80 protein-coding genes (1 of these 80 running past the window's edge) are annotated in these 96577 nt (G+C 66.7%); 43 read left to right on the forward strand and 37 right to left on the reverse strand.

Going from position 1 to position 96577, the window contains the following annotated elements:
* A protein-coding gene (locus DOM67_RS13540) for a TolC family protein (RefSeq protein WP_110676783.1) crosses the window boundary here: on the forward strand, nt 1–234 show its 3' end. The gene continues 1251 nt to the left of window position 1, outside the view; 234 of the gene's 1485 nt are visible here — the last part of the coding sequence; its start codon lies beyond the left edge, outside the window; its stop codon occupies nt 232–234.
* 161 nt (nt 235–395) lie between these two features.
* Nucleotides 396–1493: an aldo/keto reductase gene (locus DOM67_RS13545; RefSeq protein WP_232825259.1), complete on the forward strand. Its 1098-nt coding sequence runs from the start codon at nt 396–398 to the stop codon at nt 1491–1493.
* Nucleotides 1494–1618: 125 nt separating this feature from the next.
* On the opposite strand, the gene dcd is transcribed toward DOM67_RS13545, so the two are convergent.
* The 7 genes from dcd to DOM67_RS13580 form a co-directional block, all read right to left on the reverse strand.
* Nucleotides 1619–2185 carry a dCTP deaminase gene (dcd, locus tag DOM67_RS13550; protein ID WP_106420371.1) on the reverse strand — a complete coding sequence of 189 codons (567 nt, stop codon included), beginning with the start codon at nt 2183–2185 and terminating at the stop codon, nt 1619–1621.
* Nucleotides 2186–2367: 182 nt separating this feature from the next.
* A complete protein-coding gene (apbC, locus tag DOM67_RS13555) occupies nt 2368–3171 on the reverse strand; it encodes an iron-sulfur cluster carrier protein ApbC (protein WP_110676785.1) in 804 nt (267 codons plus the stop codon).
* A 148-nt stretch (nt 3172–3319) separates the two neighbouring features.
* Nucleotides 3320–3772: a TerB family tellurite resistance protein gene (locus DOM67_RS13560; RefSeq protein ID WP_110676787.1), complete on the reverse strand. Its 453-nt coding sequence runs from the start codon at nt 3770–3772 to the stop codon at nt 3320–3322.
* 255 nt (nt 3773–4027) lie between these two features.
* The gene (luxS, locus tag DOM67_RS13565; protein ID WP_110676789.1) at nt 4028–4543 is read right to left on the reverse strand and encodes an S-ribosylhomocysteine lyase; all 516 of its coding nucleotides are present in this window, start codon (nt 4541–4543) and stop codon (nt 4028–4030) included.
* Between the two features lie 110 nt (nt 4544–4653).
* Nucleotides 4654–5382: a glutathione S-transferase gene (locus tag DOM67_RS13570; protein WP_110676952.1), complete on the reverse strand. Its 729-nt coding sequence runs from the start codon at nt 5380–5382 to the stop codon at nt 4654–4656.
* Nucleotides 5383–5580: 198 nt separating this feature from the next.
* Nucleotides 5581–5850, reverse strand: coding sequence for a hypothetical protein (locus DOM67_RS13575; RefSeq protein ID WP_110676791.1), 270 nt, complete (start codon nt 5848–5850; stop codon nt 5581–5583).
* A 149-nt stretch (nt 5851–5999) separates the two neighbouring features.
* Nucleotides 6000–8411, reverse strand: coding sequence for a DNA polymerase II (locus tag DOM67_RS13580; RefSeq protein WP_110676792.1), 2412 nt, complete (start codon nt 8409–8411; stop codon nt 6000–6002).
* 206 nt (nt 8412–8617) lie between these two features.
* On the opposite strand from DOM67_RS13580, the gene phnC reads away from it, so the two are divergent.
* The 4 genes from phnC (at nt 8618) to phnE (DOM67_RS13600) (ending at nt 12714) form a co-directional block, all read left to right on the forward strand.
* Complete coding sequence (phnC, locus tag DOM67_RS13585) at nt 8618–9484, forward strand: phosphonate ABC transporter ATP-binding protein (protein ID WP_198651812.1); 867 nt, start codon at nt 8618–8620, stop codon at nt 9482–9484.
* Nucleotides 9485–9824: 340 nt separating this feature from the next.
* Nucleotides 9825–10754, forward strand: coding sequence for a phosphonate ABC transporter substrate-binding protein (phnD, locus tag DOM67_RS13590; RefSeq protein ID WP_110676796.1), 930 nt, complete (start codon nt 9825–9827; stop codon nt 10752–10754).
* 134 nt (nt 10755–10888) lie between these two features.
* The gene (gene phnE / locus DOM67_RS13595; protein WP_110676798.1) at nt 10889–11767 is read left to right on the forward strand and encodes a phosphonate ABC transporter, permease protein PhnE; all 879 of its coding nucleotides are present in this window, start codon (nt 10889–10891) and stop codon (nt 11765–11767) included.
* Complete coding sequence (gene phnE / locus DOM67_RS13600; protein WP_198651813.1) at nt 11764–12714, forward strand: phosphonate ABC transporter, permease protein PhnE; 951 nt, start codon at nt 11764–11766, stop codon at nt 12712–12714. The genes phnE (DOM67_RS13595) and phnE (DOM67_RS13600) overlap by 4 nt, the downstream gene beginning before the upstream one ends.
* Here phnE (DOM67_RS13600) and DOM67_RS13605 read toward each other — a convergent pair.
* From DOM67_RS13605 to DOM67_RS13615, 3 genes are all read right to left on the reverse strand, one after another.
* Nucleotides 12675–13604, reverse strand: coding sequence for an AEC family transporter (locus tag DOM67_RS13605; RefSeq protein WP_110676800.1), 930 nt, complete (start codon nt 13602–13604; stop codon nt 12675–12677). The two genes, phnE (DOM67_RS13600) and DOM67_RS13605, sit on opposite strands and share 40 nt — an antisense overlap.
* Nucleotides 13605–13686: 82 nt before the next feature.
* On the reverse strand, nt 13687–14745 hold the full coding sequence (locus DOM67_RS13610) for a glycosyltransferase family 2 protein (protein ID WP_157958863.1): 1059 nt from the start codon (nt 14743–14745) through the stop codon (nt 13687–13689).
* A gap of 157 nt (nt 14746–14902) precedes the next feature.
* The gene (locus DOM67_RS13615) at nt 14903–15331 is read right to left on the reverse strand and encodes a DoxX family protein (protein ID WP_223162047.1); all 429 of its coding nucleotides are present in this window, start codon (nt 15329–15331) and stop codon (nt 14903–14905) included.
* A gap of 258 nt (nt 15332–15589) precedes the next feature.
* Here DOM67_RS13615 and metG point away from each other — a divergent pair, with 258 nt between their 5' ends.
* The 3 genes from metG (at nt 15590) to nth (ending at nt 19540) form a co-directional block, all read left to right on the forward strand.
* Nucleotides 15590–17665: a methionine--tRNA ligase gene (gene metG / locus DOM67_RS13620; RefSeq protein WP_110676804.1), complete on the forward strand. Its 2076-nt coding sequence runs from the start codon at nt 15590–15592 to the stop codon at nt 17663–17665.
* Between the two features lie 155 nt (nt 17666–17820).
* Entirely contained in the window at nt 17821–18789 is a 969-nt protein-coding gene (locus tag DOM67_RS13625) for an RnfABCDGE type electron transport complex subunit B (protein ID WP_110676806.1), read from the forward strand.
* A gap of 112 nt (nt 18790–18901) precedes the next feature.
* Nucleotides 18902–19540: an endonuclease III gene (gene nth, locus DOM67_RS13630; RefSeq protein ID WP_110676808.1), complete on the forward strand. Its 639-nt coding sequence runs from the start codon at nt 18902–18904 to the stop codon at nt 19538–19540.
* 185 nt (nt 19541–19725) lie between these two features.
* On the opposite strand, the gene DOM67_RS13635 is transcribed toward nth, so the two are convergent.
* The 5 genes from DOM67_RS13635 to DOM67_RS13655 form a co-directional block, all read right to left on the reverse strand.
* Complete coding sequence (locus DOM67_RS13635; protein WP_110676811.1) at nt 19726–20367, reverse strand: DUF1161 domain-containing protein; 642 nt, start codon at nt 20365–20367, stop codon at nt 19726–19728.
* A 127-nt stretch (nt 20368–20494) separates the two neighbouring features.
* Complete coding sequence (locus DOM67_RS13640; protein ID WP_110676813.1) at nt 20495–21157, reverse strand: glutathione S-transferase; 663 nt, start codon at nt 21155–21157, stop codon at nt 20495–20497.
* Nucleotides 21158–21243: 86 nt separating this feature from the next.
* Nucleotides 21244–22305, reverse strand: a complete 1062-nt coding sequence (locus tag DOM67_RS13645; protein WP_110676814.1) for a DUF3524 domain-containing protein — start codon at nt 22303–22305, stop codon at nt 21244–21246.
* Between the two features lie 189 nt (nt 22306–22494).
* Nucleotides 22495–22803, reverse strand: coding sequence for an HlyU family transcriptional regulator (locus tag DOM67_RS13650; RefSeq protein ID WP_110676816.1), 309 nt, complete (start codon nt 22801–22803; stop codon nt 22495–22497).
* Between the two features lie 51 nt (nt 22804–22854).
* A complete protein-coding gene (locus tag DOM67_RS13655) occupies nt 22855–24075 on the reverse strand; it encodes an argininosuccinate synthase (RefSeq protein WP_110676818.1) in 1221 nt (406 codons plus the stop codon).
* Nucleotides 24076–24392: 317 nt separating this feature from the next.
* Here DOM67_RS13655 and rnt point away from each other — a divergent pair, with 317 nt between their 5' ends.
* Complete coding sequence (rnt, locus tag DOM67_RS13660) at nt 24393–25058, forward strand: ribonuclease T (RefSeq protein ID WP_110676820.1); 666 nt, start codon at nt 24393–24395, stop codon at nt 25056–25058.
* A gap of 173 nt (nt 25059–25231) precedes the next feature.
* Here the strand turns inward: rnt and grxD are convergent, their stop codons facing one another.
* Nucleotides 25232–25576, reverse strand: coding sequence for a Grx4 family monothiol glutaredoxin (grxD, locus tag DOM67_RS13665; RefSeq protein WP_110676822.1), 345 nt, complete (start codon nt 25574–25576; stop codon nt 25232–25234).
* A gap of 582 nt (nt 25577–26158) precedes the next feature.
* Here grxD and argF point away from each other — a divergent pair.
* Complete coding sequence (gene argF / locus DOM67_RS13670) at nt 26159–27076, forward strand: ornithine carbamoyltransferase (RefSeq protein WP_110676824.1); 918 nt, start codon at nt 26159–26161, stop codon at nt 27074–27076.
* Between the two features lie 129 nt (nt 27077–27205).
* Here argF and DOM67_RS13675 read toward each other — a convergent pair whose 3' ends face one another.
* The 3 genes from DOM67_RS13675 to DOM67_RS13685 form a co-directional block, all read right to left on the reverse strand.
* Nucleotides 27206–27856, reverse strand: a complete 651-nt coding sequence (locus DOM67_RS13675) for a VTT domain-containing protein (RefSeq protein ID WP_157958864.1) — start codon at nt 27854–27856, stop codon at nt 27206–27208.
* Nucleotides 27857–27997: 141 nt separating this feature from the next.
* Nucleotides 27998–29494, reverse strand: coding sequence for an anthranilate synthase component I (gene trpE / locus DOM67_RS13680; protein WP_110676958.1), 1497 nt, complete (start codon nt 29492–29494; stop codon nt 27998–28000).
* Between the two features lie 220 nt (nt 29495–29714).
* A complete protein-coding gene (locus DOM67_RS13685; RefSeq protein WP_110676960.1) occupies nt 29715–30380 on the reverse strand; it encodes a phosphoglycolate phosphatase in 666 nt (221 codons plus the stop codon).
* A gap of 286 nt (nt 30381–30666) precedes the next feature.
* Between DOM67_RS13685 and DOM67_RS13690 the strand changes: the two genes are divergently transcribed.
* Entirely contained in the window at nt 30667–31965 is a 1299-nt protein-coding gene (locus DOM67_RS13690) for an NAD(P)/FAD-dependent oxidoreductase (RefSeq protein WP_110676828.1), read from the forward strand.
* Nucleotides 31966–31986: 21 nt separating this feature from the next.
* On the opposite strand, the gene DOM67_RS13695 is transcribed toward DOM67_RS13690, so the two are convergent.
* Complete coding sequence (locus DOM67_RS13695) at nt 31987–34338, reverse strand: ATP-dependent DNA helicase (RefSeq protein ID WP_110676830.1); 2352 nt, start codon at nt 34336–34338, stop codon at nt 31987–31989.
* Nucleotides 34335–36071, reverse strand: coding sequence for a VRR-NUC domain-containing protein (locus tag DOM67_RS13700; RefSeq protein ID WP_110676831.1), 1737 nt, complete (start codon nt 36069–36071; stop codon nt 34335–34337). The genes DOM67_RS13695 and DOM67_RS13700 overlap by 4 nt, the downstream gene beginning before the upstream one ends.
* Before the next feature lie 243 nt (nt 36072–36314).
* On the opposite strand from DOM67_RS13700, the gene DOM67_RS13705 reads away from it, so the two are divergent.
* A complete protein-coding gene (locus DOM67_RS13705; RefSeq protein WP_110676834.1) occupies nt 36315–37958 on the forward strand; it encodes a dihydroxyacetone kinase subunit DhaK in 1644 nt (547 codons plus the stop codon).
* A gap of 89 nt (nt 37959–38047) precedes the next feature.
* On the opposite strand, the gene DOM67_RS13710 is transcribed toward DOM67_RS13705, so the two are convergent.
* Genes DOM67_RS13710 through rpe form a run of 3 tightly spaced genes read right to left on the reverse strand, consistent with a single transcriptional unit; the run spans nt 38048 to nt 39863 of the window.
* Nucleotides 38048–38794, reverse strand: a complete 747-nt coding sequence (locus tag DOM67_RS13710) for a ParA family protein (protein WP_110676836.1) — start codon at nt 38792–38794, stop codon at nt 38048–38050.
* Between the two features lie 36 nt (nt 38795–38830).
* Nucleotides 38831–39169 (reverse strand): GIY-YIG nuclease family protein, encoded by a 339-nt coding sequence (locus DOM67_RS13715; RefSeq protein WP_348627305.1) that lies wholly within the window; start codon nt 39167–39169, stop codon nt 38831–38833.
* A 4-nt stretch (nt 39170–39173) separates the two neighbouring features.
* Nucleotides 39174–39863: a ribulose-phosphate 3-epimerase gene (rpe, locus tag DOM67_RS13720; RefSeq protein ID WP_110676840.1), complete on the reverse strand. Its 690-nt coding sequence runs from the start codon at nt 39861–39863 to the stop codon at nt 39174–39176.
* Between the two features lie 256 nt (nt 39864–40119).
* On the opposite strand from rpe, the gene ggt reads away from it, so the two are divergent.
* The 7 genes from ggt to DOM67_RS13755 all read left to right on the forward strand — a co-directional run bounded on the left by ggt (nt 40120) and on the right by DOM67_RS13755 (nt 47668).
* Nucleotides 40120–41862 (forward strand): gamma-glutamyltransferase, encoded by a 1743-nt coding sequence (ggt, locus tag DOM67_RS13725; protein ID WP_110676842.1) that lies wholly within the window; start codon nt 40120–40122, stop codon nt 41860–41862.
* A 35-nt stretch (nt 41863–41897) separates the two neighbouring features.
* Nucleotides 41898–43052 (forward strand): MFS transporter, encoded by a 1155-nt coding sequence (locus tag DOM67_RS13730; protein ID WP_110676844.1) that lies wholly within the window; start codon nt 41898–41900, stop codon nt 43050–43052.
* Between the two features lie 170 nt (nt 43053–43222).
* Entirely contained in the window at nt 43223–44248 is a 1026-nt protein-coding gene (gene cysP / locus DOM67_RS13735; RefSeq protein WP_110676846.1) for a thiosulfate ABC transporter substrate-binding protein CysP, read from the forward strand.
* On the forward strand, nt 44245–45099 hold the full coding sequence (gene cysT, locus DOM67_RS13740; RefSeq protein ID WP_110676848.1) for a sulfate/thiosulfate ABC transporter permease CysT: 855 nt from the start codon (nt 44245–44247) through the stop codon (nt 45097–45099). The genes cysP and cysT overlap by 4 nt, the downstream gene beginning before the upstream one ends.
* Nucleotides 45099–45926, forward strand: a complete 828-nt coding sequence (cysW, locus tag DOM67_RS13745) for a sulfate ABC transporter permease subunit CysW (protein WP_110676850.1) — start codon at nt 45099–45101, stop codon at nt 45924–45926. The genes cysT and cysW overlap by 1 nt, the downstream gene beginning before the upstream one ends.
* Nucleotides 45923–47005 (forward strand): TOBE-like domain-containing protein, encoded by a 1083-nt coding sequence (locus DOM67_RS13750; RefSeq protein ID WP_110676852.1) that lies wholly within the window; start codon nt 45923–45925, stop codon nt 47003–47005. Before cysW ends, DOM67_RS13750 begins: the two co-directional genes overlap by 4 nt.
* A gap of 69 nt (nt 47006–47074) precedes the next feature.
* On the forward strand, nt 47075–47668 hold the full coding sequence (locus tag DOM67_RS13755; protein ID WP_110676854.1) for a YajG family lipoprotein: 594 nt from the start codon (nt 47075–47077) through the stop codon (nt 47666–47668).
* Between the two features lie 126 nt (nt 47669–47794).
* On the opposite strand, the gene DOM67_RS13760 is transcribed toward DOM67_RS13755, so the two are convergent.
* The 3 genes from DOM67_RS13760 to DOM67_RS13770 form a co-directional block, all read right to left on the reverse strand.
* Complete coding sequence (locus DOM67_RS13760) at nt 47795–48430, reverse strand: thiopurine S-methyltransferase (RefSeq protein WP_110676856.1); 636 nt, start codon at nt 48428–48430, stop codon at nt 47795–47797.
* 85 nt (nt 48431–48515) lie between these two features.
* Nucleotides 48516–49136 (reverse strand): TIGR04211 family SH3 domain-containing protein, encoded by a 621-nt coding sequence (locus DOM67_RS13765; RefSeq protein WP_110676858.1) that lies wholly within the window; start codon nt 49134–49136, stop codon nt 48516–48518.
* Between the two features lie 291 nt (nt 49137–49427).
* On the reverse strand, nt 49428–49757 hold the full coding sequence (locus tag DOM67_RS13770) for a DUF1820 family protein (protein ID WP_110676860.1): 330 nt from the start codon (nt 49755–49757) through the stop codon (nt 49428–49430).
* Between the two features lie 255 nt (nt 49758–50012).
* On the opposite strand from DOM67_RS13770, the gene miaB reads away from it, so the two are divergent.
* The 7 genes from miaB (at nt 50013) to DOM67_RS13805 (ending at nt 59102) form a co-directional block, all read left to right on the forward strand.
* Nucleotides 50013–51362, forward strand: a complete 1350-nt coding sequence (gene miaB / locus DOM67_RS13775; RefSeq protein ID WP_110676862.1) for a tRNA (N6-isopentenyl adenosine(37)-C2)-methylthiotransferase MiaB — start codon at nt 50013–50015, stop codon at nt 51360–51362.
* Nucleotides 51363–51601: 239 nt separating this feature from the next.
* Nucleotides 51602–52606, forward strand: coding sequence for a PhoH family protein (locus DOM67_RS13780; RefSeq protein ID WP_110676961.1), 1005 nt, complete (start codon nt 51602–51604; stop codon nt 52604–52606).
* On the forward strand, nt 52603–53073 hold the full coding sequence (ybeY, locus tag DOM67_RS13785) for an rRNA maturation RNase YbeY (protein ID WP_110676864.1): 471 nt from the start codon (nt 52603–52605) through the stop codon (nt 53071–53073). The genes DOM67_RS13780 and ybeY overlap by 4 nt, the downstream gene beginning before the upstream one ends.
* 380 nt (nt 53074–53453) lie before the next feature.
* Nucleotides 53454–54347, forward strand: coding sequence for a transporter associated domain-containing protein (locus DOM67_RS13790; RefSeq protein ID WP_110676866.1), 894 nt, complete (start codon nt 53454–53456; stop codon nt 54345–54347).
* A 73-nt stretch (nt 54348–54420) separates the two neighbouring features.
* Nucleotides 54421–55905 (forward strand): apolipoprotein N-acyltransferase, encoded by a 1485-nt coding sequence (gene lnt, locus DOM67_RS13795; protein WP_110676868.1) that lies wholly within the window; start codon nt 54421–54423, stop codon nt 55903–55905.
* Between the two features lie 333 nt (nt 55906–56238).
* Nucleotides 56239–57606 (forward strand): VOC family protein, encoded by a 1368-nt coding sequence (locus DOM67_RS13800; RefSeq protein ID WP_110676870.1) that lies wholly within the window; start codon nt 56239–56241, stop codon nt 57604–57606.
* 137 nt (nt 57607–57743) lie between these two features.
* Nucleotides 57744–59102, forward strand: a complete 1359-nt coding sequence (locus DOM67_RS13805) for an MFS transporter (protein WP_198651814.1) — start codon at nt 57744–57746, stop codon at nt 59100–59102.
* A 171-nt stretch (nt 59103–59273) separates the two neighbouring features.
* Here the strand turns inward: DOM67_RS13805 and DOM67_RS13810 are convergent, their stop codons facing one another.
* Entirely contained in the window at nt 59274–59822 is a 549-nt protein-coding gene (locus tag DOM67_RS13810; protein ID WP_110676872.1) for a zinc ribbon-containing protein, read from the reverse strand.
* A gap of 290 nt (nt 59823–60112) precedes the next feature.
* Here DOM67_RS13810 and leuS point away from each other — a divergent pair, with 290 nt between their 5' ends.
* The 3 genes from leuS to holA all read left to right on the forward strand — a co-directional run bounded on the left by leuS (nt 60113) and on the right by holA (nt 64353).
* Nucleotides 60113–62698: a leucine--tRNA ligase gene (leuS, locus tag DOM67_RS13815; protein ID WP_110676966.1), complete on the forward strand. Its 2586-nt coding sequence runs from the start codon at nt 60113–60115 to the stop codon at nt 62696–62698.
* 94 nt (nt 62699–62792) lie between these two features.
* Nucleotides 62793–63281, forward strand: coding sequence for an LPS assembly lipoprotein LptE (gene lptE / locus DOM67_RS13820; protein WP_157958865.1), 489 nt, complete (start codon nt 62793–62795; stop codon nt 63279–63281).
* Between the two features lie 13 nt (nt 63282–63294).
* Nucleotides 63295–64353, forward strand: a complete 1059-nt coding sequence (holA, locus tag DOM67_RS13825) for a DNA polymerase III subunit delta (RefSeq protein ID WP_110676876.1) — start codon at nt 63295–63297, stop codon at nt 64351–64353.
* A 101-nt stretch (nt 64354–64454) separates the two neighbouring features.
* On the opposite strand, the gene DOM67_RS13830 is transcribed toward holA, so the two are convergent.
* A complete protein-coding gene (locus tag DOM67_RS13830) occupies nt 64455–71855 on the reverse strand; it encodes a carbohydrate-binding protein (RefSeq protein WP_232825261.1) in 7401 nt (2466 codons plus the stop codon).
* An 820-nt stretch (nt 71856–72675) separates the two neighbouring features.
* On the opposite strand from DOM67_RS13830, the gene DOM67_RS13835 reads away from it, so the two are divergent.
* The 6 genes from DOM67_RS13835 (at nt 72676) to DOM67_RS13860 (ending at nt 80846) form a co-directional block, all read left to right on the forward strand.
* Nucleotides 72676–74415 carry a type I secretion system permease/ATPase gene (locus DOM67_RS13835; protein WP_110676880.1) on the forward strand — a complete coding sequence of 580 codons (1740 nt, stop codon included), beginning with the start codon at nt 72676–72678 and terminating at the stop codon, nt 74413–74415.
* Nucleotides 74412–75749: an HlyD family type I secretion periplasmic adaptor subunit gene (locus DOM67_RS13840; RefSeq protein ID WP_110676882.1), complete on the forward strand. Its 1338-nt coding sequence runs from the start codon at nt 74412–74414 to the stop codon at nt 75747–75749. Before DOM67_RS13835 ends, DOM67_RS13840 begins: the two co-directional genes overlap by 4 nt.
* Nucleotides 75749–77182: a TolC family protein gene (locus DOM67_RS13845; protein WP_110676884.1), complete on the forward strand. Its 1434-nt coding sequence runs from the start codon at nt 75749–75751 to the stop codon at nt 77180–77182. The genes DOM67_RS13840 and DOM67_RS13845 overlap by 1 nt, the downstream gene beginning before the upstream one ends.
* Before the next feature lie 94 nt (nt 77183–77276).
* Complete coding sequence (locus DOM67_RS13850; RefSeq protein ID WP_110676886.1) at nt 77277–77669, forward strand: MAPEG family protein; 393 nt, start codon at nt 77277–77279, stop codon at nt 77667–77669.
* A 103-nt stretch (nt 77670–77772) separates the two neighbouring features.
* The gene (locus DOM67_RS13855; protein WP_110676888.1) at nt 77773–79917 is read left to right on the forward strand and encodes an EAL domain-containing protein; all 2145 of its coding nucleotides are present in this window, start codon (nt 77773–77775) and stop codon (nt 79915–79917) included.
* A 44-nt stretch (nt 79918–79961) separates the two neighbouring features.
* The gene (locus tag DOM67_RS13860) at nt 79962–80846 is read left to right on the forward strand and encodes an LD-carboxypeptidase (protein ID WP_110676890.1); all 885 of its coding nucleotides are present in this window, start codon (nt 79962–79964) and stop codon (nt 80844–80846) included.
* Between the two features lie 77 nt (nt 80847–80923).
* Here DOM67_RS13860 and DOM67_RS13865 read toward each other — a convergent pair whose 3' ends face one another.
* From DOM67_RS13865 to fadB, 3 genes are all read right to left on the reverse strand, one after another.
* The gene (locus DOM67_RS13865) at nt 80924–81400 is read right to left on the reverse strand and encodes a YbhB/YbcL family Raf kinase inhibitor-like protein (RefSeq protein ID WP_110676892.1); all 477 of its coding nucleotides are present in this window, start codon (nt 81398–81400) and stop codon (nt 80924–80926) included.
* Nucleotides 81401–81685: 285 nt separating this feature from the next.
* Nucleotides 81686–82861, reverse strand: coding sequence for an acetyl-CoA C-acyltransferase FadA (gene fadA, locus DOM67_RS13870; protein ID WP_110676894.1), 1176 nt, complete (start codon nt 82859–82861; stop codon nt 81686–81688).
* A gap of 26 nt (nt 82862–82887) precedes the next feature.
* Entirely contained in the window at nt 82888–85056 is a 2169-nt protein-coding gene (fadB, locus tag DOM67_RS13875) for a fatty acid oxidation complex subunit alpha FadB (protein WP_110676896.1), read from the reverse strand.
* A gap of 460 nt (nt 85057–85516) precedes the next feature.
* On the opposite strand from fadB, the gene DOM67_RS13880 reads away from it, so the two are divergent.
* Both DOM67_RS13880 and slyA read left to right on the forward strand, forming a co-directional pair.
* Complete coding sequence (locus DOM67_RS13880) at nt 85517–86644, forward strand: DUF5924 family protein (protein ID WP_232825262.1); 1128 nt, start codon at nt 85517–85519, stop codon at nt 86642–86644.
* Nucleotides 86645–86721: 77 nt separating this feature from the next.
* Complete coding sequence (slyA, locus tag DOM67_RS13885) at nt 86722–87174, forward strand: transcriptional regulator SlyA (RefSeq protein WP_110676898.1); 453 nt, start codon at nt 86722–86724, stop codon at nt 87172–87174.
* Between the two features lie 9 nt (nt 87175–87183).
* Here slyA and DOM67_RS13890 read toward each other — a convergent pair whose 3' ends face one another.
* Nucleotides 87184–87705 (reverse strand): preprotein translocase subunit YajC, encoded by a 522-nt coding sequence (locus DOM67_RS13890; protein ID WP_110676900.1) that lies wholly within the window; start codon nt 87703–87705, stop codon nt 87184–87186.
* A gap of 200 nt (nt 87706–87905) precedes the next feature.
* On the opposite strand from DOM67_RS13890, the gene DOM67_RS13895 reads away from it, so the two are divergent.
* Nucleotides 87906–88361 (forward strand): universal stress protein, encoded by a 456-nt coding sequence (locus tag DOM67_RS13895; protein ID WP_110676902.1) that lies wholly within the window; start codon nt 87906–87908, stop codon nt 88359–88361.
* Between the two features lie 63 nt (nt 88362–88424).
* Here DOM67_RS13895 and DOM67_RS13900 read toward each other — a convergent pair whose 3' ends face one another.
* Nucleotides 88425–90377 (reverse strand): ATP-binding cassette domain-containing protein, encoded by a 1953-nt coding sequence (locus tag DOM67_RS13900; RefSeq protein WP_110676970.1) that lies wholly within the window; start codon nt 90375–90377, stop codon nt 88425–88427.
* Between the two features lie 141 nt (nt 90378–90518).
* On the opposite strand from DOM67_RS13900, the gene DOM67_RS13905 reads away from it, so the two are divergent.
* Together DOM67_RS13905 and DOM67_RS13910 are read left to right on the forward strand one after the other, a co-directional pair.
* Nucleotides 90519–91394, forward strand: a complete 876-nt coding sequence (locus DOM67_RS13905) for a TatD family hydrolase (protein WP_110676904.1) — start codon at nt 90519–90521, stop codon at nt 91392–91394.
* The gene (locus DOM67_RS13910; RefSeq protein ID WP_110676906.1) at nt 91391–91867 is read left to right on the forward strand and encodes a hypothetical protein; all 477 of its coding nucleotides are present in this window, start codon (nt 91391–91393) and stop codon (nt 91865–91867) included. Before DOM67_RS13905 ends, DOM67_RS13910 begins: the two co-directional genes overlap by 4 nt.
* 21 nt (nt 91868–91888) lie before the next feature.
* On the opposite strand, the gene DOM67_RS13915 is transcribed toward DOM67_RS13910, so the two are convergent.
* Nucleotides 91889–92449, reverse strand: coding sequence for an elongation factor P hydroxylase (locus DOM67_RS13915; RefSeq protein ID WP_110676908.1), 561 nt, complete (start codon nt 92447–92449; stop codon nt 91889–91891).
* A gap of 111 nt (nt 92450–92560) precedes the next feature.
* On the opposite strand from DOM67_RS13915, the gene DOM67_RS13920 reads away from it, so the two are divergent.
* Nucleotides 92561–94009: an MATE family efflux transporter gene (locus tag DOM67_RS13920; protein WP_232825263.1), complete on the forward strand. Its 1449-nt coding sequence runs from the start codon at nt 92561–92563 to the stop codon at nt 94007–94009.
* 330 nt (nt 94010–94339) lie between these two features.
* The gene (locus DOM67_RS13925) at nt 94340–95035 is read left to right on the forward strand and encodes a hypothetical protein (protein WP_110676910.1); all 696 of its coding nucleotides are present in this window, start codon (nt 94340–94342) and stop codon (nt 95033–95035) included.
* A 15-nt stretch (nt 95036–95050) separates the two neighbouring features.
* Here DOM67_RS13925 and tusA read toward each other — a convergent pair whose 3' ends face one another.
* Nucleotides 95051–95296, reverse strand: coding sequence for a sulfurtransferase TusA (tusA, locus tag DOM67_RS13930; RefSeq protein ID WP_110676974.1), 246 nt, complete (start codon nt 95294–95296; stop codon nt 95051–95053).
* A 20-nt stretch (nt 95297–95316) separates the two neighbouring features.
* Entirely contained in the window at nt 95317–96387 is a 1071-nt protein-coding gene (rlmM, locus tag DOM67_RS13935) for a 23S rRNA (cytidine(2498)-2'-O)-methyltransferase RlmM (RefSeq protein WP_110676912.1), read from the reverse strand.
* Nucleotides 96388–96577: the final 190 nt, after the last annotated feature.

The following is a 96577-nucleotide window of genomic DNA, read 5'->3' on the forward strand; positions in this document are numbered from 1 at the left end:
CGCTATCAGGTACAGAGCATCGGCGAACTGGAGCTGATCCAAGGCGAGCTGAATACGCTGCAGGCCGATCTGCGCCGCGACCTGGCCTACGCCGACCTGCGCAGCAGCTATGGTCAGCTCGCCGCCAGCGTCGGCTTCGATCCGCTGCCCGAGAGCCTTGCCTCCAATAGCATCGACGGCATTGCCGAAGCGCTCGCCAGTCGTGAAGCGCAGTGGCAGTCGGGCCAGCTGTAGCCCCCACCGCAGCGTGCGTTGGCCACCAGCGCCGCCCTGGGCGGCGCTTATTCAGGCACTTCTCCATGCCCCCCGACTTGCTCCCGGGCCGATCTTTGCCAGACTGAAAGAGCCCCGCTCGCCTCGCGGCGGGGCCTGATTCAGCCAGGCAAGGAGGCCATATGAGCATGCAATATCGTCCGCTGGGCAACTCGGGGCTGATGGTCTCGAGCCTGACCCTGGGCACGGTGCCGTTCGGCGGTAGCCACGGTTTCGAGAAGGCGGCTAGCGTCGACGTCAAGGGCGCCCGACGCCTGCTGGATATCGCCTTCGATGCGGGTGTCAATCTGGTCGACACCGCCGACCTCTACTCCCATGGCCAAGCCGAAGAGATCACCGCCAAAGCGCTCGGCGACAAGCGTCAGGACATCATCCTCGCCACCAAGGGACGCAGTCCCCTGGGCGACGACCCCAACGCCAGCGGTGCTTCGCGTTACCATCTGATCCGCGCGGTGGAGGCCAGCCTCAAGCGCCTGGGCACCGACCACATCGACCTCTACCAGATCCACAACTGGGACGGCGTCACCCCGGTCGAGGAGACGCTGGAGGCGCTGCACCATCTGGTCACCAGTGGCAAGGTGCGCTACTGGGGCACCTCCAACTACACCGGCTGGCAGATGATGAAGACCCTGGGCAAGGCCGAACTCCACGGCCTGACCAAACCGATCAGCCAGCAGATCTACTACACCCCGGAGTCACGTGAAGCGGAGTACGAGCTGATGCCGCTGGCGCTGGATCAGAACCTCGGCTCGCTGATCTGGGGGCCGCTGGGTGAGGGCTTCTTGACCGGCAAGGTACGCCGCGGCCAGCCGACGCCGCCGGACACCCGCCAGGGTAACGGCTGGCCCGAGCCCTATGTCCACGACATGGAGCGCGCCTACGACATCATCGAGACACTGATCGCCATCGGCGAAGCCCACGACTGCTCGCCGGCGCGGGTGTGCCTGGCATGGCTCAAGGATCGCCCGGGCGTCACCTCACTGATCGTCGGCGCGCGCAGCGAAGCGCATCTACACGACAACCTCGCCGCCGCCGAGCTGACGCTGAGCGAGCCCGAGCGGCGCCAGCTGGAGCAGTTGACGCGCCCGGCCCCGCTCTACCCCTACTGGCACCGGGTGGTGGCCGGCATGGATCGCCTCGACCCGGCCGAGAAGCCGTTTCTGGATGGCTACGCCGAGACCATCAAGCACCGCAGCGACGATCGTGCGGCGGACGTCTGACTGGCCTGATTAGGCACGGCAAGGCGCAGAAGCGGGTCGCACCGCAGGCAAAGACGGGGCGCCTCCCTGGCGGAGGCGCCCCGTCTGTCGTCACGTGGCCGGCCCTGGGGCCGTCGCGGGCGTGATCAGGTGCGCGGCAGGGTCACCCCACGCTGCCCCATGTACTTGCCGCCGCGATCCTTGTACGACGTCGCGCAGACCTCGTCGGATTCGAGGAACAGCATCTGCGCCACCCCCTCGTTGGCGTAGATCCGCGCCGGCAGGTTGGTGGTGTTGGAGAACTCCAGCGTCACGTGGCCTTCCCACTCGGGCTCCAGCGGTGTGACGTTGACGATAATGCCGCAGCGCGCATAGGTCGACTTGCCCAGGCAGATCGTCAGCACGCTGCGCGGAATCCGGAAGTACTCCACGGTGCGCGCCAGGGCGAAGGAGTTGGGCGGGATCACGCAGGCGTCGCCCTTGACGTCGACGAAGCTCTTCTCGTCGAACGCCTTGGGATCGACCACCGCCGAGTGGATATTGGTGAACACCTTGAATTCGTCGGCACAGCGCACGTCATAACCGTAGCTGGAGGTGCCGTAGGAGATCACGCGCTGGTCGTTGGCGTAGCGAACCTGGTCCGCCTCGAAGGGCTCGATCATGCCCTCCTGCTCCGCCATCCGGCGAATCCACTTGTCGGATTTGATGCTCATGCAGGTGTCCTTGGAGCGGCGTCACGGGGAGCCGCGGCTCCCCCGCGCCGGGTCGAGAAATGGGTACGGCTGAATCGGCCCGCCATCATAGCGGCCCGCCCGCGCGAAGGGAACGCCGGGCGCCGGCACAGCGCCGCGCAGCCGTCACCCAATCGACGGACCCGGTACTTGTCAGGCCGTGGCTAATCGCTGAACGAGATGCTCGGCCCGGTGCCCCCGCTCTCGGCGACACCGCTGGCCACCGCGCGGGCGATACGCCGGAAGGTCTGCGCCACCTCGCCATCGGGTTCGGCGATCACACTGGGCTGGCCGCCGTCGGCCTGCTCGCGGATCGACAGCGTCAGCGGCAGCTGGCCCAGCAGTTGGGTCGCGTACTGCTCGGCGATGCGCTCACCGCCGCCGCTGCCGAAGATCGGCTCGCTGTGACCGCACTGGGAGCAGACGTGAAGACTCATGTTCTCGACCACACCCAGCACCGGCACATTCACCTTGCGGAACATCTCGATCCCCTTGCGAGCATCGAGCAGTGCGATGTCCTGGGGCGTGGTGACGATCACCGCGCCGTCCACCGAGACCTTCTGCGCCAGCGTCAGCTGGATGTCGCCAGTGCCCGGCGGCATGTCGATGAACAGAAAATCGAGGTCATCCCACAGCGTCTGGTTGAGCAGCTGCTGGAAAGCGCCGGAGACCATCGGCCCGCGCCAGACCATGGGCTGATTGATATCCACCATGAACGCCATCGACATCGCCTGGATACCGTGTGCGACGACCGGCTTCATGTTTTTCTCGTCGACCACCTCGGGGCGGGTATTCTCCGGCAAGCCCAGCATGCGCGCCTGGCTCGGCCCGTAGATGTCCGCATCCAGCAGCCCTACCCGATAGCCTTCGGCGGCCATGGCCAGGGCCAGATTGGCGGTCACGGTGGATTTGCCGACGCCGCCCTTGCCCGACGCCACGGCCACGATGTGCTTGATGCCCTCGGTCACGCTCCCTCCTTGACTCACTGTCGACGGCCACGGTCACTCGGACCGCGCTTTGGCGGCAGTATAACGGCCACCCATGGGGATACCCTAGGGCTGAGGTCGGAAATTCCGGCCCACTGGCAAGTGCCGGCATCCGTGACGACGGCGGCGCTCAGCCGCGCGCTTCGAGCACGGCGAGCTTGGTGCGGATGAAGTCGCTGTGACTCACGTAGAGCAGATCGGCCAGGCGCCGGATGCGATGCTCCTCGAGGGCGGCGAGTTCATTGTCGGCGTAGGCCAGCCGCCACATGGCAGCGACCAGCTCGACCCGCTGGGCATAGCTGAAACGCTCGTTGAGCAGCGAGACATACTGGAAATGGTCGACCGCATGCTCGACCTGCTCCTCGGCCTCCGCGATCAGCGCATCGGCCTGTTCACCGCTCAGCGAGAACTGGCGTATCAACATCTCGCGCAGGGTCGCGAGCTCCTGCGGATCGACCTCGTAGTCGGCGCGCAGTACCTCGCTGAGCAGCGCCGCCACCGCCAGCTGCGGGGTGACCGCATCGTGATGATCGTGCGCGGGCGCGAGCACTCGCTGAAAGAACTGCTGAACCGTATCGAGCATGAGCGTGTCCTGATGCAAAGACGATGAATGACGGGCCAGGTCGAGCGCCGATGACAAAGGGATAATGACGCCCGACGCCACTACCGTTTTGACAACGCAGGCGCCGAAGGTTCGCCGCCGCGCTCCGCCCGAGTCTCTAGCAGCCAGGCCCAGAAAAGGCAGCCCCAGACGCGACAGTATCTCGCACGACGGACCCAGAAACGACGAGGCCCGCGGCAACAGTGCCGCGGGCCCCATAATCACGCGTCGAACGCCTCAGGCGCCGTGCGCGGCCAGGAACTCCTCGGTCAGCTTCAGCTCGCTGTTGGAGTTGACGCCGATACCCCGGGTGGTGACATTGCGCGCGATCTGCTGCGCCTCGCCCAGCGAGTGCATCTCGGCGGTGCCGCACTGGTAGATATTGAGCTCGGGGATCGATGCCTGATCCTCGAGTGCCAGCACGTCACGCATCGAGGCTTCCCAGGCCTCACCCACGGCCGCTTCGTCGACCTGCCCGATCAGGCTCATGTAGAAGCCGGTCCGGCAGCCCATCGGCGAGATATCGATGATCTCGACGCCGTCACCGTTGAGGTGCTGGCGCATGAAGCCGGCGAACAGATGCTCCAGCGTATGGATACCACGCTCGGAGAGGATCTCCTCGTTGGGGATGCAGAAACGCAGGTCGTAGACCGTGATGTCATCGCCGTGGGGCGTGCGCATCTGCTTGGCCACGCGCACCGCCGGAGCGTTCATCTTGGTATGGTCGACCATGAAACTATCGAGTAATGGCATCTTTGCCTCCTTGTCCGCTAATCGGAAGTGTCTCTACTGTAGCACGCCAGCCGTACGAGTCAGAAAGCCGCGGCCCCATCACCGCAGCCGCCTTCGGCGAGGAGCGGCACTCAGCCATCCAGCTCGGAATAGTGGCGGAAGATCCCCGACGGGTTGAACGCCTGACGCCGCTCGGACATCAGGTAGCTGGCCAGCCGCGTGCGCGATCCCACCCGGTCGACCAGGGCCACCAGTGCCGGCAGCTCCGGCTCCAGCCGCCCCATGGCCCGCGGGAACGCGTAGCGCAATCCGGTCATCACCTGGAACAGCGACAGGTCGACGTAGCTATGCGTACCGCCAACCAGATAGGCCTCGCTACCGGCGTTCACCGCCAACACCCGCTCGAAGTAGTCGAGGAACTTGGGCAGGCGCTCCTGGACGAACAGCTTACCGCGGCGCTGCGCCTCGTCGCGCTGATCCTCGTAGTAGAGCGACGTCCCGATCGGATGGTGGGTGTCGTGAATCTCGGCCACGAAATCGCTGAGCGTGAGCTGCAGGCCATGGGCGCGCCGCTGCAGCACCGCATCGTCGGCGATCAGCCCCAGACGCGGCCCGAGAAACAGCAGAATGTTGGCGACCTGCGAGATCATCTCCTCGCCTATCTTGAGTACCGGCGGTGCGAAGTGCGGCTGGCCTGACGCGCCGGCATGCAGACACTCGCTGACCGCACCGGCGCCGCCACCCTGTGCCGCCGGCAGCAGTCCGATATCGACATACTCGACCCCGGCATCCTCGAAGGCCAGACGCACGAATTCACCGCGCCCCTGGATACCCGGCCAGTAATAGAGTTCGTAACGCATGGGGTTCGCACCTGAGATCGAGAGAAGAGATCGGAAACGGGCCTCGAGAATGAAGCCCATGGAGTTTCAGCGTAGCAGCTCACGCCCGCAGACGCGGCCGCCACGCCACGCCGCCCACGCCATCAGAACCCAGCGGCATTCCGCTGGCCCCCTCCCCGGCGTCGTCGAAGACACCCTCAAGCACACAGGCCCGACTGCTCAACGGCAGGCCACCGCCTGACGCAGGGTGCTCTTGACCCACAGACGCTGGCCATCCGGCGTCTTGCCCTGATCGTTCCACTGCTGGGTGGTCTGAACGCAGAACGAGCCCAGATTCTCGATCGCGGGCGCCGCCGCCTCTGGGCGCTCGCCGCCGATCCGCAGCACATCGGTATTGTTGGACTGATAGTTGGGCGCAAAGGTATTGGACGCGCACCCGCCAACGGCCAGGGCCGTGACAGCGGCGAACAGGATGTGGCGCAATGCCATGGTGATGATTCCTCGGAAAGCGCGCGGCGCGGGCCACGACGCATCACCGGCACGGTTGCCGGCAGCGCGTACTTAGCACCGCCCCTTGGCCCTGTCAACGGTCACCCAACGCCCCCAGGGTTTGGCGAGGCCCGCCCCGGGACTGCGTCTCAGAACAGCCCCAGCTGCTGATCGATCAGACAAGTGAAGTCATCATCGACAAAGGGCAGGATGGCGTCGGCCACCGGCTGGAGCTGACGGCTCACATAGTGCTGATAGTCGATCGGCGAGCGCCGCGCTTCCAGCGGCTCGGGCCCGTTGACGGTGATCACATAGCGGATCCAGCCGCCGTTCTGGTACTGCAACGGGCGCTGCAGCTGGCGGTTGAACTCGTCGGCCAGCCGTGCGGCGCGCACATGCGGCGGTACGTTGCGCTGATAGTCACCGAGCCGACGCCGCAGCCGCTTGCGATAGACCAGATCGTCGTCGTGCTCACCAGCCAGGGTCTCGCGCACCAGCCGCCGGACATAGTCGCGATAGCCCTCGCCGACGAAGATCCGCCGGTAGAGTTCGCGCTGGAACTGCTGTGCCAGCGGCGACCAGTCGGCGCGCACCGACTCCAGCCCCTTGAACACCAGACGCTCGCCGCCGTCGGCATGCGCCACCAGGCCGGCATAGCGCTTCTTGCTGCCCTCTTCGGCGCCGCGAATGGTGGGCATCAGAAAGCGCCGGTAGTGGGTCTCGTACTGCAGCTCCAGAGCGCTGTCGAGGGCGAAGCGCTCACGCAGGTGATCGCGCCACCAGGCGTTGACCCGGGCGACCAGCCGCTGGCCGATCGTCGCTGCGGCCTCCTCCGCGTGCGCCTCGCCCAGCCAGACGAAGGTGGAGTCGGTATCGCCGTAGATGACCGTGTAGCCCTCGGCCTCGATCAGCTCCCGGGTACGGTGCATGATCGCGTGACCGCGCATGGTGATCGAAGAGGCCAGTCGCGGATCGAAGAAGCGGCAGCCGCGTGAGCCGAGCACGCCGTAGAAGGCATTCATGATGATCTTGAGCGCCTGGGCGAGCGGCGCGTTGCCTTCGCGCTTGGCCGCCTCGCGCCCCTCCCACACCTGCGCCACGATCGCCGGCAGCGCATGCCGGGTGCGCGAGAAGTGCGCGCCCAGAAAACCGGGCACGGCCTGCGCAGGATCGGGATCGGCAAGCCCCTCGATCAGCCCCACCGGATCGATCAGGAAGGAGCGGATGATCGACGGATAGAGACTCTTGAAGTCGAGCACCAGCACCGAGTCGTAGAGCCCCGGGCGCGAATCCATGACATAGCCACCGGGGCTGTCCTCGCCCGCGCGGCTGCCCAGATTGGGCGCCACGAACCCCAGCCGATGCATGCGCGGCAGGTAGAGGTGCGAAAATGCCGCCACCGAACCGCCGCTGCGATCCGCCGCCAGCCCGGTCACGCTGGCCCGCTCGAGCAGGAAGTCGACGATCCGGGTGTGCGCGAAGATCCGCGTGACCAGCTCGCAATCCTTGAGGTTGTAACGTGCCAGCGCCGGCTTGTCCTCGGCGAACATGCGATTGATGTCGGCCATGCGCTGATAGGGATTGTCGATCGCCTTGCCCTCACCCAGCAGGGTCTGGGCGACGTTCTCCAGGCTGAACGAGGGAAAGCTCCAGGTCGCCTGGCGCAGCGCCTCGATGCCATCGATGGCGAGACGTCCGGGAATGGTCACGAAGTAGTGGTTGGGCTGGTGGCCATGGGCGCGCCACTCGAGCGGCGCCCCGCCGCGGCCCAGGGTCAGAGGCACGTCGAGCCGCTCGGCGTGGCGCTGCAACTGACGCAGGTCGAACTGGATCACGTTCCAGCCGATGATCGCGTCGGGGTCGAAACGCGCGACCCAGGCGTTGAGCGCATGCAGCAGATCGGCCCGCGAGTCGCAGTAGATCAACTCGAAGTCGCGCTCGCGGTCGGCTGCACCGCCCGCCCCCGCCGGCGGCCCGAGCATATAGACGATGCGCTGGCCGCAGCCGTGCAGGCCGATCGAGTAGAGCTCGCCGCGCTCACTGGTCTCGATGTCCAGCGAACAGAGCGAAAGCGCTGGACGATAGTCCGGCGCCGGGCGCAGCTGTGCCTGCTGCAGCGAACCGTCCGGGTTGGGCACGCCGCTGACCATCACTGGCGCCGTGATGAAGCGCTCCATCAAGTAGCGCTCCGGCGGGCGCACGTCGGCCTCGAACAGCTCGATGCCCGCCTCTCCCAGACGCCGTTCGAGCTGCATCAGTTGTCGATGCGAGTGGCAGTAGAGCCCCAGCAGCGGCCGCCCCGCGAAGTCGCGCAGATCGAGCTCGCGCAGCGTCACCTCCGGCTCGCCGCGCAGCAGCCGCTCGACCTCGGCCCGCACCTCGCGCGCCACGAAGGCCACCGACACCTGCGGCGGCAGCTCGACCCGGCATGGGCCGGCGTCCGTCGCCAGCCATAGCCAGACCCGCGTGCCCGCCGGCGCGTCCTGCCAGTGGCGGGTCAATACGAAACCCTTGTGTGTCACACCCGTCGCAACCCCCACCGCACCATCGACCGCTAGCATACCGGTAATCCCACTCAGCGCGAAAAAGCGCCGCCGCACCCCGTAGCGTGACCGTCCCCAAAGCGGATACCTGCCAGATCGAGCCGTTTCGCGAAAGTGTAACCACACGGTTACATTGCCGCGTTTTAATCCAGCTCACCCAGGCATTCGCCGCTGGCAGCGCCCGCAAGCCAGCGTGATCGACCGTCGACAAGGCCACCGTGACCATGGACTCAATGCATTTCGAAGTCTCCGCCCGTCAATCCGGCATCGCCTCGGCGCCGCTATCACCACAGGTGTCCTGTACCGGCGAGCGCCTCTTGAGTGTGACCGGCCTGGAGGCCGCCTACGGTGATCGTCGCGTCCTGAAAGGCCTCGACTTCTCCCTCCACGCCGGCGAGATGGTCGCCATCATCGGCCGCTCAGGCGCCGGCAAGTCGACACTTTTACATGTGATGAACGGCTCCGTACCCGCCAGCGGAGGGGAAATCCGCTATCACGCCGAGGGCGGCGGCGAACGCGACATTCTGGGTGCCAACGCCCGCCAGTGGCGTGACTGGCGCAGCGAGTGCGGCATGATCTTCCAGGACTTCTGCCTCGTGCCACGCCTGGACGTGATGACCAATGTCCTGCTCGGGCGCCTGCATCACACCTCATCGCTCAAATCCTTCTTCAAGATCTTCAGCACCAGCGATCGTGCCCGTGCCGTCGCACTGCTGGAGTGGCTGGGCATGCTGCCGAAAGCGCTGCAGCGCGCCGAGAATTTGTCTGGCGGGCAGATGCAACGCGTCGCCATCTGCCGCGCGCTGATGCAACAGCCGCGTCTGCTGCTGGCCGACGAGCCGGTGGCCTCACTCGACCCCAGGAACACGCAACGGATCATGGAGGCCCTGCGCCAGATCAGTCACGAGGGCATCGGTGTCATGGTCAATCTGCACTCGATCGAGCTGGTCAAGCAGTACTGCACCCGAGCCATTGGGCTGTCTCAGGGTGAAATTCTGTTCGACGGAAAACCTGATCACATCGACGAGCCGCTGCTACAGCAGCTCTACGGTGACGAACGCGACGGCGACGACAGAGACAAGCTGCATTAGTTGCCGTTCGACGCTCTCGTGGCGATGACGTAGCCCTCGTCATCTCACAGGCGGCACCACACGAGAGCAATGTCAGCCGGCGCTGCTTCGGCGGACCCTCCCGTCAGCCCAAGGCAGTTTTCTTCAACCTACTTGCTTGTCAGCGGCAGGCTTTGCCAGTGCATGTATGTGTCGATGAATCAGTTTGCCAATGAAACCGTTTTTCGATGCATCAAAGCATCAACAACGAACCCGTTGATGGCGCCTCTTGTTCACGCTCTCTGATGCAGAGAGCGCGACTCAGCGCCCTGTGTCATCCGCCGTTTTTCCATCCATCATGTGTTATTCAGGTGATCGAACCATGAAAAAGACGTTGAAAGCCGCCACGCTGTTGCTGGGTACACTGCTCGCTTTCCAAGCTAGTGCAGAGAGCGCACCGAAAGTGCTTAACCTGGGTATTCTCGGCGGCCAATCCGCCACCCAGCAGATCGGTAACAACCAGTGCGTCAAGACCTTCCTCGACGACAAGCTGGGCGTCGATACGAAGTTGCGCAACGCCTCCGACTATGAAGGCGTCATCCAGGGCCTGCTCAGCGACAAGATCGATCTGGTGATCAACATGTCGCCCTCTTCCTACGCCTCGGTCTATATCGAGAACCCCAAGGCCGTCGATCTGGTGGGCATCACTGCCAACGACAGCGACGATGCCAAGGGTTACTACTCGGTGGTCCTGGTGAAATCCGATAGCCCCTACCAGACACTCGAGGATCTCAAGGGCAAGACCTTCGGCTTCGCCGATCCCAACTCGACCTCCGGCTTTCTGATTCCCAACCACACCTTCCAGAAGAAGTTCGGCGGTTCGATGGACAACGATTACGATGGCTTCTTTTCCAACGTGACCTTCTCCGGCGGTCATGAACAGGACATCCTGGGCGTGCTCAACGACCAGTTTGCCGGCGCCGTCACCTGGAGTTCGATGGTCGGTGATCGGGAAGAGGGCTATTCGGCAGGCGCCTTTCGCCGACTCGTTCAGCTCGACCATCCTGATCTGATGGACAAGGTGCGCATCATCTGGCAATCGAAGCTGATCCCCAACGGCCCGATACTGGTACGCCACGATCTGCCGGATGACTTCAAGAAGCGTCTGGTCGCCGCCCTCCACGAGCTCGACAAGAACGATCACGACTGCTTCGTCAAGGCCGCCGGTGGCAAGCTTCACATCGTCCCGGCCTCGGTGTCCGACTATCAGGACATCATCGACATGAAGCGTGAGCTGCTCGATCACCGCTGAAGGCGCCCCCCTGGCCCCTCGCTGACGGCCCTCGGGCATCGCCGCTAGAGGCGCCGACAGACGGACACGCTATAGCCGTGTCCGTCTTCTCTCCATGCGATGCGTCGCCCTCAGCCCACCGAACTGGCATCACCATGAAAACGCTCTCGTCCCACCCGGAATTCGAACGCTACTACCGTCGCATGCGGCGCATCCAGCAGCGCGAGTCGACGATCTGGTCACTGGCCATCCTGGGGCTCTACCTGGGTTCCACGCACTTCTCGGAATTTCATCTCACGACGCTGTGGCATGCGCTTCCTCATCTGTTCGACTATCTCTTCAAGACCCTGCCAGTACTCCATCTCGCCGATCTCTTTGCCGACGTACATACCAAGGGCTCGCTCGCCTACTGGGGCTATCGACTCCATATCCAGCTACCGCTGATCTGGGAAACGCTCAATCTGGCCTTCGCCGCGACCATCATCTCGGCCATGCTGGCGATCTTGCTGGCCTTTCTCGCGGCCAACAACGGCCCCGCCCCCAAGCCGCTGCGGCAAGCCATTCGCACGGTCAGCGCCTTTCTGCGCACCATGCCCGAACTCGCCTGGGCGGTGATGTTCGTGATGGCCTTCGGCGTCGGCGCCATTCCGGGCTTTCTGGCCCTGGCGCTGCACACCATCGGCAGCTTGACCAAACTCTTCTACGAAGCGATCGAAAGCGCGTCGCCCAGACCAGTGAGCGGGCTGCTTGCCTGCGGTGCCGGACCAGTGCAGGCGGTTCGCTTTGGGCTATGGCCACAGGTCAAACCCACCCTGCTCTCCTACAGCTTCATGCGCCTGGAGATCAACTTCCGCCAGTCCACCATTCTCGGTCTCGTCGGTGCCGGCGGCATCGGGCAGGAGCTGATGACCAATATCCAGCTCAGCCGTTACGACCAGGTCAGCATCACGCTGATACTGATCATTCTGGTGGTGTCGCTGCTCGACAGCCTCTCGAGCCGAATTCGCCGCCGCGTTCTGGAGCCGACATCGTGACGAGTCTCATCAAGGCGCCGACCCCGGCAGAGGTGGCCCGGATCGAACGCCAAAATCCCGAACTCTTTCGCGCCCAAGGGCGTTACCTGCGACGACTGGGCCTGTCGGGCCTCGCCGTGGTGGTGTTCTATGGTCTCTTTTTACTGCAGTACGGTATTTCGCCACAGCAGGCGCTGATCGGCCTTGGCAAGATGGGCCACTACTTCCTGCACATGTTTATCTGGCGGGACTTCTGGCACTGGCCCTTCGACTACTATCTCACGCAGATCTTCATCACCGTGGCGATCGTCTTCACCGGCACCCTGACCGCCACGCTGATCGCACTTCCCTGCTCGTTCCTCGCCGCGCGCAACGTCATGTCGTCCGTGTGGCTGCGTCCGATCGGCTTCCTGATGCGCCGCCTCTTCGATATCTTGCGTGGAGTGGATATGGCGATCTGGGGCCTGATCTTCGTCAGTGCCGTTGGCCTGGGTCCACTGGCAGGCGCCCTGGCGATCCTGGTGCAGGACACGGGGCTGCTCGGCAAGCTCTACGCCGAGGGGCACGAAGCGGTCGCCAAAGAGCCGACCCGTGGCTTGAACGCCGTCGGTGCCAACAGCCTGCAGAAGTATCGCCTCGGGGTCTTCACCCAATCCTTCCCGACCTTTCTCTCCCTGAGCCTCTACCAGCTGGAGTCCAACACGCGCTCGGCAGCCGTACTCGGTTTCGTCGGCGCCGGTGGAGTTGGCCTGATCTACGCCGAGAACATGCGGCTATGGCACTGGGATGTGGTGATGTTCATCACGCTCTGCCTGGTGGTGATCGTGATGCTGATCGATGCGCTCTCGGCGCAGCTACGCAAGCGCTACATCCTGGGCAAGGAGATTCCGGATTTCGAACCCGCCACCCCCCGCCACCCGGAGCCGCCCTACAGCGCCAGCACCCAGGGTAGTACCAGCCCCAGATAGAGCGGAATCAGCAGCGGCGCGGCGAGCGTGGTCAGCAGCACGGCGATGGCCCCCTTTTCGGGGCGGATGTTCAGCTCCATGGCGATCACCACCACGTTGGCCGCCATCGGCACCGCCCCCACCAGCAGGAATGCCAGCACCAGCGAGTCGGAGGCGTCGCCCAGCAGGCGCAGCGCTACCGCCAGCGCCAGGGTCGCCAGCGGCCAGACCATGAAGCGGGTCACCACGCAGCCGACGACGAAGGCGACATCCACCGCGCGCCAACTGATGCGGCCCAGCGTCATGCCGATGATCATCATGCCGAGCACGGTGAAGCAGTACTTGAAGTAGCCCAGCCCTTCACTGACCGGCTGCGGCACCTGCCAGCCCAGGGCGCTGATCAGCATGCCACCGGCAAAGGCGTAGATCAGCGGCAGCCGGGCCAGCCGAGACAGGCTCTCGCGCACCGAGAACTGGCCCCGCGCGCTGATGTAGAAACCGACCGTGAACTCGTAGAGCGAAATGCCCAGCATGCAGAACAGATACTGCGTCACGCCCTCCGGCGGCAGCAGCACCAGCGCGATGGGGAAGCCGAAATAGCCGGTGTTGCCGGTGCCCGCGGAGAAGGCCAGCAGCGCCCGCTCCTGTTCGGCGTAGAAGCGTCCCGCCACGGCGTTCACCGCAAGACACAACAGCGACGAGAGCAGCAACACGCCGAAGGTGAGCGCCAGCTTGTCGATGCTGGGTTGCCCCTGAGTCAGGGCGTTGAAGAAGGTCAGCGGCGAGATCAGGTAGATCAGCAGCGTGGCGATGGGGCGCGGATCGAGCTTCAGTCGCCGCGCCGCCACCCAGCCCAGGGCGACGAAGGCCAGCAGCATCCACAGCGATTGAGAGAGATCGACATCGGGCATCGAGGGGGTTCCAGGCAGTCAGCGGCGAGACACTTCGGCCGCTAACTGTAACATCCGCTCCCCGCCGTCGCTCGCCCCCTGCTCAGCCCGAAGCCGCAGTGCGCCCGAGCGCATCTGCACCGCCGTGGGCGGCGAGCCGTGCGGCCAGGGCCGCTTCATGGCGGGTGCCGCGCAGGAAGCGGGTAGCGCCATCCGGGTCGCCCTCCTCGACCAGCGCCAGCAGCATCGCCACCGCCCGTGCGGCGCGCTGGCGGATCGCCTCGCGGTCGCGCTCGATCAGCGCACTGATCTCCAGCCGCTGCATGAAGTCACGCTTGGCCCGGTCATAGGCAGCGAAGACCTCGCCCGGCCAGACCATCCGCCGCCCCACCTTGACGTTGCGGTGCGAACGGTAGCCCGGACGGTTGGTCTTGAGCTGCTGCTTGCCCGAGGGGCGCCCGCGCAACAGCAGCGCCAGGTACTCCTCCTCGGAGCGGTACATGCGGTGGATCACATAAGCCTGACGCGGTACGATCGCCGAGTTGTCGGCCAGCTCCGGCTGGGTGTCGCTGTAGACCATCGGATGGCCATCGGCGTCGAGCGGCACCACGTCACGGCCGAAGATCGGATGGTGCACGCGCACGTGCTGGATCTCGATGCCCTGAATCGGGAACAGCGTCTTCAGGTGCGACGAGAGTTCGTAGCCGGCGCCGTTCTGCAGCGCGCAGAACGCCTGCGCCTGGCCCAGCTCGCAGTGCCACAGGAAGCTGATCGGTCGCGGCGTGTCGCCGCACAGCCGCGCGATCAGCTGATCCACGCGGGTCGCCAGATCCTGCGCCGTCCAGAACTCGTCGATATCCAGGAACATCAGCCAGTCGACCCCCGCCGCGCGGGCGTCTGCCAGCGCCTTGGCGTAGGCGATGGTCTGCAGCTTGCGCCCGACGCTGGGGTCGCACAGATCGACCCAGTCGATGAACTCGAAGGTGACCTGGGGGTACGCCTGCCCGATACGCGCGAGCACCGCCGCCGAGGCGTCCGAGGTGCGGTTGAGCAGGACGTGGATCTCATCGAATCCCACGTGCAGGTGATGAAAGACCCACTCGGCCAGATAAGGCCCTTCATCCTTGGCCACGGCGCACAGCCGTATACGCGGTTTGTTCAATGACCCATCCTCGACGATTGGTGAAGCGCACTTGCCTGCCACTAGGCACCGAGAATGGGATACCCCCTCCACCTTCTCAAGATGGTTTACTTCACACTCGTGACAGCAGGGATTCTGACCCGCCGCACCTTGACGCCTATCCTTGCCCTCTCCCCGGTCACCCCTGGCGGTCGCGGCGGCGCCACAATCCCGCCCCGACGACGATGGCGAACAGAATCCAGAGCTGGAACGGCAGGCGCCAGAGCAGCAACCAACCCGGCACTGCGGGGAAGGCGTCAGCGTGCAGCCACATGTAGACGTTGGCCGGGGTCACGCACAGCGTCAGCAGCACCAGCCCCCACCCGGCCAGGCGACGCCAGCGCGGCAGCAGCAGCCCCACCACGCCGAGCAGCTCGAAGACACCGCTGACCCACACCGCCAATCGCGGCCAGGGCAGCGCCGGCGGAATGATTGTGACCATCGCATCGGCATAGAGAAAGTGTGCGATGCCGCCGAGCGTGAACCACAGCAGCACGAAGCCCAGGCATACCCAGCGCCCCCACGGCATCGGTGAGCGTGCCGAAGGGCGGCTTGCCTCTGTCTGCATCAAGGGCTCTCCTCTTTTCTCAGAGACGGTCGTTTCACGACAGTCGCTTGGCGGCGGTCGCTTCATGGCAGGCGATTCACCGCGACCGATCCGCACCAGCGGCGCGTCAGGTGACCACACGATCGCGGCCCGCGGCATGGGCAGCGCGCATCGGCGTCAGCGATGCTACAATCGTCGCCCAAGTCTACAGCCTATTCATCCCGGCGGCGTCTCCAGTGAGCTCCGCGGGGATTTCGTCACGGGAATCGTCTAGTCACCATGTCGAACAACGCTTCGCTCTCGCGCCAGATTCTGGTCACCAGTGCCCTGCCCTACGCCAACGGCTCGATTCACCTGGGCCACCTGCTGGAGTACATCCAGACCGATATCTGGGTGCGCTTCCAGAAGAGCCGCGGCCACGAGTGCCACTATGTCTGCGCCGACGACGCCCACGGCACCGCGATCATGCTGCGCGCCGAGCAGGAGGGTCTGACGCCGGAGCAGCTGATCCAGAAGGTGAGCGACGAGCACCAGGCGGACTTCGCCCGCTTCGGAGTCGCCTTCGACAACTACCACTCGACCCACTCGGAAGAGAACCGGGCCCATAGCGAGCGCATCTACCGCGCCCTGCGCGACGCCGGTCATATCAGTACCCGCGACATCGAACAGATGTTCGATCCGGTCAAGGGCATGTTCCTGGCCGACCGCTTCATCAAGGGCACCTGTCCCAAGTGCGGCACCGCAGACCAGTACGGCGACAACTGCGAAGCCTGCGGCGCCACCTACACCCCGGCGGAGCTGATCAACCCGGTGTCGGCGATCAGCGGTGCCACCCCCGAGGTGCGCACCTCGACCCACTACTTCTTCAAGCTGCCGGATTTCGAAGACTTCCTGAAACGCTGGACGCGCTCCGGCCGGGTCCAGCCGCAGATCGCCAACAAGCTGCAGGAGTGGTTCGATGCCGGGCTCAACGAGTGGGACATCTCCCGCGATGCGCCCTATTTCGGCTTCGAGATCCCCGACGCCCCGGGTAAGTATTTCTACGTCTGGCTGGACGCGCCGATCGGCTATCTGGCCAGCTTCCAGAATCTGTGCGAGCGCGAAGGCCTCGATTTCGACAGCTACTGGAAGGCGGACTCCGACGCCGAGGTCTACCATTTCATCGGCAAGGACATCGTCTACTTCCACGCCCTGTTCTGGCCGGCGATGCTCGAAGGTGCCGGCATGCGCACGCCGAGCGGCATCAACTGCCACGGCTTCGTGACCGTCAACGGGGCCAAGATGTCCAAGTCCCGTGGCACCTTCATCAAGGCGCAGACCTATGCCGAACATCTCAACCCGGAGTATCTGCGTTACTACTTCGCCGCCAAGCTGAGCTCCCGCGTCGACGATCTCGATCTCAACCTCGAGGACTTCGCCGCCCGCGTCAACGCAGACCTGGTCGGCAAGGTGGTCAACATCGCCAGCCGCTGCGCCGGGTTCATCAACAAGCTCGCCGGCGGCCAGCTCTCCGCCCAGTGCGCCGAGCCGGAACTCATCGCCCGCTTCATCGCCGCGGGTGACGAGATCGCCGCCGACTTCGAGGCCCGCGAGTTCGGCCGCGCCATGCGCCGGATCATGGAGCTCGCCGACGAAGCCAACACCTATATCGCCGACAAGGCGCCCTGGGTGCTGGCCAAGGAGGGAGGGCGCGAGCAGGAGGTGATCGACATCTGTTCGGTGGGCATCAACCTGTTCCGCACGTTGATGGTCTACCTGCAGCCGGTGGTACCGGCGATGGCTGAACAGGCGCGTCACTTCCTGCAGCTCGACTCGCTCGACTGGGCCAGCCGTCAGCAGGTGCTCGAGGATCATGCCATCGGCAAGTTCAAGCCGCTGATGACCCGGGTCGAAAGCGACAAGATCGCCGCCATGATCGAGGCTTCCAAGGAGGTGCTCGCCGAGGAGAAGAAGCTGACCGACGGCGGTGACGCTCGGCCGGCCGGACCCTCACCCTTGGCCGAGACGCCGATCGCCGACGAAATCGCCTTCGATGACTTCCTCAAGGTGGATCTGCGTATCGCCGAAATTCAGCGCGCCGAATATGTCGAAGGCTCCAACAAGCTGCTCAAGCTGACCCTCGACCTGGGCGGCGAGACACGCACGGTCTTTTCCGGCATCCGCAAGGTCTACGCCCCCGAGGCGCTCGAAGGCCGGCTGACGGTGATGGTCGCCAACCTGGCGCCGCGCAAGATGCGCTTCGGCGTGTCCGAGGGCATGGTGCTGGCCGCCGGCGACGCCCCTGATCAGAAAGACGCCGGCATCTACCTGCTGTCGCCGGATAGCGGCGCCCAGCCTGGCAGCCGCGTGACCTGAGCCCTGCGCTGACACGGCGCCACTCCCCGTCGCGCGCGGCCTTCCGGCCGCGCGCTGTCGTTTCAGGCCGGCGCCAGCGACGCCTCGAAGCGCCAGCAGCAAGGGGCTATAATGAGGCGCTTTTCCACCCGCCATTACGACCCCGGAGCCTGCGCTTGCCCCTTGCCGAGATCAGCGTCGAACGTATCGACGCCGAACTGCCCCAGACCCAGTGCGGCAAGTGCGGCCACCCGGGTTGCCGCCCCTATGCCGAGGCGATCGTCGCCGGCGAAGCCGTCAACCGCTGCCCGCCCGGCGGCGAGGCGACCCGAGACCGCCTGGCAGCGCTCACCGGTCGTCCCGCGCTGGCGCTGATCGAGCCCGCCCAGACACCGCTGCTGGCGGTGATCCGCGAGGCCGAGTGCATCGGCTGCACCAAATGCATCCAGGCCTGCCCGGTGGATGCGATCCTCGGTGCGGCCAAACAGATGCACAGCGTGATCGCGTCCGAGTGCACCGGCTGCGAGCTGTGCGTGGCGCCCTGCCCGGTCGACTGCATCGATCTCGTCGCGCATCCGCAGTGGCAGAACGCCACCGATACGGCCGAGCGCCAGCGCTATCTCGACTGGCGTGCCGCCAACGGGCGCCGGCGCTTCGAGGCGCGCAATCGCCGCCTGGTGCACAAGGCCGAGGAGAAACGGCGCAAGCGCGAACGCCGCCTGGCCGCCACCCGCGCCCAGGCCGAGACGGCCGCGCCCAGCGCGGCGGTGGACGCCACCGCCCTCAAGGCGCAGCGCGCCACCCTCAGTGCCAAGGCCAGACGTCTACAGCGTCAGCGGGATCAGGCCAGCGGCGAGACGCGGGCCGCCCTCGACCAGCGCCTGGCGGCACTGGAAGCCCAGCGGGCAGACATCGAGCGCCAGCTGGGGAGCACGCCATCGGCACCCGCCGCCCCGACAGTGCCGCATATCGCCGTGGCCGCCGCCGAGCAGGCGCTGCGCAAGGCGCGGCAGACCGCGGCCCGGCTCGAGCGTGAGGGCAAGCACGCCGAGGCCGAACGCGCGCGGGCGCAGGTCAGCGAAGCCGAGACCCATCTGCGCCAGGCCCGCGGGGCCAAGCCGACGTCACACGAAACGGCCCCTTGAATCTGGCCGAGCGGTGCTGGCCCATGAACGTCAGCCAGCACATTCAGCCCAGAAAGCCCAGAAAGCCCAGGCCAGCGAATCCGGCCCGAGAGAGCCACAGCGAGATAGCCGCATGAACGCGAGCAAGCGTGAACAGATCTTCGCCCGTATGAAGGCGCACAACCCCAACCCGACCACCGAGTTGAACTGGACCACACCGTTCGAGCTGCTGGCGGCGGTCCTGCTCTCGGCCCAGGCCACCGATGTCGGCGTCAACAAGGCCACCGCCAGGCTGTTCCCGGTGGCCAACACCCCGCAGGCGATCATCGATCTCGGACTCGACGGGCTCAAGGAGCACATCAAGACCATCGGCCTCTACAACACCAAGGCCGAGAACCTGATGAAAACCTGCCATATCCTGGCCGAACGCTACGCGGGAGAGATCCCGCGCACCCGCGCCGAGCTGGAAGCGCTGCCCGGCGTGGGGCGCAAGACCGCCAACGTGATTCTCAACACCGCCTTCGGTGAACTGACGATGGCGGTCGACACGCATATCTTTCGCGTCGCCAACCGCACCCGCATCGCCCAGGGCAAGAACGTGCTGGAGGTCGAGCAGAAGCTGCTGCGCCACGTCCCCAAGGCGTATCTCAAGGATGCGCATCACTGGCTGATCCTGCACGGCCGCTACACCTGTCTGGCGCGCAAGCCGCGCTGCGGCAGCTGTGTGATCGAGGATCTGTGCGAGTATCCCGACAAGGTCGAGATCGCCTGAGCGCGGTGATGCCGGCGCCTCACCGCGCTAGGGTTTGTACGAAAAGTCGGCGAGCGAAGAGACGACAGCAATCGGCGAAAACGGACCGATCCGTCGCTCCAGTTCACAGGGTGCCAATGAGCGCTTCGAGCCGATGTCTAACGCCGTATTGCCAAGCACAGACTGCTTCCGTACGGAGCCTCGTCTCAGGGCGAGGTGGCCGGCTTCAGCGTATCCCGCACCCGCCCGTCCGCGTCCTGGCGGCCCAGGTCACCGGCGGGTTGCCCTTCTGCCTTGGCGCTGCCCGTCTCGGGCGTCGGCGCCTCGGGCTGGGAGACCGCGCTATCGGCCGCCCCGGCGTTGGAGGACTCATCACCGGTAGTGTCAGTGTCGCCCATGGTCGCGGCGGAGGGCTCGGCCTGGGATGGCTCGGCACCCGCTGCCGGCCTGTCCGAGCCAGCCGCAGCAGCATCCGAGGCAGGCGCCTCCGGCGTCGAGATGGCAGTCGGCGCACTGCTCTCGGTCGCGCCGTGGCGGCTGTAGACGATCTTGCGTGTCCCCCCATCGCAGCTGCCCACCACTTCGGCACCGGCATGCGGCTCACCGGCCCGTACCACGCCGCCCTCGACCTGCGCGTTATCGACGATCTCCAGCAGGAAGTGGCGCGCCCCATTGGCGCGAATCGTCTGCTCGATCTGCGTCTGCAGCTTGCTGCAGGCCAGGCGAGCCTCCGGCTGCTGGTCGAACGGCGAATCGCTCTGCCGCGCCTGGGCCCAGGCGAGCGACGACAACAGACTGATACTGCTCAACCCCGCCACGACGGCGAACTTCCAGGTAAAAATACGCATAGATACTCCTCGATCCATGGCAAGGCACGGAGGGCTGAGAGGGGAACACCCTCTGACAAGACCGACAATTCGCGCAGACAAGACAGAGCCGATCATCCCGTCTCGCCCGACCGGGATGCGCAAGGCCTCACAGCCGCAGCTCCCCGCCTCTCTCGATCGCTCTCTGATAGGCCGGACGGTCGCGCATCTTCTGCAACACTTTTCTGATATGCGGACGCTTGGAGAGATCGGCACGACTTTCCGCCGCCAGCAACGGGAAACTCATCTGAATGTCGGCCGCGCTGAAGGTCTCTCCTGCGAACCACGCATGCTGGCTCAGTTCACTCTCCCAGTAATCGAGATGCCTCTCGAGCTGGGGGTCGAGGAACTTCTGCCGGACCCCGTTGGCCAGCAGCTTGCCGATGGGTCGAATGACCGCGGGCACGGGCGGCTTGCCCAACTTCGAAAAAACCAGCCTCATCACCAGCAGTGGCATGGCCGAGCCTTCGGCGTAATGCATCCAGTAGGTGTAACGCAGCCGCTCCGGCGTATCCGCCTCCGGCACCAGGGCTTCGCCATGATAGCGGGAGACGAGATACTCGATGATCGCGCCGGATTCCGCGACCGTATGGGCGTCATCGGTGAGGACCGGCGACTTGCCGAGCGGATGGATCCGTTTCAGCGCCGCCGGTGCCAACATGGTCTCGGGGTCGCGTCGATAGACCTCGATCTCGTATTCGAGTTCCAGCTCTTCGAGCAACCAGAGAATCCGCTGGGAGCGGGAGTTTTCCAGGTGATGAACGACGATCATGGGCAGGGCATCCTTGGCCGGCAGCGCTAACTGAGCTTAACGATAGGGGGTTATCGGGTTCGCCGCCACCGGCATGATTCGCCCGGTCAGGCGCTGGCCCCCAGGCCCAGCACAGCGGCATAGGCATCACGCCAGTGCGGCCACTGCCAGGCGCGGGCGTCGGGCAGCGCCGGGCGCTGCTCGGGATGACGCAGCCACTGCTCCAGGCGCATGGCCAGCGCCTCGCTATCGCCGCGATAACGGTAGGCGTCATCGTAGTAGTCGGGGAAGCAGAGTCGGTCAGGCACCAGCGGCACGCATCCGCGGGTAACCGCCTCCATGATCGCCAGCCCCTGGAATTCATGATCGGTGGTGGAGACCACGATGGCGCTCGACTCGAGCATCCGGGCATAAACGTCGCTCGGCTGCTCGCCCCAGCACACCACGCGCTCACCCAGCCAGTCGCGGGCCTGATCGAAGATCGCCGGGCGGTTGCGGAACTGCTGGCCCATCACGGCGACCTCGAACGCCACCTCCTCCTCGATCAGCCGCGCCAGCGCGGCAAAGAACGCCTCCGGATTCTTGTCGTACTCCCAGCGGTGGTTCCACACGATCCGGTGGCCGCCGTTCGCCGGGCGCTGCGCCATCGTGGGCAGCGGTACCGGCAGCAGCTGCGCCCGCTCGGCCAGGCCGTCGAGCCACGTCGCCGGACACACCCGCCCCGGCATACGGGCGAGAAAGGCGCGCACGCCGTCACAGAAGCTATCGCGGTTGTAGCGGCTGTTGAACACCACGCTATCCGCCGCCAAGGCGGCATAGAGATTGACCATCATCGGCTCGGGGCGCGGCGTCTGGTGTGCGGAGGCGGGAAAGGCAAACTGGTTCTCGTGGAAGTAGACCACCTTGTGCGCCCGACCCAGCGCCGGGCAGAGCCCGACCAGAGTGGCCAGATCCACCATCGAGGTCGCCACTACCAGATCGTAGGTCTGTGCCAGCGCCGCCTCCTGGGTGACCTGCCAGATCAGCGGGTTGGCACGGATCGACCAGGCGAAGTGGCGCGGCGGCAGCTCCAGGCGCGTCCACTCGACCTCAGGGAAGGCGTTCATCAATCCATCGGCCCAGACCCGATGGCTCACCGCGGCGTAGGCGGACAACAGTAGCGCTTTCATGAGTCCATCTCGGGCAAAGGCTTTCTCCCGTCAAGGTTGTCTCGGGCCAAGGCTTCGACTCGCCAAGACGCTCACCCGCCAGGGACCTTGTCGAGCAGAGACGTGCACTCCCGTCGAGCGCGCCGGTTGGCACAAAAGACGACGGCGCCCGGAGGCGCCGTCATCGGTTGGCCAGGGGAATGGCCGGGCTCAGTGCGCCTGCTCGAACATCGCGTCACCGATATCATCGATATAGCGCTGGCTCTTGCTCACCATCAGCGCCACGCAGGCGTCTTCGCCGGGCACCACGTCGGAGCGTTCGAAGCGCCGCTCGCGCACCTGACCATCGTCGCCGGGCTTGCGAATCCAGCCGCTGACCCGGTACTGACCGTTGGCCGCCTGCGGCGCCGGCACGATCAAGAACCCCTTGTACTCGACCGCCTCGCGCTCCTTCTGCGGCTTGGCGCTATCCGCCGTGCGCTCGCCACCCAGCCAGCCGGAGAACAGTTTCTTGAGCATGGCAACCTCCCCTCGTGCGATGACCGGCGCGGTATCGCGCCGGTCTTGGCCTCAGCTGGCGGAACGGCCCTTGCCGGCGGCGATGCGCAGACGCAGGGCGTTGAGCTTGATGAAGCCCTCGGCGTCTTTCTGGTCGTAGGCGCCGGCATCATCCTCGAAGGTCGCGATCGACTCGTCGAACAGCGACTGCTCGGACTTGCGCCCCACCACTGTCGCGCTGCCCTTGTAGAGCTTGACCCGCACCACGCCGTTGACGAAGGTCTGGGTCTCGTCGATGGCGGCCTGCAGCATGCGACGCTCCGGGCTCCACCAGTAGCCGTTGTAGATGGTCTTGGCGTACTTCGGCATCAGCTCGTCTTTCAGATGGGCCGCTTCGCGGTCCAGGGTGATCGACTCGATGGCGCGGTGGGCACGCAGCAGGATGGTGCCTCCCGGCGTTTCGTAGCAGCCCCGGGACTTCATGCCGACATAGCGGTTCTCGACGATATCGAGACGCCCGACACCGTTGTCGCCGCCGAGCTGGTTGAGCTTGGCCAGCACCTCGTGCGGCTTCAGACGCTCGCCGTCGATCGCCACCACGTCACCCTTCTCGAAGGTGAGTTCGAGATAGGTCGGGGTATCCGGCGCCTCTTCGGGCGACACGCTCCAGCGCCACATCTCCTCTTCGGCCTCGGCCCACGGATCCTCGAGAATGCCGCCCTCGTAGGAGATGTGCAGCAGGTTGGCATCCATCGAATAGGGCGACTTCTTCTTGCTCTTGGAGAAGTCCACCGGAATCTGGTGCTCTTCGCAGTAGTTCATCAGCTTCTCGCGGGAGGTGAGATCCCACTCGCGCCACGGCGCGATCACCTTGACCCCCGGCTTGAGCGCGTAGGCACCCAGCTCGAAGCGCACCTGGTCATTGCCCTTGCCGGTGGCGCCGTGGGAGATGGCGTCGGCGCCAGTCTCGTTGGCGATCTCGATCAGCCGCTTGGCGATCAGCGGACGCGCGATGGAGGTGCCCAGCAGGTACTCGCCCTCGTAGATGGTGTTGGCGCGGAACATCGGGTAGACGTAGTCGCGCACGAACTCCTCGCGCAGGTCCTCGATGTAGATCTCCTTGACCCCGAGCGCCTGCGCCTTGGCGCGAGCGGGCTCGACCTCTTCGCCCTGGCCGATATCGGCGGTGAAGGTGACCACTTCACAGGCATAGGTCTCCTGCAGCCACTTCACGATCACGGATGTATCAAGGCCGCCAGAATAGGCGAGGACGACCTTCTTGATATCGGACATGCGGCAACTCCTTGGGTGTGACGTCTCGAGGGGTATGACACCCCGAGCGCTCGAACGGCTCGCGCCGAGCGTGGCTGATGGTGGCACTGCAGCCCGCGGCGGGCGGCACGGGCTGCTGTACGCGTGAATCGATCCCGGATTATAACGCCCCCGCCCCCGCGCGAACACCGAGTGGCGGGACGCCGAGGCCCGAAACTGCTAGACTTTTCGCCATTAACGTCAGCGCCACGGCGGCCGTCTCACAAGAACGTGCCACGCGGCGCTGCTTCGATTCGGGCGGTGCCATCGCCGCCACCCCAGGCAACGGGAGTACTTGCATGTCGGACGCCAGCACGAGAGAGCTGATGGCGCAGCGTTTTCGTGGATATCTCCCGGTGGTGGTCGATATCGAGACCGGCGGCTTCAACGCCGCCACCGATGCCCTGCTCGAGGTCGCGGCGGTGCCGCTGACGATGGACGAACAGGGCAACCTGCTGCCACTGGAAACGCTCTCCTTCCATGTGGTGCCATTCGCGGGGGCCAACGTCGAGCAGTCGGCGCTGGACTTCACCGGCATCGATCTCGACAGCCCCTTCCGCCAGCAGATCGCGGTGAGCGAGAAAGAGGCGCTGGACGGTCTGTTCAAGCCGATCCGCAAGACGATCAAGTCCCATGGCTGCACGCGGGCGATTCTGGTCGGGCATAACGCCGCCTTCGATCACGGCTTCTTGAACGCCGCGATCCAGCGCTGCGGCATCAAGCGCAACCCGTTCCACCCCTTCTCGAGCTTCGACACCGCCACCCTGTCGGCGCTGGCCTACGGTCAGACCGTGCTCGCCCGCGCCTGCCAGGCCGCCGGCATCGAGTTCGACAACGCCGAAGCGCACTCGGCCAGCTACGATACCGAGCGCACCGCCGCGCTGTTCTGCGCCATCGTCAACCGCTTCAAGGATCTCGGCGGCTGGCACCTGGCGATGCGGGAGCAGGGCTTCGAGGATATTTGAGCCCAGCCCGCCCTGCCTCTCCATTACCCGCGCTCGCGGTCATCACCTCGAGCGCGCCTTGCATGTCTCGACTCGCCAGGCTGAAAACGCCTCTCTAAAAACGCCAACGCCGCCCCGAATCCGGGGCGGCGTTGGCGTTCGTACCTGGCTTCGCGGCCGGTGGCCGCTTTTCCTCAGCTGTCGCTGGAAGCTTCCGCCGACTTCGCCGCCGCTTCCTTCACCATCGGCTCGAGCTCACCGCTCTGGTACATCTCGACGATGATGTCGCAGCCGCCGACCAGCTCGCCGTCGATCCACAGCTGCGGGAAGGTCGGCCAGCTGGCGTACTTGGGCAGCTCGGCACGGATGTCCGGGTTGTCCAGGATGTTGACGAAGGCGAAACGCTCGCCGCAGGCCATCAGCGCCTGCACCGCCTGGGCGGAGAAGCCGCACTGCGGCAGCTGCGGGGTGCCTTTCATATAGAGCAGAATCGCGTTGTCGCCGATCTGCTGCTTGATGGTGTCGAGGGTATCGCTCATGGGACGTCCTTTGACGGGACGAGCGCGAACACGGCGCCCGTCGCGTGGCTACAGATGAAGTTTGACCGTGACACTCATTCTACTGATGACGTGGCGCGAAAACACCCCTGCCCCGGCGATCGCCGCCCCACGCCTGCTCGGCGCCGCCACCGCGGGCCATTGCGCGGCTGCGGGGGGCTGGTTAGGATGAAGGATCTCGCACGAACCGGCAGGCAGCTCCGCCGGTGACGGCGCCGTTCAGCGAACCGTTCCGACGGCTTTTCGCTCACGGCGCTTTTTTTCTTTGCAGGGCTCTCCCCCCGCGGCCGCTACCGCGCGATGCTGGGTCTGCTCTGCAGCGAACCGGCCGCCGCCACCCGGCGACCGGCATTCGAGTTTGCCGCGCGGCGCGAGGGGCGCTGCCGCAGAATTAGTGAAACGCTGGATAAATCGCCGAACAGGATGAAGGGCAAGGCGCCCGGAACGCAGAAAGCGAGACATAACATGAGGTTAGGCGAGCTTTCTAGTACCGCGTAACGCAGCCATTCGCTTGTGCAGGCATTTATGCAGTGATTCCTTGGCCAAAACGAACGGGAACTGCCCATGAGCGCACGCCACTTTCTGACCCTGCTGGATCTCTCCCGCGACGAGCTCGCCTATCTGATTCAGCGCGCGATCAAGATCAAGAACACACTGAAGACCCAGGGGCCGACCTATACGCCCTTCAGCAATCGTACCCTGGCGATGATCTTCGAGAAGTCCTCGACCCGTACCCGGGTCTCGTTCGAGACCGCGATGGCCCAGTTCGGCGGGCACGCGCTGTTCCTGTCACCGCGCGATACCCAGCTCGGCCGCGGCGAGCCGATCGGCGATACCGCAAGGGTGCTTTCGGAGATGGTCGATGCGGTGATGATCCGCACCTTCTCCCACGATGGTCTCGAGACGTTTGCCGCCAGCAGCACGGTGCCGGTGATCAACGCCCTCACCGACGACTACCATCCGTGCCAGCTGCTCGCCGATGTCATGACCTGGACCGAGTGCCGAGGCCCGGTCAAGGGCAAGACCGCGGTGTGGATCGGCGACGGCAACAACATGTGCCACTCCTGGATCAACGCCGCCCGTCAGTTCGACTTCCAGCTGCGCATCTGCTGTCCGCAGGGCTATGAGCCGCGCCAGGACATCCTCGACGCCGCTGGTGATAACGCGCTGATCGTGCGCGACCCCGCCACGGCCGTACGCGGTGCCGACCTGGTGACCACCGACGTGTGGGCCTCGATGGGCCAGGAGGAGGAGCAGGCCAAGCGCGAGCGCGATTTCGACGGCTTCCAGGTCACCGAAGCGCTGCTCGACCAGGCCGCCGCCGACGCCATCTTCCTGCACTGCCTGCCCGCGCATCGCGGCGAAGAGATCAGCACTACCCTGCTCGACGACCCGCGCGCGGTGGTGTGGCAGGAAGCCGGCAACCGCCTGCACGCGCAGAAGGCACTGATCGAGTTCCTGCTGCTGGGCCAGGTCGACTGATCCAGGTCGACTAAACCAGGCCGACTGAGCCAACACGCCCCCCTCATCACCGCCGGCCCCGACGCCGGCGGTGATGCCGGCTCCACAGCGAGCCGGGCCTTCAACGTTTCTTCGCCGTCTCTCTGCCATCTATTCGCCCTGTGCCGCCCGCCGTGCCAGGCGACGTCGACGCGCCTGACGCCAGGCCAACAGCGACACCGCAATCAGCGCGAGCGCCGCCAGCACCCCCAGGGCCTGCCCCAGATCCCCGCTCAGGGCGGACTCTCCCAGGACCACAAAGGCCACCCCGTAAGGGCCTGTGGTCAGCAGCGCCACCGTGAGATAGATCGAGCGCGGCACACCGGCCACACCGAGGGCGTAGTGCTTGATGAACATCGGCACGCCCGGCACCAGCTTGATCAGGAAGGTGACCCGCCAAGCACTGCGGCGATCCACATCGAGCTCCGCCAGCGCGGGAAAGCGCCGCTGGAGCAGCTGACGTAGACGCGGGCGCAGGCGGCTGTGCGCGATGGCGTAGCAGAGCAGCAGATTGCACAGGGTCGCCAGCGCGGCCACGGCGAGGCCGCCGGCCACGCCGAAGCGCAGCCCGGCGACAATGAAGAAGGGGGTCATCGGCACGCCCAGCGCCGGCAGCACGATCATGGCAAGGGTGAACGGCAGCAGCTGCAACTCCTCGAGCCAGCCATGGGGCACGCCGCCGTACGCCGCGAACAGCACGCACAGGGCGACGCCGAGCCCCGCCGCCAGGGCCACCCGCCACCAGCGCCAGGCAAGTTTCATGGCGCGCTGCCGCCGCGGCAGAGAGCGCTGCCGCGCGGCGGCGACAGCGGATCGGGGATCATCGGGGAGAGCGGAATCGGCATGTGTCATGCCTCCCGATGGAAAGCGACAAGCATGACACGCAGATGACAGCCGATGGCATCACTCGAGGTTGTCGAGCCCCTTCTCCGCCATCGCCACGGCGCGGAACAGCGCGCGGCGCTTGTTGAGCGTCTCCTGCCACTCGTCGTCGGGGTCGGAGTCGGCGACGATGCCGCCACCCGCCTGCACGTGCAGCTCGCCATCCTTGAGCACGGCGGTACGGATGGCGATCGCCATGTCCATGTTGCCGTGCCAGGAGAGATAGCCCACCGCGCCGGAGTAGATGCCGCGCTTGACCGGTTCGAGCTCGTCGATCACCTCCAGCGCGCGGATCTTGGGCGCCCCGGAGAGCGTGCCCGCAGGGAAGGTGGCACGCAGCACGTCCATCGCCGACATGCCGCCACGCAGCTTGCCGGTGACGTTGGAGACGATGTGCATGACGTGGGAGTAGCGCTCGATCGCCATGCGGTCGGTCACCTCCACCGTCCCGGTCTGACTGATGCGACCGATGTCGTTGCGCCCCAGATCGATCAGCATCAGATGCTCGGCGATCTCCTTGGGATCGGCCAGCAGCTCCTCCTCCAGCGCCTTGTCCTGGGCCGGCGTGGCGCCGCGCGGGCGGGTACCGGCGATCGGCCGCACCGTGACCTCGTCGCCCTCCAGCCGGGTCAGTATCTCCGGCGAGGCGCCGATCACGTGATGATCGCCAAGATGGAGGAAGAACATGTAGGGCGACGGGTTGAGGCTACGCAGCGCGCGGTAGAGATCCAGCGGCGGCGCCTGATAGGGGATCGACATGCGCTGGGAGGGCACGCACTGCATCAGATCGCCGGCCAGCACGTACTCCTTGATACGTGCCACCGCCTCCTTGTAGCCCTGCTCGCTGAAACTGGCGTGGAAGTCGTGCTCGGCCACGTCGTTGCGCCCGGTGCCCGGGCTCAGGGTGTTGAAGGTCGCACTGCGCAGCTTGAGCTCGAGCGCTTCGAGCCGTTCCCAGGCCGAGGCCAGCGCATCGGCCTCCTCGGGGTCCGCGTGGGTCCACAGCTGCAGCCGGCCGGAGAGGTTATCGAACACCACCAGCTCGTCGCACACCATCAGCAGGATGTCCGGCACCCCGATCGGGTCGGGCTTCTCGGCGGCGCGCTCGCTGCGCAGACGCGGCTCGATGTAGCGAATGGTGTCATAGCCGAAGTAGCCCACCAGACCGCCGTCGAAGCGCGGCTGATCATCCAGGTGCGGCACCTTGAAGCGCGCCTGGAACTGCTCGATCCAGGCCAGCGGATCGGCCACCTCGGCGACCCCATGCTGCTCGCCGTCGACCAGGTGGCGCACGGTGAAGCCGCGCACCTCGACGCGCTCGCGGCTGGGCAGGCCGATGATCGAATAACGCCCCCACTTCTCCCCGCCCTGCACCGATTCGAGCAGGAAGGTCCAGGGGGCATCGGCCAGCTTGAGATAGGTCGACAGCGGCGTGTCCAGATCGGCGAGCACGTCGCGGGTCACGGGAATACGGTTGTAGCCGGCTTGTGCCAGCTCGGCAAAACGCTCGGGGGTCATCGTCATGAGACCGGGCTCCAACAGGGGAAATCAGCGACAGGCAGATACGGCAATCGGGCTGACAGTCACCATCGCCAACGCTTGACGTGGCGCATCAGGGCGCTGGAACACACGGGGCGTCGGCTATCCGGTTGCATGCGGGGCTCGGTCCAGAGAAAAGGGCGTGAAAATGGTGGCTAGCGGCCGGCGCCAAAGCGGGCGCGGGGCCGGTCGAAAAACCCTAAACGAGTTCCTGAAGCGATTCAACTAGACCGTCGGGGGCGCTCGCCGCCACCGGCTCGCCGTGATTGTAGCCGTAGGGCACCGCCAGGGTACGAAAGCCGGCACGCTTGCCCGCCTCGATATCGTGGCGCGAGTCCCCCACCATCAGGCAGTGATGCGGCGCGATCTCGAAGTGCGCGGCCAGATGCAGCAGCGGCGCCGGGTGCGGCTTCTTCTCGGGCAGCGAGTCGCCGCCCAGGGTCAGGCGGAAGTAGTCGCGCAGCGCCAGCGCCTCGAGGATCGGGTCGATGAAAGCCGCCGGCTTGTTGGTGACCAGCGCCAGCACCAGGCCGCGCGCGTCGAGCGCGTCGAGGGCCTCGCGGACCCCGGGGAACACCCGGGTACGCGCACAGGGGGCGGCACGGTAGTGCGCCAGGAAGCGCGCATGGGCGCGCGACAGCGTCGCCTCGTCGGCAGCGCTGCCGCCCGCGTCCGCGAGCGCCCGGGCCACCAGCAGGTGCGAACCATTGCCGACCCAGTCGCGCACCTTGGCCTCGCCCGCGGGCGGCCACGTCAGGTCGCCCAGCATGGCGTCCACCGCCGCGGCGAGATCGGGAACGGAGTCGATCAGGGTGCCGTCGAGATCGAAGGCGATGAGGCGGATGTCGTCGAGCAGGGGCAGCATCGTGTGCAGTCTCCAGAGGCGGCGCCGCAGCACCATTCGCGGGTGCCAAGCGGCAGCGATGGGCGTATCCTACCGGCTATACTTTCGTCGAGTCGACCGGCCTTTTCGTGACTGTGATCCCTGCTGTAGCCCTCCGCGTCATCTCATCTGCCACGGATCGCGTCATCCCACTTCATCCCGCGCTCGCTCACCGTATCGGCCGCGGCCGCCGGGCAGCGACGTCACTCGACGCCAGCGCAGACACTTTCCCCTTCGTTTTCATCGCTTCCGCAAGGAGTCTTCTGCCATGACCACACCGCGTATCGTGGTGGTCGGTGGAGGTGCCGGCGGCCTCGAGCTCGCGACCCGCCTGGGCCGCAAGCTGGGCAAACGCCAGCGCGCCGACATCGTGCTCGTCGACCGCAACCCCACCCACATCTGGAAACCGCTGCTGCACGAGGTCGCCACCGGCACCCTCGACTCGGGTCTCGACGAGGTCTCCTATCAGGGCCACTCGAAGCACAACGGCTACCGCTTTCAGCGCGGCACCCTGAGCGGCATCGACCGCGACGCCCGCACCATTACCCTGGAACCGATACACGACGCCGACGACGTCGTGGTGCTGCCGGCACGCCAGATCGCCTACGACTACCTGGTCCTATCGGTGGGCAGCGTCTCCAACGACTTCGGCACCCCCGGCGTGGCCAAGCACTGCCACTTCATCGACAGCCCGCAGCAGGCGGAGGAGTTCCGCCGCAACATGCTCAACACCTTCCTGCGCTACAGCGATCCGGAACGGCGCACCCACCCCAAGCTGACCGTCGGTCTGGTCGGCGCGGGGGCCACCGGGGTGGAGCTCGCGGCGGAGCTGTTCGGCGCTTCGAAGATGCTGCACAGCTACGGCTTCACCGCCCTCGACAGCGGCAAGCTCGAGGTGCACCTGATCGAGGCCGCCCCGCGTGTGCTGCCGGCGCTGCCCGAACGCATCAGCCGCGCGGTGCACGGCGAGCTCGAGCGCCTGGGGGTCAAGATCCATGTCGATACCCGGGTCACCGAAGCCAACGAGCACGGTTTCATCACCGCCGATGGCGAACCGCTGATGACCGACCTGAGCGTATGGGCGGCAGGTATCCGCGCCCCGGCCTTCCTCTCCGAGCTGGGCCTCGCCACCGAGCGCAATCATCAGCTCAAGGTGCACCAGACGCTGCAGAGTCTCGACGACGAACGCATCTTCGCCTTCGGCGACTGCGCCGCCTGCCCCCAGGACGACGACAAGCGGGTGCCGCCGCGGGCCCAGGCGGCTCATCAGCAGGCGACCCACTGCTACCACAACCTGCGCGCGGCGATGGCCGGCAAGCCGCTCAAGCCGTTCGTCTACCATGACCGCGGCTCGCTGATCTCGCTGGCACACTTCGAGGCGGTCGGCAGCCTGATGCGCGGCACCTCGGCGCGCAGCCTGTTCATCGAGGGTAGGCTGGCGAAGCTGTTCTACGCCTCGCTCTATCGCATGCACCAGATGGCGATCCACGGCCTGTTCAAGACCGGCATGACGGTGGTCGTGGACGGGCTCAACCGTTATCTGCGCCCCAAGATGAAACTGCACTGAGAGGGGGTGCCCCGCGCTCGCTCAGTCGAGCCGGGGCTCGGGCCACCAGGCCGGCAGCAGCGCCTGCGCCCGCGGCTGGGCGAAACGGTCGTCGAGCAGTTCGATGACGCCGCGGTCGCTGGCGGTGCGGATCACTCGCCCGGCGGCCTGAATCACCTTCTGCATGCCAGGATAGAAGTAGGCATAGTCGTAGCCGCTGCCGAGCAGTGCCTGCAGGCGTTCGCGCATCTGCTCGTTGACCGGGTTGACCTGGGGCAACCCCAGTGTCGCGACGAAGGCACCGATCAGCCGCTCGCCGGGCAGATCGATGCCCTCGCCGAAGATCCCCCCCAGCACGGCAAAGCCCACCCCTGCCCCACCACTCTCGAAACGCGCCAGAAAGCTGGTCCGGGCGGCGTCATCCATCCGCGCTGCCTGGCGCCACTGCGGCACCTCGGGGTGACGCTGGGCCAAACGATCGGCGACCTGCTCCAGATAGGCGAAGCTCGAGAAGAAGGCGAGATAGTTGCCGCGGCGCTGATGGAAACCCGCGGCGATGCGCGCCACCAGCGGTTCGAGCGAGGCCTCGCGATGGGCGTAGCGGGTCGACAGCCGGGTGGCGATGCGCACCTCGAGCTGGCCGGCGGCAAAGGGCGAGCCCAGCGCCAGCCAGGGTGCTGCGTCGGGCACCCCGAGCAGATCGCGGAAGTAGCCCTGGGGCGAGAGCGTGGCGGAGAACAGGGTACCGCCATGGGCGGCGGCGAAGCGCGCGGCCAGAAACGGCGCCGGCACCACGTTGCGCAGGGTCAGCATCGCCCCGGCCCGGCGCTGGCGTCCGCGCGGCGGCTGCCGGGTCAGGTCGCACAGGGAGTGGTTGCCGAACGTCTCGGCCACCCGGCACAGATGCTGCGCCTCGAAGGAGAAGCGCTGCAGCTCGCCGTCCAGCGCGATCGGCTGCTCGCTCTGATACTCGACGATCCGTGATACCGCGTGCTGCAGCGCGGCGATCAACTTGCCCGGCAGACGCTCGAGCACGCGGTAGTCGCGAGTCGTCCCCGCCTCGTCCAGTTGCTCCGCCAGATCCTGCCAGGCCGTGGCGACCCGTGCCAGCGGGCGCTTGAGCGGCGCCGGCAGCTGCGGCATCAGGCGCCGAAAGGCGGCGTGATCGAGGGTCGCGGTATACATGCCGCGACCGCGCTCGACCAGGTTGTGTGCCTCGTCCACCAGAATGCCCACTTGCCACTGCTGCTGCAGGGTCAGCGCGTAGAGCTGGGCGTGCAGATCGAAGTAGTAATTGACGTCGGCGACCACCACATCGGCCCAGCGCGACATCTCCTGCCCCAGGTAGTAAGGGCAGACCTGGTGTTCGAGGGCCACTGTGCGCAGGCCGGCGCGGTCGAGCCAGCCACGCTCGGCGGCTGCCGAGCGTGCCGCCGGCAGGCGATCGTAGAAGCCCGCGGCGAGCGGACAGGCCTCGCCGTGGCACGCCTTGTCGGGGTGCTCGCAAGCCTTCTCCCGCGCGGTCAGCGTGAGCACCCGCAGCGGCAGCGCCGGTGTCGCCTCCCCCGCAGAAGACCCTGCGGGAGCTGGCGCCTCGGCGCAGGCCGCTGACACCCCGGGCGGACGCGCACCGAGCTGTTCCAGGGCTTCCAGCGCCAGCTGCTGGCCGGTGTTGCGCGCGGTGAGAAAGAACACCCGGTCGAGCGGTTCGCCGGGCATCGCCTTGAGCATCGGGAACAGCGTCCCCAGCGTCTTGCCGATGCCGGTGGGCGCCTGCAGCAGCAGCCAGCGCCGGGTGTGGGTGGCCTTGTAGACCGCCTCCGCGAGTTCGCGCTGGCCGGCGCGGAAGTCGGCGAACGGGAAGTTCAGCGCCACCAGCGCGGCGTCGCGCCGGCGGCGATGGGCCAGCTCCTGCTGGGCCCAGGCCAGAAAGCGCTGACAGTGGGTCTCGAACACCTCGCGCAGCTCAGACGCGCTGCAGCGCTGGCTGAGCGGCGTCTCGCGCTGGCTGGCGATATCGAAATAGACCAGGGTCACGTCGAGCTGATCGAGCCCCCGCGCCAGGCACAGCAAGTGGCCGTAGACCTGAGCCTGGGCCCAGTGCAGGGCGCGCTGGTTGGCCGGCTGGCGCGCCAGATCGCCGCGGTGAGTCTTGATCTCTTCGAGCCGGTTGGCGTCGGGGTCATAGCCGTCGGCGCGTCCGCGCACCTCGAGATGCGCATAGTGCCCGGCGAGCGCCACCTCACGCTCGTAGCGCTCGCCGCGGCGCTCGCTCACCACCCGGTGGCCGGCGATGCCCTCCTGGGCCGAAGGCGATGGCGTGAAGCGCAGATCGAGATCCCCCGCCTTGGCCGAGAACTCGCACAGGGCGCGCACCGCGATACGGTAACTCACGCCGAGCGACCACCCGGAGCGCGCGCCAGCGGCACGCCGCCATCCTCTGCCGTCGCGTCCGGCCCGCTCGCCGCGGCGTCCAGGCTCTGCTCCTCCCAGCTGACATAGCAGACGCTGACCGGCATGGCGTGCTCGGCGCAGAAAGCGAGCCAGCGCTTCTGGTTGTCCTGCAGGCGGTCCCCGGGTCCCTTCACCTCGATCATGCGGTAGCGCGCCTCACCCGGACAGAACTGGATCAGATCCGGCATGCCGGCGCGGTTGGCACGAATATCGCCCAGCAGACGCTCGAACCACAGCCGCAGATGGCGCGCAGGAAGACACGTCAGTGCCAGCTCCAGCGTGGTTTCGTCGAGCGCCCCCCAGGCCACGAAAGGCGACTGTATGCCGTGCTTGGCGTGAAAGCGCTGACGCACGATGTCGCGATAGTCATCACACGCCAGCGTCGCCAGGCAGGCCGCGAACTGCGCCTGGCGCCGGGTGTGGAAGTCCTCGTCGAAGAGGTCGGCGGGGCCGCTGTGGAACGGGTGGAAGAAGGCCCCCGGCAGCGGCGCGAAGATCGCCTCCCAGCAGAGCAGGCCGAAGAGCGCATTGATCAGGGTGTTCTCGACATAGATCACCGGCGCCTCGTCGCGGCTCAGATGCGCCGCCACCGCGCCCTCGACCCAACCGCTGCGCGGCAGCGTCAGCGTGATGCGCTCGGGCTCCGCCGGCGCCGCGGCGTCGCGCCGCGGCAACCCCAGCTTGCGCCGCAGACGCGGTACGATGCGCCCCAGCGCCTGGGCCTCGGCGGCACTCACCGGCGCGGCCTCGGCACGCTGGGCCAGTTGCCAGGCATCGTCGAATCGCGCCAGGCGTTCGAGCACCCGAACCCGGCGTAGACGCGCTTCCGGCGCGGCACTGTCGTGATAGAGCGCCAGCGCCTGTTGCAGCTCGCCGTGGCGCTCACAGCGATAGGCGAGCTTGTAGAGCAGCCGCCCGCGACGGCGCTCCAGCCAGGGGTTGTCGAAGGGCGCCTTCGGCACCTCGGCGAGCAGGTCAGCCAACGGTTCGTCGGCATCGAAGCGCTCGCGACAGCGGTGCAGATGATGGTAGGCCTCCAGTTCGTCGCGCCGCGAGAAGGCCCGCGACGATGCCGCCAGGGGAACAGACTCGAAGCGGTAGACGCCCAGATCCGCGAGCACGAACTCCGACCACTGCTGACGCAGGTTACCGAAGAACATCAGCCGGAAGCGCTCGCCCAGGGCATCGACGGTCAACCGGTAGTGGGTATCGTCGAGGCTCGGCAACCATGCCGGCAACGCTCGCGGCGCCGGCGACTCGGCCGCCAGCGCCTCGCGCCAAGCCCCCTTGCCGGCACGCAGCGAAAGCCCCAGCTCGGCCAGCCAAGGCGCCAGATCGGCGGCGAGCTCTTGACGGGTGGTCAATGCGAAGAGTGCTGCCAGCGCCAGCTCGGCATCGGTCTCGACCCAGCCGGCAGCGATCAGCGGGGCCGCTGCCGCTTTCGTATCACCGATCTCGGCATAGCACAGCCGGCTGGCGCGGAAGTCGACGCCCTTGCGCATCACCATACGCACCAGCAGCGCCCGGGAGGGCCGCGGCAGCGCCTCGAAGGCGGCGATGAAGTCGCGCTCCTCGGCCGACAACAGGTCGGTGTAACGCGACCCGAGCCAGTCGAGCACAGTGTGGAAATTGGCCAGGTAGTAAAACGGGTCGTCGAGCGTGGGCAACGCCATAGGGGAGTATCGCATGGAGAGTGGCGAGTGAACTGGCTAAGCATACAGGTTCCGGCCTCGCCATCGAAGTCGCCTCGGCGCCATCTGGTTCGGCGGCGAGCGCTCGAAGCGTATGCCTATCTGGGCTAACCTCGGGGTCTGAGCGGGCCGACGCAATACCGCCATACCGGGTGGCGACGCCCTGCTCCTCTTCGTTCTCCACCTCGGCCATCGTCCCCGGGCCTGCCACTGCCGGAGTGCCTCATGCAGCATTTCTACAACGCCGCCGACACCCTGATCGATGACGTCCTCGCCGGCGTCAGTGCGCTGACGGACGTGCGTATCGCCGAACCCAGCCAGCATCTGCGCATTCTGGTCCGCGCCGACTGGGATCGCGAGCTCCACGGGCGTGACCAGGTCGCCCTGCTCTCCGGCGGTGGTGGCGGCCACGAGCCGGCCCACGCCGGCTTCATCGGCGAGGGCATGCTGACCGGCGCGGTGGTCGGTGGGCTGTTCGCCTCGCCCAGCGTCGATGCGGTACTCGCCGCGATTCGCGAAGTGTGCGGCGCGGCCGGCTGTCTGCTGATCGTCAAGAACTACACCGGCGACCGGCTCAATTTCGGCCTCGCCGCCGAGCAGGCGCGCCAGGAGGGCCTGGCGGTGTCGATGGTGATCGTCGGCGACGATATCGCCCTGCCCGATGCGCCCCAGCCCCGCGGCATCGCCGGCACCCTGATCGTGCACAAGCTGGCCGGCTGGCTGGCAACACAGCAGACCCCGCTGGAGACCTTGAGCGAACGCGTCGACGCCGCCCTGCCGCGGATCGCCTCGCTGGGGCTGGCGCTCTCCCACGCCGCTCGCCCGGGCGAAGCGAAGGCGCCCTGCGCCCCGGAGCTGGGCCTGGGCATTCACAACGAGAGCGGCGTGCGAAGAGTCGAGCCGGAGAGTGCCAGCGAGGCGGTGGAGACCCTGCTGGCGCCGCTCACCGAGACGCTCTCCGCGCGCGGTTACGCACCACCCTACGTGGCCCTGCTCAACAATCTGGGCGGCGCCGCCGAACAGGAGATGCAGGTGCTCGCCGCCAGCCTGTTGGTCAATCGCCGCGGGCTGGCGCTCTCTGGCGTGATCGGGCCGGCAGCGATGATGACGTCGCTAGACATGCAGGGCTTCTCGATCACGCTAGTGGCGGCCGATGACGAGCTGGTCAGCGCGCTCGCCGCCCCGACCACCGCGCCCGCCTGGCCGGGGCTGAACACCCCTTGCGCGCCGGCCCGCTTCACGCCCCAGGTCAGTGAGACAACTGTGCCCGAGCATGTCGAGCGTGACGCCACGGTGGAGACACGCCTGCATGCGGCAATCGAGGTTCTGCGCGACTCACGCCAGGCGCTCGACGACCTGGATGCCCGCAGCGGCGATGGCGATGCCGGCACCAGCCTGGCCAGCGGCGCCGAGGCCGTCGCCAGACGGCTAGACGCCGGCCAGCTCGAAAGCGCCCGGCCGGGCGCGCTGTTCGGCGCCATCGGCGCCTGCCTCGCCCGTGACATGGGCGGCTCCAGCGGCGTGCTGCTGTCGATCCTGTTCACCGCAGCGGGGGCCGAGCTGACCGAGAACGACGATCTCGCCGCGGCGCTGGCGGTGGGCATCGAGCGCATGCAGCGCTACGGCGGCGCGGCACAGGGCGACCGCACCCTGCTCGATGCGCTGATACCGGCGGTGGAGACGCTGCGCGAGGGTGGCGATCTGGCGCTGGCGGCCGAGCGCGCGCGGGAAGGTGCCGATGCCACCGCGACGATGGCCCGTGCTGGCGCCGGGCGCTCCGCCTATCTGCCGGAGAGCGCCCTGCAGGGGGTGACAGATCCCGGTGCCGAGGCGGTGGCGCGGGTACTGCGCGCGCTGGCCGAAGCCTGAACGCGCGGGCTTTTGATCTGGCGCCCGATGCCGCGCCCCGTCTATGGCGCCCGATACCGCGCCCTGTCTATGCCGCCCATCGCTGCGCCTCAGGCGTCGAGATCGGCCTTGAGCTCGCGCCACAGCTGGCGGTACGCCAGGGTCGCGCGGCTGCGCGGTGCCAGGTCGGCCAGCGGCCGACACTCGAGGCTCATGCGTTCGACATCGCTGGCATAGGGAATCCAGCTACGCATGGGCCGGCCGAGTGCCGCCGGGGGTGAATCGATCCAGTCGCGGTGCAGGGTGCGCCGACGGTCGACCAGATTGAAGAAGGGCGAGAGCCGCTCGCGCTGACGCTTCTTGAGATCGAGATGATCGAGCATGCGCGAGAAGGCCTGCACCGAGAGCGGGCTGGGGATGGTCGGTACCAGGATACGGTCGGCGGCGCGGATCAGCTGCTCCGCCAGTGTCGAGAGCCCCGGCGGGCAGTCGAGGATCATCAGCCCGTACTCTTCGCCGAACGGCTCGATCAGCCGCTTGAGGTGCTTGTCACCATCGGCGCTGGCGCCGAGCAGGCGATCCAGCTCGCGCAGGCGGATGTCCGCCGGCAGCAGATCGAAGCGCTCCCACGGTGTGTGCTGCACCTGCTCGCCGAGCGGTGACTTGCCGGCGAGCAGCTTGGAGACCTTCTTGCTCAGCCCGCTCTCGCCGCCCAGTATCCAGGTCGAGGCGCCCTGGGCGTCGAGATCCCACAGCAGCACAGGCACCCGATCGCGATTGGCCTCCCGGGCCAGATTGACCGCCGCCGAGGTCTTGCCCACTCCGCCCTTCAAGTTGTGCAGCGCCACGACCTTCATGCTCTCGACCACCCAACGTTAACATATCATTACAGTTTAAGGGCTTGGATTCTCTGGCGTGATGACAATTCGATGACAATCGTTGTCACGCTGCGCCAGCCAGTGCCGCTTCTGTGCCGCGCCAAGACGCTTGATCGCCGCCTCCCGCTTGAGCGCCTCGCTCTGGCTACCCACTCGCTCGACGTGACGCAGCGTCAGTGGCCCGCGCCCACGCAACGCACGTGCCCCCTTGCCTCGACTGTGCTCGGCGAAGCGCCGCGCGACGTCGGTGGTAATGCCGGTATAGAGCGCGCCGGCGGCGGTCTCGATCAGATAGAGATACCAGGGACGGTCGTCGCTCCCCGCCTCGCGGCCGCACTCGCTCGCTGCTGCCACGCCCTCAATCCAGACTGGCGAGGGCGCTGCGCATCTCGCCGAGCACGCCATCGTAGCGATTCGGGTCGTCGAGGCTGCGCGCCTTGAAGATCGACGAGCCGGAGACGAAGGTATCCGCGCCGGCGCGGGCGATCTCGGCGATGTTCTGCGGCGAGACACCGCCATCGATCTCCAGCCGGATCGGCAGCCCGCTGGCATCGATCCGGCGCCGCGCCGCCTGGAGCTTGTCGAGCGCGGCGGGAATGAACGACTGGCCGCCGAAGCCGGGGTTGACGCTCATCAAAAGGATCATGTCGAGCTTGTCCATCACGTAGTCGAGATAGGAGAGCGGCGTAGCCGGATTGAACACCAGCCCGGCCTTGCATCCACGGCTCTTGATCAACTGCAGCGAGCGGTCGATATGCTCCGAGGCTTCCGGGTGGAAGGTGACATAGCTGGCCCCGGCGTCGATGAAATCACCGATCAGTTGATCCACCGGCTTGACCATCAGATGGCAGTCGATCGGCGCGGTGACCCCGTGCTTGCGCAGCGCCTCGCAGACCATGGGTCCCATGGTCAGGTTGGGCACGTAGTGGTTGTCCATCACGTCGAAATGGATCATGTCGGCGCCGGAGGCCAGGACATCATCCACTTCCTGTCCCAGGCAGGCGAAGTTGGCGGAAAGAATCGAGGGAGCAATCTTGAAATCACGCATGTGACGCAGAGTCCTGACAGTGAAGGGCGTGGCATGGGCCTCGGTATGCCTGCATTCTAGCAGCCCTCGGCGACGCTGCGGTTAGCCGATCGTGCGCTCACGGGCTATGCTCGGCCAGACACCGCGGCGGATGGGCCATCCGCCGGCGCTGACGGTCTTGCTGCCTCTATCTGGATCCCGACCTCCAGAGCCCTACCCGATCGGCAGCCAGACCCAGACCACAATCAAAAACAGCATCAGGATCAGGAGCCCTCCCATGTCCTCACGCGTTCGCACGACCGTCCGGCGCTGGCTATCGATCAGCCTCTCCACACTCTATCTGGGCGCCGCCCCGCTGGCGCTGGCTGATTCGGCGATTCTCGAGGGCGAGCGTTTTCATCCGCAGGTGGGTGAACACGGCATGGTCGCGACCAGCCACTACCTGGCCTCGCAGATCGCCCACGACGTTCTCGCCAAGGGCGGCAATGCGGTGGACGCCGCGGTCACCGCGGGCTTCGCGCTGGCGGTGACCCAGCCGCGCTCGGGCAATATCGGCGGCGGCGGCTTCATGTTGATCTCCGACGAGCAGCGCGACGAGGTGATCGCCATCGACTACCGCGAGAAGGCGCCCGCGGCGGCCTACGCGACGATGTTCCAGAACGACCAGGGCGAGGCGGTGCCGCAGCTGTCGCGTTTCACCCACAACGCCTCGGGCGTGCCCGGCACGGTGGCCGGCCTGGCCCTGGCGCTGGACAAGTACGGCACGCTTAGCCTGGCGGAGGCGCTGGCGCCGGCGATCACCCTGGCCGAGGAGGGCTTCAGCGTGCCGCCGCGCTTCGCCGAAGGGCTCGAGCAGGCCCAGGATCGACTCAAGCAGTGGGACTCCACGCGCAAGGTCTTCTACAAACCCGACGGCTCCAACTATCGCGCCGGCGAGCGCTTCCGCCAGCCCGATCTCGCCGCCACGCTCAAGCGCATCGCCGCCAAGGGCCCGCGCGAGTTCTACGAGGGCGAGACGGCGCGTCTGATCAGCGCCGAGATGCAGCGCCACGGCGGCCTGATGACCGCTCAGGATCTGGCCGACTACCAGCCCAGGATTCGCCAGCCCGTACACGGCAACTATCGCGGCTACGATGTCTACGCCATGAGCCCGCCCTCCTCCGGCGGCGCGCATATCGTGCAGATGCTGAATATCCTCGAGGGCTACGACATTCAAGCCATGGGGTTCAACTCGGCGCGCACCATTCATCTGATGGCCGAGGCCATGCAGCGCGCCTACGCCGATCGCGCCAAATATCTGGGCGACCCCGATTTCGTCGACGTGCCGCTGGCCGGGCTGACCTCGCCGGCCTACGCCGCCAAGCTGCGCGCCGAGATCCCCCTCGACCACGCCACCCCGAGCACCGAGATCGCCGCCGGCAACCCGCTGCCCTACGAGTCCAACGAGACCACGCACTTCTCGATCGCCGACGACAACGGCCTGGCGGTCTCCAACACCTATACCATCAACTTCAGCTACGGCTCGGGCATTGTGGTCGACGGCGCCGGCTTTCTGCTCAACAACGAGATGGATGACTTCTCGGCCAAGCCGGGTGCCCCCAACGCCTACGGTCTGATCGGCGGCGAGGCCAACAAGGTCGAGCCGCGTAAACGCATGCTGTCGTCGATGACCCCGACCATCGTCAAGAAGGATGGCAAGAACTTCCTGATCACCGGCAGCCCCGGGGGCTCGCGCATCATCACCACGACCCTGCAGGTGGTGATGAACGTGATCGACCACGGCATGAACATCCAGAGCGCGGTGAGCGCGCCGCGTATCCACCACCAGTGGCTGCCCGACGAGATTCGCATCGAGGATGGCATCAGCCCCGACACCCAAGCCCTGCTCGAGGCGATGGGCCACACGCTCAGCCAGCAGGCGGCGATGGGCGCGGCCCAGTCGATCCTGATCGAACCCGACGGCACCTTCACCGGCGGCGCCGATCCGCGCCGTTCGACCTCCTCTGCCATGGGGCTTTGAGTGCAGGCTCGCCGCGTCCCGGGTAGCCGGTGCTGATGTCACGCAGGCCGTGGCTGCCGATCGTGGTGATCGCGCTGGCCGAGTGGTTCGGCACCACGCTCTGGTTCACCCCCAACGCGGTGCTCGCCGAGCTGCGCCAGGCGTGGGCGCTGGATGCCGACGACCTGGCCTGGCTCACCGGCGCAGTACAGGTGGGCTTTCTGCTCGGCACCCTGGGGATCGGGCTCAGCGGGCTCGCCGATCGCCACGATGCCAGTCGGGTATTCGCCTTTTGCGGGGTGATCGGTGCCGCCAGCAATGCAGCGCTCGCCTATGCCGGCGGTCTGGGCCCGGCGGTGGCGCTGCGCCTGATCACCGGCATGGCGCTGGCCGGTATCTACCCGGTGGGGATGAAGCTGATGGTGGGCTGGGCACCCACCCGAACCGGTGCGGCGCTGGCATGGCTGGTCGGCATGCTGGTGCTGGGCACCGCGATGCCGCACCTGCTGGCGGCCCTGGAGCTGCGCGGCGGCTGGCAGCTGACGCTCTGGCTGGCCTCGCTGCTGGCGCTGATCGGCGCCGCCGGCGTGGCCTGGCTGGGGGAAGCGCCCCGCTCTGACCCGCACCCATCGCGCCCGCGGCTAGGTGGGTTGGCGGCCTTTCGTCTCGCTGAGTTCCGCCGCGCCGCCTGCGCCTATTTCGGCCATATGTGGGAGCTCTACACGCTGTGGGCGCTGCTGCCGCTGCTACTCCGACATGCCCTGCCCGGGCTCTCCGCGACCGGCGTGGCACTCTCGAGCTTCACCCTGATCGCGGTAGGCGCCCCCGGTTGCTGGCTCGGCGGCTGGCTGAGCCAGCGCCATGGCAGCCTGGCGGTGGCGCGCTGGGGCCTGGCCGGCTCGGCGCTCTGCGCGGCGCTCTACGCCCTCACCGCCGGGATCCTGCCCACCGCGGCGCTGATCGCCCTGCTCGGTAGCTGGAGCCTGCTGGCAGTGATCGACTCGCCGCACTTCTCGGCGCTCTCGGCGCGCGCCTGCCCCGCCTCGCTGGTGGGCAGCGCGCTGACCCTGCAGAACGCCATTGGCTTCGCCATTTCGGCGCTATCGATCGGCCTGCTGCTGCCGTGGCTGCCCCTGCTCGGCCAGTCGCTGGCCTGGCTGCTGCTGCCCGGCCCCCTGCTCGGCCTCCTGGCACTGGGTCGCCCCCGCTGAGCGTCCTCGACGCCCGCTGCATCGCTTATAGAAGGCATGCGCATCGTTATACCCAAATGACATAGATAGTCATATTGTAATTCCATATGGGTTTATTTAGCCTGCTCCGCTAGCCACACACGATAAGAGCGCCGCGTGCGCCACAAGCCATCACCATTCAGGGAACCCACATGCTCCGACTCGCCTCGTCTCGCCGCTGGTTCGCCGCCTCCACCCTGGGTCTGGCCCTCGCTCTGGGCAGCATTGGCCCGGCACAGGCCGATCAGCCGCGCGAGCTGCTCAACGCCTCCTACGATATCGCCCGCGAGCTGTTCGCCGCGGTCAACCCCAAGTTCGTCGACTGGTGGCAGCAGCAGCACGACGAGCAGGTGAGCGTGAAACAGTCCCACGGCGGCTCCTCGACCCAGGCACGCTCGATCATGCAGGGCCTGCGCGCCGACGTGGTGACCTTCAACCAGGTCACCGACGTCAACGTGCTCGCCGATGCCGGGCTGGTGGCCAAGGATTGGCAGGCGCAGTACCCCAACCACGCCTCGCCCTACTACTCGACCACCGCCTTCCTGGTACGCAAGGGCAACCCCAAGCAGATCGAGAACTGGGACGACCTGGCGCGCGACGACGTCGAGCTGGTGTTCCCCAACCCCAAGACCTCGGGCAACGGCCGCTACACCTACCTGGCCGCCTGGGCTTACGCCGATCAGGCCTTCGACGGCGACAAGGCCAAGATCGAAGCCTACATGAAGCGCTTCCTGGGTAACGTCGAGGTGTTCGACACCGGTGGCCGCGGCGCCACCACCACCTTCGTCGAGCGTGGCATCGGCGATGTGCTGATCACCTTCGAGTCCGAGGTCAACAACATCCGCAGCGAGTATGGCCAGGATGGCTACGAGGTGGTGGTGCCGCCGGTGAGCATCCTCGCCGAGTTCCCGGTGGCCGTGGTCGAGGAGTACGCCGAGCGCAACGGCAACCTGGATCTGGCCAAGGGCTACCTGGACTACCTCTACACCGAAGAGGCCCAGCGCCTGCTCGCCGGTTTCAACTACCGGGTCAACGACGAGGCGGTGGCAGCGGAGTTCAGCGACCGCTTCCCGCAGACCGAGCTTCTGCGCGTCGAAGACGTCTTCGGCAGCTGGCCCGAGGCGATGAAGACCCATTTCGCCAGCGGCGGCGAACTGGACCAGCTGCAGCGCCGATGATCGCCGCGACCCTGCGTCGGCGGGCCAGCCGCCGTGTCCTGCCGGGCTTCGGGCTATCGCTGGGCGTGACGCTGACGTTCGTCTCGCTGATCCTGCTGCTGCCCCTGACCAGCCTGGTGGGGCAGCTGTCGCAGCTCAGCCTGTCGCAGTACTGGTTTCTGATCAGCGACCCGCGCATCCTCGCCAGCTACCGGGTGACGCTGCTCGCCGCGGCCGTAGCGGCGCTGTTCAACGCTGCCTTCGGGCTGCTGATGGCCTGGGTGCTGGTACGCTACGAGTTCCCCGGCAAGCGCATGGTGGATGCGCTGATGGATCTCCCCTTCGCACTGCCCACCGCGGTCGCCGGGGTCACCCTGGCAACGCTCTACTCGAGCCAGGGCTGGGTCGGGCGCTGGCTGGAGACGCTGGGCCTGCCGATCGCCTATACCTGGGTGGGCATCGCCCTGGCCATGGCCTTCACCAGCATCCCGTTCGTGGTGCGCACGGTGCAGCCGATCCTCGAGGATCTGCCGAGCGAGGTCGACGAGGCCGCGGTGACCCTGGGTGCCCGCGATGGCCACGCCTTCCGTCGGGTGATCCTGCCCCACCTCTGGCCGGCACTGGTCACCGGCACCGGGCTCGCCTTCGTGCGCTCGCTAGGCGAGTTCGGCGCGGTGATCTTCATCGCCGGCGGCAAGCCATTCGAAACCGAGATCACCTCGCTGATGATCTTCGTCAAGCTGCAGGAGTACGACTATGCCGGCGCCGCCGCGGTGGCCTCGATCGTGCTGGCGACCTCGCTGGCGCTGCTGCTGGTGATCAATCTGTGGCAGGGGCGCTTCACTCGCCGCCTGCATGGAGGGGGAGCCTGATGATCCGTATCGGTGATGCCCCCGGCGTGCGCCGGCTGCTGATCGGCGTGGCGCTGGTGCTGACCGCGCTGTTCCTGCTGCTGCCGCTGGTGGCGATCTTCGCCCAGGCGCTGATGGGTGGCATCGATCTCTACTGGCAGAACCTGAGCGACCGCTACACCCTGGCGGCGATCGGACTGACCCTGCTGGTGACGCTGCTGACGGTGCCGATCAACCTGGTGTTCGGGATCTTCCTGGCATGGCTGGTGACCCGCTTCAACTTCCCCGGACGGCGCCTGCTGCAGACGCTGATCGACATCCCCTTCGCGGTCTCGCCGGTGGTCGCCGGGCTGGTCTATCTGCTGCTCTACGGTCGCAACGGCTGGCTCGGGGGCTGGCTCGACGGCTACGATATCCAGATCATGTTCGCCTGGCCGGGCATCGTGCTGGTGACGATCTTCGTCACCTGCCCCTTCGTCGCCCGCGAGCTGATCCCGTTGATGCAGGCCCAGGGCGCCCGCGAGGAGGAAGCCGCGGTGACCCTGGGCGCCTCCGGCTGGACGATCTTCCGCCGCGTCACGCTGCCCAAGATCCGTCACGCCCTGCTCTACGGCGTGATCCTCACCAATGCCCGTGCAGTGGGCGAGTTCGGCGCTGTCTCGGTGGTCGCCGGGGCGATCCGTGGACAGACCAACACCCTGCCGCTGCAGGTCGAACAGCTGTATCAGGACTATAATACCGTCGGTGCCTTCACCAGCGCTTCGCTGCTGGCCCTGCTGGCGCTGCTGACCCTGGCCGCCAAGGCGGCACTCGAATGGCGCGCCGCGCGCCGGGAGAGCCTCGCATGAGCATCCGTATCTCGCAGATCGACAAGACCTACGGCGCCACCCGCGCGCTGGAGCCGATCGACCTCGACATCCGCGATGGCGAGCTGATCGGTCTGCTAGGCCCCTCGGGTTCGGGCAAGACGACGCTGCTACGCATCGTCGCCGGTCTCGAGCAGGCTGATGGGGGCACGATCCACTTCGGCGAGCGCGAGGTCACCCAGGTGCACGTGCGCGAGCGCCGGATCGGCTTCGTCTTCCAGCACTACGCCCTGTTCCGCCACATGAGCGTGTTCGAGAACGTCGCCTTCGGCCTGCGCGCGCTGCCGCGGCGCCAGCGCCCTTCGAACAGCGATATCCGTACCCGCGTCATGCAGCTGCTGGAGATGGTGCGCCTGAGCGCTTTCGCCGAGCGCTTCCCGGCCCAGCTCTCCGGCGGCCAGCAGCAGCGCGTGGCGCTAGCCCGGGCCCTGGCGCTCAAGCCCGACGTGCTGCTGCTCGACGAGCCGTTCGGCGCGCTCGACGCCAAGGTGCGACAGGAGCTGCGCCGCTGGCTGCGCCACCTCCACGAGGAGCTCGGCTTCACCAGCCTGTTCGTCACCCACGACCAGGAGGAGGCGCTGGAGCTCTCCGACCGCGTGGTGGTGATGAGCAACGGCCGGGTCGAACAGATCGCCACCCCGGATACCCTCTACCGCGAGCCGGCCAACCGCTTCGTGTTCGAGTTCCTCGGCGAGGTCAACCGGCTGGAGGGCGACGTCGCCAACGGCCGCCTGACCTGCGGCAATGCCAGCGTCAGCGTGCCGGGGGTCGAGCCGGGCCGCCGTGAGCTGCTGCTGCGCCCCCACGAGGTGCATCTGGCCGAGCATGCGATCCCCGCGGCGCACCTGCCGATCACCGTGGCGGCGATCGTCCCGGTAGGGGCCGAAGTGCGCCTCGAACTCGAGGCCGACTGGCTCGAGGAGCCGTGGCTGGCCAGCGTCAGCCACGCCGAGTTCGAGCGCCTGGGCATCACCCGCGGGCGGCGGCTGTTCGCCCTGCCCAGCCGGCTGCACGGCTTCGATGCCGCCGGTGCGCAGAATGTCGCGCTGCCGGTCGGCTGAAGCGCTACGAGCGCCCGCGCAAGCCGTCTATACTGGGCGGGTCCTTCCCCGCAGATTCGAGAGGTAGTTATGCGTCAGTGGTTTGCGCTCAAGTGCGTGGCGATTCTTGGGGTGCTCGGCCTGCTCGCCGCCTGCGCCCAGAGCCCACAGATTCTCTCCGTACAGCCGAAGGTGAGCGGCGGCTTTCCGCACACCGGCAGCGGCCAGACGGTGACCCTGAACGTGGTCGACGGGCGTGACGACAACGTCATCGGCACCCGCTCCGGCACCGCCTCAGCCACCTCGACCATCACCGTCGAAGCCCACGATGTGATCCCCAAGCTGCAGGCACAGGCCGAGAACGCGCTGCGTAGCATGGGCTTCAATCCCACCACCCAGGAGAGCGGCGGCCCCTCGCTGACCCTGACCCTGTCGGAACTCGACTACGCCCGCGGCAGCGCCGACGAGCCGCTGCTCGGCGCCTCCCAGCTGCAGGCGATCATCACCGCCAAGGTGGAGAACGGCAGCAACACCTATACCGGCCGCTATACCGCCAAGCGCAAGCAGAGCTACGCCTTCAAGCCCGACTGGGACACCAACAACCGGATGGTCAGCGAGCTGCTCAGCAGCGCCCTGGACCGCACCTTCCGCGACCAGCAGCTGGCCAACCTGCTGGCGCGCTGAACGCCCTACATTGTGAACGCCCTAAATTGGGCACGCGCAAACATCGGGCACCCGCAAACGACGACGCCCGCAGCCGGAAGGCCGCGGGCGTCGTCGTTTGCAGCAGGGTCGTCGGGGAGCCGTCCCTCAGCCGCAGGGCCCACGTCGCATCAGATGCCATACCGTCTCGCAGGCCCCCTTGGCGTCCGGCTCACCCGGGCCAGCCAGTCGCTGCAGCGCGAAGTTAGGACCCAGCAGGCGCTCGACCTCTTCGGCGTCGACGCTGTAGGGCGGCCCCCGCTCGCCATTGGCATGGGTCAGGGTGACCAGCAGCCCCTGGGTGCCCGGCAGGAATAGCTGAGCCAGATGGTGGGCGTAGCGCTGCCGCGAGGCACGCGGCAGCGCGATCAATGCGGCGCGGTCGTAGAAAGCCGCGAGTTCGGCCGCCTGCTCGACGTGAAAGCGGAAGAAGTCACCGCACCACAGCTCGATCCGCCCCTGACGCACGCAGGAGAAACCGGCCTGGGCGTAGCGCAGCGCCGGCAGCGCCCCCTCGCCGATGAACTGATCCACCGCCAGCGGCGATAGTTCCACCCCCAGCACCGGATACGCCTGCGCCGCCAGCCAGCGCATGTCGTGGCTCTTGCCACACAGCGGCACCAGCACCTTGGCGCCGGCGGCCAGCCCCAACCGCGGCCAGTGGTCTACCAGGGCAGCGTGAGGGGCATCACGATGAAACCCGATACGCCCCTCGCGCCAGCGTCTCAGCCAATCGATCTGCATCCGCCCTCGCCCTCTCTCTTCACCACCTGGCCCGAGGCCGCATCACCGCCTGGCCCGAGGCCCCGGCGACGCCTGACAGGCGACCTTAGAACCAGCGGTCGCGCTTGCGCCGGCGGCGCGGCAGATGCGGCACGATCAAGCCCAGGATCAGACCCGCCCCGGCGACCCCGCCGCCGTACATGAAGTAGCGCATCAGCAGATCCTCCTCCTGGGTGTCCAGACGCGCCTGCATCTCGCGCATCTTGGTCTCCGCCTGGGAGTAGGCCTGACTGAGCTGGTTGTTGCTCGCCTGCAGTTTGTCGACCTGCTGCTGGCGGCTGGCGAGTTCGCTGCGCAGATCCGCCACGCGCTGGTTCCACTCACCGTCGATACCGTCGAGGCGCTTGGTCAAGCTGGCGACCTTGTCACGCAGGGCCGGCAACTGCTGCTGAGCGCTCGGCGTGTCCTGCACGAAGCGCGACTGGATCCACACCTCGTCACCATCGGGGCCACGCACCTGGGTGTAGTCGCCCTGGGTCTGCAACACCGTGACCGGATCGCCACTGTCGAGGGTGCCGACGATACGGTAGCCGTCGGTAGGGCCACTGCGCACGAAGGTGGGCAGCTTGTCGCTGACCCAGTGGTCGGTCTGCGCCGAGACACCGGCGGAGAACAAAAGCGCCGCGCCCACGGCGCAGCCCATCGCAACATTTCGCATTTTCAACATGTCGTCGTGATCTTAGTGGCTAATGGATAACGGTTCGGCTTCGTTCCACGCGACGATGAGCGGCCTCCGCGTCCTGCAGAGGCTTCGTTGGGCCGCGGGCGGCGGGCGCCCACAGCGGTTGTCCGGTTGCTGGACTGCCGTCCCGCACGCCTCCCGGGGAGACATCCACACTTTCTGTGGATAACGTTTGGGACAACTGGTTTCATGTCGTCGTCATACTCCGGTCATCTCGGCGCTGGCGACAGATTGGTGAATTTCTGATCAATGCCGACGCCTGCACCAAGCTCGACCTCAGCTATCGTCGCGCGGCGGCCACGCCATCGGACGCGGAAATTCGGCGACATTGCCCTCGGCCTTGACCGCCTTGGCCGCCCCGCCACGCTCGACCTCATCGATGCGCACGATCGCGCTGTAGGGGATGTAACTGCGGCTGACGCCGTCGAAGGTGCGCCGCAGCTTCTCGGCGCTGGGATCGACAACGACCTTGCTCTGATCCTCGAAGACGAACGCCTCGACTTCGATGAATCCCCACAGGTCACTCTGAAAGATCTCGCGGGCGTAGAGTTCCCACACCTCCCCCTGATTGTGGAAGACCACCCGATAGACCGGCTTGAACGACATAGACGCAAGACTCTCCGACATCACGGCGCCCGGCGCCATCACCATCAGCACAGACCGGGTCGCAAATAGGCGCAAGGGTATCACAGCCGGATGGGCTTGCGAGCGCCACGGGTTGGCCGCCAGCCGCCGGCAGCCGTATAATGCCGCGTTCGCGACGATAGCGACCTCGCTCGACGGCGACACTCCGCCGCGCGAAACGCTCTTTTATCTTTCCCCACGAGTACCGGTGACGCGCGCATGGCCGCAACGCAACCCATGACGAAGAAGCTCTTCATCAAGACGCACGGCTGCCAGATGAACGAGTATGACTCCGCCCGCATGGCGGATTTGCTCGGTGAGTCCCACCGCCTCGAGATGACCGACGACGAGCGCGAAGCGGACGTCATCCTGCTCAACACCTGCTCGATCCGCGAGAAGGCGCAGGAGAAGGTGTTCCATCAGCTCGGCCGCTGGAAGAAGCTGAAGGCCGCCAAGCCCGACCTGGTGATCGGCGTGGGTGGCTGCGTGGCCAGCCAGGAAGGCGAGAACATCCGCAAGCGCGCGCCGCACGTCGACATGGTGTTCGGCCCGCAGACCCTGCACCGGCTGCCGACCATGCTCGATGCCCGCAGCAAGAGCGCAACGCCGATCCAGACGGTGGATGTCACCTTCCCGGAGATCGAGAAGTTCGACCACCTGCCCAAGCCCAAGTCCGACGGCGCCACCGCCTTCGTCTCGGTGATGGAGGGGTGTTCGAAATACTGCACCTTCTGCGTGGTGCCCTACACCCGCGGCGAGGAGGTCTCGCGTCCGTTCGAGTCGGTGATGGAAGAGGTCGTGCACCTGGCCGAACAGGGCGTGCGCGAGATCAACCTGCTGGGGCAGAACGTCAACGCCTACCGCGGCCGCGACGCCGAGGGCGACGAGATCGACCTGGCCGAATTGATCGCCTGCGTGGCCGCCGTGGACGGCATCGACCGTATCCGCTTCACCACCTCGCATCCGGTGGAGTTCTCCGACAGCCTGATCGAAGCCTACGCCGAGATCCCCGAGCTGGTCAGCCACCTGCACCTGCCGGTGCAGTCGGGCTCCGATCGCATTCTGGCGGCGATGAAGCGCGGCCATGGCCGCGACATGTACATCGACAAGCTCGAACGCATCCGCGCCCTGCGTCCGGACATCAGCTTCTCCTCGGACTTCATCATCGGCTTCCCCGGCGAGACCGACGAGGATTTCGCCCAGACGATGGATCTGATCCAGCGTATCGGCTTCGACGCCTCGTTCAGCTTCATCTACTCCAAGCGCCCGGGCACTCCGGCCTCTTCGCTGCCCGACGACACGCCGGAAGAGACCAAGAAGCAGCGTCTGGCGCTGCTGCAGACGCGGCTCAATCAGCAGACCCAGCAGATCAGCCGACGCATGGTCGGCAACGTCGAGCGCATCCTGGTCACCGGCTTCTCGCCCAAGGACCCGGGCCAGCTCTCCGGGCGCACCGAGAACAACCGTGTGGTCAACTTCCGCGCCGACGACCCGACCCGCCTGATCGGCCACTTCGTCGACGTCTCGATCACCGAGGCGCTGCCCAACTCGCTGCGCGGCGAGCTGGTCTCCGACGTTCGCCATTGAGCCACCCCGCCACCGCGGCCATGCGCGGCTCATCCCGAGCCGCGTGGGCCACTGCCGGCCGCGGGGGCTGCGCTCCGCGGATGCGGGCGATTGGTTATCCTGGAGCATTGCCCCCGCGGGAAGCGTCGCAGTAAGCTGACAGCCTCCACTTCACACCATCGACGGATCCTTCTGCGTTGACTCAAGACCAACAGTCCGCCCAGCGCGTCGTGTCACTGACGCTCGAACCCAACGATCCCATGCGCCTCGCCAGTCTGTGCGGGCAGCGCGACGAACATCTGAAGCTGATCGAAACGCGCCTCGGGGTGACGCTGCGCAATCGCGGCAACACCTTCCAGCTCGCCGGCCCCGACGCCAGCGTCAAGGCCGCCGCCAACGTGCTCGAACACCTCTACCGCGAGACCGAGGCCGAAGAGCTGCTCCCCGACACCGTCCACCTCTATCTGCAGGAGTCAGGGGTCGAGGCGCTCGAGGAGGAGAGCGGCGATCTCGAGGAAGGCGGCATTCTGATCCGCACGCCGCGGGCGCTGATCAAGCCCCGCGGCTTCAACCAGCAGGGCTATGTCGCCAGCATTCGCCGCCACGACATCAACTTCGGCATCGGCCCGGCGGGCACCGGCAAGACCTATCTGGCGGTGGCCGCGGCGGTCGAGGCGCTCAATCGCCAGGAAGTCCGGCGCATCCTGCTGGTGCGTCCGGCGGTCGAGGCGGGTGAGAAGCTCGGTTTCCTGCCCGGTGATCTGGCGCAGAAGATCGATCCCTATCTGCGCCCGCTCTACGATGCGCTCTATGAGATGCTCGGCTTCGAACAGGTCAACAAACTGATCGAGCGCCAGATCATCGAGATCGCCCCGCTCGCCTACATGCGCGGGCGCACGCTCAACAACGCCTTCATCATCCTCGACGAGAGCCAGAACACCACGCGCGAGCAGATGAAGATGTTCCTGACGCGTATCGGCTTCGGCTCCACCGCAGTGATCACCGGCGACGCCAGCCAGGTCGACCTGCCGCGGGGGTCGAGCTCCGGCCTGATCCATGTGCTGGAGGTACTGCGCGACACCGCCGGTATCGGCATTACCCAGTTCGCCCCCAAGGACGTGGTACGCCACCCGCTGGTGCAGCGCATCATCGAGGCCTACGACCTCCACGAAGCCAGCGAGGAGGCCGCCGATCGCAAGCGTCGCGAAGAGCGGCGTCAGGCGCGCCTGGAGGCCAGCGCCGCGCGTGACGGTGGCGCCTCGTGAGCCTCGAGATCGACCGTCAGGTCGCGGTGGCCGACGCGGCCACCGCCGAGCTGCCCAGCGCCGCCGATCTCGAGACCTGGATCGGGCGGGTGCTCGACCACGCCGAGGAGTCGCGCCGCGAGCTCACCGTGCGCTTCGTCGAACGCGACGAAAGCCGCCAGCTCAACCGCGACTATCGCGGCAAGGACAAGCCCACCAACGTGCTCTCGTTCCCCTTCGAGGGGCCGCCGGGCATCGAGGTGGGGCTGCTCGGCGACCTGGTGATCTGCCATGCCGTGGTGGTCGCCGAAGCCGCCGAACAGGGCAAGTCCTGCCACGATCACTACGCCCATCTGGTAATACACGGTTGCTTGCATTTGCTCGGCTATGACCATATAGATGACGCAGAGGCCGAGCAGATGGAGGCGTTGGAGCGCACGCTGCTGGCCGGGTTCGGCATTGCCGACCCCTATTTAGAAGACAGATAGTCAGACGATTCGCAGGCGCGCGCCAAGACCGGAGCGACAGCGGCCAGGCGGCGTCTACCGAGGCGCCGGCCATACCGTCGTCACGTGATCGCTGACCGAATCGACCGTCCAGGCAACCACATCGAGCCCATGCCGACATCGACGTACGCCGCTCCCTGCTGGGAGCGTATCGACGCAAGCCCGTCCCAACCGGCCGATCCCACCGACGAGCCTCCGCCACGCTGCGCCCGGATGCAGGGACGCGGCCCAGGTTCCGCTACCGCCCCAGTGGCGGCAAGACAACATCACCGACACGCGCTCACGGGCCGACTTGGGTCCGCGAGCGCTTTTCGTTTTCGTACCCAGCCCCAACGGCATCCGAGGACAAGAGACTCCCACTCATGAGCGAAGACCGATCGAGTAGCCAGAGCAGTCGATCCTGGCTGGAAAAACTGATCAGTACCTTCTCGAGCGATTTCGACGAGCCCAGCTCCCGCGAGGAGCTGCTCACCTTCCTGCGTGAAGCGGGCCCCAAGCTCAACCTCGACCAGGACGCCCTGACCATCATCGAGGGCGCCTTCCAGATCAGCGACCAGCAGGTGCGTGAGGTGATGATCCCGCGCTCCCAGGTCACCGCGGTGTGCGTCGACCAGCGCCCGGAGGATTGCCTGCCGATCATTCTGGAAACCGCCCACTCGCGCTATCCGGTGATCGACGACAATCTGGATGACGTCCTCGGCATCCTGCTGGTCAAGGATCTGCTGCCGCTGCTCAAGCGCAACAGCCAGGAGCGCGAGACCTTCTCGCTGCGCGACGTGCTGCGTCCGGCGATGTTCGTGCCCGAGTCCAAGCGTCTCAACAGCCTGCTCAAGGAGTTCCGCGATACCCATAACCATATGGCGATCGTGGTCGACGAGTATGGCGGTACCGCCGGCATCGTCACCATCGAGGATATCCTCGAGCAGATCGTCGGCGATATCGAGGACGAACACGACACCGACGAGGAGGAGGACATCCGCGATCTCGGCGACGGCACCTTCGCAGTGCGTGCGCTCACCCCGATCGAGGATTTCAACGAACAGTTCGGTACCGAGTTCTCCGACGAGGAGTTCGACACCGTCGGCGGGCTGATCATGCAGCGCTTCGGCCACCTGCCGCGACGCAACGAGCATACCGATCTCGGCGAGTGGCGCTTCACCGTGCTCAATGCCGACAACCGGCGCATCCGGCTGCTGCAGGCGCGCCCGGTGCCGGCAACGCTGGAGCAGGAGCGCGCGCGCCACCTCGAGGACTGACGCGCACGGCAACCGCCGCGACGCCGTCGAGCGACTCTGATATAAGGGGCACTTTGCGCAAGGAGTGCCCCCAATGCCCGCCGCTCTGCCCCTCATTTCCGCCCGCCGCCCGTGGCCGGCCTATCTCGCCGCGCTGGTCGCCGGGGTGCTGGCCACGCTGAGTTTCGCCCCCTTTCATCTATGGTGGCTGGGGCCTATCGCCGTCGCCCTGGTGGCCCTCGATCAGCACCGCCTCACTCTGGGTCAGGCCACCCTGCGCGGCTGGCTGTTCGGGGTCGGGCTGTTCGGTAGCGGGGCCTCCTGGGTCTACGTCTCGATCCACGACTACGGTTACACCGGCATGCCGCTGGCGCTGTTTTTGACCGTACTCTTCGTCGCTACCCTGGCGCTGTTCCACGCCTTGATCTTCGGCCTCTACCGCCGCTTCACCACGCCGCGCTGGGCCGTGTTGAGCTTCGCCGGTGCCTGGGTGCTGGGCGAGGCCTTTCGCAGCTGGGCCTTCACCGGCTTCCCCTGGCTGCTGCTGGGCAGCGCCCAGGTCGATTCGCCGCTGGCCCCCTGGGCGCCGATCGGTGGGGTCTATCTGCTGTCGCTGATCGTGGCGCTATCCGGCACCCTGCTGGTGGCCTTCTGCCGCCGCCGCTGGTGGGCCGCGGCGCCCCTCGCCGTGCTCTGGCTGCTGCCGCTGGCGCTGCCGACCCACTGGACCCAGCAGGCCGCCGACCCGCTGCGCTTCGCGCTGCTCCAGGGCGACCTGCCCCAGCTCAGCAAGTGGAGTGCCGAGGGCCAGCGTCAGGCGGTCAACACCTATACCCGCATGACCCGCGAGCTGCCCGACGACGTCGATGTCATCGTGTGGCCGGAGACCGCGCTGCCGATGCTGGCGCAGCAGGCGCTGCCCTATCTGGAGCGGCTACAGGCGACGCTGCCGGCGCAGAGCGCACTGCTCACCGGCATCGTCCAGCGCGATGCCGACGATCACTACTACAACGCCATCATCGGCGTCGGCGCCACCCGCGGCGAGTACCGCAAGGTGCACCTGGTGCCGTTCGGCGAGTACCTGCCACTCGACTCCCTGCTGCGCGGAGTGATCGACTTCTTCGACCTGCCGATGTCGAGCTTCAGCGCCGGCGCCGACTCGCAGCCACCGATCCTGACCCACCGCATCGCCATCGGCAGCGCCATCTGCTACGAGATCGTCTACCCGGACCTGGTCGCCGAGCGCGCCCGTGACAGCAATGTGCTGCTCACGGTCTCCAACGACACCTGGTTCGGACACTCGATCGGCCCGCTGCAACATCTGCAGATGGCCCGCCTGCGGGCGCTGGAGAACGGCCGCTACGTGGTCCGCGCGACCAGCAACGGTGTCACCGCGATCATCGACGACCAGGGCCGGCTGCGCGAGCGCGCGCCTCAGTTCACCCCCGCCAGCGTGGTCGGCGAGGTGGTCCCGATGACCGGGCTGACCCCGTTCACCCGCACCGGCAGCTGGCCGGCCTGGGGGCTTGCGCTGCTGCTGCTGCTGCCGGGTCTGACCCGCCGCTTCCAGCGCGCCTGATACCTTGGAGGTGTTTCCAAACTTTCTGACGATGGGCGCCGGAGGGCAGGGCAAAGCGAGGGTCCTTTGCCAGGGATGGCAAAGGTAGCGCCCAGGGAGGGATTCACAGCGCCCTCGCGACGCCCTGCCCCGGATAAGCCCACGTCGTCTAGCGATTGTGGAAGGCGCTCTAAGCCGGGTCGAGAGAGGCGGCGGCGTCAACGCCGTCATTTCCGCAAATGCGACCCGGCTTTATCGATTGGGCCCGACGCGCCCACACGCCCTTGTCAGCCCGCCCACGATGGCGAAGGATGGGAACCTGAACTCATCCTTCGCGTATCGAGCCATCCCATCATGACGCTTTCCCTGGTATCCCCCGACGAGGTTCGCACCGCCTTTTCGCAGGCGATGTCCGACATGTACCGCCACGAGGTGCCGCAGTACGGCACCCTGCTCGAGCTGGTCGCCGACATCAACGCCAAGACCTTGGCGGCGGACCCCGAACTGGCGCAGACGCTGGCTGCAGGCGGCGAGCTCGAACGCCTCGACGTCGAGCGCCACGGCGCCATCCGGGTCGGCACCGCCGAGGAGCTGTCGCTGCTGCGCCGGGTCTTCGCCCTGATGGGGATGGAGCCGGTCGGCTACTACGACCTCTCCCAGGCCGGCGTCCCGGTGCACTCCACCGCCTTCCGCCCGGTCGACGAAGCGGCGCTCAAACGCAATCCGTTCCGCGTCTTCACCTCGCTGCTGCGCCTCGAGCTGATCAGCGACGACGACCTGCGGCGCCAGGCCACCGCCATCCTCGCCGGGCGCGATATCTTCACCCAGGAGGCGCGCGAGCTGCTCGAACTCGGCGAACGCCAGGGAGGCTTCGATGCCCACCAGGCCGAACGCTTCGTCGGCGCCATCCTGGAGACCTTCCGCTGGCACCAGGACGCCACCGTGGATCACGCCACCTATCAGGCACTGCACGACGCCCACCGCCTGGTGGCCGACGTGGTCTGCTTCCGTGGCCCGCACATCAACCATCTGACGCCGCGCACCCTGGATATCGATGCCGCCCAGGCGGCGATGCCCGCCTACGGCATCGACCCCAAGGCGGTGATCGAGGGTCCGCCGCCGCGGCGCTGCCCGATCCTGCTGCGCCAGACCAGCTTCAAGGCGCTCGAGGAGTCGATCCGCTTTGCCGGCCGCGACGACGGGACCCATACCGCGCGCTTCGGCGAGATCGAGCAGCGCGGCATCGCCCTGACCCGAGCCGGTCGCGAGCGCTACGACGCTCTGCTGGCGCGCTCGCGCGAGTTGCCGCCAGCCGCCGACAACGCGGCCCACCAGCGTCAGCTGGGCGAGGTCTTCGCCGATCTCCCCGATGATCTCGACAGCCTGCGCCAGCAGGGCCTGGCCTACTTCCGCTATCGACTGAGCGATACCGGCCACGCCGCCCTGGCCGCAGGCGAGACACCGCCGGCGGACCTGGACGCCCTGATCGCCCGACACTGGGTCGAGGCACTGCCGATCACCTACGAGGACTTCCTGCCGGTCAGTGCCGCCGGGATCTTCCAGTCCAACCTGGGCGACACCCGCCACGCCGCCTATGCCAGCGAGTCGAACCAGGCCGCCTTCGAGCTGGCACTGGGGCGTCCGGTGCTCGACGAGTTCGACCTCTATTCGCGGTTGGAGGAGGACTCCCGCGAGCGTCTGCGCCAGCAGCTGGGGCAGTGAGCCTGACCGGCGCCAAGGGTGCCAGCCGCCCCTTCCCGAGGTCGCAGCGGGAACACTCTTCGTCGCTGGCGCAGCGCGCAGCCAAGGCGTTCGGCTCTAGGCTTGAGGGCTAACCCTCTGCTTGCGAGTGACCGGACGTGCCCAACAACAACAATCACCCCGACGCCGAGGTCGACATCTCGACGCTGCGCAAGGTGATCGCCGCCTCGGCGATCGGCAATTTCGTCGAGTGGTTCGACTTCGCCGTCTACGGCTTCCTCGCCGTGGTGATCGCCAATCACTTCTTCCCGCCCGGCGACCCGTCGCTGGCGCTGCTGCAGACCTTCGCCGTGTTTGCGGTCTCCTTTGCCCTGCGCCCCCTCGGCGGTATCTTCTTCGGCATGCTCGGCGATCGCATCGGCCGCAAGCGGGTGCTGGCGATGACCGTGATGCTGATGGCCGGCGCCACGACCCTGATCGGCCTGCTGCCGACCTACTCGAGCATCGGCCTGCTGGCGCCGCTGGCTCTGGCCCTGGCGCGCTGCATCCAGGGCTTCTCCGCCGGCGGCGAGTACGCCGGCGCCTGCGCCTTCGTGATGGAGCACGCACCGCGCAGGCGCAAGGCGCGCTACGGCAGCTTCGTGCCGGTCTCGACCTTCGCCGCCTTCGCCACCGCGGCGGCGCTCACCTACGCCATCAGTACGCTGCTCTCGGAGCAGGCCATGACCGACTGGGGCTGGCGCGTGCCCTTCCTGATCGCGGCGCCGCTGGGGCTGGTCGGCCTCTACATGCGCATGCGACTCGACGAGTCGCCGGCTTTCCAGGCGCTCAAGGCGCAGCACGCCGTGCCCCACTCGCCGCTGGGCGAGACCCTGCGCTCCCACGGTGCCACCATCGTCTGCCTCAGCGCCTTCATCTCGGCGACGGCGCTGTCGTTCTACATGTTCACCACCTACTTCACGACCTACATGCAGGTAGTGGGGGGAGCGACCCGCACCACGGCCCTGCTGGCGAGCCTGGGAGCGCTGCTGTTCGCCGCCGCGCTGTGCCCACTGGTCGGACGCTACGCCGACAGGGTCGGGCGCCGGCGCACCATTCTCTCCGCCGGCATCGCGCTGATCGCGGCGGTGTTCCCGGCCTACACCCTGGCCGCCAGCGGCGAGTGGCTCTCGTCGATGATCGGCGCCGCGCTGATGGCCGTCGGCGCGGTGATCTGCGGCGTGGTCACCGCGGTGCTGCTGTCGGAGCAGTTCCCCACCCGGGTGCGCTACACCGCCTCCGCGCTCTGCTACAACGTCTCCTACACCATCTTCGGCGGCACCGCGCCGCTGGTCGCGACCTGGCTGATCGACAGCACCGGCCACCCTCTGGCTCCGGCCTACTACCTGATCGCGATCACGCTGCTGGCACTGTGGGGCGGTATGCGCCTGCCGGAGACGGCGGATCGCGCACTGGATGCCGACGAGTCGACCTGGCGCGAGGTCGCGCCGGACACAGAGCAGCCGTTACCCCGCTGAGGTGGTCGTCGAAGCGAGATCATCGGGGCACCAGAGCGCCGAGAGATAGGCATGGCGGCCCGCCCCGCAGCGGTCCCCGAGTATCGGGAGCGCCGCGGAGACGGTTTCCGCGATAAAAGTGCCCGTCAGCGGGCGCGGCAGGCGCCGGGCCGTGGCCCGGCCCGGTCGGGATCAGTCGGTGGCGGGGCGCGGTGCGCCAGAGTCGCGCTGGAAGTAGCGGTGACCGCAGGCGTGGCACGCCTCCAATCGCTTGACCTGGGTGAAGGTGACGCTGGCACTGCAGTGGACGCAGCTCATGCGGCCGGGCAGCGCGATCTCGCCGGCGGTGTAATCGGCACGCGCCGCTTCGAGATCGTCCTCGAAGCGTTCGCGGTCGATGGTGGTACGATCGGCGATCGAGAACAGCGCTTCCGAGACCCGCCGCGACAGCACGTCGAGATCGATACCCAGCCAGCTCGCCACCCCTTCGCCGCCCTTGGCCAGGAACTGACGAAAGTCGCGCATGTCGCGCTCGACCCAGGCGCGCAGCAGGGCCATCTCATCCTTGGTGAACTCTTCGAACTCGGACTCGAAGGCCACCGCCTCGTCGAGTTCGCGCTGAAAACTCTCCCAGGAGAGCTCGCCACCGCCATCTTTCAGCCGCGTGAGGACACGTTCGTAAGCCTCGCTCAGGCGTGAACGCTCCTGCGGGTCCTGCGGCGCTGATTGATGTTCTGTCATGGCCATCTCCTTCTACATTGACCGCTACATGTCCGGCGCGTCGCCTTTTCGTACAAAGTGTCAGCGACGCCCGCTTTGTCGCCGCTCACGGCACGCTCTTCAGAGCCGCGGCGGTGTCTGCTGCTGCGCCGGCCGGCATCGCACGCCCCTACCTGCCGCAGCGGGTCTGGGGTATGCTTGTGGGCCTGAAAATCGACGCCGGCCCCGCACTTTCCGTCTCTTCAGAGTATAGCTTTTCGCGGGACGCCTGGCGCTCTCTCACGCCGAACGCAAGGTGCATGACCGAACCGATGGACGCCCACTACAACCCGCAAGCGATCGAACGCGCCGCACAGCAATTCTGGAACGAGCATCAGAGCTTCAAGGCGAGCGAGGATCTGACTCGCGAGAAATTCTACTGCCTGTCGATGTTCCCCTACCCCAGCGGCAAGCTGCACATGGGTCACGTGCGCAACTACACCATCGGCGACGTGGTCAGCCGCTTCCAGCGCATGCGCGGCAAGAACGTGCTGCAGCCGATGGGCTGGGACGCTTTCGGCATGCCGGCGGAGAACGCCGCGATCAACAACGGCGTAGCCCCGGGCAAGTGGACCTACGCCAACATCGACTACATGCGCAGCCAGCTCCAGGCGCTGGGCTTCGCCTATGACTGGGACCGTGAATTCGCCACCTGCGACGTCGACTACTACCGCTGGGAGCAGTGGTTCTTCGCCAAGCTGGTGGAGAAAGGCGTGGTCTACAAGAAGATGTCCACGGTCAACTGGGACCCGGTCGACCAGACCGTGCTCGCCAACGAGCAGGTGATCGACGGCCGCGGCTGGCGCTCCGGCGCGCGGGTCGAGCGCAAGGAGATCCCGCTGTGGTTTTTGAAGATCACCGACTATGCCGATGAGCTGCTGGCCGATCTCGACAAGGTCGAGTGGCCCGAGCAGGTCAAGACCATGCAGCGCAACTGGATCGGCAAGTCGCGCGGCATCGAGCTCACCTTCGATGTGGCCGGCGCGGACCTCGCCGCCGAGCTGCGCGATCTCGATGTTTACACCACCCGCCCCGACACCCTGTTCGGCGTCACCTATGTGGCGGTCGCCGCCGGCCACCCGCTGGCCAAGCACGCGGCCACGAGCGATCCCGCCCTGGCCGAGTTCCTGATCGAGTGCCAGCAGGGGGGGAACTCCGAGGCCGAACTGGCGACCATGGAGAAGCGCGGCCGCGATACCGGGCTGCGTGCGATCCATCCGCTCACCGGCCAGGAAGTGCCGATCTTCGTCGCCAACTTCGTGCTGATGGAGTACGGCACCGGCGCGGTGATGGCGGTGCCGGCCCACGACCAGCGTGACTGGGAGTTCGCCACCAAGTACGACCTGGCGCTGGCACCGGTAATCGCCGACGCCGACGGTCAGGCCCCCGACCTGAGCCAGGGCGCCTATGTCGAGCATGGGCGTCTGATCAACTCCGGCGAGTTCGACGGGCTCGAGTTCGAAGCGGCGTTCGATGCCATCGCCGCCAGGCTGGAAGCCCAGGGCCGCGGCAAGGTCAAGATCAACTACCGCCTGCGCGACTGGGGCGTGGCGCGTCAGCGCTACTGGGGCGCACCGATCCCGGTCAAGTACGGCCCCGAGGGCCAGACCGTACCGCTCACCGACGCCGAGCTGCCGGTGGCGTTGCCGCTGGAAGTGGAAGTCGACGCCTCGGGCTCGCCGCTCAAGAAGATGCCGGCGTTCTACGACCTGGGCGATGGCTGGACCCGCGAGACCGATACCTTCGACACCTTCATGGAGTCCTCCTGGTACTACGCGCGCTTCTGCTGCGCCGACAATCCGGAGGCAATGCTCGACGAGCGTGCCGACTACTGGCTGCCGGTGGATCTCTACATCGGCGGTATCGAGCACGCCATCCTGCACCTGCTCTACGCCCGCTTCTTCCACAAGCTGATGCGCGACGAGGGCCTGGTCGGCAGCGACGAGCCGTTCCAGCGCCTGCTCACCCAGGGCATGGTGATCGCCGAGACCTTCTACCGCGAGTCCGCCAACGGCGCCAAGCAGTGGTTCAATCCGGCCGACGTGGAGGTCGACCGCGACGACAAGGGCCGCCCGCTGCGCGCCCGCCTCGGCAGTGACGGCGAGCCGGTGGAGATGGGCGGCATCGAGAAGATGTCGAAGTCGAAGAACAACGGGGTCGACCCGCAGGCGATGATCGATCGCTTCGGCGCCGATACCGTGCGCCTGTTCATGATGTTCGCGGCCCCGCCGGAGCAGTCGCTGGAGTGGTCCGACTCCGGTGTCGAGGGCGCCCACCGCTTTCTCAAGCGGCTGTGGAAGCTCACCGCCGACCACCTGGCCGCCGGCACTCCGGCCGCTCTCGACGTGACCGCCCTCGACGACGCGGCGATCGATCTGCGCCGCAAGACCCACGAGACGATCGCCAAGGCGGGAGACGACATCGGCCGCCGCACCACCTTCAATACCGCGATCGCCGCGGTGATGGAGCTGACCAACGCCCTCGGCCGCTACGCTGATACCTCGCCCCAGGGGCTGGCCGTGGCCCGCGAAGCGCTCGAGGCGTGCGTGCTGCTGCTGGCACCGATCACTCCCCACGCCTGCCATGCGCTGTGGCAGTCCCTCGGCCACTCGGATCCGGTGATCGACGCCGCCTGGCCGGAGGTCGACGAAAAGGCGCTGGTCAAGGCCAGCATCGAACTCGCGGTGCAGGTCAACGGCAAGCTGCGGGCGCGCCTCGACGTGCCCGCCGATGCCGACAAGGCAGCGGTCGAAGCCCTGGCCATGGCGGCGGAGAACGTCCAGCGCCATCTCGAGGGCAAGAGCGTACGCAAGGTGATCGTGGTGCCGGGCAAGCTGGTCAATATCGTCGCCAACTGACCCCCGCACCCGCGCAACCCGAACCATTGGGCGGATGGGATCATCCGCCCCCGGCACCGCCCTGGCGGTGCCGCTCTCGACAAGGAGTTATCTGATGATGCGTCGCCCCGTAGTGATCGGTCTGCTGGCGTTGGCTGTGACCACGCTGGCGGGCTGCGGGTTTCAGCTCCGCGGTCTCGGACAGGCCGAACTGCCCTTCTCCAAGATCGCGCTGAGCGCCAATGTCTCGCCGTTCAGTGAGATCGTACGCCAACGGCTCAAGAGCGCCGGCGCCGCGATCGACGACAGCGCCGATCTGCGTCTCAATCTGGGCGACGAGCAGGTCAGAGATCGCCGCCTGACCCGCGCCGACTCCGGCAGCCGCGAGACCGAGATCACGCTCACCGCGCCCTTCTCCGTACAGCGCGTGGGCGACGGCGCCTACCTGCTGAATCAGCAGCAGCTGCAGACCTCGACCACGGTGCTGCTGTCGGACAACAACCTCTACGCCAGTGACGAGATGCGCAAGCAGACGGTCGAGCGCCTGCGCCGCGAGGCCGCCGACCAGTTGATCGACCGTCTGGCCGCCCTCGATACGCCATGACAGTCTTGACGCCATGAAAGTCTTTCCCGACAAGCTGGAAGCGGCGCTGGCCAAGCGCCTGCCGCCGGTGATCGTGGTCTCCGGCGACGAACCGCTGATCCATATGGAGGCGTGCGATGCGGTGCGCCGGGTCGCCCGGGAGCGCGGCATCGAGGAGCGCGAGGTGCTCCACGTCGAGTCGGGCTTTCAGTGGACCCAGCTGCTGGAGTCGGCGGCGAGCCTGTCACTGTTCGCCTCGAGCAAGCTGATCGAGGTGCGGCTCGGCGGCCAGTCCCCAGGCCAGGAGGGGGGCAAGGCGCTGGAAGCCTACGCCGACAAGGCCGGCGACAGCGACAACGTGCTGCTGCTGAGCGCCCAGCGACTGGACCGCAAGGCGCAGTCGAGCAAGTGGTTCAAGGCGCTCGACAAGATCGGGCTGTTCGTGCCGGTGTGGCCGGTGGATCATCAGCGGCTGGGCTTCTGGATGCGCGACCGCGCCACGCGCCACGGGCTCAATCTGGACATGGACGCGGCGCGCCTGCTCGGTGAGCGCACCGAGGGCAACCTGCTCGCCGCTGACCAGGAGCTGCAGAAGCTGGCGCTGCTGATGCCGCCCAATGCACGGCTGACACTCGAGTCGATTGCCAGCGGTGTCGAGAGCAGCGCGCGCTACGATGTCTTCACCCTCACCGATGCCTGCCTGCGCGGCGAGCGCGAGCGGGTCGCACGCATCGTCGGTGGCCTGCGCGAAGAGGGCATCGAGGCTCCGGTGGTGCTGTGGTCGCTGACCCGTGAACTGCGCACCCTGCTGTCGATCTTCCAGCATCTCGATCAGGGCCAGAGCCTCGACCACGCCTGCAAGGCGCAGCGCCCGATGATTCCCGAGAAACGCCGTCCCGGCTATCAGCAGGCGCTCAACCGCCTGCCGCTGCGGCGGCTGCACAAGCTGTTGCTGTTCTCCCAGCGCATCGATCTGGCGATCAAGGGCGCCGTGCCGCTGCCGGTGTGGGACTGCCTGCAGGATCTGGCGCTGACGCTGGCCGGCGGGCGTGGCCTGCTGGCGGAGATGCCCCACGCCTACCGCGTCGGCTGAGCACCGGCGCCGACGACCCAGGGCCGACGCTCGACGCTCGACGGCCGACAGCCGCCGCATGCCCCGCGGCCCGGCGTGGACACACGCCGGGCCGCGTCGTCTCAGACGATCTCGACGTGCGGGGGCGTGTCGACCCCACTGATCGCGACGTCGTCGCTCATCGCCACTTCATTGTCGAGACTGCTGCTGTCGCTGGTGGCGGACGTTGTATCGCTGGCACTCGGCGTGCCGCTGCCACTCGCGGTCGAGGTACCGGTGGCGGTCAGCGTGAAGTCGGCCAGGTTCATGGCGCCGCCGTTGAAGGTCAGCCGCAGCACCTGCTCCCCCGCCGCCAGATCGAGCGTAACGCCATCATTGCTCTGGTAGTTGTTCCAGCCGCCGGTGTTGATCACGCTGGCCGAGGTCGCGCTATCGTAGACTTGGCCCTCCTGCGCCACGCTGGCGGTGACGCTGCGCCCACCGGAGGTGGTGGCAGCGGCGAACGACAGCTGGTAGGTGCCGGCCTCGGCGACATCGAGGGTGTACTCCACCCACTCGCCGTTGTCGATCCAGCCGATCGCCTCCCCATCGCCGCGAATGTCGACGCCTTCACCGCGGAAGTCCGTGCCCAACTGCGCGTCGCTGCTGTCGTGGTAAGCCACCCCTTCGCCACCCTGATCGTAGAGTGCAGCCTGCAGGGTGAACTCGCTATCCACCGTCCAGGGCGTACCGTCGGCATTGAAGGCGCTCTGGCTGGCCGGTGTCAGGGTGAACGACGCCAGGTTCATGGCGCCGCCGTGGAAGGTCAGGCGCAGCGTCTGCTCCCCCGCCTCGAGCATCACCTGATGGCTCTGGGTGGGCAGGAAGGTGTTCCAGCCTCCGGAGTAGCCGACACCGACATCGGCCACGGCGTAGACCCCGCTACCGTGGTCGAAGGTGGCGCTGATCGAGCGCGTGCTGTCGCCCTCGGCCCCCAGGGCAGAGAGGAAGGAGAGATCGTAGACGCCGGCGCTGTCGACCTCCAGGGTGTACTCCACCCACTCACCCTCCTCGATCCAGCCGATGGCGTCGCCATCGCCCTGGATATCGACCCCGATATCGCGAAAGTCGGAATTGCCCAGCTGGGCCTCGCTCGAATCCTTGTAGGCCAGGTGCGCCGGCCCTTCGTCGAACAGCGCGGCGTCCAGGGTGAGGCCGTCGGCATCCACCGCCCAGGGTGTATGGGTGTCGTTGAACGGTGAGCGCACCGCCGGCTGGATACCCTGGACCAGATAGACGTTGTCGTTGTAGTCGTAGTTGATCCCGGTGTAGTCCATCACCACGAAGTAGGTGTCGGGAATCGCGTTGTGCTCGCTGTCGTAGGCCTGGAACACGCGCACGGTATAGCCGCGCTCGATACCGGTGTCCGCCGGCGGCGGCGTACTGCCCCCGTGCGGGTTGAGCGAGGGGTCGGTGGAGAGGTTGGCGACCGAGATGCCGAAGACATCGTCGCCGGCCCAACTGTCGGGGATGCGGCCACGGTCGAAGGTGGCAGTGGCGTAGTTGCCGTTGGCGACATGGGGCAGGAACGACTGGCTGTAGAGCGAATCGTGGTTCATCAGCGAGGTGCGCTCACTCTTGTCGCCCGGCGCATGCAGCGCCAGCAGCGCACCGCTGTATCCGTGCAGCGCCGCCAGCTGGGTCACCTTGGCGCTCTGTGCACCATCGGCCAGCTGCCAGTAGCGCGACAGTACCTCTTCGTCATTGACCGCCCGGTAGAGATCGAAATCCTCCAGCACCGACCCGCCGCCGCCGTCGAGGGTGGAGAGGCCGTCGATGTGGTTGCCGAAGCCGAAGACCCGCCAGATCTCGTTGAGGTTGGGCTCCCAGCCGCCCTCGTCGCGGGCCTGCCAGAAGCCGGCCAGCTGAATCTGGGTGATCGGCGTGTCGGCGTCGTTGGAGTGGAGGGTCAGCGTGCCCTGGAACACCCCATCGTCGGCATTGTTGGCCGGCGGCGTATAGGCGGCGCGGTCGAACAACACGTCTACCGACAGCGCGGCGCCCGGCGCCAGCACGTGCCCTTCGAGGGCATCGGGATCGCTCAGGCGGAAGGGGCCTTCCAGCGTGGCGCCCGTCAACGTCAGGTCACCGCTGCCCTGGTTGGTGACGATGACCGTACCGCTGTCCTTGTACTCCCGCGCCTCCGGTGCCGACCCGCTGGCGTGGTTATTCTCGAGATAGTTGAAGGCGAGCCGATCGCTGAAGAAGGCGGGATCGGCGCTGACCGCACTGATCTTGCCGTCGGCGACCACGCTGAGCGGCTCGTCGGGCACCCGCAGCAGGTCGATGTCGGGACCATTGGCGTTGGGGGCGGTCACCGCAATGGTATTGCTGCCGGCGGTCAGGGTCACCTGCACGGTCTGATAGACCCAGTCGCTCACCGTGGCGCTCTTGGCCGGGAAGTCGACCGCCGGGTAGTCGCTGCCGTTGACCTCCAGTGCCAGGGGGCGATCGGCCTTGCCGGTGGTCAGCGAGTAGCGGAAACCGATCTCGTAGACGCCGCTGCTGGCGACCTCCACCTGCCAGCTCAGGGTCTGGTCGCCGCTGCCGACGAAGTCGACATAGCCGTCACCGGAGGCGTCGCGGTCGCTGACCGTCGACGGTACCACCACGGCGCCGCCCTCGAGGGTGGCGCTCTCCGCTTCGTAGACGGTATAGCCCGGGGAGCTGTCGTGGACCAGCACCTCGAGCTGGTCGATGTTGGGGCCGGTATTGTTGACCGAGCGCAGCGTGATGCTGTTGGCGCCGGCCAGCAGCGTCGCCGGTACGTCCAGCGTCTGCCAGGTGTTCCAGGCCGTATTGCCGCTGCTGACGCCGGCCGGCGGTGCGAAGCCGTAGGTACCCACGCTCTCGCCATTGACGAACACCTCCAGCGGGCGCTCGCCGGTGCCGCCGTTGGCGTAGCGCACCCGCAGTACCGCATCGCCGGCGTCGCCCGTCGCGACATCGACATTGACATTGAAGGTGATGAAGTCGTTGTTGGTGCTGCCGAAATCGGCGTAGCCGCCGACCACGCCGTCGCTGTCGTCGGTGTTGCCATCCACGCCATAGGCGCCGGGGCGCACGCCGGAGGCGGTGCCGACATTGGCCGACGCCGGCTCGGGGGTGTCGCCGTCGCGGATCACGATCTGGGCGCCGGCGCCGCTGGCGATCGTCGCCAGGGTGTCGTCCTCGGCCTGGATCGTGGCCACGCTCTTGAGATCGTCGCCCGGCACCACGACGTCACCGGGGACCGGATCGAGACGAATGATCTGGCTCTGGCCATTGGTACGATTGAGCGTCATGAGATAGAGCTGTCCTGTCAGCGGGTTCTGGATGATGTCCAGCGGGTCGACGAAGCTGATCACCTTGCCATCGGGGTCGCGTAGCACGCTGTCGCCGCTGACCTTGCCGTCGGCATCCAGCGTGATCCAGCGGACGTCGTCGCCGCCGGAGTACTCGACGAACAGCAGACTCCCCTTGAGCGTGGCGCCGAACACGCCGCTGGTGTATTCGATCGCGCCGTTGGGCGAGCGGTTGGTCCCCAGCGAGTAGATATCCTCACCGCGGTAGTTGGGGTCGGGCTGGGTGCCCACCGGATACTCGTCGGTCTCGTTGAGATCCTTGCCGCTGGTCGGATTGCCGCCGTTGAGTACGTACTCGTCATGCAGCGGATTGGGATGGCCGTAGTAGCCGCCCTTCTCGATCTGGAACAGGAAGTCGTCTTCGATGCCGACATTGATCAGCCCCTCGTCCACCGCCGTTGCCGGGTCGTCCGGCGTGCTGCCACCCGCCGCAGAGCCGTTGGTGGGCAGGTAGAGCGAGCCGTTGGAGTGCCACACCAGGTCGTAGGCGTTGCGAATGCCGGTGGCATAGATCTTGAGCACCGCGTCGGCGGCATAGGGGTCGTAGTACTGGATCAGCAGATTGCCGTCGGCATCCTGCATGCTGGCGGTGCCGTCGGCGGCGAACACCAGATACTGCCCCCCACCCATATCGATCGGGCCATTCTTGAGGTCGCCGTCGCTATCCGGATAGCGGGTGTTGGAGCCGTCGATGGGCAGCGGCTCGGTGGAGACGTCGAAACCGCCGGGGGGCGCCTCACGGTAGGGGTCGATCTCGAGCACACTGGCATTGAGCAGGCGCTCTGGCCGATTGCCCCAGGCGCTGTCGTCCTGGCCCATGGCGGTGTTGGCCCCCTGGGAGACATACATCAGATAGGGCGGCACATCGGGGTTGGTGAGCGCGTCGTAGGCCGGGTTGGCGTGGAACACCAGGCTGTTGGTGACGTGGTCGCCATTGGAGCGTGGCAGCCCGGCGATATAGGTCTGGGCGCTACCGCTGAACACGGTGTCGTCGGGATCCAGGGTGATCTTGCTCACCCGACCGCTGAAGTCGGGCACGCCGTTGTCACGCCCGGTGAGCGGGATCGGGTAGTTGTCGGTGACCCAGATCACATCGGGATCGGTCGGATCGAAGGTCAGGCCGATGATGCCGCGGGCGCCGGCGTCATCCTGGAAGTAGTCCAGCGCCAGGGTCTGCTCGTGGGACAAGGCGCCGGTGATCGGATCGATGTCGAAGCGTCTGATCTCGCCGTTCATGGTCGAGACGTAGAGCTTGCTGCTGTCCGGCGACAGCGTCATCGAGGTGAACTGATAGGCGTCGTCCTCGACGCCATTCAGCTCCACGGTCGAGTTGAAGGCCACTTCGCTGTCCGGTATCTCGGCCTCGGCGCCGGTGACGAAGGTGGTGGTGAACTTCTGGAAGTCCCGCGTCGGCGCCGAGGTGTCGGTGTTGCTGCCGCGATCCTGGAAGCCATCGATCACCAGGGTGTAGCTGGTGTAGGGGTCGAGCCCGTCCTTCGGCGAGATGGTCAGGGAGTCGAAGCCACCGGTGGTGTTGATGTTGAACGCCACCGCTTCCCCGGTGACGGTGTTGAATAGCCGCACCGAGCCGTCCTGCAGGCTCTCCAGCAGGGCACCGCCGCGCCCCTCCACCACCGAGATGCCGATGAAGATATCGGAGGTGGGATCGATCCCCACAGGCGGGCTGCCGTCGCTCGGCTGCAGGTCGACCTCGACCTGGTTCTGCCCCACCCCGGCCACCGCGCGCGGATCGGTGAAGTGGGCGTAATCCAGCGGTGCGGCGCGATCGTCGTCGGGGGTGAGATCGGGCAGCGGCTGGATCTCGAGGTACTGGATCTCGGTATTGGCGCTGTCGGCGCCGATCGAATCCAGCGTCAGACGGCCGTCGGTGACATGCACCACCTTGGTGATCAGCGTGGAGCGATAGCCCTGACTGTCGTCGGCGGGGTTGGCGTCGGCGGGGAAGTCGTCCGGGCGCATCGGCACCAGGCGCCCGAACGCCTCGCCCTCGGCGTTGATCACGTTGACACTATCGTACTGGCCACCGCTGTCGCCGAGCGAGACGGTCACTTCGTAATAGCCGTCGTCGAGGGCGATCTCCCAGCCGGCGTGCTGGGCATAGCCCGGCTTGGCGAAACCGGCATAGGTCGCCTGCAGGCCATCGACGCCGGCCAGCGCACCCGCGCGATTGCCCAGCGCATCGGGGTCCTGGCCGCTGATTCCCATCGGCGTGGTGCCATTGGCGGTGCCGTCGGCGATCGACGCCTCGGTGACCCAGCCATAGGCGTGCGTCTTGCCGTCGACCTGGAGCGACTGGGCCCCGAAGGCGAGGCCGGTATCGGCCACGTAGCCTTCGGGGGTGGCGGCATTCGCCGGCTGGAAGTTGATCTTGATCACCGGGCGCTCGCCCGGCTCGACCACCGGATCGACCACATGGTGCACCTCGAGCTTGTCGATATTGGGGCCACCGGCACTGATGTTCTCCAACCGAATGGCGTTGCTGCCCGCGGTCAGCGCCACTTCGTAGCGCACCTCGGTCCAGTTCTCCCAGCCGCTCGCCCCATCGCCGGTGGAGACAAAGGCGACCTTGCCCTGGGACTCGCCGGCGACGATCACTTTCATCTCCTGAGTGTCGCTGGCGCCGTTGGCGTAGCGCAGCACCAGCGCATAGGTGCCCGCCTGCACCACCGACACCTGGAAGCTGGCGGCATCGCCGACCTGTTCCCCCATGTCGAGATAGCCACTACCGCTGTAGTCGCCCCAGAGCCCATCGCTGCCGGCAGCGGGGTCGCTCTCCGGGTGGCTGGCATCGCGCACCACGGTGTCCGCCGGCGAGCTGCCGTCGTCACGCGCCATCGCTTCGCCCTCGATACTGGCGACCAGGGTCGGCGGCGCGCTCATCTCACCGGCATAGTCGAAGGCGATCTGATCGATGTTGGGGCCGTTGGCGACGCCGCCCTCGGCGGCGCTCGGCAGGCTCAGGGTCAGCGCATTGGTGCCCGCCGACAGTGGCAGCGTCACCTGTACCTCGCGCCAGCTGGACCAGCCGCCGGTGGGCGGAAACGACACCAGCATGGCGGCGCCATTGTCCAGATTGAGCAGCAACGGACGGTCCCCGCCACCGCCATTGGCGTAACGGATGGTGGCGGTATAGAGCCCCTCGACGCTGGGCTCGGCGTGGAAGATGACGCTGTCCCCGGCGTTGCTGCCCAGGTCGACATAGCTGTCGCCGATCGCCGCGGCACGATGGTTGCCACCGGCATCGGGATGCGCGGTGTCGACCCAGCGGGTCAGTGACGGGTCCGTGGTGGCGCCCAGGTCATGGATCTCGACCCGGCTGGTATCCTCCGCCTGCAGGGTGAAGCTCGGCGGCATACCCACCGCCGCCTTCACCAGCGACAGGGCCAGGCTGTCGACGTTGGGCCCCTCTGCCAGCAGATTCTCCATGCGGATACGATGACTCCCGGGCTCCAGCGCCAGGGTCAGCGTCGCATGGTCCCAGGTTTCCCAGCCGGCGCTGCCACTACCGGTGCCGGCGAAGCCGAGCACGCCCTGGGCCTCGCCATCCACCTTGACCGCCATCGGCCGCGAGGTGGTGGCACTGCCGCTGACCGCATAGCGGACATCGAGCTGGTAGGTGCCGGCGGTCTCCACTGTCACGTCGAAGTAGGCGGCATCCCCCACCTGGCTCCCCATGTCGAGATAGCCACTGCCGCTGTGGCCATCCCACAGCCCGTCGCTGCCCGCTGCCGGGCTGCTCTCGCGGTGGTCTGTGTCGCGCACCCCGGTGTCGGCCAGCGAGCTGCCGTCATCGGCGATCAGCGAGGTCCCCTGCAGCGTATAGACATCGCTGGACCAGCCCTCGTCGTTGACGATCTCCAGCGCCTGGGTCTGGGCGCTGCCCACGATCGTGGTACCGGCGCTATTGACCGCCTCGATCTTGAGCAACGCGCCTCCGCGCCCGGTGTCACCATCCAGCGCCACCCAGTAAGGGGTGATGAAGGTGCTGTGCTGCTGCTGGTTGCCGCCGGCATCATCGAGCGTGACCACGACCCCTCTGACCTGACTGGCGCTGAAATCGGCCCCGTCGAGCGGCGTCACCTGCAAGCGATAGCCGTCACCGATCAGATCGCGCGTCACCGCATCGCCAGGCGCTAACGTCCTGACGACGGTTCCGGATTGAGCATCGACAATGGCAAGCGAGAACATGGATAGCGCCCCTACGCAGGAGTGAATGGCCACGGTGCGGCGCTTGGGTCACGCGCGCACAGTTCCGGGAAACGATGGAGAAGGCCCGCCGATCCTGGCGGGCGGATATATCGAAGGCGACCCGATCGCGCGCCAGGCACTCGATGCCGCCACGGCGTGAGTGCGGGGCCGGGGAGTGTCTGAAAAGTCGAAGAGTGCGGCAGTTTTCAGACATCGCCTAAAGTCTGACTCGACGGAAACTAACCCGTCTCCGAAGCCTGCGAAAGTTGAAACTTCTCCCACTCTCGAGGTGAGTTTCAGGAAATGATTGAAGGCGATGGAATGATGACTCCCGGTGCCAAATCCGAGGCCATTGATTTATCGACACTCGAGGCCAAAAACCGCATTAACGTTTCGTTACCAATGCCGGAATAATGAGATCACTCGTGAACGCAGCATGAGAAACATCAGACTATGAAACAGCGCCAAATCCCCGACAATCGGCGCCTCAAGCGCGGTTATTCTCGGCAGACAGGTATCAGGCGGCCACACGAACCTTCTATCGCGCGATTCAAAAAGCATTGATTATCATGATAAAAAAACCGTTCACGACAACATCGATACCATCCCTAGCGGACAAAGTTCACCGCGGCTCTGGGCTTGCAAATATCTTCACAATCTCCGCATTCTGACGCCGACCAAGCGCCCTTTCCAAGCGCCCCACGCCACTTCACCGGGCCATCACGTGAACCGACCTCCCCCAAAGACAGCCATGTATCAAGCGCTGATCGCTTGCCGAAAGTCGTTTCTCTGCGTGCTGTTCTTCAGCTTGTTCATCAATCTGCTGATGCTGGTTCCCTCCATTTACATGCTGCAGGTCTATGACCGGGTCATCACGACACGCAGCCCCGAGACGTTGACGATGCTGACCCTGGTCGTGCTCTACCTGTTCGCGATCATGGGAGGCCTGGAGGTGGTGCGCTCGCGCATTCTGGTACGGGTCGGCAATCGCTTCGATCGTGCGCTGAGCGAGCCGCTCTATCAGGCCTCGTTCCAGCGCGCCCTGGCGACCGCCGGCAAGCCCTCGGCACAGGCGTTCAGCGATCTCGCCACGCTGCGCCAGTTCATCGCCGGCCATGCCCTGTTCGCCTTCTTCGATGCCCCGTGGATACCGCTCTATATCGGCTTGCTGACACTCTTCCACCCCTGGTTCGGTGCCTTCGCGACGGCCGCAGGCATCATCCTGATGGGCCTGGCGTGGATCAACGAGAAGAGTACCCAGGGGCTGCTCGGCGAGGCCAACCGCGCCCACGCGCAAGCCCAGGAGATGGCGGCGAGCAATCTGCGCAATGCCGAAGTGATCCAGGCCATGGGGATGCTGCCCAACCTCCACCAGCGCTGGCAGCAGTGCCAGCAGGCCTATCTGCTGCACCAGTCACGTGCCAGCGACCGCGCCGGGGTGCTGAGCAATCTCTCCAAGACCCTGCGGGTGACCTTCCAGTCGCTGGTGCTGGGGCTGGGCGCGCTGCTGGTCATCGAAGGCAGCCTGACCGGCGGCATGATGATCGCCGGCTCGATTCTGATGGGCCGGGCACTGGCGCCGATCGATCAGATGATCGGCGGCTGGAAGGGCTTCATCCAGGCGCGCGCCGCCCATGCCCGGCTCGACGCGCTGCTGGCGAAGCTCGCCGCCGAGCGCGAGCGCATGCCGCTGCCAGCGCCGACCGGCGACGTGGCGCTGAGCGCCGTGAGCGCCGCCCCGCCGGGGGCCCAGGCGGCCACGCTGCACGAGATCGCCTTCCACTGCGTACCGGGTGAACACATCGCCATCGTCGGCCCCAGCGCCGCCGGCAAGTCGACCCTGGCACGCGTGTTGCTGGGCGTCTGGCCAGTGCAGCACGGTGAGGTGCGCCTGGGCGGCAGCGACATCGCCCAGTGGCCGCGGGAACGCCTCGGCCCGCATCTCGGCTACCTGCCCCAGGATGTCGAGCTGTTCGACGGCAGCATCGGCGACAACATCGCCCGCTTCGGCCAGCTCGATCCCGCCGAAGTGCTCAAGGCGGCCCACAAGGCGGGGGTCCACGACATGATCCTGCACCAGGCGCAGGGCTACGACACCCTCATCCAGGGCAGCGGCGGCGTGCTCTCCGGCGGCCAGCGCCAGCGCCTCGGGCTGGCGCGGGCACTCTACGGCTCGCCCTGCCTGGTGGTTCTCGACGAGCCGGATGCCCACCTCGACACCCTCGGCGAGCGCGCCCTGATCGCCTGCCTCGCGCAGCTCAAGCGCGAGGGCACGACGCTGTTCGTGGTCACCCACACCCCGGCCATTCTCGATCACGTCGACCGCGTCATTCAGCTGGAGGCCGGACGCATCGTGCGAATCGACGCCCGCACCCGATCCGATACCCCCACCGCCAGCAGCGGGGTACAGGCGCTGCGCCTGCGCGCCCGCGGCCGTGTCGGCGACGCCGTGGCCACGGCGCGCCCCCCACAGGAGTCCTCGCCCTCATGAGTGCCACCACGCCCCTGTCACTCGGCCCCGGCGCCTCGTCGGGCGGCGCCCCGACCGGCGACCGCACCACCTGCCGTGCCGGCCTCGGTCTGCTGGCGATCGCCCTGGGCGGTTTCATGCTGTGGGCGACCAGCGCAGACCTGGCGGTCGCAGTGGTCGCCCCCGGCACGGTCACGGTCGAGGGTGCGACCAAGAAGATCCAGCACTTCGAGGGCGGCATCGTCAAACGCATTCTGGTCAGCGATGGCGACCACGTGAAGGCCGGCCAGACCCTGATCGTGCTCGACGATACCCAGCCGCTCTCCAAGCTGGCGATCGCCCAGTCCGAGTACCGTATCGCGCTGGCCAGCGAAATCCGCCTCAACGCCGAACAGGCCGATCGTGACAAGCTCGCGTTTCCCGCCAGCCTGCTGGATGACCCGTCGCCCCGGGTACAGGCGGTGATCGACGTGCAGCGCCGGCTGTTCGAGGTGCGCCGCAAATCCCAGGCCGATGCGCTCGCCGCGCTCGACGAGAAGGCACGCCAGATGAACCAGCAGATCGCTGGACTGGAGTCGCTGCAGCGCATCAACCGCTCGCGCATTGCCTCGCTGAATGGCGAGGCCAGCGACTACCGCACACTGTTCAGCGAAGGGCTGGGTGACAACCAGCATCTGCGCGAGCTGGAGCGCCAGGTGCTGCAGTATCGCGGCGAGAATGCCCAGCACGCCGCCGAGGTGGCACAGTTGCGCTCGCAGATCAGCGAGAACGGCCTGCAGCAGGAGATTCAGCGTCAGGAGTACCACCAGAAGGTGGGCGAAGCGCTGAAGACGGTACAAGCGCAGGTGACCGATGCCCAGGAGCGCATCACTGCCCTCGGCGATCAGGTGACCCGGACCACCATCGCGGCGCCGGTCTCCGGCACCGTGGTCGGTTCGCAGATCCATACCCAGGGCGCGGTGATCCGTTCGGGGGATACGCTGATGGAGATCGTCCCTGCCGACGAAGCCTTCGTGGTCGAGGCACGGATCCCCGACCGCGACATCGACAACGTGCATGCCGGCCAGCCCGCCGAGATCCGCTTCAGCGCCTTCAACCAGCGCCTGACTCAGGTGGTACCGGGCGAGGTCGCCCATGTCTCCGCGGATACCTTCGAGGACGAGGCCACCCGGGCCCACTACTACAAGGCGCGCATTCGGGTCACCCGCGCGGGCCAGGCCCAGATCAACGCTTCGATGCAGCTACTCGCGGGGATGCCAGCGGAGGTGATGCTGCAGACCGGTGAACGAACCTTCGCCAGCTATCTGCTGAAGCCGTTCGACGACATGCTCGCCCGCGCGCTGCGAGAAGAGTGATGCGCCGCGACTCATCTTGGACGCTCTGGCGCCTGGTATCCCGGCATCTGCCACGGCTGGCCCTGGGTCTGGCGCTGAGTGGCGCCAGCGCGCTGGCGCAGTCGGACTCGCCCGCGCTACCGCCCCTGCCGGCGCTGGTGGGTCTCGCTCTCGACAATGACAGCGGCCTGCGCAGCCGACGCCTCGATAGCCGCGCGGTGGAACAGGAGGTGCCAATGGCACGCGCGCGTCTGCGCCCCCAGGTCAGCGCCAATGCTGCCTACCGTCTGAGCGATGCCGACAATATCTATACCCGCAACCCCGCAGACTATCCGGATGCCGACTACGCCAAGCGGGTCTCCGGACGCACCCGCGACAGCAGCTGGGGCCTGCGTCTGAGCCAGCCGCTGTTCGATCTCGAGCGCTGGCGTCAGGTCGACAAGGCCGGCACCCAGGTGGATGCCGCGACGCTCGAGGTGGCGGTGGCCGAACGCGATCTCGCACTGCGGGTCATCGAAAGCTATCTGGATGCCTATCAGGCCTCGCGCAAGGTCGGCCTGCTGATCGCCCAGCGCGAGGCGCTGGTGCTGCAGCAGCGCCAGGCACAGCGCGCCTATGAGCTGGGCGTGGGCGATCGCATCAATCTGCTCGAGTCGCAGTCGCGTCTGGATCAGGCGATCGCCGACCAGACCGCCGCCGAAAGCGACATGGCCAATGCGGTCAGCGATCTCGAACGTCTCAGCGGCGCCACGCTCGACTTCGCCCCGGCGCTGATCGAGCCGCCGCCGACCCTGGCCCTGGACCCCGAGTCCCGTCCGCTGGACGATCTGCTGGCGCTGACCGATGGCAATCCACAGGTCGAGCTGGCCAGGCGCCAACAACGGGTCGCCCAGGCGGATACCGCCCTGCGCCACGCAGCGCGCTATCCCAAGGTCGACCTGGTGCTCGACTACAACGATCTCGACAGCGACGACCCGCTGCGCACCAGCCGCGACCTGAGCGCCGGGGTCGAGGTGAACCTGCCGCTCTATCAGGGCGGCTACACCACCGCCAGTATCCGTCAGGCCGAGCTCAGCGCCCTGGCCGGCACCGCGGCGCTCGACGATGAGCAGCGCCGGGCCCAGCAGGAGGTGCGCAAGCGCCTGCGCGGCATGCAGGCGGATCAGCGTCAGCTCCAGGCGCTGCAGCGCTCCACCGAATCGGCGAGTCTGTTCCTGGCCGCCGCCCAGCGCGGTGAGGGGCTCGGGCTGCGCGATCTGGTCGATGTGCTGGATGCGCGCTCGTCGCTCTACGATCTGCGCATTCGCTATGTCGAGTCGGTATGCGCCTACCTGCGCGACCGCGCCCATCTCGACGCCGCCATCGGCGGGCTAGACTCGCCGTCGATCAGCGCGCTCTTCGCGGTGCTCGGGCGTCTGGAGCACCAAGATGAAGCGCCAGCGCCGGGTAGCTAGCGGCTCGACCGGCTTCTGCTACCTTGGCTATAGGCGGTCACGCCGGAGACGGCGTGACGCCGCGACGACTCACGTTGGCTCAAGGAAGATTCCCATGACGACGCTACCGCTCTGGTGCTTGTTGATCACCGCCCTGCTCCCCTTCTGGCTCGCCTTCTGGGGCAGCGCCGTGCGGCGGCGCGAACCTGGCGGTCTCGACAACCATCATCCGCGCCAGCAGTACGCTACCCTGGAGGGCAAGGGGGCACGCCTGTGGGCTGCCCAGCAGAACGCCTGGGAGGCTCTGGCGCTGTTCACCGCGGCGGTGGTCGCCTATGGCTACGCCGGTGGCGGTGGCTGGCTGGGCAGCGCCGCCTGTCTCGTGTTCGTGCTCGCGCGGGTCGCCCACGGGGTGTGCTATGCGCTGGACCTGGCGACGCTGCGCTCGACGGTGTTCATCGTCGCCTTTCTCGCGGCGCTGTGCCTGTTCGCCCTAGCGCTCCTGTGAGCACCGCGACCCGCCTTGGGCCCGTTCAAGTTTTAGCCAATAGCGTCGATAAAGTTCGGGTCAAGGATGAGTGATTCCTGCCAGAGATCGAGATCCATAACCCATGCCCATCGACGACGACGCTCCCCTCGGCCGGACCGCCGGCCAGGCGCCGCAAGCCACGCAGGTGGTCGACTTCAGCGCAGCGTCATCGCCGTCGACGGGTCATGGCACGCCACGCAACTGGCCGCTGGATGCACTGACGATACTCGGCCTGGTTCCCTGGCACTGGTCGCTCCCCGACGCCTTCTGCCGGCTGTTCTCGCCGAGCGTGCAGCATGACACGGCACCGACTCAGCTGAACTTTCGCGAGCTGCTGCGCTCGATGGTGCCAGCAGAGCGTCAGCGCCTGCTGCATCAGTGGCGACGCCTGATCTGCGGTCTCGACGACCGCTTCGATCTCACCCTGCAGCCCGACGGTCGTTACCCCGAGCTGCGCTGGCGAATCCGCGGCGCGGTGACACTGCGTACCCCGGAGGGCCACCCGCTGGCCGCCGCCGGCATGCGTGAGGTGGTGGCCGAAGAGAACGTCTGCGATATCGGCAGTCGCGTGCGCGCCCATGCGTTCGTTGCCTCCCGCGACCCGATGCTGGTGGTCGGCGAACAGTGGCAGATTCTCGAGGCCAACGACGCCTTTCTCGAACTCGGCAACCGCCCCCTCAGCGACATGCTCGGCCGCCCGCTGCACCACTATGTCAGCGCCAATGCGCTCTCCTCGCCACCCGCCACGGCGGTCAGTCGCGAACGCAGCCACCATCATGAAGGGGTGTTCGATGCCGGTAGCGGCGACGCCATCCCCGTCGAGCTGACGCTGAGCGACTTCACCCTCGGCGACAGCAGCCAGGTCCACTATATCGCCGTGCTGCGCGACATCTCGGCACGCAAGCGCTCGGAGCGCGAGCTGGAGCACCTGGCGAGCATCGACACCCTGACCCAGCTGCCCAACCGCGCCACCCTGCAGTACGCGCTCCAGCGTCAACTGCGCCAGATATCGCCGATCCACGCCCTGGCGGTGCTGTTCATCGATCTCGACGGCTTCAAGCACATCAATGACTCGCTCGGCCACCAGGCCGGCGATACCCTGCTGCGGATCATGGTCAAGCGCCTGCGCGCCACCCTGCGCAGCCGCGATCTGATTGCGCGCTGGGGCGGCGACGAGTTCGTGGTGGTGATCGACGTGGGCAGCGATCGCCAGCTGGCTCCCCATATCTCTCGGCGCCTGCTGGAAGTCCTGGCCCAGCCAATGGTGATCGGCGGTCATCAGATCAGCGTCACCGCCAGTATCGGCATCGTCCACGCCCCGTTCGACGGCAAGGACAGCGAGACCCTGCTCAAGCATGCCGACGTTGCCATGTACGCGGCCAAGGACAGGGGCAAGAACGCCTTTGCGCTCTATCACGACCAGCTCAAGCACCACGATCTGGAAAAGATGTCGATGCTCTCGCAGCTGCGCGACGCGATCGTGCAAGAGACGCTCGACTTCCTGGTCCAACCCAAGTTCGACCAGCATAGCCAGATCGTCGGCGCCGAACTGCTGGCCCGCTGGCACACCGAGAGCCACGGCCAGGTGCCCCCCAGCACCTTCGTCCCCCTGGCCGAGCACAACGGCATGGCGAGCGCACTCGGCACCCTGGCAATCGAGCACGCGGCCCGCTGTGCGGCGAAGCTGGCGGCCAACGGCCACCCCATTCCCGTGGCGGTCAACATCTCGGCGCTGCACGTGATGGACGAAGCGCTACCGGAAACCCTGCGCAGCGCCTGCCGCCGCCACGCCATCCCCACCGATCTGATCGAACTGGAAGTGACCGAATCGGTCTTCCTGGAGAATACCCGGGCCCCCGAGGCGCGTATCGAGAAGCTGCGCCGCCAGGGCTTTCGCGTGGCCATGGACGACTTCGGGGCTGGCTACTCGTCGCTGGGCTATCTCAAGCGCCTGCCGTTCGACACCATCAAGATCGACCGCAGTTTCCTCAGCGACCTGGAGGCCGATCTGCGCTCGCGTCACCTGCTCGAGGGTATCGTGGGGCTGTGCGAACTGCTCGGCATGGAGACTATCGCCGAGGGGGTCGAGACACAGGCCCAGTGGCAGTTGCTGCAGGCACTGGGCATCAAGCGCTACCAGGGCTTCTACCTGGGGCGCCCGATGGCCACCGACGCCCTGCTCGAGCGTCTCGGCGTGCACGCCGACGAGGCTGGCCGCGCCCGCTGAGGCGGGCTAAGGTAGAGCCCCCAACCGCCGCCCGAGAGTCCTGCATGTCGTTGACCCTGAGTCTGGTCGCCCCGGCCTCGTTCACCGCTCCCGATCTTCTCGATCAGGCCGCCGAGGCGCTGGCCGAGCTGGATATCGGCGTGCGCTTTCCGCCTCGTCTGCAGGTGCGCTGTCGTTATCTCGCCGGAGACGTGGCCCACCGCCTGGCGGTGCTGCAGGCCGCCTACGCCGATCCCGACACCGACGCCGTATGGGCCGTGCGCGGCGGTTATGGCTGCGCCCATCTGGCTACCGAGATCGACTGGTCACGGCTGCCGCCCAAGCCGCTGATCGGCTACTCCGATCTCAGTGTGCTGCTGAGCCAGTGCCAGCGCCACGGCTTGCCGGCGATCCACGGTCCGGTGATGAAGGAGGGGCTCAAGCTGGTGGCCGAAGACCCGACGGTACGCGCCGCCAGCCGCAGTGACCTGGAGGCCCTCAAGGGCCTGCTGCGGGGTGCGGTACCCACCAGCGTGGCGCTGACAGCGATCACCGCGAGGCCCGAGCACCGCAGCAGTGGCCCACTGGTGGGAGGCAATCTGGCGGTGCTGGCGAGCCTGGCCGGCACGCCGCTGGCGTTTCGTGCACCACCGGGCGCGATCGTGATCCTCGAGGATGTCGGCGAGCCCTACTACCGCCTCGAGCGCGATCTGTGGCAGCTGGCGTACTCCGGCGCCCTCGACGCGGCAAGCGCGGTCTGCCTGGGCACCTTCGAAGGCTGTGAACCCTACGCCGATCTGCGCCTGGAGACGCTGTTCGAGACCTGGCTGACACCGCGTGGCATTCCGCTGTTCAGCGGCCTGCCCATCGGCCACGGCCGCGACAACCTGCCCTGGCGTTACGGTGCGACGGCCAGCATTATCGACTCACGCCTGCACTTCTCGGCCTGAGCACTCCCCGCAACGACACCCGGCGCCACCCGAAGGATGGCGCCGTGTGCCTTCGACGCAATGACGGCAGACCTCACTCAGTCACGCCGATAGGTCCCGACCAGCCGGCTCATGCCCAGAATGTGCGGCTCCAGCTCATTGAGCAGTTCGCGTTGGGTCAACCCCTCGGGCAGCTCGGTCAGGGTATCCAGCGCCAGTACCCAGAAATAGTACTGGTGCACCCCGTGGCCTTCCGGCGGCATGGGCCCGCCGTAGCCGACGGCACCACCATCGTTGACGCCGGCAGTACCCTGCCGGGTATCTTCCTCGAGTGACGTCACATCCGCCGCCAGGTTGTAGAGCAGCCAGTGCACATAGCCGTAGCTGCCATCCTTGACCAGCGGCGCATCCGGGTCGTGGCAGATGACCGCGAACCCCTGGGTGCCCGCCGGTGCATCCCGCCAGCTCAAGGCAGGAGAGAGATCCTCACCCTCCGCCGAGTGACGTTTGGGAATGGCCGCATTCGGCGCAAAGGCGGTACTTTCGACGTGCATGCTCGACGGTGCAAAAGGCATGGGGTAGCTCTCCTGAGAAGCGATGAACGGTGACGCCGACGCGTCTGCTGGTCTATCAGAGGTGGTGGCGCCGGCGTGAGATTCAACCCGACCGTGAAACTCAACACGACATAGAACGGCTCGACGACGCGCCAGGAGTGATGTCGTGCCGCGGGCCATACCCGCATGAGGGCAGCCAGGGACGCAGCGCCCGCCAACAGTATGACGCCGGCAGCTCGCGTCCACGAGCTGCCGGCGTCGGATGCCGCAGCCTGAGGTGCTACGGCAGAGTCACGAACTACGCGATCAGAGCCGTTCGAACACCGTCGCCACACCCTGCCCCATACCGATACACATGGTCGCCAACCCCAGCTTGGTGTCTTGCTGGCGCATCACGTTGAGCAGCGTGGTGCAGATGCGCGCCCCGGAGCAGCCCAGCGGGTGGCCCAGGGCGATGGCGCCGCCGTTGAGGTTGACCGCCTCGTCGAGGCGGTCGAGCAGACCGAGATCCTTGAGCACCGGAATCGACTGCGCGGCGAAGGCTTCGTTGAGCTCGACCGTCTGAATATCGGCGATCTTGAGCCCAGCGGCCTTGAGCGCCTTCTGCGATGCGGGGACCGGGCCATAGCCCATGATCGAGGCGTCGCAACCGGCCACACCGGTGGAGACGACCTTGGCCAGCGGCTCGAGCCCCAGCGACTTGGCGCGTTCGTAGCTCATCACCATCAGCGCCGAGGCGCCGACCGAGAGCGCCGACGAGGTCGCCGCGGTGACGGTACCGTTCTTGGGGTCGAACACCGGTTTGAGCGAGGCCATCTGCTCGAGGCTGGCGTCTTCACGCACCACCTCGTCATGCTTCACCAGCGTGCGGAAGCCCTGCTGGTCGTGCCCTTCGATCGGCACGATCTCGTTGTCGAACCAGCCCTGCCGATTGGCGTCGCTGGCACGCCGGTGCGAACGCAGGCCGAACTCATCCTGCTGCTCGCGGGTGACACCGTGCATCTTGCCCAGCAGCTCGGCGGTCAGCCCCATCATCATCGCCGCCTTGGCGGCATGCTTGCTCGCCGCCGGGTTGACGTCGACCCCATGGGTCATGGGCACGTGCTCCATGTGCTCGACGCCGCCGATCAGATAGCAGTCACCCATATCGGCGCGAATGTTGGCCACCGCGATGTGCAGCGCGCTCATCGACGAGCCGCACAGGCGGTTGACCGTCTGCGCCGGTACCGAGCGCGGAATGCCGGTGAGAATCGCCGCGTTGCGGGCGATGTTCATCGACTGCTCCAGGGTCTGGTTGACGCAGCCCCAGATAACGTCGTCGACCCCCGCCGGATCGAGCCCGGCGTTACGCGTGAACAGCGCCTGCATCACCGCCGCAGAGAGGTTCTCGGCGCGCACGTTGCGGAAGGCGCCATGCTTGGCCTTGGCCATGGGAGAGCGAACGGCATCGACCACCACGGCATCTCTTGCATGCAAACTCATAACGTTGACTCCGGTTGGTGGTGAAATCAGGCGTCGCCGCCGGCCTCGGCGTAGAAGCGCTCGCCCCGGCTGGCCATCTCGCGCAGCCGCTCGGTGGGCGCGTAGAGCGCGCCGAGCTCCGCCGCCAGCCGCTCGGCCAGGGCGACGAACTCGGCGCAGCCCATGGCGTCGATATAGCGCAGGGCACCGCCGCGGAACGGCGGAAAACCGATGCCGTAGATCAGTGCCATGTCGGCCTCGGCGGGAGAGCCCACGATACCCTCTTCGAGACAGCGCACGGTCTCCAGACACAGCGGTACCATCATGCGCGCGATGATCTCGTCATCGTCGAGCTCCCGTGTCTCGCGCTTGACCTCGGCCACCAGCCGGTGCGCTTCGTCGTCGTGAAGCTTCTTGGGCTTGCCCTTCTTGTCCTCTTCGTAGCGGTAGAATCCCTGGCCGTTCTTCTGTCCCAGGCGCTGGTTGTCGAGCATCACCTGAATCGCCGACTTGCCATCCTGCCCCATGCGCTCGGGGAAACCTTCGGCCATCACCTCGCTGGCGTGCACCGCGGTATCGATACCCACCACGTCAAGCAGATAGGCCGGCCCCATCGGCCAGCCGAAACGCTCCATGATCTTGTCGGTGCGCTCGAAGTCGACCCCCAGCTCGACCAGACGGCTGAAGCCGCCGAAATAGGGGAACAGCACCCGGTTGACCAGGAAACCGGGGCAATCGTTGACCACGATCGGGGTCTTGCCCATCTTGCGCGCATAGGCGACCGTCGCCGCCACCGCCGCATCCGAGGTGTGCTCGCCGCGGATCACTTCGACCAGCGGCATGCGGTGCACCGGGTTGAAGAAGTGCATGCCGCAGAAGTTCTGCGGGCGCGACAGGTTGGCCGCCAGGCGGTCGATCGAGATGGTCGAGGTGTTGGAGGCGAGGATGGTCTCCTCGCCCACCGCCGCCTCGACCTCCTTGAGGACGGCACCCTTGATCTTGGGGTTCTCGACCACGGCCTCGACCACCAGGTCGACCTCGCCGAAATCGCCATAGGAGAGCGTCGGGCGAATATTGCTCAGCACTTCGGCCAGGCGCGTCTGGCTCAGCTTGCCGCGCTCGAGCTGCTTGGTCAGCAGCTTGCGCGCCTCTTTCAGCCCCAGCTCCAGCGCCTCGGACTTGATGTCCTTCATCAGGATCGGCGTGCCCTTGTAGGCGCTCTGATAGGCGATGCCGCCGCCCATGATGCCGGCACCCAGCACCGCGGTCTGATCCACCGTCCTGGCGTCGCGCTCGTACTGCTTGGCGCGCTTCTTGACCAGCTGATCGTTGAGGAACAGCCCCACCAGGTTGTAGCAGACGTCGGTCTTGGCCAGCTTGGCGAAGGCGTTGGCCTCGATCTGCTGAGCCCGCTCGCGCTCCTCACCGGCGCCCTTCTGGATCACGCGGATCGCTTCCACCGGCGCCGGATAGTGCGGGCCAGCCTTGCCGGCGACGTATCCCTTGGCGGTCTCGAAGGCCATCATCTGCTCGACCGCATTGAGCTTTAGCGGGGCCTTCTTCTCGGCGCGGCGCGCCTGATAGTCGAGATCGCCGTCACGGGCCTTGGCGAGCACGTCACGCGCGGCGTCCAGCAGTTGATAGCCCGGGACCACCGCATCCACAGCACCCACCTTGAACGCACTACCGGCGTCGTTCTGGCTGCCGCCGGCGATCCACTCCACCGCGTTGTCGGCACCGATCAGGCGCGGCAGGCGCACGCAGCCGCCCCAGCCGGGCAGGATCCCCAGCTTGGTCTCGGGCAGGCCGATCTGGGCGCCCTCCGCCATGACCCGGAAGTCGGTGGTCAGGCAGAGCTCACAGCCGCCACCGAGGGCCAGGCCATTGATCGCGGTGACCGTGGGGAAGCCGAGATCCTCGATGCGATTGAACAACGCATGGATCTGCATGTTCATGTCGACCAGGAAGGCTTCGTCCTTGGCGAACATGGCGTGGAACTCGGTAATATCGGCACCGACCACGAAGACGTCCTTGGCGCTGGCGATCACCAGCCCCGCGACGTCGCTCTCGCACTCCAGCGCCGTCACCGCTTCCTGCAGCTCCCCGATCACCTGGGAGGAGAGCTTGTTGATCGATTCCGCCTTGAGATCGAGCGTGAGGACGACGACGTTGTCCGCCTCCCGCGCCATCCGAATGGCATCGCCTTGATAGAGCATGGGATTCTCCGTGCCATGACTGCGAAACCACCTTCGGGATCAGCCCCGAAAGCGAATCATACGAGCGTTTGAATATCACCAGCTTGAGCCGCCCAGAGGGTAGCGTCAAGCTCAACCAAAGTCGTGACCAGCCCCGGACGAGGCCAGGGCCCGTCGAGCCCTGCCCCCGTCCGCGCCGGTCCGGGTCATGCCCCCGCAGGCAAGGCGATAGGCCGCGCGGGGTGGCCCAGCCGAAGAATCAGAGGCCATGCGTTGGCAATGCTGCGCCGACGCTCGCGACAGTCGCACCAGAACACGCCCGTCGCGGTGCCTTGGCTCACCACCCCATGGCACAATGTCGCGGCCGCGACTGGGGTCTCGACAGGCCCGGGCATGACGCTCCGCGGAACCGGCGTCTCTCAGCGTAGGCCAAGTGAGTCGACGCGCCCCGCGGGACATCTACAACGAGGACGTTTTCATCGTGATCGATAACGAGATCGCGCTCCCCGCCAGGCTTGCCTGGCTGGAGCCGCTCATCGCCCGGCTGCAGCGCTATCTGTGGCTGTGGCCGCCCATTGCTTTCGTCCTGGGCCTGCTGGGGTTCTTCCTGGTCAACCGCCAGCAGTGGCTGGGCGCCGTGCTGGCGATAGGCCTGTTGCTGACCTGGCTTTTGCTGATCGTCGAGAGCGTGGCCAGCCGCTGGCTCTCGCGGCGGGGCAGACAGACCGGCCTGCCCCGCGCGGTGACCACCTTCATCACCCAGGTGGTGCACCAGGAGACGCTCTTCTTCTGCCTGCCTTTCTTCCTGGCGACCACGATCTGGGCCAGCGGCCAGGCGCTGTTCACCGGCCTGATGGTGGGCTGCGCGCTGCTGGCGATTCTCGACCCGCTCTACTTCGGCCTCTCCCAACGCCACCGCTGGCTCTACTTTCTGCTCCACTCGCTGTGCGTGTTCGTGGTCATGCTGGTGACGCTGCCGATCATGTTCAGCCTGACCACCGGCGAGAGCCTGGTGCTGGCGATCGCCGCCATGACCTTCTTCAGTCTGCCCAGCCTGATCGGCCTGCTGCGCCCCGCCGGCGCGGTACGCTGGCTGGCGATGTTCGGCCTGCTGATCCTGCTCGGCGGCCTGGCCTGGAGCGGACGTGCCTGGATTCCGCCGGCGACGCTGTGGCTCTCGGGCAGCGCGCTCTCGCCGGGCTTCGACACCGCCACCCGAACGCCCCGCGGGGAGATGGTATTGACGCCGGAGAACCTGCGCGCCCGTGGTCTCTACGCCTACACCGCCATTCGCGCCCCGCGCGGCCTGCGCGAGAAGATCTATCACGTCTGGCGCCACGATGGCCGGGTGGTGGAGCGTATCGCACTGATCATCCACGGCGGCCGCGATCAGGGCTATCGTGCCTGGACCCACAAGCAGAACTTCAGCGGCGATGTCAGCGGGCGCTGGCAGATCGACGTCACCACCGCGGTGGGCCAGCGTATCGGCACCCTGCGTTTCACCGTGGCCGACGACGCCGACGCCACCCACGCCGACGGGCGTATCCATCGGCCTCCGGGCATCCCCGGCTGGAACATTCGCCATCTGCTCGGTAGCCGCGGCGAGTGACCGCACGCGGCACGACTTGCATTATCCTGCAGCGCTTTGGAGAATGTTAGGACGTTCACGATTTTAGGTAATCCGCTATGCCGCAACATATCGGCTTCAAACTGGCGCGCCTGCCGCGACTCTGGCGTGCCGTCATCGATGAACGCTTGGCGCCGCTGGGATTGACCCAGACTCGCTGGGTGACGCTCTACAACCTGCGCCGCATGGGTGGCGGCCAGGCGCAGTGCGACCTCGCCCGGGCGATCGGCGTCGAGGCCCCATCACTGGTGCGCACGCTCGACCAGCTGGCCGAGCAGAATCTGATCGAGCGCCGACCCTGCGCCGAGGATCGCCGCACCAAGCGCCTGCATCTCACCGAAGAAGCGGCGCCGCTGCTGGAGCAGATCGAGGCGATCGTGGATGAGGTGCGTGACGAGATGCTGGCCGGTTTCAGCGAAGAGGATATGCGCACCTTCGAGAGCATGCTCGATCGCATCGAGAAGAACGGCGTCGCGCTACAGCGCCAGTCGGAGCAGAATCGGGCCGGCTGAGGCCGCCCTTCACGCTGGCCGGCCGGGCGGTGGCGCCGGGTTGCCACTGCCCGCGAGCGTATCCCGCATCGCCAGCCAGCTCGGCCATTCGCGCTCGAAGCGCGACAGTTCCACCGCCTCCTGCCACCACACGCACAGCGTATGCTGATGCGACTCCACCGCCAGCGCATCGTCGGGTAGCGTCTCTAGCCAGGTCTCGAGCGCCGCCAGGCGCGTGGCGTCGAGCGACGGCAGTGGGGCCTGCCGCCAGCGCCAACCCGCCGTCGCCGGAGCCAGGGCATCGCTGCCGGCGCGGTTTCTGACCAAGGTGAAATCGCTGCCGGTGAGCGTGCCGGGGTAGCGCAGGCGATACCCGGCCAGCGGCAGATCCGGCTGCGCGATCGGCGCCTTGGCGAAGGAGAGCTCGCCGCCGTGCCCTTTGGCGTACCGCCGCAGGCGCCCACGTACCGACTCCGCCCGACTCGGGCGCAGCCACATCATCGGCGACAGTACCAACAGCACCGCCACCAGTAGAAATCCCAGTACCGCCATACCACCTCTTCTCCCTGACCCCTGGTCCTGCCCCCGGCTTCGGGGTTTCGGTCATGTTTACAAAGCGTTGCGTACAACGCCGGCATGAACGATGATCGGCTGCGGCAGCATGCCGCGGCCAGCGCGCATCGCCGCCGTTGTACGCCCAATGGACCCAGCTTAGAGTGGGTATTGTCATTCGCCGGATGGGGAGTTCACCCATGAGCAACGAATATCACCACGTGCTGGTCGCTGTAGACCTCACCAAGGATTCGCACAAGGTGCTCGAGCGCGCGATTCCGATTGCCCGCCGCAATCAAGCCAAGCTCTCGATCATGCACACGCTGGAACCGCTCGGCTTCGCCTACGGCGGTGACATTCCGATGGATCTCACCAGTATCCAGGATCAGCTGGACGAGCACGCCACGCAGCGTCTGGGCGATATCGCCGACCCCTACGATATCCCGCGCGAGGATCAGCATATCGTGGTGGGCATGCCCGACACCGAAATTCAGCGTTTCGCCAAGGATCACGGTGTCGATCTGATCGTGGTCGGCTCCCACGGCCGCCACGGCTTCGCGCTGCTGCTGGGCTCCACCTCCACCGGCGTGCTCCACGGTGCCGAGTGCGATGTGCTCGCGGTACGCGTGGGCAAGGATGGCGACAGCGTCGAATAACGCCTCAGGTGGCCCACCGCACCCATGCGTGCGGTGGGCCTCTGGCACTGCGCCCTCGGCGCCTCAGCTCTCCCCTTCCGCCATCGCCTCCAGCGTCATCCAGCGCTCCATCGCCGCGTCCAGCTCGGCCTGGACCTGAGCCAGCGCCTCCAGCGTCTCGGTGAACTGGCCACTCTCCTGCTGATAGAAGGCAGGGTCGCTCATACGGGTCTCGAACTCGGCCACCCGGGTCTCCAGTGCCTCGATCGTCGCCGGCAGCGCATCCAGCTCGCGCTGCAGCTTGTAGGAGAGTTTCTGGCGGCGCTTGTCCGTGGCCGCGGGCGCAGTCGACTGACTGGCGTCCCGCGCGCTGTCGCTTGCCTTGCCGGCACTGGCCTCAGCTGGGGGCGCGGCCGGCTGCTCCCAGGGCGCCGGCGGCAGCTTGCCACCCTGACGCACCCAGTCGCTGTAACCGCCGACGTACTCGCGCACCACACCCTCACCTTCGAACGCCAGCACGCCGGTGACCACGTTGTCCATGAAGGCGCGGTCGTGGGAGACCAGCAGCAGCGTGCCGTCGAAGTCCAGGAGCAGCTCCTCGAGCAGCTCCAGCGTCTCGACGTCGAGATCGTTGGTGGGCTCGTCGAGCACCAGCACGTTGGCCGGCTGGGTGAACAGCTTGGCCAGCAGCAGGCGGTTGGACTCCCCGCCGGAGAGCGCGCGCACCGGCTGGCGGGCACGCTCGGGGGTGAACAGGAAGTCCTGCAGATAGCTGATGACGTGCTTGTCCTTGCCGCCGACGCTGACCTTGTCGCTGCCCTGGGCAACGTTGTCGTAGACGCTCTTGTCGAGCTCGAGTCCGGCACGCAGCTGATCGAAGTAGGCCACGCTCAGGTTGGTGCCCAGCCTCACCTCACCGGCGCTCGGCGTCATCTCACCGAGCAGGATCTTGAGCAGGGTGGTCTTGCCGGCGCCGTTGCGCCCGATCAGCCCGATGCGGTCACCGCGCTGGATCTCCAGCGACAGATCACGAATGACGATGCCGTCTCCCCCGCGGGCCTCGGCGTAGCCGTGGGTGACGCCCTTCAGCTCGACCACGCGCTTGCCGCTGCGCTCACCGCTGTCGACCTGGAACGACGCCTTGCCGGTACGCTCGCGCCGTTGGGCCCGCTCATCGCGCATCTTCTCGAGCGCACGCACCCTTCCTTCGTTGCGCGTGCGCCGCGCCTTGATGCCCTGACGGATCCAGCTCTCTTCCTGGGCCAGCTTCTTGTCGAACTCGGCACGCTCACGCGCTTCGACCTCGAGCTCGTGCGCCTTCTGCGCCTGATAGGTGGCGTAGTCGCCGGGATAGCGCCCCAGACGCCCGCGATCCAGCTCGAGAATGGCGGTCGCCAGCCGCGACAGAAAGGCCCGGTCGTGGGTGATGAACAGTACCGCGCCCTCGAACGCCAGCAGCTGTGTCTCCAGCCAGGCGATGGTATCGATGTCCAGATGGTTGGTGGGCTCATCGAGCAGCAGCAGGTCGGGGCCCGCGACCATCGCCCGGGCCAGCGCCACACGCCGCCGCCAACCGCCGGAGAGGTCGCTCATCAGGGTATCCGCCGGCAGGCCCAGTCGGGTCAGCACGGTATCGATACGCTGATGGAAGGACCAGCCGTCGAGCGCTTCGAGCCGGGTCTGCAGCGTTTCCAGACGGCGCATGTCGGGCTCGGCCTGGGCCACCAGCTGGTGATACTCGGTCAGCAGGGCGCCGGTCTCCGGCAGCCCCTGGGCCACGACTTCGAAGATGGTCGCCTCGCCGGCATCCGGCAGGGCCTGCTCGAGTACGCCGATCTTGAGTCCAGGGGCGCGCCAGACATGGCCGTCGTCGGCCTGGTTGTCACCGGCGATCAGTCTCAACAGGGTCGACTTGCCGGTGCCGTTGCGTCCGACCAGCGCCAGGCGCTCGCCCTTCTCGATGACCAGGTCGGCGCCATCCAGCAGGCTGTGGTGCCCGTAGGCGAGTTGCAGTTGTTCCAGGCGAAGCAGGGCCACGTTGATCCTCTCGGTGGTGATGCATGCATGATCGGCAGCCATTGTACCCTGCCCGAGCGGCAGCACCGATAGCGGGCTGCACTCGCGGGGCCGGCGTTTTACAATGGTCGGCTTCGAAACACCCACTGCAAGGAGTGCCGCTTGAGCGACACGTCCCCCGACGCCTTATCCGCCGCCGACTCGCCGCTACCCGAGGCGCTGCGTCTCACCGCCCCCGCGGCGCTGGTCGACATCGGCGCCAACCTCACCCACGAGAGCTTCGAGTCGGATCTGCCGGCGGTGCTGGCCCGGGCCGAGGCGGCCAACGTCCGCGCCCTGATCGTCACCGGCGCCGACCCCGAGGGCGCGGAGCGCGCCTGTGCCCTGAGCCAGCGCCACCCCAACCTGTGGGCCACCGCCGGCGTGCATCCGCACCATGCCGCCGACTGGAACCACGCGCTGGAGCGCAGCATGCGCGATCTGCACGCGCAGCCCCGCGTGGTGGCGGTGGGCGAGTGCGGGCTCGATTTCAACCGCAACTTCTCCTCGCCGGCGGACCAGGAACGCGCCTTCGAAGCGCAGCTGGCGCTGGCCGCCGAATCCGGACTGCCGCTCTTTTTGCACGAGCGCGACGCCGGCCGCCGCATGCTGGAGATGCTGCATGAGTGGCGTCACCGCTTGAGCGATGCCGTGATCCACTGTTTCACCGGCGAGCGCGACACCCTCTACGGCTATCTCGACCTCGACCTGCATATCGGCCAGACCGGGTGGCTGAGCGACGAACGCCGCGGCCACCATCTGCGTGAGTTCATCGCCGAGGTGCCCGCCGAGCGGCTGATGGTGGAGACCGACTGCCCCTATCTGCTGCCGCGCAACCTGCCGGCCAAGATCAAGGGCCGTCGCCACGAGCCGGCTCTGCTACCTTGGATAGTGAGGGAGCTGGCGCGCTGGCGCGGCGAGGATGAGGAGGCGCTGGCCCGCGCCACCACCCAGACCGCCAGCCGCTTCTTCCGCCTGCAGGAGACTTTCGAGCCATGAGCGAATTTCCCGGTTTCATCGCCGTCGAGACCGGCGATGACAACGCCAGGCCGCTGGCGATCGCCTGGGCGCTGCCCAACGGCCAGGTCAAGCACACCCTGATCCAGCCCGACGACGACTGGCTCGACCAGGAACTGCTCTCGCTCGGTGGCTACGGCCTCGACGAGCTGCGCCAGTTCGGCGTGAGCCCGCTGGATGTGCTGCGCGAGCTGGAGAACGACCACTTCAGCGAGACGCTCTATACCGCCGGCGTGCAGGACGATGAAGCAGCACTATCGCTGATGTTCGATGACTTCGGCGTCGATCCGTTCGTCGAGCTGGCGCCGGCGGAGATTCTCTATCCCGAGCTCTCCCCCGGAGAGTGGTCACGGGCACGCGGCGAACTGTTCGGTGAGCTGGGGCTCGAGCCGCTGCGGCCCGAGCACGAAGTCCAGGTGATGCTCTATCTGCATCAGCGCCTGAGCCAGGGCTGAAGGCCGCAGGTGCCGTGGCGATCACGCACTGGTGAGCGCTGTTCTCAACCGCGCGCGGCCGGCGGCGATCGCCACGGCGCGGGGCTCGCCCTGACGATAGAATGCCCGCAGCGTGGCGACGAAAGCGTCGGCGCGCAGCGGCAAGCCCTGATCACGATAGCGTTCGGCGCGCGCCGCAACCTGGGCGGCGAAAGCCTGGCGGTCGACGGTGACGCCGTCGAGATTGTCCACGCTGACCTCGAAGGACTTGGCACAGGCCTCGCACAGTAGCCGCTCCAACGCCTGCGGGGCGACTTCGACCTGCTCGAACGCCGCCTGCTGACCGGCATCGCGACCATCCGGCTCGTACCAGTAGCCGTAATCCTCCAATTGACGTCGCGCCGCGCCGGCGATGCACCAGTGGCTCACCTCGTGCAGGGCACTGGCGAAAAAACCGTGGGCAAAGACGATACGGTGATACCCGACATCGCCATCGGCAGGCAGATAGATCGGCTCGTCGTCACCCTTGATCAGGCGCGTGTTGAAGGTCTCGGCGAAGACCCCGTCGAATAGCGCTATGACATCGTCGATGGCGTGCAACATGACTCCTCCTTGGCCGCCCGGCAGTATACGGAAGTCCATGCCCGGCGCCGAGCATCCCCCGACGACTCCTGCTAATATTCCCGCCCTGTCCGTCCGGTCAAGGAGCGAGCCGTGTCGACCCTCCCCCGCCTGCCGCACTGGCGTCGCGAAACGTCGGCGCTGCTGCGTCTGAGCCTGCCAATCTGCGGCGCCCAGCTGGCCCAGTCCGGCATGAGCGCCGCCGATGTGATCATGTCCGGTCGTGCCAGTGCCACCGACCTGGCTGCAGTCTCGGTCGGGGCCAGCCTATGGGTCCCGGTGATGCTGCTGATGACTGGCACATTGATGGGTCTGACCCCGTTGGTGGCCCATCAGATGGGCGCCGGCCGACCCCAGCACGTGCGCGCCAAGGTGCATCAGGCGCTGTGGGTCGCACTGCTATTCGGCTGCCTCGCGGCGCTCACCCTGGGGCTGGGCTCGGGCCTGGTGTTCCGCTGGATGCAGGTACCCCAGGAGGTCGCCACCCTGGCCACGGACTATCTCGGCGCCGTGGCCCTGGGTATTCCGGCAGTGGCGCTCTATCAGGCGCTGCGCGCCTTCTCCGATGGCATGCATCACACGCGTCCGGCACTCTGGATCAGCCTGATCGGACTGGCGGTCAATGTGCCCAGCAACTTCCTGCTGATCTACGGCGGGCCCGGCCTGGTCGAGCTGCTCGGCGAAGGCGTACCCACACCGCTGCGCCAGTTGCCGGCGCTGGGCGCGCTGGGCTGCGGCTTCGCCACCGCGCTGTCGATGTGGTCGATGTGCCTGGGCATGGCCTGGTACACCCGGCGCAGCCGCGCCTACGCGCCGGTGGTGATCTGGACCTCGCCCACCGCACCGCGTCTGCGCGAGATCGGCGAATTGCTCTACATCGGGCTCCCCATCGGGCTGGCGATCTTCTTCGAGGTCACCCTGTTCACGGTGATCACGCTGTTGGTCGCCTATCTCGGCGAGATCACCGTCGCGGCCCACCAGATTGCGCTCAACGTCACCTCGATCCTGTTCATGCTGCCGCTGTCGCTGAGCATGGCGCTCACGGTACGGGTCAGCAACCGGGTGGGCGCCGGTGATCTGACACAGGCGCGCTTCGTGGCCTGGAACGGCGTGACCGTGGGTCTGCTGCTGGCGCTGTTCAACTGCGCCGTACTGTGGCTGCTGGCGCGCCCCATCGTGACCCTCTACAGCGCAGACAGCGCGGTGCAGTCACTGGCACTGTCGCTGATCCTGCTGGCGATGCTGTTCCAGGTCTCGGACTCGTTGCAGGTCAATCTGGCGGGCGCCCTGCGCGGCTACAAGGATACCCGCGTGGTGATGGGCATCACCCTGATCGCCTACTGGGTCATCGGGCTGGGGGTGGGGCACGCCCTCGGGCGCGGCATGGCAGGAATCCCCGAGCTGGGCATCTACGGTTACTGGATCGGGCTCAACGCCGGCCTGACCGCAGCCGCCCTGATGCTCGGCTGGCGCCTGCTGATCAAGGGCCGCACCCCTCCCCAGGCCGCACACGGTGGTGGAAAATCGGCCGCCAGGGCTTAACACCCTGGCAAAGGCTGTGCTAATAGTGGTTTTAGATCGTCACAACAGCATTTTTAGATCGTCATGACAGCGGGTCTAGGCCATGAGTTTGGCTCGGGTCATCACACTGGTCCCATGTCATGACAGTAGCTATAGATGATAGATAGGTGATAGACAGTAGGTCATAGACAGTGGCGTGACGTGGTAACCGGCCGCACCAGGGTTGGTACGAAAGTCAGAGAGCGAAGGCTGTTTTCGTACCAGGCCCGGGCAACAGCGAGTGAAACACCGATAGCGGCTGCAGGTAGTTCCGAGGCCCAAGCCGACCGATTGCCGACCAGGAGGGTAGCCATGGGAAGCCAACTTTCCCCCCGCTCCGCGCAGATCATCGATCTCGAGACCATGAGGCACCGGCTGAGGGCAAGAAAGCGACTGGTCAGACTGTCGCCCGAGCTCGACGGACTGGAGATGCTCTACTATCTCGCCTCCGATCCCGACACCCTCTACGCCATGCCTCTGCTGGCCTGGGGGCTGCGCGAGGATGGCGAAGTGGTGGGGCTGGTGCCGTGGATGGAGAGTCTCAGCGCGTGCCACGAGCTCGACGATCCGGAGTATGGCCACTTCGTCGGCTATCGCGACCCGGAAACGCGGGAGATCTTCCACCTCGCGCCGGAGCACAAGATCGCCGAGCTCGAGCATGCCGCGGCCTATTTCGATTATGAAGAGACCCCGGACGTCTCCCTGACCCAGCAGTTGCCGGAAACCCAGGGAACCCACGCCCTGTGCATGGATAGCGATGGTCGCCCCTGGCAGTTGAAACAGATCGTCGCCTGGCACCTCTACAGCGATGGCACCGTCGATGCCATGCTGGTCGACGACGCCCGCGTCGTGTCGCTGCCGGTACTGCCGGGGGATGACTGCCTCTATCCCGGACGCAGCCGGCACGACACGCTCTACTTCTTTCAGCGCTATATCGCCAATCGCATCCGCAACGAGGATCCGGACACACTGGAAGCGCTGGCACTAATGGTCATGCCGGGCAGTTGAGCCCGGCAGCACCCATCAGCCGCCGAGACGCAGCCGATAACGGTAGCGCCCTTCCTCTTCGCTCTGCTCGATCAGCTCGTGGCCCAGAAAGCTGCAGAACTTGGGAATGTCGCGGGTCGTCGCCGGGTCGGTGGCGATGACCTGCAGAATCTGCCCCGGCTGCATGTCGCGCACCTTGTTGTGCATCATCATGATCGGCTCAGGGCAGTAAAGCCCCTGGGTGTCGAGCGTCTCTTCCTGCGCTGTGTCCTGACTCTGCATGTTGCCCTCCTCCGGCAGCGTCATCCGTCGATCCGCACGTGCACGGTGACTTCTTCACGATCATGATACAGGTGGCGACAGGCGATGGTCGCGCTGACGCCATGGGCGTGCAGCGTCTCCTCCAGGCGGGTCAGGCAGCGTCGCACTTCATCCCAGCGCTTCTTCATCGGCAGCTTGAGATTGAAGATCGCCTCACGACACCAGCGCCGCATCAACCAGCGCTCGACCATGTCGATCACCCGCATCGGCTTGTCGACGATATCGCATACCAGCCAGTCCAGACGATAGGGCGGCTCCCAGACAAAGCCATCCTCACGCAGATGCTCGACCTGGCCGGTGGCCATCAGGGCCTTGTCCATGGGACCGTTGTCGATGGCATAGACGAACAGGCCCTTGCGTACCAGTTGATAGGTCCAGCCTCCGGGGGCTGCGCCGAGATCGACCGCCTGCATCCCGGAAGAGAGCCGCGTCTCCCAGCTCTCCTTCGGAATGAAGGTGTGCCAGGCCTCCTCCAGCTTGAGCGTGGAGCGGCTGGGAGCATCGGCGGGATGTCGCAGGCGCAGCACACCACCGGGATGCTCGCTGCGATTGCCGGGAAAGCTGATCCCTACCTGGACACGATCGCCGGCCAGCCAGAACAGATGCAGCCGTCGGCCGCCGGCCTTGCGGCGCAGCCCGCCGCCGCGCTTCAGCGCGCTCTCCAGCGGGCGACTGAGTGACTTCGCCAGGCGCCCGAGGGCCTTGCCATCATTGGTGTCGGGGGTCTCGTGCCATACCGCCTCGAAACTCCAGCCGCTCTCCTCGACCAGGCGGCTGATGGGTGAGATGCGATCTTCCCGATCCAGTGTCAGCGGCAGAAAGGCCACCAGCGACTGACGCGCGAAGACCAGCGACGCCAGCGGCAGCTGGCGATGCACGCTGTTGGCCGGGCCCGATTCGGTCTGCCAGCAGACGAAGCCGCTATTGGGTTCGGCCAGGGCGACATGCCCCAGCTCACCGGCTGCCGCCGCGCGCTCGGTGACCTCTGCAGCCAGGTCGAACTCGAAACCGGCTCGACAATACAGCAGCCATGCATTGGGGACTTGGCTCACACTCGCCTCTTCTCTCGGATACTCATCAATCTTGGGCGACACGATACCACGTGTTGTCCTGGACCCGCCCCGAGCCTCAAAAAAAGTAACCCCCAGTCTCGGCGAGACTGAGGGTCGGTATCGATGCCTGCGGATCTTTCATACGGCACTGCGCCGCTACTCGTCAGGGAGAGCCCCCTGAAACGAGTGA

It is taken from the genome of Salinicola sp. RZ23, assembly GCF_003206675.1.
GTDB lineage: Bacteria > Pseudomonadota > Gammaproteobacteria > Pseudomonadales > Halomonadaceae > Salinicola > Salinicola endophyticus.

Bases quoted from the DNA above. Each gene is read 5' to 3' on its own strand.
- DOM67_RS13545 (WP_232825259.1), top strand. From the start codon at position 396: ATGAGCATGCAATATCGTCCGCTGGGCAACTCGGGGCTGATGGTCTCG.
- dcd (WP_106420371.1), bottom strand. From the start codon at position 2,185: ATGAGCATCAAATCCGACAAGTGGATTCGCCGGATGGCGGAGCAGGAG.
- DOM67_RS13560 (WP_110676787.1), bottom strand. From the start codon at position 3,772: ATGCTCGATACGGTTCAGCAGTTCTTTCAGCGAGTGCTCGCGCCCGCG.
- luxS (WP_110676789.1), bottom strand. From the start codon at position 4,543: ATGCCATTACTCGATAGTTTCATGGTCGACCATACCAAGATGAACGCT.
- DOM67_RS13570 (WP_110676952.1), bottom strand. From the start codon at position 5,382: ATGCGTTACGAACTCTATTACTGGCCGGGTATCCAGGGGCGCGGTGAA.
- DOM67_RS13575 (WP_110676791.1), bottom strand. From the start codon at position 5,850: ATGGCATTGCGCCACATCCTGTTCGCCGCTGTCACGGCCCTGGCCGTT.
- DOM67_RS13580 (WP_110676792.1), bottom strand. From the start codon at position 8,411: ATGCTAGCGGTCGATGGTGCGGTGGGGGTTGCGACGGGTGTGACACAC.
- phnC (WP_198651812.1), top strand. From the start codon at position 8,618: ATGGACTCAATGCATTTCGAAGTCTCCGCCCGTCAATCCGGCATCGCC.
- phnD (WP_110676796.1), top strand. From the start codon at position 9,825: ATGAAAAAGACGTTGAAAGCCGCCACGCTGTTGCTGGGTACACTGCTC.
- phnE (WP_110676798.1), top strand. From the start codon at position 10,889: ATGAAAACGCTCTCGTCCCACCCGGAATTCGAACGCTACTACCGTCGC.
- DOM67_RS13605 (WP_110676800.1), bottom strand. From the start codon at position 13,604: ATGCCCGATGTCGATCTCTCTCAATCGCTGTGGATGCTGCTGGCCTTC.
- DOM67_RS13615 (WP_223162047.1), bottom strand. From the start codon at position 15,331: ATGCAGACAGAGGCAAGCCGCCCTTCGGCACGCTCACCGATGCCGTGG.
- metG (WP_110676804.1), top strand. From the start codon at position 15,590: ATGTCGAACAACGCTTCGCTCTCGCGCCAGATTCTGGTCACCAGTGCC.
- nth (WP_110676808.1), top strand. From the start codon at position 18,902: ATGAACGCGAGCAAGCGTGAACAGATCTTCGCCCGTATGAAGGCGCAC.
- DOM67_RS13635 (WP_110676811.1), bottom strand. From the start codon at position 20,367: ATGCGTATTTTTACCTGGAAGTTCGCCGTCGTGGCGGGGTTGAGCAGT.
- DOM67_RS13640 (WP_110676813.1), bottom strand. From the start codon at position 21,157: ATGATCGTCGTTCATCACCTGGAAAACTCCCGCTCCCAGCGGATTCTC.
- DOM67_RS13645 (WP_110676814.1), bottom strand. From the start codon at position 22,305: ATGAAAGCGCTACTGTTGTCCGCCTACGCCGCGGTGAGCCATCGGGTC.
- DOM67_RS13650 (WP_110676816.1), bottom strand. From the start codon at position 22,803: ATGCTCAAGAAACTGTTCTCCGGCTGGCTGGGTGGCGAGCGCACGGCG.
- DOM67_RS13655 (WP_110676818.1), bottom strand. From the start codon at position 24,075: ATGTCCGATATCAAGAAGGTCGTCCTCGCCTATTCTGGCGGCCTTGAT.
- rnt (WP_110676820.1), top strand. From the start codon at position 24,393: ATGTCGGACGCCAGCACGAGAGAGCTGATGGCGCAGCGTTTTCGTGGA.
- grxD (WP_110676822.1), bottom strand. From the start codon at position 25,576: ATGAGCGATACCCTCGACACCATCAAGCAGCAGATCGGCGACAACGCG.
- argF (WP_110676824.1), top strand. From the start codon at position 26,159: ATGAGCGCACGCCACTTTCTGACCCTGCTGGATCTCTCCCGCGACGAG.
- DOM67_RS13675 (WP_157958864.1), bottom strand. From the start codon at position 27,856: ATGAAACTTGCCTGGCGCTGGTGGCGGGTGGCCCTGGCGGCGGGGCTC.
- trpE (WP_110676958.1), bottom strand. From the start codon at position 29,494: ATGACCCCCGAGCGTTTTGCCGAGCTGGCACAAGCCGGCTACAACCGT.
- DOM67_RS13685 (WP_110676960.1), bottom strand. From the start codon at position 30,380: ATGCTGCCCCTGCTCGACGACATCCGCCTCATCGCCTTCGATCTCGAC.
- DOM67_RS13690 (WP_110676828.1), top strand. From the start codon at position 30,667: ATGACCACACCGCGTATCGTGGTGGTCGGTGGAGGTGCCGGCGGCCTC.
- DOM67_RS13700 (WP_110676831.1), bottom strand. From the start codon at position 36,071: ATGGCGTTGCCCACGCTCGACGACCCGTTTTACTACCTGGCCAATTTC.
- DOM67_RS13705 (WP_110676834.1), top strand. From the start codon at position 36,315: ATGCAGCATTTCTACAACGCCGCCGACACCCTGATCGATGACGTCCTC.
- DOM67_RS13710 (WP_110676836.1), bottom strand. From the start codon at position 38,794: ATGAAGGTCGTGGCGCTGCACAACTTGAAGGGCGGAGTGGGCAAGACC.
- rpe (WP_110676840.1), bottom strand. From the start codon at position 39,863: ATGCGTGATTTCAAGATTGCTCCCTCGATTCTTTCCGCCAACTTCGCC.
- ggt (WP_110676842.1), top strand. From the start codon at position 40,120: ATGTCCTCACGCGTTCGCACGACCGTCCGGCGCTGGCTATCGATCAGC.
- DOM67_RS13730 (WP_110676844.1), top strand. From the start codon at position 41,898: ATGTCACGCAGGCCGTGGCTGCCGATCGTGGTGATCGCGCTGGCCGAG.
- cysP (WP_110676846.1), top strand. From the start codon at position 43,223: ATGCTCCGACTCGCCTCGTCTCGCCGCTGGTTCGCCGCCTCCACCCTG.
- cysT (WP_110676848.1), top strand. From the start codon at position 44,245: ATGATCGCCGCGACCCTGCGTCGGCGGGCCAGCCGCCGTGTCCTGCCG.
- cysW (WP_110676850.1), top strand. From the start codon at position 45,099: ATGATCCGTATCGGTGATGCCCCCGGCGTGCGCCGGCTGCTGATCGGC.
- DOM67_RS13750 (WP_110676852.1), top strand. From the start codon at position 45,923: ATGAGCATCCGTATCTCGCAGATCGACAAGACCTACGGCGCCACCCGC.
- DOM67_RS13755 (WP_110676854.1), top strand. From the start codon at position 47,075: ATGCGTCAGTGGTTTGCGCTCAAGTGCGTGGCGATTCTTGGGGTGCTC.
- DOM67_RS13760 (WP_110676856.1), bottom strand. From the start codon at position 48,430: ATGCAGATCGATTGGCTGAGACGCTGGCGCGAGGGGCGTATCGGGTTT.
- DOM67_RS13765 (WP_110676858.1), bottom strand. From the start codon at position 49,136: ATGTTGAAAATGCGAAATGTTGCGATGGGCTGCGCCGTGGGCGCGGCG.
- DOM67_RS13770 (WP_110676860.1), bottom strand. From the start codon at position 49,757: ATGTCGTTCAAGCCGGTCTATCGGGTGGTCTTCCACAATCAGGGGGAG.
- miaB (WP_110676862.1), top strand. From the start codon at position 50,013: ATGACGAAGAAGCTCTTCATCAAGACGCACGGCTGCCAGATGAACGAG.
- DOM67_RS13780 (WP_110676961.1), top strand. From the start codon at position 51,602: ATGCGCCTCGCCAGTCTGTGCGGGCAGCGCGACGAACATCTGAAGCTG.
- DOM67_RS13790 (WP_110676866.1), top strand. From the start codon at position 53,454: ATGAGCGAAGACCGATCGAGTAGCCAGAGCAGTCGATCCTGGCTGGAA.
- lnt (WP_110676868.1), top strand. From the start codon at position 54,421: ATGCCCGCCGCTCTGCCCCTCATTTCCGCCCGCCGCCCGTGGCCGGCC.
- DOM67_RS13800 (WP_110676870.1), top strand. From the start codon at position 56,239: ATGACGCTTTCCCTGGTATCCCCCGACGAGGTTCGCACCGCCTTTTCG.
- DOM67_RS13810 (WP_110676872.1), bottom strand. From the start codon at position 59,822: ATGACAGAACATCAATCAGCGCCGCAGGACCCGCAGGAGCGTTCACGC.
- leuS (WP_110676966.1), top strand. From the start codon at position 60,113: ATGGACGCCCACTACAACCCGCAAGCGATCGAACGCGCCGCACAGCAA.
- lptE (WP_157958865.1), top strand. From the start codon at position 62,793: ATGATGCGTCGCCCCGTAGTGATCGGTCTGCTGGCGTTGGCTGTGACC.
- holA (WP_110676876.1), top strand. From the start codon at position 63,295: ATGAAAGTCTTTCCCGACAAGCTGGAAGCGGCGCTGGCCAAGCGCCTG.
- DOM67_RS13835 (WP_110676880.1), top strand. From the start codon at position 72,676: ATGTATCAAGCGCTGATCGCTTGCCGAAAGTCGTTTCTCTGCGTGCTG.
- DOM67_RS13840 (WP_110676882.1), top strand. From the start codon at position 74,412: ATGAGTGCCACCACGCCCCTGTCACTCGGCCCCGGCGCCTCGTCGGGC.
- DOM67_RS13845 (WP_110676884.1), top strand. From the start codon at position 75,749: ATGCGCCGCGACTCATCTTGGACGCTCTGGCGCCTGGTATCCCGGCAT.
- DOM67_RS13850 (WP_110676886.1), top strand. From the start codon at position 77,277: ATGACGACGCTACCGCTCTGGTGCTTGTTGATCACCGCCCTGCTCCCC.
- DOM67_RS13855 (WP_110676888.1), top strand. From the start codon at position 77,773: ATGCCCATCGACGACGACGCTCCCCTCGGCCGGACCGCCGGCCAGGCG.
- DOM67_RS13860 (WP_110676890.1), top strand. From the start codon at position 79,962: ATGTCGTTGACCCTGAGTCTGGTCGCCCCGGCCTCGTTCACCGCTCCC.
- DOM67_RS13865 (WP_110676892.1), bottom strand. From the start codon at position 81,400: ATGCCTTTTGCACCGTCGAGCATGCACGTCGAAAGTACCGCCTTTGCG.
- fadA (WP_110676894.1), bottom strand. From the start codon at position 82,861: ATGAGTTTGCATGCAAGAGATGCCGTGGTGGTCGATGCCGTTCGCTCT.
- fadB (WP_110676896.1), bottom strand. From the start codon at position 85,056: ATGCTCTATCAAGGCGATGCCATTCGGATGGCGCGGGAGGCGGACAAC.
- slyA (WP_110676898.1), top strand. From the start codon at position 86,722: ATGCCGCAACATATCGGCTTCAAACTGGCGCGCCTGCCGCGACTCTGG.
- DOM67_RS13890 (WP_110676900.1), bottom strand. From the start codon at position 87,705: ATGGCGGTACTGGGATTTCTACTGGTGGCGGTGCTGTTGGTACTGTCG.
- DOM67_RS13895 (WP_110676902.1), top strand. From the start codon at position 87,906: ATGAGCAACGAATATCACCACGTGCTGGTCGCTGTAGACCTCACCAAG.
- DOM67_RS13910 (WP_110676906.1), top strand. From the start codon at position 91,391: ATGAGCGAATTTCCCGGTTTCATCGCCGTCGAGACCGGCGATGACAAC.
- DOM67_RS13915 (WP_110676908.1), bottom strand. From the start codon at position 92,449: ATGTTGCACGCCATCGACGATGTCATAGCGCTATTCGACGGGGTCTTC.
- DOM67_RS13925 (WP_110676910.1), top strand. From the start codon at position 94,340: ATGGGAAGCCAACTTTCCCCCCGCTCCGCGCAGATCATCGATCTCGAG.
- tusA (WP_110676974.1), bottom strand. From the start codon at position 95,296: ATGCAGAGTCAGGACACAGCGCAGGAAGAGACGCTCGACACCCAGGGG.